The sequence below is a fragment of the Mariniflexile maritimum genome (assembly GCF_009746565.1).
Taxonomy (GTDB): Bacteria; Bacteroidota; Bacteroidia; order Flavobacteriales; family Flavobacteriaceae; genus Mariniflexile; species Mariniflexile maritimum.
The window spans coordinates 403,700-519,042 of the sequence record NZ_WRPN01000001.1 but is presented as its reverse complement, the minus strand read 5'-3'; the positions used below and the strand labels follow the sequence as shown (position 1 = coordinate 519,042).

110 protein-coding genes, 1 tRNA gene, 1 other RNA gene and 1 pseudogene (2 of these 113 running past the window's edge) are annotated in these 115,343 nt (G+C 37.3%); 75 read left to right on the top strand and 38 right to left on the bottom strand.

What is annotated here, in order from left to right:
- Nucleotides 1-2,595, bottom strand: the 5' portion of a protein-coding gene (locus tag GQO80_RS02255; protein ID WP_157206596.1) for a gliding motility-associated C-terminal domain-containing protein. Its footprint begins 7,098 nt before the window's first position; the window shows 2,595 of its 9,693 coding nt (coding positions 1-2,595); it begins with the start codon at nucleotides 2,593-2,595; its stop codon lies beyond the left edge, outside the window.
- Nucleotides 2,596-2,632: 37 nt separating this feature from the next.
- Complete coding sequence (locus tag GQO80_RS02250) at nucleotides 2,633-3,157, bottom strand: hypothetical protein (protein WP_157206594.1); 525 nt, start codon at nucleotides 3,155-3,157, stop codon at nucleotides 2,633-2,635.
- Between the two features lie 476 nt (nucleotides 3,158-3,633).
- Between GQO80_RS02250 and GQO80_RS02245 the strand changes: the two genes are divergently transcribed.
- The 4 genes from GQO80_RS02245 to GQO80_RS02230 all read left to right on the top strand — a co-directional run bounded on the left by GQO80_RS02245 (nucleotide 3,634) and on the right by GQO80_RS02230 (nucleotide 7,850).
- Nucleotides 3,634-4,134, top strand: coding sequence for a SixA phosphatase family protein (locus GQO80_RS02245; RefSeq protein ID WP_157206592.1), 501 nt, complete (start codon nucleotides 3,634-3,636; stop codon nucleotides 4,132-4,134).
- A 121-nt stretch (nucleotides 4,135-4,255) separates the two neighbouring features.
- A complete protein-coding gene (gene ppk1 / locus GQO80_RS02240; RefSeq protein WP_157206590.1) occupies nucleotides 4,256-6,319 on the top strand; it encodes a polyphosphate kinase 1 in 2,064 nt (687 codons plus the stop codon).
- A gap of 1 nt (nucleotide 6,320) precedes the next feature.
- Nucleotides 6,321-7,226 (top strand): Ppx/GppA phosphatase family protein, encoded by a 906-nt coding sequence (locus tag GQO80_RS02235; RefSeq protein ID WP_157206588.1) that lies wholly within the window; start codon nucleotides 6,321-6,323, stop codon nucleotides 7,224-7,226.
- A 99-nt stretch (nucleotides 7,227-7,325) separates the two neighbouring features.
- Nucleotides 7,326-7,850, top strand: coding sequence for a porin family protein (locus GQO80_RS02230; RefSeq protein ID WP_157206586.1), 525 nt, complete (start codon nucleotides 7,326-7,328; stop codon nucleotides 7,848-7,850).
- Between the two features lie 100 nt (nucleotides 7,851-7,950).
- Here the strand turns inward: GQO80_RS02230 and GQO80_RS02225 are convergent, their stop codons facing one another.
- The 4 genes from GQO80_RS02225 to dnaX are packed head-to-tail and all read right to left on the bottom strand — an operon-like array spanning nucleotide 7,951 to nucleotide 11,939.
- Nucleotides 7,951-9,021, bottom strand: coding sequence for an META domain-containing protein (locus GQO80_RS02225; protein WP_157206584.1), 1,071 nt, complete (start codon nucleotides 9,019-9,021; stop codon nucleotides 7,951-7,953).
- 38 nt (nucleotides 9,022-9,059) lie between these two features.
- The gene (gene miaE, locus GQO80_RS02220) at nucleotides 9,060-9,641 is read right to left on the bottom strand and encodes a tRNA-(ms[2]io[6]A)-hydroxylase (protein ID WP_157206582.1); all 582 of its coding nucleotides are present in this window, start codon (nucleotides 9,639-9,641) and stop codon (nucleotides 9,060-9,062) included.
- Nucleotides 9,642-9,643: 2 nt separating this feature from the next.
- Complete coding sequence (locus tag GQO80_RS02215) at nucleotides 9,644-10,165, bottom strand: hypothetical protein (RefSeq protein ID WP_157206580.1); 522 nt, start codon at nucleotides 10,163-10,165, stop codon at nucleotides 9,644-9,646.
- Between the two features lie 40 nt (nucleotides 10,166-10,205).
- The gene (dnaX, locus tag GQO80_RS02210) at nucleotides 10,206-11,939 is read right to left on the bottom strand and encodes a DNA polymerase III subunit gamma/tau (RefSeq protein ID WP_157206578.1); all 1,734 of its coding nucleotides are present in this window, start codon (nucleotides 11,937-11,939) and stop codon (nucleotides 10,206-10,208) included.
- A 220-nt stretch (nucleotides 11,940-12,159) separates the two neighbouring features.
- Between dnaX and GQO80_RS02205 the strand changes: the two genes are divergently transcribed.
- The 6 genes from GQO80_RS02205 to GQO80_RS02180 all read left to right on the top strand — a co-directional run bounded on the left by GQO80_RS02205 (nucleotide 12,160) and on the right by GQO80_RS02180 (nucleotide 20,398).
- On the top strand, nucleotides 12,160-12,762 hold the full coding sequence (locus GQO80_RS02205; RefSeq protein ID WP_157206576.1) for an alpha-ketoglutarate-dependent dioxygenase AlkB family protein: 603 nt from the start codon (nucleotides 12,160-12,162) through the stop codon (nucleotides 12,760-12,762).
- Nucleotides 12,763-13,037: 275 nt separating this feature from the next.
- Nucleotides 13,038-13,378, top strand: an RNA gene (gene rnpB, locus GQO80_RS02200) — RNase P RNA component class A.
- Between the two features lie 739 nt (nucleotides 13,379-14,117).
- A complete protein-coding gene (locus GQO80_RS02195) occupies nucleotides 14,118-15,209 on the top strand; it encodes an aminotransferase class I/II-fold pyridoxal phosphate-dependent enzyme (protein WP_317163204.1) in 1,092 nt (363 codons plus the stop codon).
- Entirely contained in the window at nucleotides 15,206-17,149 is a 1,944-nt protein-coding gene (locus GQO80_RS02190) for a polysaccharide biosynthesis protein (protein WP_157206572.1), read from the top strand. Before GQO80_RS02195 ends, GQO80_RS02190 begins: the two co-directional genes overlap by 4 nt.
- Before the next feature lie 81 nt (nucleotides 17,150-17,230).
- Complete coding sequence (locus tag GQO80_RS02185; RefSeq protein WP_157206570.1) at nucleotides 17,231-18,004, top strand: polysaccharide biosynthesis/export family protein; 774 nt, start codon at nucleotides 17,231-17,233, stop codon at nucleotides 18,002-18,004.
- A gap of 6 nt (nucleotides 18,005-18,010) precedes the next feature.
- Complete coding sequence (locus tag GQO80_RS02180; RefSeq protein WP_157206569.1) at nucleotides 18,011-20,398, top strand: GumC family protein; 2,388 nt, start codon at nucleotides 18,011-18,013, stop codon at nucleotides 20,396-20,398.
- Here the strand turns inward: GQO80_RS02180 and GQO80_RS02175 are convergent.
- Nucleotides 20,395-21,141 carry a tyrosine-protein phosphatase gene (locus GQO80_RS02175; RefSeq protein WP_157206567.1) on the bottom strand — a complete coding sequence of 249 codons (747 nt, stop codon included), beginning with the start codon at nucleotides 21,139-21,141 and terminating at the stop codon, nucleotides 20,395-20,397. The genes GQO80_RS02180 and GQO80_RS02175 overlap by 4 nt on opposite strands.
- Before the next feature lie 34 nt (nucleotides 21,142-21,175).
- Nucleotides 21,176-22,243 carry a 3-dehydroquinate synthase gene (aroB, locus tag GQO80_RS02170; protein ID WP_157206565.1) on the bottom strand — a complete coding sequence of 356 codons (1,068 nt, stop codon included), beginning with the start codon at nucleotides 22,241-22,243 and terminating at the stop codon, nucleotides 21,176-21,178.
- 94 nt (nucleotides 22,244-22,337) lie between these two features.
- Between aroB and GQO80_RS02165 the strand changes: the two genes are divergently transcribed.
- Nucleotides 22,338-23,513: a proline dehydrogenase family protein gene (locus tag GQO80_RS02165; RefSeq protein ID WP_157206563.1), complete on the top strand. Its 1,176-nt coding sequence runs from the start codon at nucleotides 22,338-22,340 to the stop codon at nucleotides 23,511-23,513.
- 55 nt (nucleotides 23,514-23,568) lie between these two features.
- Here the strand turns inward: GQO80_RS02165 and GQO80_RS02160 are convergent, their stop codons facing one another.
- The 4 genes from GQO80_RS02160 to GQO80_RS02145 form a co-directional block, all read right to left on the bottom strand.
- Nucleotides 23,569-24,648 (bottom strand): polysaccharide biosynthesis protein, encoded by a 1,080-nt coding sequence (locus tag GQO80_RS02160; protein WP_157206562.1) that lies wholly within the window; start codon nucleotides 24,646-24,648, stop codon nucleotides 23,569-23,571.
- A gap of 97 nt (nucleotides 24,649-24,745) precedes the next feature.
- The gene (locus GQO80_RS02155; RefSeq protein WP_157206560.1) at nucleotides 24,746-25,342 is read right to left on the bottom strand and encodes a sugar transferase; all 597 of its coding nucleotides are present in this window, start codon (nucleotides 25,340-25,342) and stop codon (nucleotides 24,746-24,748) included.
- Nucleotides 25,342-25,716 carry a hypothetical protein gene (locus GQO80_RS02150; RefSeq protein WP_157206558.1) on the bottom strand — a complete coding sequence of 125 codons (375 nt, stop codon included), beginning with the start codon at nucleotides 25,714-25,716 and terminating at the stop codon, nucleotides 25,342-25,344. The genes GQO80_RS02155 and GQO80_RS02150 overlap by 1 nt, the downstream gene beginning before the upstream one ends.
- A 33-nt stretch (nucleotides 25,717-25,749) precedes the next feature.
- The gene (locus GQO80_RS02145; RefSeq protein WP_157206555.1) at nucleotides 25,750-26,949 is read right to left on the bottom strand and encodes an alanine dehydrogenase; all 1,200 of its coding nucleotides are present in this window, start codon (nucleotides 26,947-26,949) and stop codon (nucleotides 25,750-25,752) included.
- 205 nt (nucleotides 26,950-27,154) lie between these two features.
- Between GQO80_RS02145 and GQO80_RS02140 the strand changes: the two genes are divergently transcribed.
- Nucleotides 27,155-29,584, top strand: coding sequence for an outer membrane beta-barrel family protein (locus GQO80_RS02140; RefSeq protein WP_157206554.1), 2,430 nt, complete (start codon nucleotides 27,155-27,157; stop codon nucleotides 29,582-29,584).
- Here GQO80_RS02140 and GQO80_RS02135 read toward each other — a convergent pair.
- The 4 genes from GQO80_RS02135 to porX all read right to left on the bottom strand — a co-directional run bounded on the left by GQO80_RS02135 (nucleotide 29,581) and on the right by porX (nucleotide 32,451).
- Nucleotides 29,581-30,057: a hypothetical protein gene (locus GQO80_RS02135; protein ID WP_157206552.1), complete on the bottom strand. Its 477-nt coding sequence runs from the start codon at nucleotides 30,055-30,057 to the stop codon at nucleotides 29,581-29,583. The two genes, GQO80_RS02140 and GQO80_RS02135, sit on opposite strands and share 4 nt — an antisense overlap.
- Nucleotides 30,058-30,064: 7 nt before the next feature.
- Nucleotides 30,065-30,205, bottom strand: a complete 141-nt coding sequence (locus GQO80_RS15745; protein ID WP_198037714.1) for a hypothetical protein — start codon at nucleotides 30,203-30,205, stop codon at nucleotides 30,065-30,067.
- A 195-nt stretch (nucleotides 30,206-30,400) separates the two neighbouring features.
- On the bottom strand, nucleotides 30,401-30,808 hold the full coding sequence (gene tsaE / locus GQO80_RS02130; protein WP_157206550.1) for a tRNA (adenosine(37)-N6)-threonylcarbamoyltransferase complex ATPase subunit type 1 TsaE: 408 nt from the start codon (nucleotides 30,806-30,808) through the stop codon (nucleotides 30,401-30,403).
- Between the two features lie 89 nt (nucleotides 30,809-30,897).
- Nucleotides 30,898-32,451, bottom strand: coding sequence for a T9SS response regulator signal transducer PorX (gene porX / locus GQO80_RS02125; protein WP_157206547.1), 1,554 nt, complete (start codon nucleotides 32,449-32,451; stop codon nucleotides 30,898-30,900).
- A gap of 102 nt (nucleotides 32,452-32,553) precedes the next feature.
- Between porX and GQO80_RS02120 the strand changes: the two genes are divergently transcribed.
- The 9 genes from GQO80_RS02120 to GQO80_RS02080 all read left to right on the top strand — a co-directional run bounded on the left by GQO80_RS02120 (nucleotide 32,554) and on the right by GQO80_RS02080 (nucleotide 42,846).
- Complete coding sequence (locus tag GQO80_RS02120; protein ID WP_157206546.1) at nucleotides 32,554-33,783, top strand: HD domain-containing protein; 1,230 nt, start codon at nucleotides 32,554-32,556, stop codon at nucleotides 33,781-33,783.
- Nucleotides 33,784-33,913: 130 nt separating this feature from the next.
- Nucleotides 33,914-34,936: a UDP-3-O-(3-hydroxymyristoyl)glucosamine N-acyltransferase gene (lpxD, locus tag GQO80_RS02115; RefSeq protein ID WP_157206545.1), complete on the top strand. Its 1,023-nt coding sequence runs from the start codon at nucleotides 33,914-33,916 to the stop codon at nucleotides 34,934-34,936.
- Entirely contained in the window at nucleotides 34,927-36,336 is a 1,410-nt protein-coding gene (locus GQO80_RS02110) for a bifunctional UDP-3-O-[3-hydroxymyristoyl] N-acetylglucosamine deacetylase/3-hydroxyacyl-ACP dehydratase (protein WP_157206544.1), read from the top strand. The genes lpxD and GQO80_RS02110 overlap by 10 nt, the downstream gene beginning before the upstream one ends.
- Before the next feature lie 9 nt (nucleotides 36,337-36,345).
- Entirely contained in the window at nucleotides 36,346-37,131 is a 786-nt protein-coding gene (gene lpxA / locus GQO80_RS02105; RefSeq protein ID WP_157206543.1) for an acyl-ACP--UDP-N-acetylglucosamine O-acyltransferase, read from the top strand.
- A 120-nt stretch (nucleotides 37,132-37,251) separates the two neighbouring features.
- The gene (efp, locus tag GQO80_RS02100; protein WP_157206542.1) at nucleotides 37,252-37,818 is read left to right on the top strand and encodes an elongation factor P; all 567 of its coding nucleotides are present in this window, start codon (nucleotides 37,252-37,254) and stop codon (nucleotides 37,816-37,818) included.
- A gap of 48 nt (nucleotides 37,819-37,866) precedes the next feature.
- Complete coding sequence (locus tag GQO80_RS02095) at nucleotides 37,867-38,805, top strand: UDP-3-O-(3-hydroxymyristoyl)glucosamine N-acyltransferase (RefSeq protein WP_157206541.1); 939 nt, start codon at nucleotides 37,867-37,869, stop codon at nucleotides 38,803-38,805.
- A gap of 72 nt (nucleotides 38,806-38,877) precedes the next feature.
- Nucleotides 38,878-39,756, top strand: a complete 879-nt coding sequence (gene sucD / locus GQO80_RS02090; RefSeq protein ID WP_157206540.1) for a succinate--CoA ligase subunit alpha — start codon at nucleotides 38,878-38,880, stop codon at nucleotides 39,754-39,756.
- A gap of 165 nt (nucleotides 39,757-39,921) precedes the next feature.
- Nucleotides 39,922-40,668 (top strand): 3-oxoacyl-[acyl-carrier-protein] reductase, encoded by a 747-nt coding sequence (fabG, locus tag GQO80_RS02085; protein ID WP_157206539.1) that lies wholly within the window; start codon nucleotides 39,922-39,924, stop codon nucleotides 40,666-40,668.
- Between the two features lie 144 nt (nucleotides 40,669-40,812).
- Nucleotides 40,813-42,846: a vWA domain-containing protein gene (locus tag GQO80_RS02080; protein ID WP_157206538.1), complete on the top strand. Its 2,034-nt coding sequence runs from the start codon at nucleotides 40,813-40,815 to the stop codon at nucleotides 42,844-42,846.
- Nucleotides 42,847-42,857: 11 nt separating this feature from the next.
- Here GQO80_RS02080 and GQO80_RS02075 read toward each other — a convergent pair whose 3' ends face one another.
- Nucleotides 42,858-43,658, bottom strand: a complete 801-nt coding sequence (locus tag GQO80_RS02075; protein WP_157206537.1) for a universal stress protein — start codon at nucleotides 43,656-43,658, stop codon at nucleotides 42,858-42,860.
- Nucleotides 43,659-43,888: 230 nt separating this feature from the next.
- Between GQO80_RS02075 and GQO80_RS02070 the strand changes: the two genes are divergently transcribed.
- From GQO80_RS02070 to hisIE, 10 genes are all read left to right on the top strand, one after another.
- Entirely contained in the window at nucleotides 43,889-44,704 is an 816-nt protein-coding gene (locus tag GQO80_RS02070) for a prohibitin family protein (RefSeq protein ID WP_157206536.1), read from the top strand.
- 343 nt (nucleotides 44,705-45,047) lie between these two features.
- Nucleotides 45,048-45,905, top strand: coding sequence for an ATP phosphoribosyltransferase (gene hisG / locus GQO80_RS02065; RefSeq protein WP_157206535.1), 858 nt, complete (start codon nucleotides 45,048-45,050; stop codon nucleotides 45,903-45,905).
- Nucleotides 45,906-45,960: 55 nt separating this feature from the next.
- Nucleotides 45,961-47,244, top strand: a complete 1,284-nt coding sequence (gene hisD / locus GQO80_RS02060) for a histidinol dehydrogenase (protein WP_157206534.1) — start codon at nucleotides 45,961-45,963, stop codon at nucleotides 47,242-47,244.
- Nucleotides 47,244-48,287 carry a histidinol-phosphate transaminase gene (gene hisC / locus GQO80_RS02055; protein ID WP_157206533.1) on the top strand — a complete coding sequence of 348 codons (1,044 nt, stop codon included), beginning with the start codon at nucleotides 47,244-47,246 and terminating at the stop codon, nucleotides 48,285-48,287. The genes hisD and hisC overlap by 1 nt, the downstream gene beginning before the upstream one ends.
- Before the next feature lie 16 nt (nucleotides 48,288-48,303).
- The gene (gene hisB, locus GQO80_RS02050) at nucleotides 48,304-49,422 is read left to right on the top strand and encodes a bifunctional histidinol-phosphatase/imidazoleglycerol-phosphate dehydratase HisB (RefSeq protein WP_157206532.1); all 1,119 of its coding nucleotides are present in this window, start codon (nucleotides 48,304-48,306) and stop codon (nucleotides 49,420-49,422) included.
- Nucleotides 49,423-49,509: 87 nt separating this feature from the next.
- Entirely contained in the window at nucleotides 49,510-50,103 is a 594-nt protein-coding gene (hisH, locus tag GQO80_RS02045; protein ID WP_157206531.1) for an imidazole glycerol phosphate synthase subunit HisH, read from the top strand.
- Between the two features lie 17 nt (nucleotides 50,104-50,120).
- A complete protein-coding gene (locus tag GQO80_RS02040) occupies nucleotides 50,121-50,477 on the top strand; it encodes a four helix bundle protein (protein WP_157206530.1) in 357 nt (118 codons plus the stop codon).
- 76 nt (nucleotides 50,478-50,553) lie between these two features.
- On the top strand, nucleotides 50,554-51,288 hold the full coding sequence (hisA, locus tag GQO80_RS02035) for a 1-(5-phosphoribosyl)-5-[(5-phosphoribosylamino)methylideneamino]imidazole-4-carboxamide isomerase (RefSeq protein ID WP_157206529.1): 735 nt from the start codon (nucleotides 50,554-50,556) through the stop codon (nucleotides 51,286-51,288).
- A gap of 71 nt (nucleotides 51,289-51,359) precedes the next feature.
- Entirely contained in the window at nucleotides 51,360-52,115 is a 756-nt protein-coding gene (gene hisF / locus GQO80_RS02030) for an imidazole glycerol phosphate synthase subunit HisF (RefSeq protein ID WP_157206528.1), read from the top strand.
- A 93-nt stretch (nucleotides 52,116-52,208) separates the two neighbouring features.
- Complete coding sequence (gene hisIE / locus GQO80_RS02025; RefSeq protein WP_157206527.1) at nucleotides 52,209-52,802, top strand: bifunctional phosphoribosyl-AMP cyclohydrolase/phosphoribosyl-ATP diphosphatase HisIE; 594 nt, start codon at nucleotides 52,209-52,211, stop codon at nucleotides 52,800-52,802.
- 89 nt (nucleotides 52,803-52,891) lie between these two features.
- Here hisIE and GQO80_RS02020 read toward each other — a convergent pair whose 3' ends face one another.
- On the bottom strand, nucleotides 52,892-53,308 hold the full coding sequence (locus GQO80_RS02020) for a hypothetical protein (protein WP_157206526.1): 417 nt from the start codon (nucleotides 53,306-53,308) through the stop codon (nucleotides 52,892-52,894).
- A gap of 94 nt (nucleotides 53,309-53,402) precedes the next feature.
- Between GQO80_RS02020 and GQO80_RS02015 the strand changes: the two genes are divergently transcribed.
- From GQO80_RS02015 to GQO80_RS02005, 3 genes are all read left to right on the top strand, one after another.
- Nucleotides 53,403-54,179, top strand: a complete 777-nt coding sequence (locus GQO80_RS02015; RefSeq protein WP_157206525.1) for a tRNA pseudouridine synthase A — start codon at nucleotides 53,403-53,405, stop codon at nucleotides 54,177-54,179.
- 123 nt (nucleotides 54,180-54,302) lie between these two features.
- Nucleotides 54,303-54,908 (top strand): hypothetical protein, encoded by a 606-nt coding sequence (locus tag GQO80_RS02010; protein ID WP_157206524.1) that lies wholly within the window; start codon nucleotides 54,303-54,305, stop codon nucleotides 54,906-54,908.
- Nucleotides 54,909-54,988: 80 nt separating this feature from the next.
- On the top strand, nucleotides 54,989-55,666 hold the full coding sequence (locus GQO80_RS02005; protein WP_157206523.1) for a DUF2461 domain-containing protein: 678 nt from the start codon (nucleotides 54,989-54,991) through the stop codon (nucleotides 55,664-55,666).
- Here the strand turns inward: GQO80_RS02005 and GQO80_RS02000 are convergent.
- Both GQO80_RS02000 and GQO80_RS01995 read right to left on the bottom strand, forming a co-directional pair.
- Entirely contained in the window at nucleotides 55,659-56,105 is a 447-nt protein-coding gene (locus GQO80_RS02000; RefSeq protein ID WP_157206522.1) for a hypothetical protein, read from the bottom strand. The genes GQO80_RS02005 and GQO80_RS02000 overlap by 8 nt on opposite strands.
- An 8-nt stretch (nucleotides 56,106-56,113) precedes the next feature.
- A complete protein-coding gene (locus GQO80_RS01995; protein ID WP_157206521.1) occupies nucleotides 56,114-56,530 on the bottom strand; it encodes a glyoxalase in 417 nt (138 codons plus the stop codon).
- A gap of 117 nt (nucleotides 56,531-56,647) precedes the next feature.
- On the opposite strand from GQO80_RS01995, the pseudogene GQO80_RS01990 reads away from it, so the two are divergent.
- From GQO80_RS01990 to leuB, 6 genes and pseudogenes are all read left to right on the top strand, one after another.
- Nucleotides 56,648-57,540 (top strand): annotated as a pseudogene (locus GQO80_RS01990) (DUF72 domain-containing protein).
- A gap of 15 nt (nucleotides 57,541-57,555) precedes the next feature.
- Nucleotides 57,556-57,942, top strand: a complete 387-nt coding sequence (locus tag GQO80_RS01985; protein WP_157206520.1) for an acyl-CoA thioesterase — start codon at nucleotides 57,556-57,558, stop codon at nucleotides 57,940-57,942.
- Between the two features lie 222 nt (nucleotides 57,943-58,164).
- On the top strand, nucleotides 58,165-59,559 hold the full coding sequence (gene leuC / locus GQO80_RS01980) for a 3-isopropylmalate dehydratase large subunit (RefSeq protein WP_157206519.1): 1,395 nt from the start codon (nucleotides 58,165-58,167) through the stop codon (nucleotides 59,557-59,559).
- An 86-nt stretch (nucleotides 59,560-59,645) separates the two neighbouring features.
- A complete protein-coding gene (gene leuD, locus GQO80_RS01975; protein ID WP_157206518.1) occupies nucleotides 59,646-60,242 on the top strand; it encodes a 3-isopropylmalate dehydratase small subunit in 597 nt (198 codons plus the stop codon).
- 156 nt (nucleotides 60,243-60,398) lie between these two features.
- Nucleotides 60,399-61,922 (top strand): alpha-isopropylmalate synthase regulatory domain-containing protein, encoded by a 1,524-nt coding sequence (locus tag GQO80_RS01970; RefSeq protein WP_157206517.1) that lies wholly within the window; start codon nucleotides 60,399-60,401, stop codon nucleotides 61,920-61,922.
- Between the two features lie 107 nt (nucleotides 61,923-62,029).
- Nucleotides 62,030-63,088, top strand: coding sequence for a 3-isopropylmalate dehydrogenase (leuB, locus tag GQO80_RS01965; RefSeq protein WP_157206516.1), 1,059 nt, complete (start codon nucleotides 62,030-62,032; stop codon nucleotides 63,086-63,088).
- Nucleotides 63,089-63,184: 96 nt separating this feature from the next.
- On the opposite strand, the gene GQO80_RS01960 is transcribed toward leuB, so the two are convergent.
- The 3 genes from GQO80_RS01960 to GQO80_RS01950 are packed head-to-tail and all read right to left on the bottom strand — an operon-like array spanning nucleotide 63,185 to nucleotide 65,381.
- Complete coding sequence (locus GQO80_RS01960; protein ID WP_157206515.1) at nucleotides 63,185-64,432, bottom strand: mechanosensitive ion channel family protein; 1,248 nt, start codon at nucleotides 64,430-64,432, stop codon at nucleotides 63,185-63,187.
- Nucleotides 64,419-64,724, bottom strand: a complete 306-nt coding sequence (locus GQO80_RS01955) for a DUF3817 domain-containing protein (protein ID WP_157206514.1) — start codon at nucleotides 64,722-64,724, stop codon at nucleotides 64,419-64,421. Before GQO80_RS01955 ends, GQO80_RS01960 begins: the two co-directional genes overlap by 14 nt.
- A gap of 39 nt (nucleotides 64,725-64,763) precedes the next feature.
- Complete coding sequence (locus GQO80_RS01950; protein WP_157206513.1) at nucleotides 64,764-65,381, bottom strand: YqaA family protein; 618 nt, start codon at nucleotides 65,379-65,381, stop codon at nucleotides 64,764-64,766.
- 193 nt (nucleotides 65,382-65,574) lie between these two features.
- On the opposite strand from GQO80_RS01950, the gene GQO80_RS01945 reads away from it, so the two are divergent.
- Both GQO80_RS01945 and GQO80_RS01940 read left to right on the top strand, forming a co-directional pair.
- The gene (locus GQO80_RS01945; RefSeq protein ID WP_157206512.1) at nucleotides 65,575-67,680 is read left to right on the top strand and encodes an elongation factor G; all 2,106 of its coding nucleotides are present in this window, start codon (nucleotides 65,575-65,577) and stop codon (nucleotides 67,678-67,680) included.
- A gap of 21 nt (nucleotides 67,681-67,701) precedes the next feature.
- Nucleotides 67,702-68,082, top strand: a complete 381-nt coding sequence (locus tag GQO80_RS01940) for a hypothetical protein (RefSeq protein WP_157206511.1) — start codon at nucleotides 67,702-67,704, stop codon at nucleotides 68,080-68,082.
- A 665-nt stretch (nucleotides 68,083-68,747) separates the two neighbouring features.
- On the opposite strand, the gene GQO80_RS01935 is transcribed toward GQO80_RS01940, so the two are convergent.
- Complete coding sequence (locus GQO80_RS01935; protein WP_157206510.1) at nucleotides 68,748-69,413, bottom strand: uracil-DNA glycosylase; 666 nt, start codon at nucleotides 69,411-69,413, stop codon at nucleotides 68,748-68,750.
- A gap of 63 nt (nucleotides 69,414-69,476) precedes the next feature.
- Here GQO80_RS01935 and GQO80_RS01930 point away from each other — a divergent pair, with 63 nt between their 5' ends.
- The gene (locus GQO80_RS01930) at nucleotides 69,477-70,970 is read left to right on the top strand and encodes a YfcC family protein (protein ID WP_157206509.1); all 1,494 of its coding nucleotides are present in this window, start codon (nucleotides 69,477-69,479) and stop codon (nucleotides 70,968-70,970) included.
- Here the strand turns inward: GQO80_RS01930 and GQO80_RS01925 are convergent.
- Both GQO80_RS01925 and holA read right to left on the bottom strand, forming a co-directional pair.
- Nucleotides 70,967-71,854, bottom strand: coding sequence for an SMP-30/gluconolactonase/LRE family protein (locus tag GQO80_RS01925; RefSeq protein WP_157206508.1), 888 nt, complete (start codon nucleotides 71,852-71,854; stop codon nucleotides 70,967-70,969). The genes GQO80_RS01930 and GQO80_RS01925 overlap by 4 nt on opposite strands.
- Nucleotides 71,855-71,878: 24 nt before the next feature.
- Nucleotides 71,879-72,883 (bottom strand): DNA polymerase III subunit delta, encoded by a 1,005-nt coding sequence (gene holA / locus GQO80_RS01920; RefSeq protein ID WP_157206809.1) that lies wholly within the window; start codon nucleotides 72,881-72,883, stop codon nucleotides 71,879-71,881.
- A 126-nt stretch (nucleotides 72,884-73,009) separates the two neighbouring features.
- On the opposite strand from holA, the gene GQO80_RS01915 reads away from it, so the two are divergent.
- The 3 genes from GQO80_RS01915 (at nucleotide 73,010) to GQO80_RS01905 (ending at nucleotide 75,424) form a co-directional block, all read left to right on the top strand.
- Nucleotides 73,010-73,459 (top strand): type I restriction enzyme HsdR N-terminal domain-containing protein, encoded by a 450-nt coding sequence (locus GQO80_RS01915; protein ID WP_157206507.1) that lies wholly within the window; start codon nucleotides 73,010-73,012, stop codon nucleotides 73,457-73,459.
- A gap of 45 nt (nucleotides 73,460-73,504) precedes the next feature.
- Nucleotides 73,505-74,494, top strand: a complete 990-nt coding sequence (locus GQO80_RS01910; RefSeq protein ID WP_157206506.1) for a glycosyltransferase family 2 protein — start codon at nucleotides 73,505-73,507, stop codon at nucleotides 74,492-74,494.
- 93 nt (nucleotides 74,495-74,587) lie between these two features.
- Entirely contained in the window at nucleotides 74,588-75,424 is an 837-nt protein-coding gene (locus GQO80_RS01905; RefSeq protein ID WP_157206505.1) for an OmpA family protein, read from the top strand.
- A gap of 119 nt (nucleotides 75,425-75,543) precedes the next feature.
- On the opposite strand, the gene GQO80_RS01900 is transcribed toward GQO80_RS01905, so the two are convergent.
- Nucleotides 75,544-76,164, bottom strand: a complete 621-nt coding sequence (locus GQO80_RS01900; RefSeq protein WP_157206504.1) for an L-threonylcarbamoyladenylate synthase — start codon at nucleotides 76,162-76,164, stop codon at nucleotides 75,544-75,546.
- A gap of 46 nt (nucleotides 76,165-76,210) precedes the next feature.
- Here GQO80_RS01900 and GQO80_RS01895 point away from each other — a divergent pair, with 46 nt between their 5' ends.
- The 3 genes from GQO80_RS01895 to GQO80_RS01885 all read left to right on the top strand — a co-directional run bounded on the left by GQO80_RS01895 (nucleotide 76,211) and on the right by GQO80_RS01885 (nucleotide 79,040).
- Nucleotides 76,211-77,074: an alpha/beta hydrolase gene (locus tag GQO80_RS01895; protein ID WP_157206503.1), complete on the top strand. Its 864-nt coding sequence runs from the start codon at nucleotides 76,211-76,213 to the stop codon at nucleotides 77,072-77,074.
- A 74-nt stretch (nucleotides 77,075-77,148) separates the two neighbouring features.
- On the top strand, nucleotides 77,149-78,078 hold the full coding sequence (locus GQO80_RS01890) for a pepsin/retropepsin-like aspartic protease family protein (RefSeq protein ID WP_198037713.1): 930 nt from the start codon (nucleotides 77,149-77,151) through the stop codon (nucleotides 78,076-78,078).
- A gap of 2 nt (nucleotides 78,079-78,080) precedes the next feature.
- Nucleotides 78,081-79,040, top strand: coding sequence for a glycogen-binding domain-containing protein (locus GQO80_RS01885; RefSeq protein WP_157206501.1), 960 nt, complete (start codon nucleotides 78,081-78,083; stop codon nucleotides 79,038-79,040).
- A gap of 5 nt (nucleotides 79,041-79,045) precedes the next feature.
- On the opposite strand, the gene GQO80_RS01880 is transcribed toward GQO80_RS01885, so the two are convergent.
- Together GQO80_RS01880 and GQO80_RS01875 are read right to left on the bottom strand one after the other, a co-directional pair.
- On the bottom strand, nucleotides 79,046-81,385 hold the full coding sequence (locus GQO80_RS01880) for an ATP-dependent helicase (RefSeq protein WP_157206500.1): 2,340 nt from the start codon (nucleotides 81,383-81,385) through the stop codon (nucleotides 79,046-79,048).
- Between the two features lie 96 nt (nucleotides 81,386-81,481).
- Nucleotides 81,482-83,038, bottom strand: coding sequence for an AsmA family protein (locus GQO80_RS01875; protein ID WP_157206499.1), 1,557 nt, complete (start codon nucleotides 83,036-83,038; stop codon nucleotides 81,482-81,484).
- 133 nt (nucleotides 83,039-83,171) lie between these two features.
- Here GQO80_RS01875 and GQO80_RS01870 point away from each other — a divergent pair, with 133 nt between their 5' ends.
- Nucleotides 83,172-83,693 (top strand): DUF7935 family protein, encoded by a 522-nt coding sequence (locus GQO80_RS01870; RefSeq protein ID WP_157206498.1) that lies wholly within the window; start codon nucleotides 83,172-83,174, stop codon nucleotides 83,691-83,693.
- Between the two features lies 1 nt (nucleotide 83,694).
- On the opposite strand, the gene GQO80_RS01865 is transcribed toward GQO80_RS01870, so the two are convergent.
- The 3 genes from GQO80_RS01865 to GQO80_RS01855 are packed head-to-tail and all read right to left on the bottom strand — an operon-like array spanning nucleotide 83,695 to nucleotide 87,474.
- Complete coding sequence (locus GQO80_RS01865; protein ID WP_157206497.1) at nucleotides 83,695-84,606, bottom strand: patatin-like phospholipase family protein; 912 nt, start codon at nucleotides 84,604-84,606, stop codon at nucleotides 83,695-83,697.
- The gene (locus GQO80_RS01860) at nucleotides 84,603-85,511 is read right to left on the bottom strand and encodes a patatin-like phospholipase family protein (RefSeq protein WP_157206496.1); all 909 of its coding nucleotides are present in this window, start codon (nucleotides 85,509-85,511) and stop codon (nucleotides 84,603-84,605) included. The genes GQO80_RS01865 and GQO80_RS01860 overlap by 4 nt, the downstream gene beginning before the upstream one ends.
- Nucleotide 85,512: 1 nt before the next feature.
- Nucleotides 85,513-87,474 (bottom strand): M1 family metallopeptidase, encoded by a 1,962-nt coding sequence (locus GQO80_RS01855; protein ID WP_157206495.1) that lies wholly within the window; start codon nucleotides 87,472-87,474, stop codon nucleotides 85,513-85,515.
- A gap of 83 nt (nucleotides 87,475-87,557) precedes the next feature.
- On the opposite strand from GQO80_RS01855, the gene recG reads away from it, so the two are divergent.
- Together recG and GQO80_RS01845 are read left to right on the top strand one after the other, a co-directional pair.
- On the top strand, nucleotides 87,558-89,660 hold the full coding sequence (gene recG / locus GQO80_RS01850; RefSeq protein WP_157206494.1) for an ATP-dependent DNA helicase RecG: 2,103 nt from the start codon (nucleotides 87,558-87,560) through the stop codon (nucleotides 89,658-89,660).
- A gap of 97 nt (nucleotides 89,661-89,757) precedes the next feature.
- A complete protein-coding gene (locus GQO80_RS01845) occupies nucleotides 89,758-91,926 on the top strand; it encodes an endonuclease MutS2 (RefSeq protein WP_157206493.1) in 2,169 nt (722 codons plus the stop codon).
- Between the two features lie 61 nt (nucleotides 91,927-91,987).
- On the opposite strand, the gene GQO80_RS01840 is transcribed toward GQO80_RS01845, so the two are convergent.
- The 4 genes from GQO80_RS01840 to GQO80_RS01825 form a co-directional block, all read right to left on the bottom strand.
- Nucleotides 91,988-92,572 carry a DUF4202 domain-containing protein gene (locus GQO80_RS01840; RefSeq protein ID WP_157206492.1) on the bottom strand — a complete coding sequence of 195 codons (585 nt, stop codon included), beginning with the start codon at nucleotides 92,570-92,572 and terminating at the stop codon, nucleotides 91,988-91,990.
- Between the two features lie 86 nt (nucleotides 92,573-92,658).
- On the bottom strand, nucleotides 92,659-93,150 hold the full coding sequence (locus GQO80_RS01835; RefSeq protein ID WP_157206491.1) for a hypothetical protein: 492 nt from the start codon (nucleotides 93,148-93,150) through the stop codon (nucleotides 92,659-92,661).
- 86 nt (nucleotides 93,151-93,236) lie between these two features.
- The gene (locus GQO80_RS01830; protein ID WP_157206490.1) at nucleotides 93,237-93,653 is read right to left on the bottom strand and encodes a hypothetical protein; all 417 of its coding nucleotides are present in this window, start codon (nucleotides 93,651-93,653) and stop codon (nucleotides 93,237-93,239) included.
- A 34-nt stretch (nucleotides 93,654-93,687) separates the two neighbouring features.
- On the bottom strand, nucleotides 93,688-94,320 hold the full coding sequence (locus tag GQO80_RS01825) for a Crp/Fnr family transcriptional regulator (RefSeq protein ID WP_157206489.1): 633 nt from the start codon (nucleotides 94,318-94,320) through the stop codon (nucleotides 93,688-93,690).
- A gap of 218 nt (nucleotides 94,321-94,538) precedes the next feature.
- On the opposite strand from GQO80_RS01825, the gene GQO80_RS01820 reads away from it, so the two are divergent.
- From GQO80_RS01820 to GQO80_RS15740, 10 genes are all read left to right on the top strand, one after another.
- Nucleotides 94,539-94,612 (top strand) — tRNA-Arg (locus GQO80_RS01820).
- A 59-nt stretch (nucleotides 94,613-94,671) separates the two neighbouring features.
- Nucleotides 94,672-94,926: a GIY-YIG nuclease family protein gene (locus GQO80_RS01815; protein WP_157206488.1), complete on the top strand. Its 255-nt coding sequence runs from the start codon at nucleotides 94,672-94,674 to the stop codon at nucleotides 94,924-94,926.
- A gap of 111 nt (nucleotides 94,927-95,037) precedes the next feature.
- Nucleotides 95,038-95,208 (top strand): GIY-YIG nuclease family protein, encoded by a 171-nt coding sequence (locus tag GQO80_RS01810; protein ID WP_157206487.1) that lies wholly within the window; start codon nucleotides 95,038-95,040, stop codon nucleotides 95,206-95,208.
- Between the two features lie 84 nt (nucleotides 95,209-95,292).
- Complete coding sequence (locus tag GQO80_RS01805) at nucleotides 95,293-95,592, top strand: type II toxin-antitoxin system RelE/ParE family toxin (RefSeq protein WP_157206486.1); 300 nt, start codon at nucleotides 95,293-95,295, stop codon at nucleotides 95,590-95,592.
- A 4-nt stretch (nucleotides 95,593-95,596) separates the two neighbouring features.
- Nucleotides 95,597-95,881: an addiction module antidote protein gene (locus tag GQO80_RS01800; protein ID WP_157206485.1), complete on the top strand. Its 285-nt coding sequence runs from the start codon at nucleotides 95,597-95,599 to the stop codon at nucleotides 95,879-95,881.
- 219 nt (nucleotides 95,882-96,100) lie between these two features.
- Entirely contained in the window at nucleotides 96,101-96,832 is a 732-nt protein-coding gene (locus tag GQO80_RS01795; RefSeq protein WP_157206484.1) for a hypothetical protein, read from the top strand.
- Between the two features lie 421 nt (nucleotides 96,833-97,253).
- The gene (locus tag GQO80_RS01790; protein ID WP_157206483.1) at nucleotides 97,254-98,048 is read left to right on the top strand and encodes a sulfite exporter TauE/SafE family protein; all 795 of its coding nucleotides are present in this window, start codon (nucleotides 97,254-97,256) and stop codon (nucleotides 98,046-98,048) included.
- Nucleotides 98,049-98,118: 70 nt separating this feature from the next.
- Complete coding sequence (locus GQO80_RS01785; RefSeq protein ID WP_157206482.1) at nucleotides 98,119-99,528, top strand: MBL fold metallo-hydrolase; 1,410 nt, start codon at nucleotides 98,119-98,121, stop codon at nucleotides 99,526-99,528.
- 25 nt (nucleotides 99,529-99,553) lie between these two features.
- Nucleotides 99,554-99,850, top strand: coding sequence for a thioredoxin (gene trxA / locus GQO80_RS01780; protein ID WP_157206481.1), 297 nt, complete (start codon nucleotides 99,554-99,556; stop codon nucleotides 99,848-99,850).
- 116 nt (nucleotides 99,851-99,966) lie between these two features.
- A complete protein-coding gene (locus GQO80_RS15740; protein ID WP_198037712.1) occupies nucleotides 99,967-100,113 on the top strand; it encodes a hypothetical protein in 147 nt (48 codons plus the stop codon).
- A gap of 257 nt (nucleotides 100,114-100,370) precedes the next feature.
- Here GQO80_RS15740 and GQO80_RS01775 read toward each other — a convergent pair whose 3' ends face one another.
- Nucleotides 100,371-102,473 carry a TonB-dependent receptor domain-containing protein gene (locus GQO80_RS01775; protein ID WP_232333095.1) on the bottom strand — a complete coding sequence of 701 codons (2,103 nt, stop codon included), beginning with the start codon at nucleotides 102,471-102,473 and terminating at the stop codon, nucleotides 100,371-100,373.
- A gap of 82 nt (nucleotides 102,474-102,555) precedes the next feature.
- Entirely contained in the window at nucleotides 102,556-102,885 is a 330-nt protein-coding gene (locus GQO80_RS01770) for a hypothetical protein (RefSeq protein WP_157206480.1), read from the bottom strand.
- 295 nt (nucleotides 102,886-103,180) lie between these two features.
- Between GQO80_RS01770 and GQO80_RS01765 the strand changes: the two genes are divergently transcribed.
- From GQO80_RS01765 to GQO80_RS01710, 13 genes are all read left to right on the top strand, one after another.
- Nucleotides 103,181-103,795: a TetR/AcrR family transcriptional regulator gene (locus GQO80_RS01765; protein WP_157206479.1), complete on the top strand. Its 615-nt coding sequence runs from the start codon at nucleotides 103,181-103,183 to the stop codon at nucleotides 103,793-103,795.
- A gap of 1 nt (nucleotide 103,796) precedes the next feature.
- Nucleotides 103,797-105,047, top strand: a complete 1,251-nt coding sequence (locus tag GQO80_RS01760; RefSeq protein WP_157206478.1) for a TolC family protein — start codon at nucleotides 103,797-103,799, stop codon at nucleotides 105,045-105,047.
- A 10-nt stretch (nucleotides 105,048-105,057) separates the two neighbouring features.
- Nucleotides 105,058-105,960 carry an HlyD family secretion protein gene (locus GQO80_RS01755; protein ID WP_157206477.1) on the top strand — a complete coding sequence of 301 codons (903 nt, stop codon included), beginning with the start codon at nucleotides 105,058-105,060 and terminating at the stop codon, nucleotides 105,958-105,960.
- Between the two features lie 25 nt (nucleotides 105,961-105,985).
- Nucleotides 105,986-106,468, top strand: a complete 483-nt coding sequence (locus tag GQO80_RS01750; protein WP_157206476.1) for a hypothetical protein — start codon at nucleotides 105,986-105,988, stop codon at nucleotides 106,466-106,468.
- Complete coding sequence (locus GQO80_RS01745) at nucleotides 106,469-107,371, top strand: ABC transporter ATP-binding protein (protein ID WP_157206475.1); 903 nt, start codon at nucleotides 106,469-106,471, stop codon at nucleotides 107,369-107,371.
- Between the two features lie 43 nt (nucleotides 107,372-107,414).
- A complete protein-coding gene (locus GQO80_RS01740; protein WP_157206474.1) occupies nucleotides 107,415-108,188 on the top strand; it encodes an ABC transporter ATP-binding protein in 774 nt (257 codons plus the stop codon).
- Between the two features lie 42 nt (nucleotides 108,189-108,230).
- Nucleotides 108,231-109,337, top strand: a complete 1,107-nt coding sequence (locus GQO80_RS01735; RefSeq protein WP_157206473.1) for an ABC transporter permease — start codon at nucleotides 108,231-108,233, stop codon at nucleotides 109,335-109,337.
- A gap of 74 nt (nucleotides 109,338-109,411) precedes the next feature.
- Complete coding sequence (locus GQO80_RS01730) at nucleotides 109,412-110,533, top strand: ABC transporter permease (protein WP_157206472.1); 1,122 nt, start codon at nucleotides 109,412-109,414, stop codon at nucleotides 110,531-110,533.
- Between the two features lie 69 nt (nucleotides 110,534-110,602).
- A complete protein-coding gene (locus GQO80_RS01725) occupies nucleotides 110,603-112,060 on the top strand; it encodes an NAD(P)/FAD-dependent oxidoreductase (protein WP_157206471.1) in 1,458 nt (485 codons plus the stop codon).
- 82 nt (nucleotides 112,061-112,142) lie between these two features.
- On the top strand, nucleotides 112,143-112,280 hold the full coding sequence (locus GQO80_RS15735; protein ID WP_198037710.1) for a hypothetical protein: 138 nt from the start codon (nucleotides 112,143-112,145) through the stop codon (nucleotides 112,278-112,280).
- Nucleotides 112,281-112,472: 192 nt separating this feature from the next.
- Complete coding sequence (locus GQO80_RS01720) at nucleotides 112,473-113,192, top strand: autotransporter outer membrane beta-barrel domain-containing protein (protein WP_157206470.1); 720 nt, start codon at nucleotides 112,473-112,475, stop codon at nucleotides 113,190-113,192.
- Between the two features lie 791 nt (nucleotides 113,193-113,983).
- A complete protein-coding gene (locus GQO80_RS01715) occupies nucleotides 113,984-114,520 on the top strand; it encodes an outer membrane beta-barrel protein (protein WP_157206469.1) in 537 nt (178 codons plus the stop codon).
- A gap of 155 nt (nucleotides 114,521-114,675) precedes the next feature.
- Nucleotides 114,676-115,343 carry the 5' portion of a hypothetical protein gene (locus GQO80_RS01710; protein ID WP_157206468.1) on the top strand. Its footprint extends 676 nt past the window's final position, so the window shows 668 of its 1,344 coding nt (coding positions 1-668); its start codon is at nucleotides 114,676-114,678; its stop codon lies off the right edge, out of view.

The window sequence follows — 115,343 nt, the reverse complement described above, 5'->3', positions numbered from 1 at the left end:
GTTTACATCACATCCTTCAATGGCAATGGTATTTGGTGCTGTTATTACTGGTACACCTCCATAAACGGTTACTTTTATAGGAACCCTAATTGGACTGATACAAGAATTTGAATAACCTTCTGCTACATAATAAGTGGTTTCTCCGGCAGTACTTGTAGATGGAACGATAGAAGTTTGCGCAGGTGTTGATGGGTTATTATCAGTATAATAGTATAGCGTAAATGCCGATGGCGATGTTGGTGCATCACTAGGAACGGCCGTTAATGGGCTCGCTGGAGCATTTAAACAGTAACTAACGTTCTGTACAGTTGGTACCGAGGATATGTTAGATACATTAATGGTAAATTGGTAATAACAAGTTGTGGATCCAGGAGGAATTGCATAGTACACCGATGACCCTAAAGTAGGAGGAAACGGGTTTGAAGCACTGAACTGGATTGAAGTATTCGTTAAAGGATATTCGTTATAGTATTTAGTACCTGGAGGAAATGCATCTTTTATTTGAGAAGTTTGGATAGGATTAGAGCCAATGTTACAAAAATAAAAATCCCTAACAGCCGTATAGCTTCCACAATTAGCATTAACATAAGCTTCAGAATCTATTGGAAGTATGTTTGGTGTTGGTATAGGCTCGCCCACACAGCTACCATTTGTTTCATAACCTTGGATTAATTGTTGGTTAAATGAAACGCCTGAGGTTGCGCCTGTGCCTGCAATAGAACCCCCTAAAGAAATATTAGAATCGCAATTGGCGTTTACTAAAAGCGAACAATCGGTTGTAGCTTTTAACGTAAAGCTTAAGTCGGCTAAAATTTCATTCGGGTTTCCAGTTGCTGGTAAGGTTCCAAGATTCCAAATAATAGAGCCCGTTGCCCCCGCATTTGGGTCGTAAATGGGCGCATTAGCAGGTGTGAAATTAGTTGAACCGTTATATAGGATACTTAAATTTTGATAAGAAGACGTGTATGGTACCGGTATGGTAATAATGGTATTGTTAGTAGCTTCAGTTCCTTTATTTCTAATTTCTATCTTATAAGTGGCACTTTCACCTGGCAAGAGCACATTGGGGTTTGAGCCGCTGGTATTAATTGCGCTGGTTGTTAACAATACCTCAGGTTCTGGGATATAGGCATCTACGGAAAATGTTAGATTAAATATCACATAGGTATCTTGTGTAGAGCCGTATTTAAAGGAGGTAGAAGTTTGGTTATTGGTAATGTACTGGTTGTCGTTGGAAGGGTTGGCATCGTTGTTTCCGTTATCTACTTCAAACATGGCAATATCCATACCGGTATTGTTTCCATAATTTGGATTTCTAGAATTTCCTCCTGTTACGATGGATGAGTTAAAGAAGTTATTGGTAGCATTGCTACTATGGCTTAAGGATTCATAAACGCCGGTATTTCGTTTTTCAATTTGAAAATAATCTCCAGATATAGCTATATCACCTTCTCCAGCCATAAGCCCTAACTTTAAGTTTACATCGCCATTTTGTACAGCGTTAAAGCCAGAAACATTAAACGTATAATTGGCAGTTATTTGGTTTGCTACATAGGCATGACCATCAAAAACGGTTACGTCGCGCCATTTCATTTTAGAGTTTTCATAAACCACTACCATTCCCCAGCCACCATAATAACCGGTAGCATCAGATTCACCTTCTCTTAAAGCAATGTCTGCAACAAAATAATCTCCAAGGCCATGAAGTTTCACGTAATCGGTAATTTCAGCATAGGCAGAGAACATATAACCATCGCCAGTAGTTGGGTAATAAATATTATTGTCTGCAGCCGTGATATTATCATAGGTTGTAGCGGAAGGGCCTTTTAATAGCACTTTATGTTTATCAAAACTTTTTTTAGTATTTACATAGGCACGATCGGTATTGTCTGTTCTTAAAGCCGAAACTTCTAAAACATAATTTGAGGTTGAAAAAACCTCATAATTAGTCGTAAAGTTAAATCGATTGTTGTTGTAAGTATTGGGTATGTTGGCACTCCAGCCACCGCCATTTCTTTGAACTTGAATGGCATTATTGGATGAGTTAATCCTGAACCGAACGGTGTCTCCAGTGCCCGCAGGGGTAAATAAAAAATAAGTATAGTTACTATCGGTTGAAATATTTAAGGTGTAATTTGTTTTATCAATAGTATTGTTGTGGTATATGGTGTTTGGGTTTACCACTTCAAACGTATTTTCAATGTTCGATCTACCTGTCCAATACAATCCTGCATACACAATATTGGAACAATCTGGATTGGCGCCATTTTCGGTTGAAAACGTTAAATTGGCTGAAGATGAGTTCCAAGTATTAATATCTCCATCAATATCAACGTATTTCATCTCGTTGTTGTTTGATGCATTGGTTGGATAGGTAAAACCGGCCAATTGTAGGTTGGTGTTTCCTATCATGGTAAAATCGCCCTTTAGGGTATAATTGGTTTTTGTAGGCGTAAAGTCCGATGCTCTTGGGGTAAAAGGCACCCTAACCTGACCATAACTTGTATAAATTGCACTTATAAGCAAAACGGCAAACAGCATCAATTTAATTGAAACGGTATTTGCAACTGTTTTTTTAGTGTAATGTTTTTTCATTTTTCAAACTTTTAAATGGATGGTATCTTTAGGACTTTTATGAAGGCGTTTCAGATTTGTAGAACACTCTTATGGCAGCATCAGAGGTTACAAAGCTTTTAAGTTGTTGTTCGCTGCATTTAAAATTGCATTTTATGTAAACGTATTTTAAACTATTAAAACCATTGGCTTGCGTAAGGTTTATTTTATTGTTCAAATCGCTTTCACTATTCAAAACAATGGTAATAAGCTCTACATCGCTAAAATCTTGGTTGTTTTGGTTTAATATGTTAAAAGACTTGGCATCATTAAAAGTTAGCTTTGATGCAGAAGTTATATTTTTGTTGCTTTTTCTTAAACTATTATTTTCAACATAAATGGTTGCATGAAGGTTAAGCGCCAATGCATAAAAATCTTCCCTGTCGTTTAGGTTTGCTTTTTTTGAACTGGTTTTTGCTAAACTGTTCGTTTCACTTAGTTCATAAATACCCTTTTCCTGTGCCGTTGTTTTGTTAAAAGAACATAAGGATACACATAGGGAAAACAAAAAAGTATAAAACGCAAAAGTCGATTTATTTCTCATGGCTAAAAAAAGATTATTTTAATTAAAATATATTATAATACAGACACTAACGCAACGCAATGGTCACTCTTAGTTTCTGAATGTTAAAATCAACGATAAAATAGTTTTTGAGGGAAAAAACTGCGAGGGAAAAACATTGTACAACAATGCTATGGCTTTTTGTGAAATTAGATTTGGGGTCATAAGTTTCAATTATATAGGTAGAACAAATTAACGTATAAGCTATGTGTTGGTCAAAATAAAATGTTAAATCACTTAAAAAATCGATTAAAAGCTCCAAGTTGCGCTTAATCGCAATAATGTGTTATTTGTCGGTTGTAAAATTTTAATATCCTAATGCTTTAATAATTAATGCGTTTGTTAGCGTTTTCCACCATAATAAAAACAAAATTTGTAACTTTATCGAGCAAATAAAATGAATTTAATCGAAAAAAACAACCTTTTATCGATTAAATTTACAGTTAATCGAAAATTTTATGAAAAAGCTACTCATCGTTAGGCATGCCAAATCATCGTGGGAGCATCACCTGAACGACCATGATCGCCCGTTGAATGAACGCGGTATTTCCGACGCACATTTAGTTTCAAACCATTTAAATGCAAACGATTTAGCCATCGATTTGGCGATTTCAAGTGATGCGGTTCGAGCCAAAACAACGGCAAACATTTTTGTTGAAAATCTGCATATCCAACCAAGTATATTTCATGTTGAACCAGATCTCTATGATTTTTCAGGAAACAATTTGATCCGGATTATTAAAAATTGCGATAACCGTGTGCATAATTTGATGGTTTTTGGCCACAACCACGCCATTACAGCGTTTGTAAATACTTTTGGTGATCGATATATAGAAAACGTACCAACCTGTGGTGTGGTAACAATAGTGTTTGATGTGGACAGATGGCAAGATTTAACCAAAGGAAAAACCATAAGTGCTTTATTTCCAAGAGATTTAAAAAACGACCCTTCTTTTTAGTGTCTTCAGCAGTAAATGGTTCATAGTAATCGTGAAGAATCGTAAAACATCTTCATTTTTTTAATGGGTTTATTTAACCTAAATAGGATATATTTGTGAAAAGTCCCAACATATTTTAAGCATGATCAAACCAGAAGTTCACACGAACATTTATATAAACCGAGAAATAAGCTGGTTGCAATTTAACGCGCGGGTTTTGCAAGAAGCATCCGACGAAACGGTTCCTTTAATAGAGCGTTTGCGTTTTTTAGGCATTTTTTCGAACAACCTCGACGAGTTTTTTAAAGTACGCTATGCAACAGTAAAGCGAATTGTTGATGCCGGAAAAGGCGGTAAAACCGAATTGGGCGGTATGAAGGCTACCGAATTGCTGGAAATTATTACCCAAATAGTTATAAAACAACAAAGTGAAAGTTTAGAGGTTTTGGACAGCATCCAAATGCGCCTGAAAGATGAAAACATTTACATCATCAATGAAACCCAAATTAACGATACGCAGCACGAGTTTTTAAGAAAATATTTTATTAGAAAAGTTAGTCCTGCCCTGGTAACCATTATTTTAAACGATGCAGTTTTATTGCCAAACCTAAAGGATAGCGCCGCTTATTTGGCCGTTAGGATGGAAATGAACAATGCTAAAAAACAGTTTGCATTAATTGAAATACCAAAATCCATAAACCGCTTTGTGGAACTTCCAAAGCAGGACGATAAAAACTTCATCATTTTAATAGACGATTTATTGCGCCATTGCTTGCGCGATATTTTTAACATTTTCGACTACAAAAGCATTTCAGCCCACATGATTAAGATAACCCGCGATGGGGAATTGGATTTTGAGAGCGATTTGAGCAAAAGTTTTATTGAAAAAATATCCGATAGTGTGAAGCACCGCCAATTGGGCAACCCCGTGCGCTTTGTTTATGATAAAACCATTGATGCTGAAACTTTGGAATTTTTAATGACTAAAATGGGCATTGAAGATACCGACAGCATCATACCCGGAGGTCGCTACCACAACCGTCGCGATTACATGAGCTTCCCTAGTTTAGGGCGTACCGATTTAATGTACAGTAAAATAGAGGCTTTGCCCATTAAGGGACTTAGCTTGGAATCCAGCATATTTGAAGCCATCAAACAAAAAGATTACCTGCTGCACGCGCCCTACCAAACGTTTTCGTACATCGTTAAATTTTTGCGCGAGGCCGCTTTGGACCCCAAGGTAAGAACCATAAAAATAACCATATATAGGTTGGCACAAATATCCGATATTGCCAGTTCGCTTATAAATGCCGCCATAAACGGCAAGCAAGTAACGGTTTCCATAGAACTTCAAGCTAGGTTCGACGAGCAGGCCAACATCAACTATGCCCAACAAATGGAAGATGAAGGCATCAATTTGGTTTTTGGCGTAAAAGGTTTAAAAGTGCACAGCAAAATGTGCATCATCGAGCGGGAAGAAGGGAAGAAGCTAAAACGGTATGGTTTTATAAGCACCGGAAATTTTAACGAATCGACCGCAAAAGTATATACCGATTATACCTTGTTCACCTCCGACCAGCGTATCCTGAAAGATGTAACTAAAATTTTCAGCTTTTTTGAATCGAACTATAAAATATTCCGTTACAAGCATTTAATAACATCGCCCCATCATACCAAAAAATCAATTTTCAAATTAATTGATGCCGAAATCCAAAACGTAAAAAACGGGAACGAAGGCTTAATACGTTTAAAAATGAACAGTATTTCAAGTTACAACATGGTCGATAAACTATATGAAGCCAGTAACGCAGGCGTTAAAATTGAAATGATCATAAGGGGGATTTGCTGTTTGGTTCCGGGCATTAAGGGCATGAGCGAAAATATTGAGGTTATTAGTGTGGTCGATAAATTTTTAGAACATTCCAGGGTATATATATTTGGCAATAACGGCAACCCCAAGGTGTATATTTCTTCTGCCGATTGGATGACAAGGAACATAGAAAATAGGGTAGAAGTGAGCTGCCCCATTTATGATGAAGCCATAAAACAAGAAATTATCGACACCTTCAATATTTGTTGGAGCGATAACGTGAAGGCACGGGTATTGAACGCTTCACAAGAAAATGAATATAAGATAAATGATAAAGAAAAAGTAAGGTCGCAGTTTGAAACCTACAATTATTACTTAAAAAAACTAGAAAATTAACATGCTTTCAATAAAAAAATATGCAGCGATCGATATTGGTTCCAATGCCGTTAGGCTGCTTATATCCAACATTATAGAACAAAAGGGCAAACCGGTACTGTTCAAAAAAAACTCCTTGGTGCGTGTGCCCATTCGCTTGGGTTCGGATGTGTTTTTAAACCATAAAATTTCCAAGGAAAACACGCAACGAATTTTAGATACCATGCACGCGTTTAAATTATTGATGAAATCGCATAAAGTGGTAAAATATAAAGCCTGTGCCACTTCGGCCATGCGCGAATCCTTGAACGGAAAACAAGTGGTGGATTTGGTTTTTAAACAATCGGGAATTAAAATTGATGTTATTGAGGGCGAAGAAGAAGCCGCAATAATAGCTGCCACCGATTTAAACTCATATATCGATAAAAGCAAAACGTACCTATATGTTGATGTGGGCGGAGGTAGCACCGAGTTTACCGTTATTCACGAAGGCAATCCCGTAACATCAAAATCGTTTAAAATAGGAACGGTTCGTTTATTGAACGATATGGTATCCAACGAGGCATGGCACGAACTGGAACAATGGATTAAAACGCATACCGTTGGTTATGAAAAAATTTCGGTGCTGGGTTCTGGTGGCAACATTAACAAAATTTTCAAGGTTTCGGGCAAAGCCTTGGGCAAACCTTTAACGTATTTCTATTTAACGTCGTATTACAATATGCTCCAGCGTTATTCTTACGAAGAGCGAATAACCGAATTGGACTTAAACCAGGATAGGGCCGACGTAATTATTCCTGCCACACGCATTTACCTGTCTGCCATGAAATGGAGTGGCGCCAAAAACCTCTATGTACCAAAAATAGGATTGGCCGACGGTATTATAAAAAGCATCTACTATGATACGGTTTCTAGCAATACACAGTAAAATTGTGCCATTCACCTTTTAAAATTGCACCATTTTAATTTTATAATATATATTCGTATAACATAAATTGTAAAAATTTATAACCCAAACCTATTAATTATGAAGAATATATTTTTAACACTGCTGCTTGTTATGTCCTTTTACGGATTTTCGCAAGATGTGAAGTATGGTGTACGAGGTGGTTACAACATTTCAAATTTAGATTTTGAAGGTAATACCCCAAAAACCAATGCCCACAGAAATAGTATCTACATTGGTTTTTTTGGTGATATCCGTTTATCGAAAACCGTATCATTGGTGCCCGAAATACAATTTTCTGCTGAAGGTGCCAAAGTAGAAGTTTGGCAATTGGATTACATTCAAGCGCCTATTTTTTTGAAGTTTAGATTGAGTGAGAAAATACACGTTGGTCTGGGGCCACAAGTAGGACTTAAAGTGAACAAGGTTGATGATGTTGCCAAAAACATGGCCTATTCTGGTGTGGCTGGGTTGGAGTATAAACTTTCGCATACGTTGTTTGCCGATGTTCGATACACCTACGGCTTTGCGAACGTTTTTGATGATTATGTGCCTTTTGAAGCAAAAAACAGGAACATTCAAATTGGGGTTGGCTATAAATTCTAACCGAGAACGATTTCCATTTCAGTAAAATACACAAAATTTTAGTCTCATATTCAAGAAGTTGCTGCCATTGTGTAGCAACTTTTTTTTTAGACCAATTGCATTATTTTTTTATGAATTTTAAGGTTTTAGCTTCTTGAAAATTAATTGGGGAAGTTAATCTTAAAAAATAAAGTCCTGAATGTAGATTTTCTATGTTTATCGAATCATTCTGAAGCATCCCTTGGTTAACTGTTTTACCATCCACAGAAACTATTTTATAATTTAACGAAACAGCATTAAGTTCTGGAAACACAAGCCTTAAATGGCTAGTTGCTGGGTTTTCAACCAAATAAATTTTTGAATTTTTAAATATGGTTTCTTCCAAAGACAATACTCTATCGGAATAAATTAATTGTTCACCACTAGTATTGGTTAACATCAATGTTTTACCTTCATTGGATAAAGTATAACTAAAGGTGCTGGTAGTATTGGATAGTATGGAAGTGTAAAGATCGGTGTATGAATTTGTACAGCTTCCGGAAACACCATTGTACTGAAACATTTTAAAGGCATTTTGGTTCGATTCGTACATATTATAAAATCCGTTAAAATCATGGCATCCATCAAACCCATTTAACAACGATTTCCCATAAATATCATTAAAATTTGTGGTTAAGTTTAATGTAGGTGTATTTGAAGTTGGAACTGTAACCACACCGGCACTGGTTTCAATGCTGTTTAAATACCATGTTTTAAATAGGGCCAAGGTTGAAGGTGTTTTTGAAAACACGGCATGATTTCCGTTTGCACTTGTTAAGGTTAGGGTTTCACCATTACCAGATATTAGGTAACTAAAGTTGTTAAGTACAATATTAAAATACTCAAGTTCATAAAAGTTTAAAATCCCTGCGCAACCCATTAAAGTAACCCCATCAATGCGAACGTTAACCTCATTGCCGTTTTCTATGGTGTAAGTGCCACTAAAATCATTGCAGGTAGCACGCCCGCTTATTTCGGTTTCCGTAAAATTTAACTTGATATTTAATGGTTCAATGCTGTAATTAAAATAATTGTCAAATTGAGTGCCATTCACATTTATATATTGCAAGTACCAAGAAACGTTGGTTATGCTATTTTGACCAACTGAAATGATACTGGCAAACAGTAAAAAAAGAAGGTATTTGTGTTTCATAAATGAAGATTTCGTAAGCAATATCAAAAAAATACAGATTATCCGTGAACGGTTTCCTTTTTACCTAAATTGGCCATAATTTTGGCCTCATATTCAAGCAGTTGCTGCCATTTCGCATCAACTTCCTTTTTTTCGCCGTATTGTCTGGCAAACCCTAAAAACATGGTGTAGTGGTTGGCTTCGCTTACCATTAAATTTCTGTAAAAGGTTGCCAATTCTTTGTCTTTTAGCTGTTCCGATAAGAGTCTGAAACGCTCGCAACTTCTGGCTTCAATTAAGGCAGCATATAATAAGCGATGTACCAATTGGTTGGTCCTGCTGCCGCCTTTCGGGAAAAATTTCAACAGTTCTAGCACATAATCATCGCGTCGGTCCCTGCCAAGGGTCCATCCGCGCTCAATAATTTTGTCGTGTACCATTTTAAAATGGCTGATTTCCTCTTTCACCAAGGCCACCATTTCCTGCACCAGTTCGGTATATTCAGGAAAACTAACAATAAGTGAAATGGCGGTGCTGGTTGCCTTTTGTTCGCAAAATGCATGGTCGGTTAATATTTCCTCTATGTTTTTTTCAACAATATTTACCCATCGTGGGTCGGTTGGAAGTTTAAGTCCTAACATAATTAATAGGTTTCTAATTTTTTTAAACTGTAGGTTCCTTGGTTTCCTATCTTAATTCTATACAATATAAAATTATCATCTTCAGGATTTAAAAAAACGGTCAATAAATTTATGGAATCTTTTTCAATAGGGGTGTCATCATCCAACCAAACCCTTGTATTTATGGCATTGGGTATGGAATCAAGAATGTTGATGTTGTTTTTGGCGAAGAATGCCATATCAATTTTTTCATTGAACAGCAGTTGGTTTTTTCTTTTTATTTTCACTTCCGAAATCCAATCGCGATGGTGTTGTATATGCAAAATACTGTCAATTGTATGTTTTGTTATGACCGATTTTTTCATGTTTGTATATGTTTTTATACTAATTGAAAAACCATTGCTTAAAATGGTATCGGTTTTCATTTCTGCATATTCCTTGGGAATGTATTCAATGAATTCTAGTGAATCCTTAAATTGTGAAACAGCATCTTTTAATGATTCAGCTTTCGATTTTCTGCCATCACAACCGCTAAAGCATAACATTGAAATTAATATTATAAATAACGCTCTCATATATAACTAATTAAATATCCAAGTCGAAGGTTTTTCTTAAAATTTCTATGTTTGGGTTTTTCTCTTTTAACTTTTCAAATTTTTCCTGTGTTGTGTAAGCGTATTGTTTTTCCATTTCTTCGTTCACCGTAATTGCCAAATGGATGTCGAAGTTATTCAACGCTTTTCGTATAAATGCCAGTAATTCATATTGTTGGCGTTCCAGCTCCACTTTATTGGTGGCATTTGGAAACTCTAAATGGATGGCAGTTCCACTTACTTTCGGGGTGTCAATGGATAAAATGGACGCTAAATTGTGCTTGCCCAGATCTTGCAGTTGGGCAATATATTCGTTCCAAACAGTTATGAGTGCCGTTTCGGTAAAGGCTTCTTTGGGCAGGTTTTCTTCATCAACAACAACATCCATTTGCTTGATGAGATGTTCTTTTTTTACTTTAAGGCTTTTTAACGATAGGCCCGAAGCCCGTTTGAGGTCGAGATTTAAAGCAATTTTTTCGGGCTCGATAACCTGAAATTTAGTGGAAGCATCAGCGGGAACCTCATTTTTTTTTACTTCAGAAGGGTTAGGTTTAACAGGTTCGTTTATGGTCGCAATGTTTTTGGGAATTGAAACGGTAACCGGTGCGATGCCTTTGTTTTTGAAGTAAGAAGCGGGAATTATGTAATGTCTGCTATTTTTTTTTTCTCCATCAAAAGTGATAGAGGCAAGTTGCATAAGGCATAACTCAATGAGCAGGCGTTGGTTTTTGCTGGTTTTATATTTTAAATCGCAGTCGTTGGCAAGGTTGATGCCTTGTAGCAAAAACTCTTGCGAAGCTTTTTGCGATTGCTCTAAATACTTCTTTTTGGTTTCTTCGCCCACTTCAAGCAACTCAATGGTTTGGGGCGTTTTGCTCACCAATAAATCTCTAAAATGAGATGCTAGACCAGCAATATAATGGTGCCCATCAAAACCTTTTGCAAGGGTTTCGTTAAACTGGATGAGCAACTCCGGTATTTTGTTTTCCAAAATTAAATCGGTGCTGGTAAAATAGGTTTCGTAATCCAGCACGTTTAAGTTTTCTGTAACGGCGTGTCGGGTCAATTCCTTTCCCGAAAAACTAACCACCCTATCAAAAATGGATAAGGCATCGCGCATGGCGCCATCGGCCTTTTGGGCTATAATGTGAAGTGCATCGTCATCGGCAGTAATACCTTGTTCTTCTGCAATGTACTTTAAATAATCTTTGGCATCGCGTACGGTAATGCGTTTAAAATCAAATATTTGGCACCTCGAAAGAATGGTTGGTATTATTTTGTGCTTTTCGGTAGTCGCCAAAATAAAAATACAGTGTTTTGGCGGTTCTTCCAAGGTTTTTAAAAACGCGTTAAAAGCGGCCTGCGATAGCATGTGCACCTCGTCTATAATATATACTTTGTATTTGCCAACCTGGGGCGGAATGCGCACTTGGTCGGTTAAACTCCTAATATCGTCAACCGAGTTGTTTGAAGCGGCATCGAGCTCGAAAATATTAAAGGCAAAATCTTCATCGCCGGTTTCGGTGCCATCGCTGTTGATCATTTTCGCCAAAATTCGGGCACAGGTTGTTTTACCAACACCACGCGGACCGGTAAATAAAAGGGCTTGGGCTAAATGGTTGTGTTCAATGGCATTAAGCAAAGTGTTTGTAATAGCCTGCTGCCCCACCACGTCTTTAAACGTTTGCGGACGGTATTTTCTAGCCGATACTACAAAGTGTTCCATGGAATTTCTTAAAGTAACAAAGTTAAAAAATGAATTCAGAAATATGAATTATGGATTGGGAATTTAGAATTAGTTATTAACAAAATTGAAGGTGCAAATTGGATAGAACTTTTTTGAATTTCACACAAATATTGGCGAACTTCGTTTGATATGAAAAATTGAAGGGTGTTAATTTAAAATTGCTTAGCATTTCAATTGTAAACTCTAAATTTAATTTAAAATGGATTTATTCAATCAAGCTTCCAGCATGAATCTCTTGCCTTTTGATGGCGAGGTGCATTATTATGGTTCCATAATGAATACGAAAATAGCACGCCGTTATTTTGAAACGCTACAAGAGAATATAGAATGGGAACATGACAAAGCCCTTATTTTTGGGAAATTGATTGTTACTAAACGTAAAGTGGCGTGGTATGGCGCTAAGCCTTTTCAATATACTTATTCAAAAATAACGAAATCTGCGCTACCATGGACCCAAGAGCTTTTGGAACTAAAGGAACTTATTGAGAACCGAACTGGCGAAACCTTTAATTCCTGTTTGCTAAACCTTTACCATAACGGTACAGAAGGTATGGCATGGCATAGCGATGGGGAAAAAGATCTAAAAAAGGAGGGTGCTATTGCGTCGTTGAGTTTGGGTGCTGAACGCCCTTTTTTGTTTAAGCATAAGGCAACAAAACAAACCGTTTCCGTTTTTTTGGAAAAAGGGAGTTTGTTGATTATGAAAGGTAAAACACAGCAACATTGGCTTCATAGGTTGCCTCCCACCAAGAAAGTAATGGTGCCACGGATAAATTTAACATTTAGGACCATTGTGACCTGATGAACCGCATACATAATAGAAGCGATTACTTTTTAATTTCCATTGTTGCGCATAGATTGGCCACTACAAAAGCTAAAACACCTTTCTTTTTTACTAAAACCTAGTAAACATGCGCGTTAGGGATAGTAGTGGAAATCCTTTTTGTGAGGCACGAGCAAAAAGATTGTAACGAATAGCCCGACCAGTTCCTGAACTTGTTTCAGGATAAAGGTAACGCCCAAACTTTATTTATTTGATTATAGGGATTTGGCATTTCTTTGTTGTAATTTTGCGCACAAGTAAATCGCCTTATCGCTCAAATTTTAATTTGGGAGGAAAGTCCGAACACCGTAGTGCAATATAGTGGTTAACGGCCACCAGTCGTGAGGCTAGGACAAGTGCAACAGAAAGTATGTACAGGTAATGCTGTAGTGAAACCAGGTAAACTCTATATGGTGCAATGCTATGTAAACCAGCGCCCATTTGGTAAAGGCTGCACGCTTGATGCTGGAGGGTAAGCAGCTAAAGTGTATTGGTAACAGTGCACTCAGATAAATGATAAGGGCTTTTTGTTTTTTATGGATTTTTTTATAAAAAATAAGACGTACAGAATTCGGCTTATAGATTTGCTTGACCAAACAGGCTCCTTGATTTTTTCGGGGAGCTTTGTTTTTTATGGGATTAACGAGTAACTGCTTTTGGCGTTTGAACTCTAAATCTTTTATGGTTAAATATAGAAGGGTTGGTAAATCTGGCTGTTTCCCACACCGTACCGTTTTTCTAAAGGGCATGCACTAAATTTACAGCTCTCAAAACCTGAGACAAGTAGCTTTTTGCCAATACTTTGTTCATTTGCTTTCCTGGTTTTTTCATGTTTTAGTGGTCAACCTATAGATGCATGAAATCGATAAATGGTGGTGTTTTATTGTTTATAAAATTATTACATGTCGTTAACCGATTTTAATTAGGTTTTTAGCGAATTAAGCACTTTACACCATCTTAAATTGAAAACTATTACTAAATTTACACCGTAATACAAAATTGAATTGATTAATAGCATCATTAATTTAATTGTATAAAATGTTTAATAACGGTATTTTTTTTAATCTCTCAAGGCTATCCATTTCAAATTAATAGATAGGATATTGTTAAAAACATTTCATCTCAATTACTATTAAGTTTTTAATTAATCATATTTTGTTTATGTACAAAAGAGGGAATTATCACGACAACATACTTGCCAATTACCGTAGCATCATGCTAGGGGTTGCTGGATTTTGCTCGTTTTTAACCTTTCTTTTTAAATTTAATAGCGAGCAATAAGCGCAGTTATATAGATGTTGACCAAAACTAAAATTTATTTATCATCCCCACACATGGGCGGTTCGGAGCAAAAATTTGTTAACGAAGCCTTTGATACCAATTGGATAGCGCCCTTGGGACCTCATGTTGATGGTTTTGAAGCTGATATTCAAACCTATTTAGGTAACGATTGTGAGGTTGCCGTACTAAGTTCGGGTACTGCGGCCATTCATTTAGCGCTTCAGCTTTTGGGTGTTTCCAAAGATGATGAAGTGTTATGCCAAAGTTTTACGTTTTCCGCATCGGCAAACCCCATTTTATACCAAGGAGCCATTCCTGTTTTTGTTGATAGTGAACCAGATACATGGAACATGTCCCCAGACTTATTGGAACGTGCCATAAAAGACCGTATCGCCAAACACAAAAAACCAAAGGCCATTGTCGCTGTGCATTTATATGGGATGCCCTATAATGCCCAAGCCATAAACACTATTGCAAACAAATATGAGATTCCGGTAGTAGAGGATAGTGCCGAAGCTTTGGGAAGCACGTATTTTGGTCAAGCATGCGGTACCTTGGCAGACCTTGGCATTTTATCCTTTAACGGCAATAAAATTATAACCACCTCGGGTGGCGGTGCGCTGATAACCCACGATAAGGCCCTAAAGAACAAGGCAGTATTTTTATCTACCCAAGCACGCGATAATGCCCCACATTATGAGCACTCATCGGTAGGTTTTAATTATAGGATGAGCAATGTGCTAGCGGGCATTGGACGCGGGCAAATGGAAGTGCTTGATGCACGAGTTGCGGCCAGAAGACGTCATTTTAATTTTTATAAAGACCAATTAGCGGTTTATCCTGAAATTTCCTTTTTGGAAGAACCCACAGGTAGCTTTTCCAATAGATGGCTTACCTGCATTACAACCGATTCGTACCGTAAACGTGAAGCCATACGATTGACTTTGCTTGAAGACGATATTGAATCCAGACCCTTATGGAAACCTATGCACATGCAGCCCCTTTTTAAGGATTGTTTGCATTTTACAGATGGTACCTCGGAAGCTCTTTTTGAAAAAGGGCTTTGCTTACCTAGCGGCTCCAATTTGAGTCAAGACGATTTGGACCGTATTATTTACCAACTCTCAAAAACCCCCAGCTTATGATACATCATTATTTTACCTATCTTTCTCAAAAATACGCTTCTAAATGGCTTGTTTTTGCTATCGATTTAATAACTGTATTGGTTACGTTTTGTGCCTCTTATCTAATTCGGTTCAATTTTAGCCTAAATTTTGATATCAAACAATTTTTGTTCCAATTGCCCTTTGTATTGGTTGTTGCCGCTGTAAGTTTTTTAATTGTGGGCTCTTTTAAAAGTGTGATACGCCATACAGGATTTACCGATGTGGTTAATTTGTTCAAATCGGTTGCCATCATGTCGTTATTTACCATTTTGTTTGTTTTGCTAAACCGCGAATTGAACTTTATAGCCGATTTTACCATACCACTTTCCATATTAGTGATGCATGCCTTAATGAGCTTTGTGTTTTTAAGTGCCAGCCGATTGCTTTTTAAAATGACCTATAACCACTTGAAATGCAAATATGTAACTTCAAAACGTGTGCTTATTTATGGTGCGGGCGATTCTGGCATTGTTACCTACAATGCTTTAATTAGCAATGTTAGGGAACGCTTTGATGTGGTTGGGTTTATTGATGATAACCATCGTAAAAACGGTAAAGCCATTAACGGTATTTCCATTTTCCATAAAAATAAGGTAACCCAAGCGTATGTTGATGCCCACCAAATAGATGAAATTATTGTAACTTCAGAAAACATCAATAAAGATAGCTTGTTAAGTTTGGTGAACCTTAATGTGAAGATTACCAAAGTGCCACCCATTGAAAACTGGATTAATGGGGAGTTGAACGTACGCCAAATAAAACAAGTACAAATTGAAGATTTGTTAGGACGTGCGCCCATACAAATTGACAACCCCAATCTTTTGAATGAATTTTATGGCGAAACGGTATTGGTTACCGGTGCCGCAGGGTCAATTGGTAGCGAATTGGTGAAACAACTTGCCCAGTTTCAAGTGAAGCACTTGGTGTTGGTAGATCAAGCAGAATCGCCTTTATACGATGTGCAGCAAGATTTGAAACAAAATGGCAAACATAACTATACGGCCATTGTTGCCGATATACGCGATGGTTTGCGCTTAGATGCTATTTTTCAGGAGTACAAGCCTACCATGGTCTTTCATGCCGCAGCTTATAAGCATGTGCCCCTTATGGAAGCATCGCCTTACGAGGCCATTAAAATTAATGTGTATGGCACAAAACTATTGGCCGATACCTCATCGCGCTACAACGTTAAGAAGTTTGTGTTTGTATCAACCGATAAGGCCGTAAACCCTACCAGTGTGATGGGTGCTACCAAGCGTATGGCCGAAATGTACATTAGCTGTTTGCAAAAGGAAAGTAAGACCAAATTCATAACCACCCGTTTTGGAAACGTATTGGGCTCAAACGGTTCGGTGATTCCGCTGTTTAAAAAACAAATTGAAAAAGGTGGCCCTTTAACGCTCACGCATCAAGACATTACACGGTATTTTATGACCATCCCAGAGGCGTCCCAATTGGTATTGGAAGCAGGTACCATGGGTAAAGGTGGTGAAATATTTATTTTTGATATGGGCGAATCGGTTAAGATTTATGACCTTGCCAAAAACATGATTAAATTATCCGGATTGCGTTTTCCTGAAGATATCGATATTAAAATTACCGGATTGCGCCCAGGTGAAAAACTGTATGAGGAATTATTGGCCAATGGCGAAAATACCCTGTCAACCTATCATAAAAAAATATTGATAAGCAAAACGAGGGCTTTAGATACCCAAACCGTTAAGGCCGAAATCGAGGAATTATGCATAACCAATCGTTTTCAAAATAACAATATCGTGATGAAAATGAAACGCCTAATACCTGAATACAAATCGAATAACTCTGATTATGAACGTTTTGATAAGCATGTTCAAATTTATAAAAAAGCCAAAGAGGTTGCAACAACCGAAGCAGTGGATATAAGCTCAAAAAGCATCTAGTTTAACCCCTTGAACAATAGCCAATAACTAATTATAAAAACCAAAAAAAATTAGTACTTTTCCCCAAATATTCTATTACTAATGATTCAATCTTATTTACCTAACAAGTTTATTGTTTTATGTTGTGCCTTAGGTGTATTGGTTACATCGTGTGCTACCAAACAAGATGTCGTTTATTTTCAAAATGCCAAAAGCTTTGAAACCGTTGTGGATACCGATACCTTTAAAGCCAAACTAAAAGTTGGCGATATAGTAAGCGTGTATGTTTCCACTTTGGATCCTTTGGTTACCGCGCCCTACAATATTATTATTGCCAGTGGCAGTGGGGGGCAATTAATAGACTATTTGATAGATGTTGATGGCAATATTGATTACCCCGTTTTGGGTAAACTTAAATTGGTAGGTTTAACGGTAGAAGAAGCCAAAGAACTTATAAAAAAGAAATTCTCGGAAGGCCAGTTGCTTAAAGACCCCGTAGTAATGATACGGGTTTTGAACTTTAGGGTTACCGTTGCCGGCGAAGTGCGCTCGCCCGGTGTGTACCCGGTTTCTGGAGAACGTGTATCCATATTGGAAGCCCTAGGGATGGCCGGTGATTTAACCATTAAGGGCCGTAGGGACAATGTGTTGGTAATCCGCGATTTTAACGGCACCAAAACCTATACCCGTATCGATTTAACCAATAAGGAAGTGTTCAACTCTCCTGTATATTATTTAACCCAGAACGATTATGTATATGTAGAGCCCAACAATTCTGCTATCAGTGGTGCTTCGGGTGATATAAGGATAGGCACCATCATTACCATTACTTCTTTTATATTAACAACAGCACTTATTTTTGTTACTAGAAATTAGTTGATTATGACAGACTTAAACACTTTTTCAAAGATAGATACCCAAAACGCCTTTAATTTAAAAAAAGCGGCCTCCATATATTTAAAGCGGTGGTTTTGGTTTGTTTTAAGCATTTTAATATGTTTAAGCATCGCTTATATTAATTTGCGTTATACCGCACCTTCCTACATGGCCACGGCAAAAATTATGCTATTAAGCGATAAGGATGCCTCCAGCCCCGGGGCCATTTTTAAGGATTTGCCGTTTTTTGCTGAAAAGGAAGATGCCAAAGTTGAGGATGAAATGGAGGTTATTATGTCGCGCGATTTTTTTCAACGTGTTGCCAAAGATTTACATTTAAACATTCAACATTTCGCTAAAGGACGCATTTATGATTCTGAAATCTATAACAATGCGCCCATAACCATTACTTTCATTGCTTCCGATTCCATTATCGATCGCGTAAGCTTTAGTTTTCATACGGAAATACTATCCAATAAAGACTTTAATTATTGGGTGAACGATGGTGATGACCCAAAGAAAATGTCGTTTGGGGAAAAAATCCCAACCGCCTTTGGTGGGATGATAATTACCCCAAGCTCTGCAAATATCGAGAATCATATAGGCTCCGATATCCGCACACAAATGTCATCCATTAACGCCATTGCCGAATCCTTAAAGCGTCGCATCAACATATTCCAAGAGGTTAAGGGGTCCAAAATAATCAATATTTCCATTCAAGACCCCATAGAACAAAAGGCCAAAGACATTGTTAACACCTTGATTGACCGATACAATGAGGCAACCATGGAACAAAAGAACATCAAATCGATCAACACGGCGAAATTCATAAACGACCGTGTAGAATTGATAGCCAAAGATTTAGTGGGTGTTGATGATAGTATTGTACGCTTTAAAACAGGCAATAAGGTTACGGATGTAGCCTCGGAAGCAGGCCAATTTTTAACGACCAGTATGCAAAACGAGCAGTTATTGGAACAGTCGAGAATGCAATTGCGCCAACTTAACTATATGGATTCCTCATTGGGCGAAACCAATTCCTTTACGCCCATTCCCTCAAACCTTGGTTTGGGCGATCCTACCATCGTTACGTTATCTTCAAAATACAATGAACTCATTACCGAACGGGAGCGTTTGTTAAAAAGTGCGGGTGAAAAAAACTCGGTGGTTATTCAGCTGGACCAAAACCTAAGGAGTTTAAAGGACAATCTTGCCCGTAGCATCCAAAACTCTAAAAAATCATTGGGCATACAAATCAATAGCTTTGAAAACCAATCGAATAGACTAAATTCCAAAATATACTCCGTTCCTGGACAAGAAAGTAAATTGCGTGGTATCGAGCGGAAACAAGGTATTAAAGAATCGCTTTACCTTTATTTATTGCAAAAACGTGAAGAAGCCGCTATTTCGTTAACGGCAACCACGCCCAGCTCCAAGGTTATCGATATGGCGTATAGCTCGGGAAGTCCTGTGGCGCCCAACAAAAAGATGTTTTATATAGCCGCTTTACTTTTAGGTTTTTTAATACCGTTTGGAATTATCTATATTGGCGATTTATTGGATACGAAAATACACAACAAAGAAGATTTAGAACGCGAGGTTAAAAATATTTCGGTTCTGGGTGAAATACCACGGGTTAAAACCGGATTAAAACAAACTGAAAGTTTATTGGTTGAGAAAAACGATCGTTCCATTTTATCTGAATCCTTTAGAATTATGCGCACCAATTTTGATTATGTACGACGTGGCCGAACCGTGGAACATTATGATAACGTTGTTTTTGTAACCTCGACCATTAACGGTGAAGGCAAATCGTTTTTTAGTTTGAATATGGCACTTACCATGGCCAACACCGATAAGCGTGTGCTATTGATAGGAGCCGATATTAGAAACCCCCAACTGCAAACAGCCATAAAGAAGCATCTTAAGCCCCATTCGAGTATGGTTGGTTTGACTGAATATTTAGTTGATAAAACTATTTTAGCCGGTGAAACCATCAATAGTTACGTGATTAACGACATCAAGATAGACATATTGCTTTCTGGAAAAGTACCGCCCAATCCAGCTGAACTATTAATGAGCAAGCGCGTTAAGGAACTGTTTGATTACGCATCCAACCAATACGACATCGTTATTGTAGATACCGCTCCTGCCATGCTTGTTACCGATACCTTATTGATTAGTGCCTATGCGGGACATACTATTTATTTAACAAGAGCAGGACATACCGAAAAGCGCGTTTTAAATTTTGCAAAAGAACTGCATAACGACAAAAAATTAAACGGTATGATGTTGGTAGTAAACGATGTGAGCCAATCAAATTTTGGTTATGGTGCCAAATATGGTTACTATGGCAAACCAGAAAAAAAAGGACTTTTTAAAAGAAAGGCTTAAATAACCGAAAATGTCGTATTTGTTTTATCAATTAAATACGGCATTTTTTTTATCAAGTTTTTATTCAACACAATGGCCGATAATTTTTCGATGTGTGTAAGGTTATGGGCATCGGTACCCGCAAAATCCATAAGGTTTTCTTCAATAAGGTAATGCGCTGTTTTTTCAACGCTCTTGCCATAATGGGTGCTTAACGACAACAGGTTGAGTTGAAAATGGCATCCTAGGTTTTTAAGTTTTTTATAATACGCTACATTGTTATGATAATAGGCATAACGTTCGGGGTGTGCCAAAACCGGTTCATAACCTTTGGTCTTGATTTTAAATATTAGCTCTTCCAATTGAATGGGCGGTTGGAAATACGACATCTCGATAAGCACGTACTTGCTTTTTAAGGTGAAAAGATTCCCCTCATCCAATAGTTTTTCAAAATGATTGTCCAGCATATATTCCGCAGCCGGATTTAAGGTAATGCCACTTAACATTTTTTTTGTCAAACTCCCTAAAAGCAACTGGTAGGCATCGCCAATGCTTTCATCGGTATTGGGATAAAAATCCTGCATGATGTGGGGCGTTGGTATAAACTGAGCGACCCCAAGTTCCTTCAAGCCTTTTATCAAACTTAAGGATTCCTTCACATTTTTTGCGCCATCATCAATGCCCGGTAGGATGTGATTGTGAATATCAACAAAACCTTCCAATAAATCTTTTAAGAAATGTTTTTTAGTGAATATTTGCAGCATCAGTAGGGTAGTTATGGGGCATTAAGCGGTTGGCCTATGAAGCGTAAAACTCAAAAGCATCAAGTATAATCTGGTCATCGACCAAACAATCTATTTTTGTTTTACCAATGGCTTCCAAGAGCACAAAATTTATATGGCCGTGGTTGTTTTTTTTATCGTACTTGAGCAATTCCATAATGGGGGCATATTCCGAGGGGTCGATGGTAACCTTGCCATAATAATCGGTAAACAACGCCTTAATTTCAATGGTCTCTTGTTTTGGGAACCCCGTTAATTCTGTTGAAATGTAACAGGCCATAATCATGCCCACAATAATGGCCTCTCCGTGCAACAGGGTTGTTTTGTTTGGATGGCTTAAAAAATACGATTCGATGGCATGCCCAAGCGTATGGCCAAAATTTAAGGTTTTGCGCAAATTGTTTTCTAAGGGATCCAATTCAACCACGTGTTTTTTAATCATTACCGATTCGTAAATCAACATGTCCAAATCATCCAATGAAAGTTTTGATAATGTTTTAAACTTGTTCCAGTAAGTACGGTCGCTTATAAGGCCATGTTTTAACATTTCGGCTAAGCCCGAGCGCATTTGGTTTTGTGGCAAAGTGTTTAAAAATTGTGTATCTATAAGTACTAAATCCGGATTGCTGATTACCCCAATCTGGTTTTTTAAGTTACCGAGATCTACACCTGTTTTTCCGCCTACCGAGGCATCGACCATGGACAAAAGGGTAGTGGGCACATTCACATAGGCAATACCGCGCTTAAAGGTGCAGGCTACAAAACCGCCCAAATCGGTAATAACGCCACCGCCAATATTGATGAGCACACTTTTTCTATCGGCATCCCCTTCCGAAAGGGTATTCCAAACCCCAACACAAGTATCGATGGTTTTATTAACTTCACCCGATTCAATTTCAATGATTTCAATGGCAATCGTTGTTTCCAGTTTTTCTAAAACAGTAGGCAAGCAATACTGATGCGTGTTTTCATCCACCAAAATAAAAATCTTAGAAAAATTACGCTTCCTAATATGTTCATTTAAAGCAGCATAGCACTGGTTGTTAAAATGTATCGTACATTGGGTTGTTGCAATAGAATCCATGAAATTAAACCTTTATTTTAAAGCCGTGAAATTAAGGAGATTTTACATAAAATGATAAGATACTCCTGATTATATTTGTATAAATTTTTAATTTATGAGTACTGAACGCATTTTTGATAATACCAAAATAGCCTTTGCATTAAAAAGCGATTCTGAGTTAGAGCGCGCTTATTTTTTGTTTAAAATGATTTCCATCGAACCGCTGGTACGTATAGGAACCGCGGCCACCAATTTTGCCATAAAGGCCCATTTGCCCATTGAAGGCTTGATACGCTCGACCGTTTTCGACCATTTTTGCGGCGGGGTTAATGAAGAAGATTGCTTGCCCGTAATTGACAAAATGTATGAAAAAGGCGTGAGCTCGGTATTGGATTATTCGGTTGAAGGTAAGGAAAATGATGCCGAATTTGATGCTGCCATGCACACAACACTAAATATTATCGATTTTGCAAGTGCCAAGGATGCGATGCCCATTGCGGTTTTTAAACCAACCGGTTTTGGCCGACTGAAACTTTTTGAGAAAGTAGGGAGTGGTGCTGCTTTAACTACCAGTGAAAAAGCCGAATGGGACAGGGTGGAGAACCGGTTTGATATGGTTTGCAAACGTGGGAAAGCCCACGATATTTCCGTACTTATTGATGCCGAGGAAAGCTGGATGCAAAATGCTTCGGATGCCTTGGTTACCAAAATGATGCAAAAATACAATACCGAAAAACCCATAGTATTTAATACGTTGCAAATGTACCGTTGGGACCGAATGGAATTCTTAAAAAAAGAACATGCACTTGCCATAAAAAACGGCTATTTTTTAGGGTTTAAACTTGTTAGGGGCGCATATTTGGAAAAAGAAAATGAACGTGCAAATGTATTGGGTTATCCATCGCCCATGTGCAAAAGCAAAGCCGAAACCGATGCCAATTACAATGCGGCCGTTGCCTATATGCTGGATCATTTAGACCGCATGTCGCTATTCTCGGGGTCGCACAACGAAGAAAGCTCGTATTTGATGATGCAAAAAATGGCTGAAAAAAACATTCCCAACCATGATGCCCGCGTTTGGTTCGGTCAACTTTACGGCATGAGCGACCACATCAGCTTTAACTTAGCCGCCCATGGTTATAATGTTGCCAAATACATTCCATTTGGCCCAGTACGCGATGTGATGCCTTATTTAATACGGCGCGCCGAAGAGAATACCTCGGTTGCCGGACAAACCGGTAGGGAGCTGGCACTTTTAACCAAAGAAAAAAACCGACGAAAATTGGTTTAATAAACCGCATTGAAAAATGGATTGGAGTAGAAAGATTAACGAATAACGAATAATTTTAGATCAGGGATTTTAAGATGGCCTTTATTTCTTGTGGTGTTTGGTAAGGGGTGATGTTTTTAAGTATTGTAAAATTTACTGGTTTTTTTTGTGTTTTGGGTTCCCTTGAAGAAACCAAAAAAATAGCGTTATGTTGGGTGGGTGTTAATATTTCATCTTTCGAAACGAGTTCTTCCTCAAATTTTTCGCCAGGGCGCAATCCTGTAATTTTCAGGTCTATGGTTTGATTTTTGTTTTTTTCAGCATACATACTTATTAAGGTTTGTACCACATCCATCAATTTAATGGGCGTTCCCATATCAAAAGTAAAGAGTGAGTTTTCGTTCATTTTAAACAAAGCTATTTGCACAATAAGGGCACAAGCTTTATGTTTGTCCATAAAGTAGCGGGTAATGCGCTCGTGTGTGATGCTTAAAGGGTGGCCGGACGCTATTTGATTTATAAAAAGTGGCAGTACCGAACCGTTGGAGCCCATGATATTGCCAAAGCGTGCAATGGAAAATTGGGTGCTTTCTTGAGGTTGCAACTGCATGATATACCTTTCGGCAAGGTGCTTTGTGATGCCCATTACGCTTTCAGGATTTACCGCTTTATCGGTTGAAATAAATACGAACTTTTTTACATCGTGTTTTATGGCCAAATCTGCCAAATGTTGGGTTGCCAAATAATTGGTTTTAACCGCCTCATAAGGATGCATTTCCATTAGCGGAACGTGTTTATAGGCCGCAGCATGAAATATAAGTGTGGGCTTGTAAACTTCAAAAAATCCTGTCATGACATCTGCATCATTGATGTTTGAAAGCACATATTCCAAAGAAGTTACTTCTTCTTTCTCAAATTCTTTTATAAGATTGTAAAGTGGCGATTCTGCACAATCGACCAATATTAGCTTGCGGTAGTTGCAAACAAGCAACTGTTTGGCAAGTTCACTACCAATGGTGCCCGCAGCCCCCGTAATTACAATGGTCTCGGTTTCAAAATTAAAGGCTTCGTAGTTTATTAAGGGCTGTTGGTAGTGGGGAATTAATCCAGAACTGACCATTAGTTGTTTGATGTGTTTGTAGGTTGCAGGCTCCATCAACGGTTATTGTTAGCTAGGTTATTAACGATGAAAAACTCATCCAAAGTAGGCATAATTAACCTATCAAACAAGTGGTAAAACGTGGTACTACCAATTATTTAGTAATAACCTTGATGATGGTGCTGCCAATAAGCTTTAAATCGAAGAAGAAATTGCGGCGTTTAATATACTCTTTATTATATTTTAACTTATCGGGAATGATGGTTTTTATGTAAAACGATTCCGGATCGGTGGCCGCTTTTAAAAGTTCTACCTCATTTCTGTATTTCAAGGAAGCGAGTCCGGTTATGCCCGGTCTTACTGAAAATATGGTCATATCGTCTTCCGTATAAAAATTTACATAATACCGAAGTTCAGGTCGGGGACCAACAAAGCTCATATCGCCCTTTAAAATATTGATAAGCTGCGGAAATTCATCAATTTTATAGCGTCGTAAAAAATAACCGATTTTTGTTATGCGCGCATCATGGTTCCCTAAAGTGAGCAAGCCCTTGCTTTCCGATTGTATGCGCATGGTACGAAATTTATAGATATTAAAATCGCTGTTGTTTTTACCCACGCGCCCTTGTATAAAAAATACAGGGCCCGGTGAATCAAGTTTAATTATGATGGCAATGATAACGAAGATGGGGGCGAGCAAAAGCAAACCAATGGCCGAAAATACAATGTCGAAAAGGCGTTTGGTATTCATTAGCGAACAATCCTAAAATGTGTTAAGGTGGCTATACTATCGCAATTTTCAATGGTTAATGTAATGTTGTTGTTTTTAAATTCACCTTCAATAGTGTAGATAGCACAAGGCTTTTGATGTGTTTTGCTTTCAGAAAAATTAACATCGCCTTGTTTTAAGATGTGGTTTATGGCCGTTTCGTCGAGCTTGTTTTTGGTCATTTCAAATGCAGCCGCATCGGAATATACCATTTTTTTTAACCGGATATTATTGAGCACCCGCGCATCCAGTCCGTAATTGAACGTCGTACCTTTTTTTTTCCATAAGAAAAAAACGAGTACCATGCCAATACATAAGCCTCCTAAATAATAGCCGAAGCGTTGTAGTAAATTCATTTGTTTGTTTAACAACCAGTAGGTTGGCTTCGGTTAAAAAATAATTAAATTGATATCGCTATAATTTAATCCAAACCATTCGCCCACCGATTTACTGGTTAAAATTCCGTGGTAAAAATACAACCCATTTTTTAAACCTCTATCAAAACGGAGTGAATTTTCTATACCCCCATCTTCAGCAATCTTTAACAGATAAGGCGTAAAAATATTGCTTATGGAAACCGATGCCGTACGTGAGTAGCGCGCAGGAATATTGGGCACACAATAATGAATAACACCGTGCTTTACAAAGGTAGGCTGTTTATGCGAGGTTACTTCGCTGGTCTCAAAACAACCACCGGTATCGATGCTCACATCAATAATGATGGCCCCTTTTTTCATGCATTGCACAATCGCATCGGTTACCACAATGGGTGAACGGTTGTTTCCTCGCACCGCGCCAATAACCACATCGCAACGTTTTAATGATTTGGTAAGGTTTTTAGGTTGCAGGGTAGAGGTAAATATGGGGCGCCCCAAATGGGTTTGTATGCGCCGGAGTTTGGTAATGGAATTATCGAAAACCTTAACGTTTGCCCCTAAGCCTATGGCACTTCTAGCGGCAAATTCGCCAACGGTGCCGGCACCTAGAATAACCACTTCAATAGGGGGCACCCCGCTTATATTGCCAAACATGAGTCCGTTACCGCCCTTGGTATCCGATAACAATTCGGCTGCTATTAGCACCGAGGCCGTACCTGCAATTTCACTCAATGATTTTACGGCAGGATAGGTGCCATCAGAATCCCTAATGAACTCGAACGCCAAAGCGGTAATGCGTTTGGCGGCCAAGGCTTCAAAATACTGTTTGGATTGTGTTTTTATTTGCAATGCCGATATTAACAAGGTTTGCGGGTTTAGCAGCTTGATTTGTTCCAAACTAGGGGGCTCTACCTTTAAAATGGTTGGACACGCAAACACTTTGGCGGTATCGTTTGTAATTTCGGCACCCGCCTCACTGTATTCCCTGTCGGTAAAATTGGCACCATCGCCCGCTCCAGCTTCCAGTAGTACGCGGTGGCCATTGCTAACCAAGGCAAACACCGCATCGGGGGTTAAGCAAACGCGTTTTTCTTGAAACGCGGTTTCTTTAGGGATACCAATATATAATTCGCCTTTGCGCCTAAAAATCTCAAGGGTTTCCTCTTGTGGTAAGAGTTGCTGTTTGGTAAAAGGAGATAGTTGTTTCGCCATGGTGTTGTTAATTACATAAACAAATTACAAATAAAATTTTTATTGCATAGAACATTTCAAAAATAATTACTTTAGTACTCAATTCCGCTAAATAATCAAATAAAATAATACGCATTACATTTGAACGAAAAAACCTCAAAATTATCTGGTTTGGCATCCTATGGTTGGAATAATTTTTTTATGTTTGTAACTATAAACAATATGTATGTGTAAAGCGTTAATTACTTGCTTTTTAAGCCTTTTTTCCTTAGCTCTATTTGCGCAAAATATCACTTTATCGGGTACCGTTTTGGATGAAAACAAGCAACCCATTGCTTATTCAAATGTGGTTGTTGCCACAGATGATTCGTCTGTAACGGAAGGTACAATCACCAATGAAGCGGGCGTTTTTTCGTTTGAAAACCTAAAAGCCAACAACTATACCCTTACAGTAAGCTTTTTGGGTTTTGAGGCACAAACCTTGGCCATTGACCTGAATAAAACCACCCAATTAGCTGCCATAATTTTAAAGGAAAAGTTAGAAACCTTAAATGATGTTACCCTTACTGTAAAACGGCCCACGGTAAAGCGTATGGTTGATAGGTTGGTTTTTAATGTTGAAAACTCCAGTTTATCGAATACCAACGTTTTGGATGTATTAAAACAAACACCCGGTGTTTTGGTGCATGATGGTACCATAACCGTTAAGCATAGCGTTCCTACCGTTTATATAAATGATAAAAAAGTGCAATTGTCCATGGATGAAGTGCAGCAACTACTGGAAGGTACATCGGCAACAACTATAAAATCCATTGAAGTTATTACCAACCCACCCGCAAAATACGAAGCTGAAGGCGGTTCGGTACTTAATATCATAACCAGCAAAACCATTGTTGCAGGCTATAATGGCAACATGTTCAGCAATTATAGCATGGGTAAAACCTATCCTAAATATACGTTTGGCACGAGTCATTTTTTTAAGACAAAAAAGCTAAACACCTATTTGAATTATAGTGTGAACCCAAAAAAAGAGTTTAGGCACAATAGCGAATCTATTTTTTTTACTGAAAACGGACAGAACACCACCAGTTGGGAAACCGATTATAAACGCACACGGAACACATCGAACCATAACATCAATACCAGCATTGATTATGAATTTAACGCCGCCAACAGTTTGGGTGTTTCGGCAAACATGCTTGTAGCTCCGCGCGATCATACCAAAACCTTTGTGAATTCGCTAACCGAGGTTTTTGATGCTGCCCATGTTTTAGATTCTACCTTCCATACCAAAAACCGTATGGCCGATGAGACCTTTAATTTTGCCCTTACGCTTGATTATGTGCACAAATTTAAAAAAGAAGGGGAGAAATTAATGCTGAGTGCCCACCATACCAATTATGATTTTTTAAGTTTTCAGGATGTTAAAACAGGCTATTTCTATCCTAATACTACTACCGCATTTCGGGATAACAACTTTCAAACGTTCTCTAAGCAAGTAATAAAACTATATACGGGTCAAATTGATTACGAACTGCCCCTAAGTGAAACCGCTCAATTTGAAGCAGGAGCCAAAGTTTCCAATATAAGTTCAAAAAGCATATTACGACAGTATCTTGTTGAAAATGGTGTAAAAATTGAGGATTTACAAAATACCGATACCTTTCTTTATGATGAAACCAATTCGGCACTCTACACCAGTTATGCCAAGGATTGGGAACGTTGGAGCCTAAAATTGGGCGTAAGGGTCGAACATACCGATATTGTTGGCACCTCTAAGGCTACCAACACCCAGAGCAACAAAAACTATGTGGAGCTTTTTCCCTCATTTTACCTTTTGCACAATGTAGATGACCACAACGCTGTTTATTTTAATTATAACAGGCGCATTTACCGCCCCAGATACAGCGAATTAAACCCTTTTAAATATTTTTTAAACGATAACGCCTATATTGCCGGCGACCCAAACCTGAAACCACAAATTGATGATGTTTTAACCTTAGGCTATACCATCAATAAAAACTACACTTTCGAGCTGTATTACCGTTTTGAAAACAATCCTACACTAGAAATGACCTTTCAAGATAATGAGGAAAACCTAATTAAATACATTAACACAAACATTGACAAAAGTATTTCGTATGGTTTGGATTTTACAACCTATACCCAGCTTGCCAACCGTTGGAATTTATATGTACTGGCCTCCCTTTTTTATTATGAAAATCATTTTGTTGCCTTGGAAAGCGCCAACACATTATATACCAATGATCGATGGTCGGTTTATAGCCAAATCATCAACTATTTTTCGTTGTTGAAGGATAAAAGTTTAACCGCCGATGTTGCTTATTTATACATTTCGAGTTTGGTGGATGGTGCTAAAAAAATCAGCAACCGACAAGGGCTGGATATAACCTTTAGAAAAACATTATGGAAAGGGAGGGCTTCCGTAAATATGGGGGTGAGGGATGTGTTTAACTCGCAAAATTTTAGTACCAAGACGCAGTACCTAAACCAAGACCTGTTTTTTAAATCGCGTATGGAGAATCGTTTGCTGGTTGCGGGGTTTACCTATAAATTTGGAAACTACCATTTAAAACCCAACCACAAAGAGCTGGAATTGGAAGAACGCGACCGATTGGAAAACAAACACCCTTAAAAATACTGTTTTATTTTATCCCAGAAATTTCTAGGCGATATTTTAAACTCTTCTTCAAGCTCCTCCAAGGATTTGTTGGCATCATTTATTTTATTGAAAATTTGAGCCCTCACTAAATATATGGAAGGGACAATAATGGCCATTATTGGAATTAAATACATTAATTGATTAGAGTCAATATTTATTAAATCATCATTAAGAGTAATAAATATCTGATAAACATACATCGCGATTGGTACTAAGAGTGCATGAAACCACCAATGCCTGCAAGTAAAAAACCAAATGATTAATAAAAGTAGCGGTATCAATTTTGATGTTAACACCCACATGGAAACTTGTGCACTTTGATAAAACTCACTTTGATAGGTAAATAAAAAAGTGTCCCAAATTGGAGAATTGGGGACACTTTCATACAGGTAAAACAAATAAGGGGTGGTTGCTATAATGGTAGCAATAACACTTCCTATAATCAAACTCTTTCTATCCTCCTGAAGGAATTTTAATTTGATCTTTTCTAACGGCCGTTTGTTGCTCATCTTGATTTGCTGTGTTGGCTGCATAAGCAGTAAACAACATACCACCAAAAATTGCAATCGCAATTAAATAGTTTTTAGTTTTCATTTTATAAGGGATTTAATTAATTAATTACCCAAATGTAACTAAAGACCTTATTGATGTAGGTGGCTAAATGTTAAAAAAACGTTAAAAACATTGTTTTTCAAAATTTTAGCTGTGGGTTTCCCGTACTACTACAATAATTGGAGGTTTTGTACTGTTTTTTCTGCTATATATGCTTTATTTTTTTTTTGTTATTATTTAATTTTTTAAAATTAGTTGCCTGGTTTCGTTTGCGGTTAATTTTAAAAAAATCTCATCAAAATTGTTTGTTAACATCGGTCGTATCAATTCGGGCCATTCAATCAAAATCCAATGTTCAGAATCTAAATAATCTTCAATACCGAAATTATAGGCTTCTTCCATATTTTTTATACGATACAGATCGAAATGAAAAATTTTGTCATTCTTCATCTCATACTCATTGATAATAGAGAAGGTGGGGCTACTCACTTCATCTGAACTGCCCAAGTGTTTAACCACTGCTTTAATAAGGGTTGTTTTGCCAACACCCATACCACCATGAAACAAAATGGTTTTCGATTTCAGGTTTTTTAGAAGCTCTTGCGCCAGATTTTCTATATCGTTTATACTGTAATTTATTTCCAAGGCAAAAAATTTTAAGGCAATATTACAAATTAATTATGATAAAAACTAATAAACTATGCATTTTGTCGGTGTTTTTTGTATTACATAGATTATTTTGGGTTAAACACGACCAACGGAATGATCATTTCTTCTAGTGAAACGCCCCCATGTTGGTAGGTGTTTTTAAAATAGCTCACATAATGATTGTAATTGTTTGGATAGGCAAAAAAGGAGTCGCCTTTGGCAAAAATATACGAGCTGCTCATGTTTATAGAAGGCAGGTGCACTTCCTTGGGGTCTTTAAAAACCAGCACTTCTTTACTTTCGTAGGTTAAACTGCGACCTGTTTTATAGCGTAAATTTAAACTGGTATCCCTATCGCCAATAACTTTTGAAGGTGTTTTTACGTTTATGGTGCCGTGATCGGTAGTTAAAATAAGCTTAAACCCTAATTGTTGGGCCAGTTGCACCATTTCCAGAAGTGGCGAATTTTTAAACCAGCTCAGGGTTAATGAACGATACGCCTTATCGTTTGATGCTAATTCCTTAACCACCTCCATTTCAGTTTTGGCATGCGAGAGCATATCTACAAAATTATACACAATAACGGTTAAGTCGTTGTTTTTTAAAGATTTGAAGTTTTCAACCAGCTTTTTTCCAGTTTTAAGGTTTGTTATTTTATGGAATTCGCAGGTTAAATGGGTTAGCCCCAAACGTTTTAATTGGGTTTGCAAAAAATCTTCTTCATGTAAATTTTTTCCACCGTCATCGGTATCGTTTTTCCAATATTGGGGAAATAGTTTTTCCATTTCGCTGGGCATCAGTCCGGAAAAAATAGCATTTCTCGCATATTGTGTTGCGGTGGGCAAAATACTGAAAAACGCTTCCTCTTTTTCCTTTTTATAATGGTTGTTGATGATGGGTTCAAACACTTTCCATTGGTCGTACCGCAAATTATCGACCACCACCAATAATGTGGGCTGTTCCTTGCTAAGTTCGGGAACAATTTTTTCCTTAAAAAGCGTGTGCGACATCACGGGGGCATCCTCGCGCGATTGAAACCATTTGGCGTAATTTTTTTCAATATACTTTCCAAATTGGATATTGGCTTCGGTTTTTTGGGATTCTAAGATTTCAAACATGCCCGCATCCTCTATGTTTTCAAGTTGAATTTCCCAGTAAATGAGTTTTTGGTATAAGGCTACCCAGGCTTCATACGAGTTTACCATGGCCAGATCCATTGAGATTTTACGGAACTCCTGTTGGTAATTTGAGGTTGTTTTTTCAGAAACCAATCTGGAATGGTCCAGGTTTTTCTTCAAGCTTAGCAGAATTTGGTTGGGGTTTACGGGCTTTATGAGATAATCGGCAATTTTATTGCCAATGGCTTCTTCCATAATGTATTCCTCCTCACTTTTGGTAATCATCACAACCGGCAGGTTATCTTGCTTTTCCTTTAGTTCGTTTAAGGTTTCAAGACCTGTAAGTCCCGGCATGTTTTCATCTAAAAAAACAATGTCGAAATTTTCATTATCAAGTGTTTCAATGGCTTCGGTGCCACTTTTACAGGTCGTTACCTTATAGTTGCGTTGTTCCAAAAACAAGATGTGGGGTTTAAGCAAATCAATTTCATCATCGACCCAAAGTATTTTTATTGTATTCATAGACGTATTTTTTGTAAGTGTTTCAATCAATTTGTTGTTGTATTTAATAAATTTAAGAAGGCAATAAGTATATTTGTGCCCAAAACATTAACTTTTTAAAGTTTGAACAAACTTAAAATATTAAACGACCCAATTTACGGATTTATTACCATTCCAAATTCGCTCATATTCGATTTAATACAGCACAAGTATTTTCAAAGGTTGCGGCGCATTACCCAAATGGGCCTGTCGTATATGGTATATCCGGGCGCGCACCACACGCGGTTTCATCATGCCATTGGCTGTGTGCATTTAATGCAAAAAGCGGTGAATGTGCTTCGTTTTAAGGACGTTAGCATATCAAAAGAAGAAGAAAACGGACTCTACGCTGCCATATTATTACATGATATTGGCCATGGCCCTTTTTCGCACGCCATGGAACATAGCATTGTAAATGGGGTTTCGCACGAGCATCTTTCCTTGCTTTTCATGCACCGCCTAAACAACGAATTTAACGGAAGTTTAACGCTTGCCATCCAAATATTTAAAGGGGAATATCCCCGAAAATTCATGTGTCAGCTCATTTCTGGGCAATTTGATATGGATAGGGCCGATTATTTAAAGCGCGACAGTTTTTATACGGGCGTAGCAGAAGGCAACATAAACAGCGAACGCTTGATTACCATGTTGAACGTGGTTAACGACCAATTGGTTGTTGAAGAAAAAGGCATTTACAGCGTAGAAAAATTTATAATTGCCCGTCGTTTTATGTACTGGCAAGTGTATTTGCACAAAACAGGGTTGGCTGCAGAACAGTTATTGATCCGGGTTTTGCAACGCGCCAAAGAGCTGCACCAAAAAGGCCATATACTGGAAGCCAGTAAGCCCTTATTGTATTTTTTGGAAAATAAGATAACGATGGCAAATTTTAATGAAGACGCTTTGGATGTTTTTGCTGAATTGGATGATTACGACATTATTTCGGCCATGAAACATTGGCAACATAGCACCGATTTTGTACTACGCCATTTAAGCAACATGATTATTAACCGGAATCTATTAACCATCAAGCTGAAAAACAAACCAGTAAAAAAACAGGACTTGGAACCCTATATTGAAAAACTGGTTAACACCTATGGCATCAGTAAAAAAGAAGCCCATTATTTTGTTTTTAAGGGCAGTATTTCCAATCAGGCGTACCAACATAACCACAAGGGCATCAATATATTGCACAAATCTGGAAACATAGAAGATATCGTTGAAGCCTCCGACCAATTAAACCTAAAGGCCCTTTCAAAACCTGTAACCAAATATTATATCTGTTATCCAAAGCAACCAGTTACAGCATTTTAATTAGTTCTAAAGTTGTTTTTCCTAACAATCCGCTATGGCCAACCAACAATAAAAAATGCAATTGAAAAACTTTAGGACATTTTTCCTATTTTTGCCAAACCTAACATTTAAAAACATCAAACTTTAACGTGTGAAATTTACAGCACAACAAATAGCAGGTATATTAGAAGGAGATGTGGTTGGAAATCCGAACGCTGAAGTATCAAAACTTTCCAAAATTGAGGAAGGCTTTAAAGGATCTCTAACGTTTTTGGCCAATCCTAAATACAAACACTATATATATAGTACAAAAGCTTCCGTTACCATTGTCAATAAATCATTCGTACCCGAAAGCGCTATTGAAACCACCCTTATAAAAGTAGATGATGCCTATTTGGCCTTTTCAAAAATACTCGAATATTACAACTCCATAAAGCTCAACAAAGTAGGTATCGAACAACCTGCATTTATTTCAGAATCATCGCAGTACGGAGAACAGGTTTATATTGGTGCCTTTTCGTATATAGCAGATAACGTAAAATTGGGCGATAACGTTAAAATTTTCCCCAATACCTATATAGGCGATAATGTTGTTATAGGAAACAATACCATAATATTTTCTGGAGTGCGCATTTATTCGGATACCGTTATAGGGAATAATTGCGTACTAAACTCGGGCGTTATTATTGGGGCCGATGGGTTTGGGTTTGCACCCAATGAAGCTGGGGGCTATAACAAAATTCCGCAAATAGGAAACGTTATCATTGAAGATTACGTTGATATAGGAGCCGCCACCACCATCGACAGGGCTACCTTAGGGTCAACCATCATCCATGAAGGTGTGAAATTGGACAACCACATTCAAATAGCCCATAACGTAGAAATTGGCAAAAACACCGTAATTGCCGCACAAACTGGCATTGCGGGATCCACCAAAATTGGCGAACATTGCCAAATTGGCGGCCAAGTGGGAATAGCGGGCCACATCATTATTGGTAATAACGTAAGGATACAAGCACAATCTGGTATTGCAAGAAACGTTAAGGATGATGAAACCCTTCAAGGCTCTCCCGCCATTGCCTTAACCGACTATAATAAAGCGTACGTTCACTTTAAGAACCTACCTAAAATTGTTAAGAATATAAATGATTTAGAAAAGAACAAATGGGAATAGTAACTACTGATATTAAACAAAAAACCATTGAGAAAGCAAGCTCATTAATGGGTGTTGGTTTACACACAGGAAAAAACGTAACATTAACCTTTAAGCCAGCGGCAGCCAACACCGGGTTGGTATTCAAGCGTGTGGATTTAGAAGGCATGCCCAACATTGAAGCCGATGCCAATTATGTAACCAATACGCAACGCGGTACCTGTTTGGAAAAAAACGGGGTGATCATCCAAACCTCCGAACATGTACTTGCAGCTTTAGTTGGTCTGGACATCGATAACGTTATTATTGAACTTAACGCTTCCGAACCACCCATTATGGACGGTTCTTCTAAGTTTTTTGTGGAAGCCCTAGAAAAAGCAAAAGTTATTGAACAAGAAGCCTTTAGGGAAGAATACGTGATTACCGATATTGTTTCCTATACCGATGAGGAAACGGGCAGCGAAATATTGGTTATGCCCGCAAAGGAATATCAAATTACTACCATGGTAGATTTTGGCACCAAAGTTTTAGGTACCCAAAACGCCACATTAAACCAGATTTCCGATTTTAAAACAGACATTTCAAACGCGCGAACCTTCAGCTTTTTGCACGAAATTGAAATGTTGCTTCAAAACGGACTTATAAAAGGGGGCGATTTAAACAATGCCATTGTGTATGTTGATAAACCCTTATCGGCAGAAACCATGGAAAAACTAAAGGTCGCTTTCAAAAAAGATAGCATTGCCGTAAAACCAAATGGCATTTTAGATAATTTAACCCTGCACCATCCCAACGAAGCGGCCAGACATAAATTACTTGACGTTCTGGGCGATTTGGCCTTGGTTGGCGTTCGTATTCGAGGAAAAGTAATCGCTAACAAACCGGGCCATTTTGTAAATACCCAATTTGCCAAAAAACTTTCAAAACTTATAAAAAACGACCGAAGAAATAACGTCCCTAATATCGATTTGAATGAACCACCTTTACTGGACGTTAATCAAATTATGGCCATGTTACCACATAGGCAACCGTTTTTAATGATTGATAAGGTTTACGAACTTACCGATAGTTATGTAACCGCCATGAAAAACGTGACCATGAACGAATCGTTTTTTGCAGGCCATTTTCCGGGTGCGCCCGTTATGCCCGGGGTTTTAATCGTGGAAGCCATGGCCCAAACAGGTGGTATTTTGGTATTGAACACCGTTCCAGACCCCGAAAACTACTTAACGTTTTTTATGAAGATGGATAACGTGAAATTCAAACAAAAAGTAGTGCCCGGCGATACCTTAATATTCAAGTGTTCGCTAATTACGCCCATTCGTCGTGGTATATGCCACATGCAAGGTTATGCCTATGCAAATGGCAAGCTATGCGCAGAGGCCGAACTAATGGCACAAATTTCAAAAGTAAAACAATAAAAATATCAAATGAACCAACCACTCGCTTATGTGCATCCTGGTGCAAAAATTGCAAAAAACGTTGTAATTGAGCCCTTTACAACCATTTATAACAATGTAACTATTGGCGAAGGCACATGGATAGGCAGCAACGTTACCATTATGGAAGGCGCTCGCATTGGAAAAAACTGCAATATTTTCCCGGGCTCGGTAATTTCTGCCGTACCACAGGATTTAAAATACAACGATGAAGAAACTACGGTAGAAATAGGCGATAACGTTACCATTAGGGAATGTGTTACCATTAACCGTGGTACCGCTGATAGAATGAAAACCGTTATTGGCAACAATTGCCTTATCATGGCCTATTGCCACATCGCCCACGATTGCGTGGTTGGAAACAACTGCATCTTTTCCAATAACAGCACCCTTGCAGGACACATTACCATTGGCGATTATGTGGTTTTGGCAGGTATGACCGCTGTACACCAATTTGTTTCCGTAGGAAACCATGCTTTTGTAACAGGAGGTTCGTTGGTTAGAAAAGATGTGCCGCCCTACGTGAAGGCCGCAAGAGAGCCTTTGTCGTATGTGGGCATCAATTCTGTTGGCCTAAGAAGACGCGGCTACACAACCGAAAAAATAAGGGAAATACAGAATGTTTTCCGAATCCTGTATCAAAAAAATTATAACAATACCCAAGCTACCGAAATTATTGAGGCTGAAATGGAAGCAACGCCCGAACGCGATGAAATCCTTCAGTTTATAAAAGATTCCCAACGAGGCATTATGAAGGGGTATTTCAAATCGAATTAATAGGTTTCGTTGTTTGTTGTGGAGTTGTTTAGTCGTTTTCAACTTAGCAATAAACAACTTCTAAAGATGCATGTAATCAACAAACGACATTAAAACATACAAATAAACAACAAACAATAAATGGCAACTACAAGCGATATTAGAAACGGCTTATGTATTAGGTACAACAATGATATTTATAAAATTATCGAGTTTTTACACGTAAAACCGGGCAAAGGGCCTGCGTTTGTAAGAACAAAAATGAAAAGCGTTACCAATGGAAAAGTATTGGACAATACCTTTTCTGCAGGACACAGGTTAGAAGATGTACGTGTCGAAACCCATAAATTTCAATTTTTATATAATGATGGCGAGTACTATCATTTTATGAACACTGAAGATTATACCCAAATCCAGTTACGGGAATCTGCTTTAGATAACCCGGGTTTAATGAAAGAAGGTGAAGTGGTTACAGTAATCATAAATGCTGAAGATAACATGCCGCTTTCTGTTGAAATGCCTGCAAGCGTCGTATTGTTGGTTACCGCTACCGAACCGGGCGTAAAAGGCAATACCGCAACAAACGCCACCAAGCCAGCAACCATGGAAACGGGTGCCATAGTAAATGTTCCTTTGTTTATTAATGAAGGCGATAAAATTAGGGTTGAGACCGAAAAAGGAACTTACAAAGAACGTGTAAAAGAATAACGTTTATTTGTTTAAACAGTTCAACAGCGCAACAATTAAACAATATAAATGAAATTCCCACAGCCATATACCCTAAAACAGATTGCCCAAATCATTGAATCCCATTTTGTGGGTGATGCCAATTTTCCGGTATTGGGCATGAACGAAATCCATGTTGTTGAGGCAGGCGATATTGTATTTGTCGATCATCCAAAATACTACGACAAGGCATTACATTCGGCAGCAACCATCATTTTAATCAATAAAGAAGTTGCATGCCCACAAGGCAAAGCCTTATTGATTAGTGACGATCCGTTTCGGGATTTCAACAAACTAACCGATTTTTTCAAACCTTTTAATGTTGCAACCAGCAACATCTCCGATTCGGCCATCATTGGTGCCAATTCAATCGTTCAACCCAATTGTTTTATAGGCCACAATGTTGTTATTGGCGAAAATTGTACCATACACAGCAATGTTAGTATTTACGATGATGTTGTAATTGGCAACAACGTAACCATACACGCAGGCACGGTGTTGGGGGCCAATGCTTTTTATTACAAAAAACGACCAGAAGGGTTTGACAGGTTAAAATCCTGCGGGCGCGTTGTTATTGAAGACCATGTGGATATTGGTGCCAATTGCACCATCGATAGGGGCGTTACGGGCGATACCAGGATAAAGGAAGGTTCAAAATTAGACAATCAAATACAAATTGGGCACGATACCGTTATTGGCAAAAAATGCCTCATAGCTTCACAAGTTGGCATTGCCGGGTGCGTGGTGGTTGAAGATGAAGTAACATTTTGGGGGCAAGTTGGCTGTACCAGCGGTGTTACTATTGGTACAAAAGCAGTGCTTTTGGCCAAATCGGGCATTAGCAAATCGCTTGAGGGTGGAAAAAGTTATTTTGGCGTTCCTGCGGAAGACATCCGTGTTAAATACAAAGAATTGGCCGCCATAAGACAAATTCCCGAAGTTTTAGAAGGTTTAAAATTGAAAAAATAAATATAATTATCCTATTGAAAATATTTTCAAAAAAGGTACTTTTGCATCACTTAGTTAAATAAAAAACAAACAATGAGTGTTTTAGTAAACAAAAATTCAAAAATAATCGTTCAAGGCTTCACAGGAAGCGAAGGCACGTTCCATGCTACCCAAATGATTGAATACGGTACCAATGTTGTTGGGGGCGTTACTCCCGGAAAAGGCGGTCAAACCCATTTGGATAAGCCCGTGTTCGATACCGTAAAAGACGCTGTTGAACAGGCAGGAGCCGATACAACCATTATTTTTGTGCCACCAGCTTTTGCTGCCGATGCCATTATGGAAGCTGCCGATGCGGGTATAAAAGTAATTATTACTATAACCGAAGGTATTCCTGTTGCCGATATGATTACGGCTTCAAACTACATAAAAAACAAAGACTGTCGTTTAATCGGCCCTAACTGTCCGGGTGTAATCACACCGGGTGAAGCAAAAGTAGGCATCATGCCCGGTTTTGTTTTCAAAAAAGGACATGTAGGCATTGTGTCAAAATCGGGAACCTTAACTTATGAAGCGGCCGACCAAGTTGTAAAACAAGGTTTAGGTATCACAACAGCAATTGGTATTGGAGGCGACCCCATAATTGGAACCACCACAAAAGAAGCCGTAGAATTATTGATTAACGACCCAGAAACCGAAGCGGTTGTTATGATTGGTGAAATTGGAGGGCAATTGGAAGCCGATGCGGCACATTGGTACAAGGCAAGTGGTAGTAAAAAACCAATTATTGGCTTTATTGCTGGTGAAACGGCACCCGCCGGTCGAACCATGGGGCATGCCGGTGCTATTGTTGGCGGAAGTGATGACACGGCACAAGCTAAAAAGAAAATTATGAGAGCCTGTGGCATTCACGTGGTGGATTCTCCTGCTGAAATCGGCAAAAAAGTTAAAGAAGTTTTAAGCGCATTATAGACAGAGCAAGTGCATAGACATTTAAAAACCTCGCCTAATTTTGTGAGGTTTTTTTATTTGAAACAACTTGTAATTACTATATTTGAATTCAAATCAGTTCAACAACAAAACAATCGAATTTGAATGAATCATTTTCGTGAATTCGTAGCCATTAAAACCTAACAAATGAAATTATTAGAAGGAAAAACAGCCATCATCACAGGCGCAAGCAGGGGCATAGGCCGTGGCATTGCGCAAGTTTTTGCAGCACAGGGAGCCAATATTGCCTTTACATACAGTAGCTCGGTAGAAGCAGCCAACGAGCTTGAAAAAGAATTAAATGCCCAAGGCATAAAAGCCAAAGGCTATAAAAGTAATGCGGCCAGTTTTGAGGAAGCCCAAAAATTGGCAGATGATGTGGTTGCGGAGTTTGGAAGCATCGATGTATTGGTAAACAATGCTGGTATTACCAAAGATAATTTGTTAATGCGCATTACAGAAGAAGATTTTGATACGGTTATAGAAGTAAACTTAAAATCGGTTTTCAATATGACCAAAGCAGTACAGAAAACCATGCTAAAACAACGCAAAGGCTCCATAATCAACATGAGCTCGGTAGTGGGCGTAAAAGGAAATGCAGGACAAACCAATTATGCTGCTTCTAAAGCTGGAATTATAGGTTTTTCAAAATCGGTAGCTTTAGAATTAGGTTCCAGAAACATTCGCAGCAACGTGGTGGCACCCGGTTTTATTGAAACCGAAATGACCGCTAAATTAGACGAAGAGGTTGTAAAAGGATGGCGTGCAGGCATTCCATTAAAACGTGGCGGCACCCCTGAAGATGTCGCGAATGTATGCGTGTTTTTGGCAAGTGACATGAGTGCTTATGTAACAGGACAAACCCTAAACGTTGATGGGGGCATGCTCACTTAGTATAGATTGACGATGGGTGATTTTGGAATTGTTGAAATCGTAAATCATATAATTGCCCATAATCAATGCCAAATAGGATTAGAAGGTTTACCAACAGCCATGATAAAGGTTGAAAATTCGTAAATCGCAAATCGTAAACCGTACATGCAAATAGAAACTATCATATACATTTTGCTTGCTGGAATTGTTGCTTTACTATTGGCAGGTTTTCAGTATTATACACCCAAAAAAAGCATGTCGAAGTGGAACATGCTTTTTTTGTTTTTGCGATTTCTTACCCTATTTGCCATTTTGTTAGTGCTCATCAATCCGAAATTTGAGCAAATTACCTTAACCACCGAAAAACCCAATTTAGTCCTCGCAGTTGATAATTCCAGTTCAATAACCCATTTAAAGCAAGACAAATCTACCACCGATTTCGTAAAAAAATTAACAACAAGTAAAAGTCTTAACGACAAGTTTAATGTAGAAGTTTACACCTTTGGCGAAACATTAAACCCTAGTAACACCATTACATTTACCGAAAAGCAAACCAATATTGATAAGGCCTTTACGCAATTATCGCAAGTTTATAACGAAACCATTTCACCCACCGTTTTAATTACCGATGGCAACCAAACCTACGGAAACGATTACGCTTTTGTGCCCAACACTTACAACCAACCCATTTATCCTGTTATCTTGGGCGATACCATTCAGTACACCGATTTAAAAATCCAGCAACTTAACGTTAACAAATATGCTTTTTTAAAAAACCAGTTTCCTATTGAAACCATTTTGGTTTACAATGGAGAAGCTGCAGTAAATACTAGGTTTGTGGTAACCAATGGCAAAACGGTTGTTTACTCTGAAAACCTATCGTTTACAAAAACCAATAACGCCAAAGTTGTTAATTTTACACTTCCAGCCAATACGGTGGGCGTACAGGTGTACCAAGCAAGGTTGGAACCCATACAAAACGAAAGGAACACCACCAATAACATTAAAAATTTTGCTGTTGAAGTTATTGACCAGAAAACAAAAATAGCCTTGGTTAGCGATGTTCTCCACCCCGATTTGGGTGCCTTTAAAAAAAGCATTGAAGCTAATGAACAACGTTCCGTAACGTTATTTAATTCAAAAGAAATTATAAATCAAATTAATGATTTTCAATTAGTTATTCTCTATCAGCCAAACTATCAGTTCAATAAGTTGTTTGATGCATTGGATGCCGAAAACAAAAACCGATTTGTAATTGTAGGGACAAAAACCGATTTGAATTTTTTAAACAAAATCAATAAAAATTATGTTTACGAAATAACCAATCAAACAGAAACGTATCAAGCCGTGTTCAATAAAAATTATGTCGCTTTTTTAATGGATGATATTAATTTTGAATCGTTTCCTCCGCTAAATACGCATTATGGTTCGGCCACATTTACAATGCCTTTTGAAGCCCTGTTGTATAAATCGATGAATGGCTTTTCAAAAAACGATCCGTTATTGGCCACTTTTGAGGCAGGCGGTAGGCGAGAGGCCGTTTTGTTTGGTGAAAATATTTGGCAATGGCGTGCCCAAAGTTTTTTAAATACCAAATCGTTTCAAACGTTTGATGATTTTATGGGGAAATTGGTGCAGTACCTAGCCTCAAACAAATTGAAAAGCCGATTGAACCTAGACTATGAATCGTTTTACAACGGCACTCATAATGTGCTTGTTAAGGCTGAATTTTTCGATAAAAATTACGTTTTCAACCCCAAGGCATCTTTAACTATTTCAGTAAAAAACAGTGTTACAAATGAAACAAAAACCTTTCCACTTATTCTAAACCATACCAATTACCAGGTAGATTTAAGTAGTTTAGTGCCATCCGAATATACCTTTACAGTTACCGCCACTAACGAAAATATATCAAAATCGGGAAGTTTCAAGATTTTGGAATATGATGTAGAGCAACAATTTTTAAATGCCGATGTTGCAAAACTTCAGCAATTGGCGGCCAACAGTGAGGGAAAAAGCTATTTTATAAATAACACAAGCCGTTTGGAAACCGATTTGTTAAACGACCCCCGATTTGTCAACATTCAAAAAAGCGCAACAAACAGTTTGCCGTTAATTGATTGGTACTACCTGCTTATAATCATTGCCATAAGTTTGGCATTGGAATGGTTTTTACGAAAATATAACGGACGCATCTAACAACGTACCTTTTACCCATGAATGGATAACAAAGGCATCTCTAAGCCCGAAGACATGACACGGGTTTTGCTTTTGTGAATTAACGACGACCAAAATCCATATTCATAAGGTACCATAATTAAAATATCGGGTTTAAAACTTATTAATTCCTTTTTAATTTCATCTATTACAGCATCCGATTGAACGCTTTTATAATAATACGAAACGCCTTCCAAGGGTTCAAGCATTTCGGTTGCAACGCTTGTTTCAGGCAAATGGTCGTTTACATGAAACACTTTTAAAACCGCATTAAATAGGTGTGTGGTGCGCTTTACCTTATCCAGTATTTCCGTTGAAATCCCTCTGTTGATGTCACATGCATACATAATCTTTTTAATGCCATTAAATTTGGCGCCAATTGGAATGGCAAGAATTGGGGTCTTTATTTTATGGATGGCTTCTGTGGTGGTACTGCCCAACAAATCGCCTTCCAAGGTTTTTTTGTGCATGCCCATAACAACCAATTCGGCCTGATATGCTTCAATGGCATATTGTAATTGTTCATTGAAATCTCCCATGGCAAAATATGGCGTAATCGATAGGTTGTGCTTTTTGGAAAGGTTTGCTACCTCAAGTTCCATTTTTTGTTTGGCTTTTTCAGCGGTGGTCAATATGGCATCGTATGGCAACCGCGAATTTATTACATGCACCGATAAAATGTGCAAATTGAAAAGCACTACTTGAGCCTGTGTTATTTTTGCCATATTGAGGGCATATTCGGTCGCATTTTTAGCTTCTTCCGAAAAATCCGTAGCTATGATAATGGTTTTCATATTGACTAAACTTTAATGGTTAAACAATCTAAACGGATACCTAAAAATACAACTTAAAAATCCCTAAAACTATTATTTTGTCAATAAAAAGCATCATTTTGTACTCATTCCAGATACTTAAAAGGTTTCGCCAATTTCCTAAAAAAATCATAATTCCTTATAAAAACAATTAGCAGGCATTAGCTGTAAAGTAAAAATTAGCCTATCTTTATTTTTTTAAAAAAAAATCTATGGAAAAATTACCTAAAATCGCAGTACCTACCATCATTATCGCTATTGTTTTAATTGTTTTGTTGGCTAAATCGGCTGTAACCATTGGCTCTGGTCAAGCAGGTGTGCTGTTTAAGACCTTTGGAGAAGGCGTTGTGGTTGATGAACCTGCCATGGGCGAAGGATTCCATATTGTAGCACCTTGGAATAAGGTGTTTATTTATGAAGTAAGACAGCAAGAAATATTGGAAAAAATGAATGTGCTATCTTCAAATGGACTGGATATAAAATTAGAAGCATCTGTTTGGTTTCAGCCCGATTTTCAAAACCTTGGCAAGTTGCACCAAGAAAAAAGTGAAATGTATAAAGAGCGGGTATTGCTTCCGGCCATTCGATCGGCTGCCAGAAGTGTAGTTGGGCGCTACACCCCAGAGCAATTGTATTCCAGTAAACGGGATGCCATTCAGCAAGAAATATTTGAAGAAACCAAAAAAATTGTAGAATCGCAGTATATTCAGTTAAATGAGGTTTTGGTGCGCGATGTTACGTTGCCATCAACCATTAAAGATGCCATTGAGCGCAAATTAAAGCAAGAACAAGAATCGTTGGAATATGAATTCAGATTGGTTACTGCACAAAAAGAAGCCGAAAAGGTTATTATTGAAGCACAAGGTAAAGCCGAATCAAACAGAATTTTGAGTGCCTCATTAACCGATAAAATTTTACAGGACAAAGGCATTGATGCGACCATGAAGTTGGCAGAATCGCCCAATAGTAAGGTTGTTGTAATAGGTTCGGGCGATAGCGGTTTACCTATAATTTTAGGAAACCAATAACAAAACGGACTAAATAATTCAGAAATTTTATAGATATTTTGAATTTTAGCCAATTATTTTTAATTAAAAATAGATAATATTCAATAGTTATAAGATTTGTTGTTTTTATTTGGAATAATCCACGATAATTTATGATATTTGCCAAAGTAAAAAACAAAAAAATGACCTTTATTCAATCGCATCACCATCATTTTCAAATTTGCTCTCAAGCGAAGTGAAGATGTATTGAATAAAATCAACATATTTTTATAAACCCGTTTGAGACACTCAAGCGGGTTTTATTTTTCCCGTGAAAACGGGAATCTTTTTATCCCGAAAACGGATAACTTTTAAACCATAAAAAATGAGCACATTAAGAATTGCAGTACAAAAATCGGGTCGTTTACACGACGAATCCATGGAATTACTAAAAGATATTGGCATTTCCATCGATAATGGCATCGATCAATTAAAAGCAGCCGCAAGAAATTTCCCTGTTGAAGTTTTCTATTTAAGAAACGGCGATATTCCCCAATATTTAAAAGACGGTGTTGTTGATGCTGCCATTATTGGCGAAAACGTATTGATTGAAAAAGGCAACGGAATAAATATAGCAGAAAAATTAGGTTTTTCTTCGTGCCGTGTGTGCGTTGCGGTACCCAAAACCATGGATTTTAAAAGTATCAAGGATTTAGATGGCAAACGCATCGCTACATCGTACCCAAACACCGTTCAAAATTATTTGAATGAAAAGGGCATCAAGGCAAACCTTCATATTATTAATGGTTCGGTTGAAATAGCGCCAAATATTGGGTTGGCAGATGCCATTGTTGATATTGTTTCCAGCGGTAGCACCTTGTTTAAAAACAATTTAAAAGAGGTTGAAATGATTTTAAAATCGGAAGCGGTTTTGGCGGTGTCGCCCATTTTAGATGCCGGAAAACAAGCCATTTTAGATAAAATACAGTTCCGAATCAAATCGGTTTTAAAAGGGCGGGAATCTAAATACGTGTTGCTTAATGCGCCAAACGATAAAGTAAAAGACATTATAAGTGTTTTACCGGGAATGAAGAGTCCAACCGTTTTACCACTAGCTGAAGAAGGTTGGAGTTCCATCCACTCGGTTATCAGTAAAAATCAGTTTTGGGATGTTATAGACGACTTAAAAGCGCGCGGTGCCCAAGGTATTTTGGTTTGCCCAATAGAAAAAATGGTGCTCTAAGCAATTAATAATGAAAAGTAAAAATTAATAATGATACTAGCCAACGGCTTAAAAAATGCAAATAATTAATAACCCAAATAAAAACGAATGGGCTGAGGTTTTAAAACGACCCACACAAACCGTTGGTGATATTGAAGCGACGGTTATGCACATTTTTGATGACATTCGTTTGAAAGGTGATGAAGCCATCAAAAAATATACCTTGCAGTTTGATGGAATCGATTTAGAATCGAACCTTGTTACTTCTGAAGACATTCAAAATGCTATTAAAAACGTACCTGAAAAACTTCAAAATGCCATAAAACAGGCCAAACAAAATATAGACGTATTTCACAAGGCACAAAAAACGAGTAGAATAGAAGTTGAAACCACAATAGGGGTACAATGTTGGCAAGAAAAACGCCCGATACAAAAAGTAGGCTTGTACATTCCGGGTGGCACCGCACCTTTATTTTCAACCGTTTTAATGTTGGCTGTTCCTGCACAAATAGCGGGTTGTAAGGAAATCGTATTGTGTTCGCCACCAAACAAACAGGGCGAATTAGCACCTGAAATTCTTTTTGCTGCGCAGTTATGTGGGGTTACAAAAATTATAAAAGTGGGTGGCATCCAAGCGATTGCCGCATTAACTTTTGGAACAGAAACCATTCCGCAAGTGTATAAAATTTTTGGCCCCGGAAACCAATATGTAACCGTTGCAAAACAATTAGCGACCAAATACGGCGTAGCTATCGATATGCCTGCGGGGCCTAGTGAGTTATTGGTAGTGGCCGATGAAACCGCGAATGCTTCATACATTGCATCCGATTTGTTAAGTCAAGCTGAACACGGTACCGATAGTCAGGTTATTTTGGTTTCAACATCACAAAATTTAATTAATAAAGTTTCAGAAGAAGTCGGAAAACAACTTGAAGTGCTTCCGCGTAAAGCGATTGCTGAAAAATCCATAGCCAATTCTAAACTCATTTACGTTGAAAATGATGCCATAGCTTTGGAATTGATAAATGAATATGGCCCAGAACATTTTATTATCTGTTCTAAAAACGACCATTTTTATATAGAAAATATAGCGAATGCCGGTTCCGTTTTTATTGGCGATTATACGCCTGAAAGTGCGGGCGATTATGCTTCTGGCACCAATCATACCTTGCCAACAAATGGGTTTAGTAAAGCCTATTCCGGTGTGAATTTAGATAGTTTTTCAAAAAGTATGACGTTTCAAAAAATATCAAAAGAAGGTATTCTGAATATTGGTGAAACCATTGAGCTGATGGCAGAAGCTGAAGGCTTACAGGCTCATAAAAACGCGGTTTCCATTCGATTAAAGGATTTAAAATAATGAACATACAAAATTTAATACGTCCAAGCATAAAGGCATTAAAACCGTATTCATCTGCTCGTGATGAATTTCAAGGGGTGACCGATAACATGGTGTTTTTAGATGCCAACGAAAATCCGTTTGAAAATGGCGTAAACCGGTATCCCGATCCACAACAAGGTAAATTGAAAGCCATCCTTTCGGAAATCAAAGGTGTTTCTGCAAAAAATATCCTTTTAGGAAATGGCAGCGATGAAGTGTTAGACCTTATTTTCAGGGCTTTTTGTGAACCAAACCACGATAACATTGTTATTTTACCGCCAACGTATGGAATGTATGAAGTGTTGGCAAATTTGAATGCTATCGGTATCAAAAAAGTAAATTTGGACGCCGATTTTCAACCAAAAGTTGAAGAAATTTTAAATACTGCAGATGCCAATAGTAAAGTGCTTTTTATTTGTTCGCCAAATAACCCATCAGGAAATAGTTTTACACCAGAAGCTATTGAAACCTTGGTGAGTAATTTTAAAGGCATCGTAGTTATTGATGAAGCATATATCGATTTTTCAAACGCGGAAAGTTGGGTTTCAAAATTAGACCAATATCCCAATTTAATTGTATCGCAAACCTTATCAAAAGCCTACGCCATGGCAGGTATTCGATTAGGAATTTGTTATGCTTCCACAGAGATTATTACGGTTTTAAATACCATCAAACCACCTTACAATATTAACGAACTGACACAAAAAAAAGCTATTGAATTGTTGAATTTCAAAGATTTGGCAACCAATCAAATAGCCGATATTTTAAAGGAACGCACTGCTTTAATTTCAGAATTAAAATCCATCCGTTATATTTCAAAAATATACCCTACCGATGCTAATTTTGTATTGGTAAAAGTGGATGATGCCAATAAACGCTATAATCAACTTATTGAAAAAGGTATTGTTATTCGTAATAGAACGACCCAAACAGGATGTGAAAACACCTTGCGTTTAACTGTTGGAACACCAAAGGAAAATAAAATTTTAATTAATATCCTGCAAGGTTTAGAAACCTTGTAGGTATTATTGTATTGTTATGAAAAAAGTATTATTTATAGACCGCGATGGCACCTTGGTTTTAGAACCACCTGTTGATTACCAATTGGATAGTTTGGAAAAACTGGAATTCTACCCCAAAGTGTTCCAATATATGGCTAAAATAGCTGCTGAATTAGATTACGAATTGGTTATGGTTACCAATCAAGATGGGTTGGGAACCGATTCATTTCCCGAAGAGACGTTTTGGCCAGCGCAGAATAAAATCATCAATGCTTTTGAAAAAGAAGGTGTCTTGTTTGCTGATATTCACATAGATAAAACATTTCCGCATGAAAATGCACCTACACGAAAACCACGCACAGGTTTGTTGACTAAATATTTTTCTGAAGCTTATGATTTAGCAAACTCCTTTGTGTTGGGTGATAGAATTACCGATATGGAGTTGGCAAAAAATTTAGGTGCGAAAGGTATTTACTTAGCCGAAAATACAGATTTAAACGAAAATGATGATATAATTAGTGAAATAGTATTAACAACGACCGATTGGAAAGAAATATATGAATTTTTGAAGTTGAAAGATCGTGTTGCGGAAATTACACGCAATACAAACGAAACAAAAATTTATATAAAGTTGAATCTGGATGGTTCTGGGAAGAATGACATTAGTACAGGTTTATCGTTTTTCGACCACATGTTAGATCAAATTGGGCGCCACGGTGCGATGGATTTAACCATAAAAGTGGATGGCGATTTAGAAGTTGATGAACACCACACCATAGAAGATACCATGATTGCTTTTGGCGAACTGTTCCATAAAGCATTAGGCAACAAATTGGGTATTGAACGCTATGGTTTCTGTTTGCCAATGGACGATTGTTTGGCACAAGTGGCTGTCGATTTTGGTGGAAGGAATTGGTTGGAATGGGATGCCGAATTCAAACGCGAAAAAATAGGGGATATGCCAACAGAAATGTTCTATCACCTGTTCAAATCGTTTACCGATGGTGCCAAATGTAATTTAAACATCAAAGCAGAAGGCACTAATGAGCATCACAAAATAGAAGGTATTTTTAAAGCCTTTGCAAAAGCTATGAAAATGGCGGTAAAACGTGATTCCAACAACATGTTTTTACCAAGTACTAAAGGAGTATTGTAAAGTACAATATTAAATATTAGAAGTTAAAGTTATAAAAAATGATAATCAACTTTCAACTTCCAATATCTAACTTTTAATATTAAAAAATTGAAACTAATAATAATTGATTACGGCGCAGGAAACATAAAAAGCATACAATTCGCCTTTAAACGCTTGGGAATTGATGCTGTTTTATCTGATAATCCAGATGAAATTTTAGCTGCCGATAAAATCATTTTTCCGGGTGTAGGTGAAGCAAGTTCTGCAATGAAAATGCTGAAGGAAACAGGGTTGGATGTGTTGATTCCTCAATTAAAACAACCCGTTTTAGGTATTTGTTTAGGGATGCAATTGCTTTGCGAACATACGGAAGAAGGCAATACAACCGGATTGGGCGTTTTTAAAACCAAAGTAAAACGTTTTGATAATCATGTAAAAGTGCCACAAATGGGTTGGAACGTTATCAAAGACCTGAAATCGGACTTATTTAAGGGCATCAAAGAAAACGAGTATATGTATTTGGTACACAGTTATTATGCCGAGCATTGCAATGAAACCATCGCTACTACCGATTATGGTATCAATTACGCTTCGGCATTGCAACATAATAACTTTTACGGTGTGCAATTTCATCCAGAAAAGAGTAGTTTAGCAGGAGAACAGATTTTGAAGAATTTTTTAAAGTTAGAAGTTAAAAGTTAGATATTAAAAGTTTTAGAATGAGAAATGAACTGATAGAAAGAACTAAACGATTTGGAATAGATTGTTGGAAGTTTTGTTTTAAGGTTCCTAAATCTCGTGAATATAATGCGTTTGTCAATCAATTAATTAGAAGTTCTAGTTCTGTTGGTGCCAATTATCGAGCTTCTCAAAGAGCAAAATCGACAAGCGATTTCATTAATAAACTAAAAATAGTTGAAGAAGAAGTGGATGAAAGTGTACATTGGTTAGAAGTTTTTGAAGAAATACTTTCTGAACATTCAGATGAAATTCTAAAACTTCAAAAAGAAGGAAAAGAACTATTGGCAATTACTGTTGCTTCAATTAATACAGCAAAAAGAAATAATTTAAAATAAGTTAGTGTTTGAAAAGTTCAAATCTTATTACAGATTGTAACTTCTAATATTTAACTTTTAATATTAAACATTAATAATGAGAATCATACCAGCCATAGATATTATAGAAGGGAAATGTGTTCGTTTAACCAAGGGCGATTACGGAACTAAAAAAATATACAGCGAGAGTCCGCTTGAAATAGCAAAAACTTTTGAAGGTTCTGGCATTGAGTATTTACATTTAGTAGATTTAGATGGCGCCAAAGCACAACATATTGTAAACTATAAGGTGTTGGAGCAAATTTCATCCAAAACCAATCTTAAAATTGATTTTGGTGGAGGCTTAAAAACCAATGAAGATTTGCATATCGCGTTCAATTCGGGCGCAAAACAAATTACTGGAGGCAGTATTGCGGTTAAAGATCCGCATACATTTGAAGGGTGGCTATCTAAATACGGAGCTGCTAAAATTATTTTGGGTGCCGATAGCGATGCCGGAAAAGTGTCTATTGGCGGTTGGATGGAACAAAGTAAAGAAGACGTGATTCCGTTCATAAAAGCTTATCAAAAGAAAAGTATCCAGTATGTTATTTGTACCGATATTTCTAAAGATGGTATGCTTGAAGGCCCATCGGTAGAATTATACAAACAAATCATTTCAGAATGTACCAATAGCAGCAACGGCCAATCCATAAAACTGATAGCTTCAGGAGGTATTTCAACCATTGAGGAATTGCCCATATTAAAAGAAATTGGCTGTGAAGGTGTTATTATAGGAAAGGCTATTTATGAAAATAGAATAACGCTAAAACAACTGGAAAAATTTGTATAACAACGTTGAAATTTGGGTTTGAAGGTTTGTTTAACTTCTAACTCTTAATATTTAACTTCTAACTTTAAAAAATGTTAACAAAACGAATCATACCTTGTTTGGATATTAAAGATGGTCGTACCGTAAAAGGTGTTAATTTCGTTGATTTGCGCGATGCTGGCGACCCCGTAGAGCTTGCTAAACAATACGCCGCTATGGGTGCTGATGAACTGGTGTTTTTAGATATTTCGGCTACTTTAGAAGCCCGAGCCACTACTTTGGATATGGTAATGCACGTAGCAGAACAAGTAAATATCCCGTTTACGGTTGGCGGTGGTATATCGTCTGTTGAACATGTAGATGCGCTTTTGAAATGTGGGGCCGATAAAGTATCCATCAATTCATCGGCTGTTAAACGACCCGATTTAGTGAACGAACTCGCCGATAAATTTGGTAGTCAATGTGTGGTGGTTGCTATTGATGCGAAACAAATTGATGGTAATTGGAAAGTGCATTTAGCTGGCGGAAGTATTCCAACGGACATCGATTTATTTCAATGGGCCAAAGAAGTTGAAGAACGTGGTGCAGGTGAAATTTTGTTTACATCCATGAACCACGATGGCACCAAAAACGGATTTGCCAATGAAGCATTAGCGAAGTTATCGGAATTGTTGAACATTCCCATAATAGCTTCGGGAGGCGCAGGAAATGTGCAGCATTTTGTAGATACGTTTAAAGACGGTAAAGCCGATGCAGCACTAGCTGCGAGTGTGTTTCATTACGGTGAAATTGCCATTAAGGAACTTAAAAAGGAATTAAAAAAACAGCATATAGAAGTACGATTGTAACGTCATTACAAGGAAGAATGACAAAGTAATCTCATTAAACAATAAGATTGCCACAGCAAATTATCATTTGCTTCGCAATGACACTAGATAATTATGGAAATTAAATACGACACTAACGGACTCATTCCTGCCATTATTCAAGATGCCACAACAAAAAACGTGTTGATGCTGGGGTATATGAATGAGGAAGCTTACCAAAAAACCTTAGAAACCAAACAGGTTACTTTTTTTAGCCGAAGCAAGCAACGTTTATGGACAAAAGGCGAGGAAAGTGGCAATTTTTTAAATCTGGTTGCTATTAAAAATGATTGCGATAACGATACGCTTTTAATACAGGTAAATCCCGTTGGGCCAACTTGCCATAACGGAACAGGTACTTGTTGGGGCGAAGAAAACACGCCGAATTATAGCTTTTTATCAACCTTAGAAACCGTTATTGCCGAACGTGTTGCCAATAAAGACACCAACAAATCGTATGTGGCAAGTTTGTTTTCAAAAGGCATCAATAAAATTGCCCAAAAAGTAGGCGAGGAGGCTGTTGAAACGGTTATTGAAGCTATGGACAGCAACGATGAGTTATTCCTTTACGAATCAGCAGATTTGTTGTTTCATTACCTCATGCTTTTACAAGCAAAAGGATTTACGTTAAAGGATATTGAGGCCGAATTAAAAAGTAGGCATAAATAGATTAAAAAAAGGCTGGCTGAAAAGTGATTAATTTTTGTCAAACTAAAAACTGACTTTTCAGACAGCCTTTTTAATTGTTATAATCCAATTCAGGAAATCCAACCTTTTGCAATCGATTTTTTGGAAAACCAAACTAAAAAGACAGAAAATAGAATAATGCTAATGGTCATCCCAATATTATCCGCTTGTCCTTGACTTAAAATATAGCCCATTTGTACAATTACCGCTATTAATGAAATAAGTAAAAGCGAATACGCCCATTTTTTTCTTAATAAAAGACCTAAGGAGCCTAAAGCTCCGGCAAAAACAGCTATCGCAAAAGCAGCAGTTATCCAAGCGGGAAAATTGGAAATAATCTCAAATTGTTCATCTGTTAAGGCAGCACGCCAACTTTCGGTTTGGTAGGCTTGACCTAAATAATGATTAACACCCATGGCGTTCCATAAAAGCGCAATGGCACTCACGATCCAAAACCAAACAGGAGGTTTTACTTTTAAATTTGTCATAATCAGTGGTTTTTAGTTAGTAAATAACAATACAAGTTATTAATTTTTTGCCATATTTAATAAAAAACCTAATTTCCCTTCGGAAAAATTTATAATGAACCACTATTTTTATTTAATAACCATTCAATATTTGGGCTATCGGTTTCACGGTTGGCAAAAGCAACCCGACGTGAAAACCTTGCACTTGATGGTGGATAAAACCTTGAAATTTATCTTAGAGGGCAAACCCTTTAAAACTTTAAGCTCCGGACGAACCGACGCGATGGTTTCGGCTGAATGTGCTGCCTTTGAATTGTTTTTGCCGGAGCCCATAAATGATACACTGGCTTTTATGAAACTGTTCAACCATAACTTGCCACAGGACATTCGTGCATTGGCCATCAAGGAAGTCGATGCCAAATTCAACATCATCAACCATTCAAAAATTAAGGAGTATTGGTATGTATTCACTTTTGGCGAAAAATGCCATCCATTTTGTGCCCCTATCATGACCACCTTTTTGGACGATTTGGATATTGAACTCATGAAACAGGGAGCCAAACTTTTTGAAGGAGCCCACTATTTTAAATCGTATTGCTTCAAACCTACTGAAAACGGATTGTATAACCGGGAAATCATTACTTGCGAGTTGGTTGAGAACACCCATTATACCGCTAATTATTTTCCTGAAAAATCATATATATTAAAAGTGAAAGGGAAAGGTTTTATGCGCAACCAAATTCGCCTGATGATGGGTACCTTGGTTGATTTGGGCAAAGGCAAACTAACCATGGCTACCATCAAACAAAGTTTAGAACAAGATTGTTTTATTAAACTCGAATATATTGCGCCTGCTTCGGGCCTCATTCTTCATAACATCGAGTTTTACTAACGTTTTCTTTACAATTCTATGTGAATTATGAAAAATAATGTAAAAAAAGTGTAACGCAAAACGTTCTTTTTACGGTCATCTTTGTAAATGTGAACATGTTGATACTTAACATGGTTACCAAGCATGCTTCGTTATACGGATTTCTTTTTTCAAAATAAGGATTTAAGTAAAAACAGCGGCATCACAAGCATTATGAATCTTAAAAAAAACAGCATTATGAAAAAAATCATGTACATGGTTGCGTTTTTAGCTTTTGGCTATGCCTTTGCACAAACGCAACCTAAAAATGTTTCGGAAGAAACTACGGTAAAAACAACAAAAATAAATAATGGCGATAAAATTCTGGAAAATAAGGTTAAGGTTACCACCAGGGAAGAACAAGCCATTGAATTTAACGAGAACGACAAGAACAAGCGGGACAAGGATATTGTGGAAACACCCGTGATGGTTACTAAAATTGTAGAGGTTAAAAATGATGATACCACTACAAAAACAGAAGTTGGCTATTTTGAATTTGATGGAAAACGGTATTATTCCAATAAGGCGAACAACGATTTTTTACAGCCCAGTGCCCAAATTACCAAGTTTAAAAAAGAAAACTATTATTTGTTTCAAAACAATAACTATACGGGAATTGGCTATTTTGATGAAGAAGGAAATTTTATAGTGGAATATAGCGATAAAACGGGTGGAAACGTTAAAATGCAGAAGTTTGAATTGGTTAAATAGACTGAATGAACGAAAATTAAAAAAGTCCTAATTAATTTAGGGCTTTTTTGTATTTTACAAGTCCAAATAACACCACCGATATGCATGTACAGGTACCAACAGACGTTTTCGATTTCTTTAAAAAATTAGAAAAGAACAATAACCGCGACTGGTTTAACGACCATAAAAATGAATTTAAAACCATTGAGACCAAAGTGAAAGCAGTTTATAACGCGGTTTTTGAGAACTTGAAAACACACGACGATGTTGATAAACTGAAACTTTTTCGTATTTATCGCGATGTTCGATTTTCCAAAAATAAGTTACCTTATAAAACCCATTTTGGGGGTTCATTCCACAGAACAAAACCAAAGTTAAGAGGTGGTTACTATTTACACATTCAGCCCCATAACGAAAGTTTTATCGCTACGGGTTTTTGGGAGCCTGCACCTGCTGATTTGTTGCGCATCCGCAAGGAATTTGAGATGGACGCAACTGAAATCCGTAGCATTTTAGCTGATAAAACCTTCCGGAATGTTTGGGGCAATTTTGTGGGCGACGAAGTAAAATCGGCCCCAAAAGGCTTTGATAAAAACCACAAAAACAGCGATTTAATAAAAAAGAAGCAATATATATTCATCAAAAAATTTAATGATGACGACGTTTTAGCCCCCAACTTCATTAACGAGGTAAACAGTGCGTTTAAAGCCATTCGCCCATATTTTAATTATATGAGCGAAGTACTTACCACCAATTTAAACGGTGAACCTGTTATATAATTTCAGAAATGATGTATTTGTTCTGGTTAAACTCAAATTGGGCGTTTACGGTTTTGTTAATCAATAACTGCCCAATGGGCGAGTTAACCGAAATGGCATAAAATACGGCATCGTCCAGTTCAATTTTACCAATACTGGTGGCTATGTAAAAATTCATGATGTTCGTTTTTACAATACTTCCCAGCATGGCATCTTTACTGTCTATATTTGTTTTTATGGTACTTAAATACTCTTTGGTTTTTTTGGCATCGTTTAGGTATGCCATGTTTTTTTCTAAATCATTCAATAATTTTCCATGGCCGGCATCATCGTCTTCCGAACTGCTTTTATCGCTACTGGCAATAGATTCCTTAATTAAATTTACTTCTTCTTTGTAGTCGTTAATACGTTTATCAACGCGCTCATTACAAATTTGCAATAGTTTTTGTTTTGTTGTCATTAAATCGTTTAAACTGCTTTTAGCACTTCTGGTTGTTCAAAAAGTTGCATGTTACTAATCAATCGTTCTTTTACAAGGTGCATCATACGCTTGTTTAAAGCTGAAGAATTTTGAATATACCGTTTATATTCTTCAATAGTGAACAAACCTATTACCATGCCTTTTAGTGCATTACGAAACTTAACATCTTTATTAACAGCATTTTCAATAAAAACCAAACGCTTTTCCAAAGGGTATCCGTAAAACACCATTTTATGTTTGGCAATATAGTTTTTAAAAACCTCAATAAACAAATCATTTTGCAATTTTATTATGGGGCGAAGCACCAAATTTTGAAACCGCTCGTCGTTACTCATGTTGTCGTTAATTGTTGTGCTTAAAATTTCGGGGCGAATGTTTTTTAAGTCTAGTGGTCGTGTGTTCATGGTCGAAGAGTTTTTATTAAAATTATTGAATATTAAAGTTTTAAAACCTTTGAAGCATTTATAGTTGTTAACGGGGTTATTAACATCACTTATTTTTTTATCTTTAAAAAAAAATTAATGAAGTTTGGAAGTGTAAAAAATCCTGAAAATATAGATTTCACCTTGCCGCCAGATCATCCAGAAACCAAGCGTGTTTTAAATAGATTTAAGGATGACAATATGCCCGAGGTTTTTGTAGGTTGCGCCAAATGGAACAAGTCCGATTTAAAAGGATTTTACCCAAAGGGCACCAAAGATGAATTGGTGTATTATGCCAGTCAGTTTAACGCCATAGAATTAAACGCGACGTTTTACCGTATTTTTCCTGCGGAACAATTTGCTTCATGGTACGATAAAACTCCTGAAAATTTCAAGTTTTTCCCGAAGCTGAACCAAGAAATAAGCCATTGGAAACGTTTACGGGAAACCAAGGAAGTCGTAGAACATTATTTATACAATGCCTCCAACTTAAACGAAAAATTAGGAACGGTTTTTTTACAAATGAATGATACCTTTGCGCCTAAAGATTTTGACAGGGTTATTAAATTTGTTGAAGAATGGCCAAAGGAAATACCACTGGCCATGGAATTTAGGCATACCAATTGGTACAACGATGCTTCCGTAGCAAACGAATTGTACCAACTATTAGAAACCAATAATATTTCAAACATTATAGTTGACTCTGCCGAAGACGCGATATTATGCACATGCGCTTAACCAATGCCACCGCTTTTGTGCGTTATGTGGGCGCCAACCACGTAAGCGATTACAACCGTTTGGATGATTGGATAGAGCGCTTAAAAGATTGGAAAGCACAAGGTGTTAAGGAAATAGATTTTTTCATTCATCAAAATATTGAAAAAGAATCACCATTGCTTTCAGCTTATTTTATTAGAAAACTGAATGAGGAATTGGGGTATAATTTGGTAATTCCTAATGACGATACACAAGGACAACAGAAATTATTGTAAAAAAAAGATTAATTTATGAGATTCCACACCAGAAAATGGGTAAAACCCGAAGATTTAAACGCCAACGGAACCTTGTTTGGGGGCAGATTGCTAGAATGGATTGATGAAGAAGCTGCTTTATACACCATTATACAGCTTGAAAACCAAAAAGTAGTTACCAAGTACATGAGCGAAATAGATTTTAAGGCATCGGCAAAACAAGGCGACATCATAGAAATTGGTATCGATGTTGTGAAATTCGGAAACGCGTCTTTAACTTTAAGTTGCGAGGTTAGAAATAAAATGACACGAGAAACCATTATAACCATTTCAAATATTGTAATGGTTAATGTAGGGCCAGATGGGAAAGCAAAGCCACACGGAAAAACCCAAATTGAATATGTTGTAGATAGACTGAAGTAATGACTGCTTTAAAAATTACAATCAATAATGCTTTTCCATTAAAAGATTGTCGGTTTTTTTGGTTTCCTTTAATAAAACAACAAAAATAATTACAATAGCATCTTAAATTTTGTTATATCTCTATTAAAAAGACTGGTTTTTCCTAACTTTGTCAGTCATTTATATACCGAAACTGGTATTAAAAAAAAGTCTTTGAAGATTTAAAACAAAAACACACTTAATATGAGCAAAACATTGTTTGACAAAGTATGGGATTCGCATGTTGTAAGGAAAATTGAAGGAGGCCCCGATGTATTCTTTATCGACCGCCATTTTATCCATGAAGTTACTAGCCCCGTAGCTTTTCTTGGTTTAAAAAGCCGCGGTTTAAAAGTTTTATATCCTGAGCGTACCTTTGCGACAGCCGACCATAACACACCAACAATCAACCAACATTTACCTGTTGAAGACCCCCTTTCAGCAAACCAATTAAAAGCCTTAGAGGATAACTCGGCAGAATACGGCATAAGCCACTGGGGGCTTGGACATAAAAAAAACGGTATCGTACACGTTGTAGGGCCAGAAAATGGCATAACCTTTCCGGGGGCTACCATCGTTTGTGGCGATTCGCACACATCAACACATGGTGCTTTTGGTGCTATTGCGTTTGGTATTGGCACTTCAGAAGTTGAAATGGTGCTATCAACACAATGCATCATGCAGCCAAAACCTAAAAAAATGCGCATTAACATCAATGGTGCGCTAGGAAAAGGGGTAACGCCAAAAGATGTGGCTTTATATATTATTTCGCAATTAACTACCTCTGGAGCAACCGGTTATTTTGTGGAATATGCTGGTGATGTATTTGAAAAGATGACCATGGAAGGCCGCATGACGGTTTGCAACCTATCAATCGAGATGGGCGCACGTGGGGGCATGATTGCACCCGATGAAACGACGTTTGCTTACTTAAAAGATAAACCATTATCACCCAAAGGCGCAGATTGGGATAAGGCTGTTGCACACTGGAAAACATTGAAAACCGATGCCGATGCAACATTCGACAAAGAATTAACTTTTTCTGCTAGTGATATTGAACCCATGATTACCTACGGAACCAATCCGGGTATGGGCATGGGTATTTCTAAAAACATTCCAAATGCCGAAGCGGTTGAAGGTGGCGTTGCTACCTACAAAAAGTCTTTAGAGTATATGGGCTACAACGAAAATGATGCGATGATTGGTAAAAAAATCGATTATGTATTTTTAGGAAGTTGTACCAATGGTAGGATTGAAGATTTTAGGGCCTTTGCCTCTATAGTTAAAGGAAAGAAAAAAGCAGACCATGTTACCGCCTGGTTAGTGCCTGGGTCGCACGAAGTGGAAGCATTAATTAAAGAAGAAGGCATTTTAGACATCCTTACAGAGGCAGGATTTGTTTTGAGACAACCGGGTTGTTCAGCCTGTTTAGCCATGAACGATGATAAAGTGCCTGCTGGAAAATATGCGGTAAGTACCTCAAACAGAAACTTTGAAGGGCGCCAAGGCCCCGGATCAAGAACCTTGTTGGCAAGCCCGTTGGTAGCAGCGGCAGCGGCTGTAACAGGTGTGGTTACAGACCCTAGAACTCTTTTGTAATTAACAATTAATAATGAATAGTTAAAAATTTAAAGTAAAGATTTCCAAACTTTCAACTTTCAACTTTTAACTTTTAACTTAAAACAATGGCATACGATAAATTTAACATACTAAAAAGCACCGCGGTTCCCTTACCATTAGAAAATGTGGATACCGATCAAATTATACCGGCACGTTTCCTAAAAGCAACCAAGCGTGAAGGTTTTGGCGATAACTTATTCCGCGATTGGCGGTATAATAATGATAACACACCAAAAGAAAGTTTTGTGTTGAACAACCCCATTTACTCTGGAAAAATATTGGTAGGAGGCAAAAACTTCGGTTCGGGTTCTTCAAGAGAGCACGCTGCTTGGGCCGTTTACGATTATGGTTTCCGATGTGTTGTATCTAGTTTTTTTGCTGATATTTTCAGAAATAACTGTTTGAACGTGGGTGTTTTACCTGTTCAGGTTTCAGCTGAATTTTCAGAAAAAATATTCAACGCTATTTACGACGATCCGAATACGGAAATTGAAGTCAATCTTCCAAATCAAACCATTACCATCCTTTCCACAGGGGCACAAGAATCTTTTGAAATCAATAGTTACAAAAAAGAAAACATGCTGAATGGTTTTGATGATATTGATTATTTGCAAAACATAAAAGGAGAGATAGAAACCTTTGCAGAAGGCTTGTTGTTATAAAAGTAAAGTTCATGTAGTTTTACTTGAATTAAAAACTTAAACCCTGCAAGGTCTTATTTTGACCTTGTAGGTTTATTAATAATTAAAAGCACCAACCTAAAAGGTTTTAAAAACCTGCAGGTTGCAAACAATTTATCAATCGAATTTAGATTATAAATGGCACCAAAAAAAATTGAAATAATGGATACCACATTGCGCGATGGTGAACAAACCTCGGGCGTGTCGTTTTCTGCCTCTGAAAAATTAACTATTGCCAAACTTTTACTGGAAGAACTAAAAGTGGACCGTATTGAAATTGCCTCGGCACGCGTGTCGGAAGGGGAGTTTCAAGCTGTAAAAAATGTTACAAACTGGGCCAAGGCAAGTGGTTATTTGCACAAAGTTGAAGTATTGACCTTTGTTGATGAAGGTGTTTCTATTGATTGGATGCTTGAAACCGGTGCCAAGGTGCAAAACCTGCTTACAAAAGGTTCATTAAACCATTTAACCTACCAGCTTAAAAAAACATCTAATCAGCACTTTAAGGAAGTAGCCAACACTATTGATTTGGCTAAAGAAAAAGGTATTGAAACCAACGTATATTTAGAGGATTGGAGCAATGGCATGCGAAATTCAAAAGACTATGTGTTCGCGTTTTTGGCGTTTTTGGCTACCCAACCTATTAAACGCATCATGCTGCCGGATACCTTGGGCATATTAACCCCCACAGAATCTTATGATTTTGTAAAGGAAATTAAGGACATGTACCCAAACATCCATTTCGATTTTCACGCACATAACGATTATGATTTGGGTGTGGCCAATGCCATTTCCGGATTGAAAGCAGGTGCCGATGGTTTGCATTTAACCGTCAATGGTATGGGCGAGCGTGCCGGAAACGCCCCTATGGCAAGCACCGTAGCCGTTATTAACGATTTTATGCCCAACTATAAAATAGGGGTTAATGAAAAGGTTTTATATACGGTAAGCAAACTGGTTGAAAACTTTTCTGGTATTATGATTCCCGCCAACAAACCTATTATTGGGGCCAATGTTTTTACGCAAACTGCTGGTATCCATGCTGATGGCGACAATAAGAAGAACCTGTATTTTAGCGATTTAATGCCCGAACGCTTTGGCAGGACCCGCGTGTATGCCTTGGGAAAAGCGTCTGGAAAAGCCAACATTCAAAAGAATTTACAGGAATTAGGACTTCAGCTTAACGATGAGGATTTAAAAAAAGTGACCCAACGCATCATAGAACTGGGCGATAAAAAAGAGGTGGTTACCAAAGAAGATTTACCATACATCATTTCCGATGTGCTGGACAGTTATTCGTATGAGGAAAAAGTAAAAGTGAATTCTTATGTGCTTACCCACGCAAAAGGTTTGAAGCCTTCTACCACCATTTCAATTACCATTAAGGGCGAAACTTATGAGGAAAATGCCCGAGGCGATGGCCAATTTGATGCCTTTATGAACGCACTTCGAAGCATTTACCGTAATAAAAAAATGATTTTGCCCGATTTAATTGATTATGCAGTGCGCATACCCCCGGGGAGCCATTCGGATGCTTTGTGTGAAACCATCATCACTTGGAAGAGTCCGGGAAAAGAGTTTAAAACACGCGGTTTAGATTCCGACCAAACAGTTTCGGCCATCAAAGCCACCGAAAAAATGTTGAATATAATTACCAATTGAAAGTATAAACAATGGCGATGTTTTCAGGATTTTAAGTTCAGAAATCAAAATTTGTACGCGTTAATAAAATGATATTTAAAACATAAAGACTAAATACTATATAATAAATGAAATTTAATATTGCACTTTTAGCCGGAGATGGCATAGGGCCTGAAGTAATTGATCAAGCAGTAAAAGTAAGTGATGCTGTTGCTAAAAAATTCGGACATGAAATAACCTGGAAACCGGCTTTAACCGGTGCCGCAGCCATTGATGCTGTGGGCGAGCCATATCCCGATTCGACCCACGAAGTTTGTTTGGCTTCGGATGCGGTTTTGTTTGGGGCCATTGGCCATCCAAAATACGACAATGATCCGTCGGCACCCGTACGTCCGGAACAAGGTTTGCTTAAAATGCGGAAAAAATTAGGTCTGTTTGCCAACGTGCGCCCAACCTTCACCTTTCCATCGTTATTAGATAAATCGCCTTTAAAAAAAGAGCGTATTGAAGGGACCGATCTGGTGTTTTTACGCGAATTAACTGGTGGTATCTACTTTGGTGAAAAAGGTAGAAGAGATGGTGGTGAAACCGCGTTTGATAATTGTGTTTACACGAGAGCAGAAGTGCAGCGTTTGGCTAAAAAAGGTTTTGAGTTGGCCATGGCACGTAGTAAAAAACTATGCTGTGTTGATAAGGCAAACGTATTAGAAACATCTCGTTTATGGAGGGAAACTGTGCAAGCCATGGAAAAGGATTATCCAGAAGTAACGGTTTCTTATGAATTTGTTGATGCCGTAGCAATGCGTTTGGTACAATGGCCAAATAGCTATGATGTGTTAATTACCGAAAACTTATTCGGTGATATTTTAACCGATGAAGCCTCGGTAATCTCAGGTTCTATGGGTTTAATGCCATCGGCTTCCGTAGGAACGGAGAATCAATTGTTCGAACCTATCCACGGGTCGTATCCGCAAGCAACTGGTTTAAACATTGCCAACCCCATGGCCACTGTATTATCTGCAGCCATGATGTTTGAAATGGCTTTTGGCCTGCACGAAGAAGGGAAAGCTATTAGAAATGCCGTAAACAAGGCATTGGCAGAAGGCATTGTAACCGAGGATTTGGCCGATGGCGGAAAAGCTTACGGTACCAAAGAAGTAGGGGATTGGTTGGCTGCCAATATTTAAGAGTTACTACGGAAAGATTAATTTTTTAGACACGGATTTCACGGATTGGCACAGAATTAATCCGTGAAATCCGTGTTTCTTTTTTTGTTAATTGGTTTATTCTTTAATGAAATTTGCGCCACTTGGCAACTCAAAAACCTCCAATCCAAAATAAGGAAGTGCCGCAATAAGATGATCGAAGATATCAGACATGATATACTCATAATTTTCCCAACGTTTATCACTACTAAACGCGTAAATTTCCATTGGGATGCCTTGTGTGGTGGGAGCCAATTGTCGCGCCATAATCATCATATCTTTATTAATGGCCGAATGTTTTTTTAGGTACACGTCAATATATTTTCTAAATACGCCCAAATTGGTTAGGTTTCTTCCGTTCAGCAATAATTCCTTGTTTATCTGGTGGGCTTCATTATACGACTTAATATCTTGTTGTCTTGTTTTTAAATAACTGTTTATAAGCTGAATACCCATAAGTTCTTCAACTTCTTGTTCAGACAAATATTTCACACCGCTTTGTTTAATAAATAACGCCCGTTTGATGCGTCTGCCTTCAGAATTTGTCATTCCGCGCCAATTTTTAAACGAATCGGAAATAAGCGCGTATGTTGGTATGGTAGTAATGGTTTTGTCGAAATTTTGAACTTTTACGGTGGCCAAATTTATTTCGATCACGTCGCCATCGGCACCATATTTTTCAAAGGTAATCCAATCGCCAATGCGTACCATATCGTTTATGGAAACTTGAATACTGGCTACAAAGCCTAAAATGGTATCCTTAAAAATTAAGATAATAATGGCCGATGCAGCACCCAATCCTGTAATAAAGTTAATAAAGGGGATGCGGGTTATAATGGCAATGGCAGAAAACACTCCAAATACCCATGCAAAAATCATGAATACCTGTATGTAACTATCTATGGGCTTATCCCTAAAATTGGCTAGTGTTTTAAAATAATCTTTTAGGGAGTGTAACACACTGCGCACTATCCATAAAGTTAAAACAATGGCAAAAACTTTTAAACCACGCTCAAAAAACACCGCAAGACTTTGAAAGTCATTAAAAATAAGGGCATTAAACTCTAAAGCAATCAATAAGGGAATGATGTGCGCAATATTTCTGGGCACTTTGTTTTTTACCAAAAAATCGTCAAAATTTGTTTTGGAACGCGATGCAAACTGCGAAAAAATACCAATCAATACTTTTCTAATAATAAAATCGATGCAAAATATAACGATCAGCAAAACAAGGGCCAACACCACCATATTGAGGTAGGTCGCCACATCATCTGATATGCCTAGACTAATAAAATAATCGTATATAACATGTTTAGCACGATTCATTAGCCAACGTTTTTTTCAAATACTTTCTGTCAACATAAAAAGTGCCGAACGGTATAATGGAAGCCAATAAAACAACTGAAAATTGTTTAGGATCCCAGCGTAATTCCTTTTTAATCATAAATGCCAAAACAATATACCCAATAAAAAGCAGGCCATGGGGCATACCCAATAATTTTACATACGAAGGGTCGTTCAACAAATATTTAATGGGAGTTGCAATAAACAACAGTAAAATATACGAAACCCCTTCCAAAAAGGCGGTGATGCGAAAGATGTTTAAAAATGAAACCATACGATATAGTACTAAAAAAATTAAAATGTTACAAGCGTATTAAAAAACATGGAAAATAACCAAACCATAAATCAAAAACCGAAGCAGCCGCAACGACCCATATAAAACCACATTTTTAAACGGAAACTGAATGATACCGGCAGCCAAACATGAAATTGAAAAGGGTAGTGGCAATAGTGCGCCCACAACAATTAAGAAACCGCCCCATTTTCGAGCGTTTTTTAGTTGCTTTGCCATTTTAACCTCCATATAACGATGTACAGAAGGTATTTTTGTAATAATGTGCCCAATATAATAAGTTAGCAAACCACCAAAATAGGACAAAAAGGCCAAAATAGTAAGGAACAACCATGGATGTTCCATATTTCCGGACCAAGCGATGAAAATCTCGGGAGGCACCAAACCTAATAAGGTCTCCGAAACAAAAAAGAACAGCAGCACGCCATATATAGGCAATGTTTGCGTAAAACGTACCAAGGCCGCATTGATATCAACAAAATGGTTTATCGTAAATATTGCAATAAGCACGATCACAACAAGCGGTATGGCTTTTTTCACGGCTTGCCAAACAAAACTATAAAACCCAGTATAACTATAATACTGATGATATAATTTCAAACGCGATTTCTCAGTTTTAGGTTTCGATTTAGGCTTCATTGAACATACATTGCAAAAAGACTGCAAATATAGGGCTTCCTTAAATAGAGAGCACATTTTAAAATACTATTTAAAAGAACTTTAACAGTTTAATATTTAAACAATTATTTTGGGTATTTAGATGATTTATATCATTTTTTTTATGGATAATAGGCACTAGCTTTAGTTTCTTGAACCACTAAACTATAACCAGATGAAAGTATTTGACGAAAAACACATCAAAAATATCGTGTTGGTAGGGGCACACCACAGCGGCAAAACAACCCTATCTGAAACCATGTTGTTTGAAGCCGGTTTAATAAACAGACGCGGCACGGTTGAAACCTACAACACCGTTTCAGATTACCAAGACATCGAACACGAAAGAAACACCTCCATATACGCCACTCCCTTACACACCGAGTGGCGTAATTATAAAATAAACATAATAGACACCCCAGGTTTCGACGATTTTATAGGTGAAATTATCTCGTCCATAAGCGTTGCAGATACCGTAGTAGCAGTGGTAAATGGAAGACATGGGGTAGAGGTAGGTACCGAAATTATATGGAGCTATATTGATAAATACCGAAAAGCGACCCTTTTTGTGATAAACCAAATAGACCACCCAAACTTAAAGTTTGATGAAAGCTATAAAGGCATCAATGCGTTGGTAAACAATCATGCCGTGAAAATCCAATATCCAGTAAAAATTGATGGTGAACAGGGTATCATAGATGTTTTAAAAATGAAGCTTTATAAGTTTAAACCCGAAGGCGGCAAGCCTGAAAAGTTAACCATACCCAAAGAGCATGCGGAACTTGCCAATAAACTTCATAATGAATTGATTGAAAAAGCTGCTGAAAATGACGATGAACTATTAGAACTGTTCTTTGAAAAAGGCACCCTCAACGAAGAAGAAATGCGCAAAGGCATCAAAGCAGGCATGCTCAACCACGAGTTGTTCCCCGTATTTTGTGTATCTGCCCTAAACGACATGGGTACCGGCAGACTGATGGGGTTTATTGATAATTTAGCACCCGCAGCGGCCGATTTAAAACCCGAACTTACCTTGGAAGGGCAGGAGCTTTACCCTAAAAAGGAAGAACCTACCAGCCTGTTTGTGTTTAAAACCCTCTATCAACCTAATTTAGGGCAAATAACCTTTTTTAAAGTGAAATCGGGCGAATTAAACATAAACGACAAGCTTACCAATTCCAGAACGGGCGAAGTGGAAACCATCAACCAATTATTCATTATGGATGGAAAAGACAGGAACCCTGTTACTACGTTGGCGGTTGGTGATATTGGCGCCACTTTAAAACTAAAATATACCGAAACCAACGATACGCTTTACAGCGGAAAAGAAGTTATTACCTTAAAAGGAATTAACTATCCAGAACCCAGAATTACCAAAACAGTAAGTACGGTTTCTGCCAAGGAAGATGAAAAATTAAGTGATGCCTTAAAGAAAATACGAAGTCAAGACCCTACCGTGGTGCTCTCGTTTTCAAAAGAAACCAAAGAACAATTATTAGGTTGCCAAGGCGAGCTGCACCTAGCAACCATTGATTGGACGCTAAAAAACACCTATGGTGTAGAAACAAAATTTGAAAAACCCAAAACGGCTTACCGCGAAACCATACAAAAAGCCGCCACGGCAAGTTATAGACATAAAAAACAATCGGGTGGTGCGGGTCAATTTGCCGAAGTGCACCTAAAAATAGAACCCTGGTTTGAGGGCATGCACGAGCCCGAAGGCTTTAACATACGCGGTAAAGACGTGATAAATTTAGAATGGGGCGGCACCTTGGTATTCTATAACTGTATTGTTGGCGGCGTTATTGATGCGCGGTATTTGCCAAGTGTTTTAAAAGGTGTTTTAGAAGTTATGGAATCGGGTCCCTTAACCAATTCCTATATGCGCGATGTGCGCGTTATGGTGTATGATGGCAAGATGCACCCCGTGGATTCCAACGATATTTCCTTTAAAATAGCGGCAGCCCACGCGTTTAAAGAAGCCTTTTTGAATGCCAACCCAAAACTTTTAGAGCCTGTAAATGAAGTGATTGTAAAAGTGCCCGAAGATATGGTGGGCAACGTTATGACCGATTTACAATCCAGACGTTCCGTAATTCAAGGGTTTGAAACAGGCGAAAATTGTCAGGTTTTAAAGTGCCAGATACCTGTGGCGGAATTGTTCGGGTACTCCAGCGATTTGCGCAGTTTAACCCAGGGAAAGGCCACGTTTCAGTCGAAATTCCTGTGCTACGAACCGGTGCCGGCAAACATTCAAAGCGTAATAGCAGACACAAATTAATCATCTTTAAATCATAATAGTATGCAGACTAAAGTATTGTATTTAACCGACCTAAAATTTAATTTAGAAACTTGGAAGCGTGAACTCCGATTCCATTTTAATGAAATGGACACCTTTCAGGAAAAACTAGAAGAAATTGCCGAACGAGAGCACGGGCCCGATGCCTTAGTGCCTTTAGAGGCTTTCCAAAATCGCATTATGCTTGAAAAAAGTGCCATTTCCAAACTGCTCCACCGTATAAGAAGTAAAATGAGCAACCTGCATAAAACCAATCTTAACGATACCCAAAATGGTAGGTTGCAAAATGAACATTATCCTTTAAAAGAAGATATGCGCACCTATATTAAGCTGCATTATGAATTTAAGGAAGAAATTATGGATTATTTTTCAAAATGGCTGTGATTTTTTATTTACGTCATGGCGAGAAATCAGGCTTCATTTGAATCGAATACTATTTAATAACATTATGCTGAAGCTTTTGGAAAACAAACTAAAGTAAGATGGTTTGTTGCCCGCTATGACGTAAATATTTTTGGTTTGTTGCGACCGAAAAGGGGATATAGATTCTATTGATAGCAATTATAGGAAATGAAATTTAAAACCTTTAAATATAATGGTTTACAAATATTCTATTTTACATAATATAAATTATAGTACATATTATGGCGTTTTAGTTTTCAATATTAAAAATCAAATTATAACTATAAATTACTTTCATAATCCAGACTACTATTATTTAGAATACGAACAATTAAAACCAAATAATCGACGAAATGCTTAAAAAAATATTTTTTTTTAAGAAATCTATATTAGTACAAAGATGTATTTGTATGTAGTATTTTATTTATTATATTTGCTCCATAATTTATTTTTACAGATTAAATGTGTATTTCAGCCTTTTAAAATGCATTTAAACGATAGATAGAATTTTAAGCCTATGCTTGTTAATATTACAATTTTAATAGTTTCATTAGTGGTTCTTAACTTGTTATTGCTAAAGTTTAGTTGTAACAAAACCGTAAAACAACAAAAACCATCAACAACGCCCGTGGTGCTTAAACCACAGCCTACCATTCAATTGGCGACTGAGCCACTTGCTCCAACAGGAAGTTAGCTTTGCTAAAGTGTTTATTGCCAAACCAATAACCCCTATTGGCGCTTAATGGCGATGGATGTCCTGAAGTTAAAATACGATGTTTAACAGAGTCTATCAATATGGCCTTTTGTTTTGCATAACCGCCCCAAAGTAAAAATACCACATGTTCTTTTTTATCGCTTATAAGTTTAATTACGGCATTGGTAAAAACCTCCCAGCCTTTGTTTTGATGGCTACCCGCTTGATGCGCCCTTACCGTTAAGGTAGCATTTAGCAAAAGCACGCCTTGATGCGCCCAACGTGTTAAATTACCGCTTTCTGGATAAGGAATGCCTAAATCGGTTTCAATCTCCTTAAAAATATTGATCAAGGAAGGTGGATGCTTTGTTCCATCGTTTACCGAAAAGCACAAACCATGTGCCTGTCCGTAATCATGATAGGGATCCTGGCCTATAATTACTACTTTCACCGCATCAAATGGGCAGGAATTAAATGCATTGAATATTTGATTCCCCTTAGGAAAACACGTGTGCACTGCATATTCTTTCTTAACAAATTCAATTAAATTTTTAAAATAGGTTTTTTCAAATTCTGGTTCCAACAAAGGTTTCCAACTTTCCTGTATAGCAACATTCATAAATATTATTCTTTAATCGAATAAAAATAATACTATCTTTAATCTTACTAAAATTTTTTACGATTGAAAAAAATAAAATTCCCAACCGCCCAAACCATATTGCTCATTATTGCTGGCTTAGTGGCCTTATTAACTTGGTTTGTTCCTTCTGGAAAGTTTGATTCCTTAACTTATAATAAAACAGAAAATAACTTTACCCGAACCGGTATAAACAAAACCGAAATCTTACCGGCAACCCAACAAACCTTAGATGCCCTTCATATTAAAATTCCGGTTGAAAAATTTACAAATGGCGATATTTGGAAGCCCATTAGCATTCCAAACACTTACCATAAGGTTACCGCAAAACCACAGGGGCTTGTGGCGTTTTTGCAAGCGCCCATTAAAGGGATTATTGAAGCTGCTGATATTATTTTTCTGGTACTTTTTATTGGTGGACTTATTGGTATTATGAACTACACAGGTGCTTTTGATGCTGGTATTTCGTGGTTGGCGCAAACGTTAAAAGGTAAGGAATTCCTTTTGATTATTCTGGTAACCCTGTTAATTGCCATTGGTGGTACTACCTTTGGTCTGGCCGAGGAAACCATTGCTTTTTATCCTATTTTAATCCCTATTTTTCTAGCGGCAAAATATGATGCCATGGTGGCCTTGGCCTGCATTTATATAGGTTCTTCCATAGGTTCAATGTGTTCTACTACCAATCCTTTTAGTGCCATTATAGCATCTGATGCAGCGGGAATAAATTGGACTACCGGGTTAACGGGCCGTTTCATCATGCTCATTTTGGGCACTTTAATATGTATAGCTTATATTCTTAGGTATGCCCAAAAAGTAAAAAGAGCACCTTCAAAATCTATTATTTTTAGTCAAAAGGAAAGCGTTGAAGCTTTATTTGGCACAACTACCAATGCTACCATCCATCTATCGACCCGTTTACGCCTGATCCTTTTTGTTTTTGCCATGTGCTTTGTTGTAATGATTTATGGCGTTTCGCAACTGGAATGGTGGTTTTTGGAAATGACCGTGGTGTTTTTTGTTGGTGCCATTATTATTGGAATACTTGGCAAAATAAACGAATACACATTTGTTGATGTTTTTGTGAAAGGGGCCAGCGAACTTCTTGGGGTGGCCATCATTATAGGCATTGCACGTGGTGTAACCGTTTTAATGAACGACGGACAAATAAGCGATACCATGCTGTATTACGCAAGTAACGCAACCAGCGGCATGAACAAGGGCATTTTTATTAACGCCATGCTTTATATATATGCGGGTCTGTCGTTTTTTATACCGTCATCATCTGGTATGGCGGTTTTAACCATGCCTATCATGTCACCTTTGGCCGATGGTGTGGGTGTTGGCAGGGAAGCAATTGTGAACGCTTACCAATATGGCATGGGCCTGTTTGCATTTATTAGTCCTACCGGATTGATTTTAGCATCGTTGGCAATTGTGAAGGTTGGCTATGATAAATGGTTGAAATTTGTAATGCCACTTGTTATCATTTTAACCATATTTACGATGCTGATGCTAACCCTTTCGGTTTATTTTTAATTTATTTTATAGGCAACCACTTTGTTGCCAAAAAACGTGGGCACCAAAAGGATGTTTTTTTCTTGAACGATGCCAATATCGGCCGTATTTAATTTTTCTTCCTTGGTATCCAAAATCAATTTTGCCGCCTCGCCTTTTGAATTTTTTTCCACAAAATATATTTCACCTTTCCATGCTGAGATAATATAGCCCTCATTTATAGCTACTATTCCATCGCCACTTAAAATTCCTGTTGCTAACATGGTCGTTTGTTTCGTATTTTTATCAATGGAAATAAAATCGCCTTTACTTGAAGAAACAACCAACACCCGGTTTTTTTCTATGAAAATACCATTGGGGTTGATGCCCTTTAGTTCCATCCATAAGGAAACCACTCCATCGTGTAGTTTATAAATTTTATCGTCCCTAGAATCGGTTACATATACATCGCCATTGGTATCAATAGCTACATCATTTAAAAAAACAGCATTAGGAACCTCGTATTTTTTTTCAACTTGGCCTGTTTTCCTGTTAATTTTAACAATCGCATCAATATCGGCAACATACAGGTTATCATTAAAAAAATCAACACCTTTGGGCGCATCGATGCCCGTTGTCCAATTTTGGTTTATAATGTTTCCATCTAAATTTAGAATGGACATCGTTCCGTCGCCATCCTTCGAGTTTGTTGGTACACCACCAATATTTGAAACATAGATAATTTTTTTGGCGGCATCATATCGAACGGCCTCACAGGTTTTAAGCAAGGTATCGGTTTCCCATAATTTGGTTAAGGTTACTGTGTTTTTTGTTTTTGTAACATCTTTATTTTCAACAAATTGAGTTTGCTTGCAAGCTATTTGTGCAAAAAGACTAACGATTAGAAAGAAACTAAATTTTTTCATGGAACCTATATATTAATAAACAGTTTAAGATACTATTTTTACCAACAACTCTTTCAATAAATCGCCCTGCGGCACTGCGTTCGAGCCAACGCCCTTGCTTTTAACATCAAATTCCCGGAGCACGGAAATGACCTCGCTTACTTTTTTCATGGGGTAATTTTTTGCAGCCAACACATATTCGTTTACAAAATACGGATTTACTTTTAATGCTGAAGCCACATTTCTTGGCGATTTATCGGTCAAACCATGAAACTGCAATAACTGTGAAAAAAAATTGAACAATAAGGTAACGGTTACCACCATGGGGTTGTCCTTGGGGTTTTCGGCAAAATAATTTACAATTCTAAATGCTTTAAAGGCGTTTTTTTCGCCAATGGCTTGCCGTAATTCAAAATTATTAAAGTCTTTGCTAATGCCTATGTTTTCTTCAATGTGCTCGGGCGAAATTTGTGTTCCCTTGGGCAAAATTATTTGCAGCTTATCCAATTCGTTGCTAATCTTGCTTAAATCGGTGCCTAAAAATTCCACGAGCATTTGGGCTGCTTTGGGTACAATGGTATAGTTTTTTGTTGATAATACGCGCCGAATCCAATCGGCAACCTGGTTTTCGTACAGTTTTTTGCTTTCATAAACCACCCCGTTTTTTTGAAGCGTTTTGTACAAAGCCTTGCGTTTATCGATGGTTTTATATTTGTAATTCATTACCAAGACCGTAGTTGGTTGGGGCTGTTTTGCGTAATCGGCCAGTTTTTCGATGCTGCGTGCCAAATCTTGGGCTTCCTTTACGATAATCACCTGGTGGTCGGCCATCATAGGGTAACGTTTGGCATTGCTTATTATGTCTTCAACCGTTACATCACGTCCGTAAAGCACCATTTGGTTAAAACCCCGCTCCTCTTCGGCCAGTACATGGTCTTCAATAAACTCCGAAATCCTATCTATATAATAGGGTTCTTCACCCATTAAAAAATAAATAGGCTTTAAATGGCCGTTTTTTATATCGGTAACTATCTGTTTTACTTCGTCCAAAATTGAAAAATTCAAATTATATATTTCAAATTCCCAAAAAACAAATTATAAATTATTGTATTTTGATGCTTGAATATTGTGGTTTCTGATTTTGAAACGTAACTTTGAAAAATATAATTCTGTCGTGTGCAACAACTCAATTTTCCTAGGTTTCCGTTTCGATTCAAAAATAGCGAAAATAAAATTTCTATTTTCGATTGCATACGCAAAAAATTTGTGATTTTGCAGCCCGAAGAATGGGTTAGGCAACATTGTGTATTATATTTGATAACAGTAAAAGGCTACCCAAAATCGTTAATAAATATTGAAAAGGAGCTGATTGTAAATGGTTTAAGGAAGCGTTACGATATTGTAATTTTTAATCCCAACGGAAACATTCACTTAATTGTAGAATGTAAATCGCCCACTGTAACCATCAATCAAGATACATTCGACCAAATTGCACAGTATAACCGTAGTTTAAATGCTAATTTTTTGATGGTAACCAACGGAATAAATCATTATTATTGCCAAATGGATTTTGAAAACGAACGCTATAATTTTTTACAGGACATTCCTTTTTATAGTGAACAGTAACCGTTTTTCAGATAAACCCATAAACCCATAACCTTAAACTAATTATTGAAACTAGCAATTGTAATACTAAACTGGAACGGTAAAGCACTCTTACAACAGTTTTTACCCTCGGTCATTGCACATTCAAAAGAAGCGACCATTTATGTTGCCGATAATGCCTCAACCGATGCATCTGTCCATTTTATAAAAAATACATTTCCTTCCGTTCAACTAATTGAAAACACCGAAAATGGCGGGTATGCCAAAGGCTATAATGATGCTTTAAAACATGTGGAAGCCGATATTTTTTGTTTGTTGAACAATGATGTGGAAGTAACAAAAAACTGGCTACAACCTGTTGTTAAAACATTTCAGGAAAACCCCAATATGGCCATTATTCAACCTAAGTTACTGGATTTTAATAATAAAGATGCCTTTGAATATGCCGGGGCCGCAGGTGGCTTTATTGATAAATACGGCTACCCCTATTGTAGAGGCAGGATTTTTAATACCATTGAAAACGATTTCGGGCAGTATAACGACACCGCCGATATTTTTTGGGCATCGGGTGCGTGCTTGTTTATTAGAAGCCACGTTTTTAACCAATTAAACGGACTCGACGAAGCCTTTTTTGCACACATGGAAGAAATTGATTTATGCTGGCGCGCCAAGAATTTGGGCTATTCCAATGGGTATGTGGGCGCATCAACCATTTATCACGTGGGTGGTGCCACACTAAGCAATGCAAACCCCAAAAAAACCTTCCTTAATTTCAGGAATAGTTTATTTGCATTAACAAAAAACGCTAATGGACACATTTTTATGCTCATATTTGTACGCATGCTTTTAGATGGTGTTGCAGGTATAAAATTTTTAGTAGAACTCAAGCCGCAGCATACCCTAGCCATTATAAAAGCCCATATAAGCTATTACCAACATTTAAAATTGCTTTTAAAGAATAGAAAAAACACCAAAAACAAGATACAGTATTATCAAATCCCATCCATTGTGATGGCTTATTTTGTAAATAAAAAAACAACTTATTCGAGTTTATAAATTGTTTGCAAAAGTTTTGTTAAAATAGCGCAAATCGTCTTTTTTTAGCTACTTTTGCACATTAAAGAAGTAAAAATTAATCCTTTTATAATTATGAGAAAAATCGTATTACTTAGCGTATCCGCAATGTTTTTATTAAGTGCGTGCGTTTCAAAAAAACAATTCACAGACCTTGAGGCAAAACAAAAAGAAACCCAAGATTTGCTAAATTCTGCAACCGTAAAATTAAATGCTTGTATTGAAGACAAAGCATCGGCATCGGCAAGGGCAACTGCTTTGGAAGAACAAATAGCCGATTTAAGAAAAAACAACGATAATTTACAAATTTTATCTGCAAAAGGCGCTAGCAACATCGAAAAAACCTTAGAGAGCATCAAGGAAAAAGATATGAAAATTTCTCGTTTGCAAGATGCCCTAACTAAAAAGGATAGCATTACTTTAGCTGTTGTTACCAGTTTAAAGCGTGAAGTTGGCATTAACGACCCAGACATTGAGATCAATGTTGAAAAAGGCGTGGTATTTATTTCAATTTCAGATAAATTATTGTTCCAAAGTGGTAGCTACAATGTAACCAGCAAAGCTAAGGAAGTGCTTGCAAAAGTTGCCAAAGTAGTAAACGGCAAACCCGATTTTGAATGTATGGTTGAAGGCCATACCGATAATGTTCCTTACGCAAGTGGCGTGCTGTTGGATAACTGGGATTTGAGCGTAAAACGTTCAACTTCAATTATCAGGGTGTTGCAAACACTGGGTGTTAAACCATCGCAGTTAATTGCTGCAGGACGTGCTGATTATGTGCCATTAGTAGAAAACAATTCTGCTGAGAACAGAGCTAAAAACAGACGTACAAGAATTGTAGTACTTCCTAAAATTGATCAATTCTATGATATGGTTGAAAAAGAAATGAAAAATCTTTCAGCTAAAAACTAATTGGTTCAAAACCTTATAAAAAAAGCCCTACTGCAAAGTTGGGCTTTTTTGTTGGCTTAATTTCTTCAGAAATAAAAAGCCGACTTGTTTATTTTACGGAATGTATGTTTCCTCAGGAATTAAAGAATATCCAAACTGCCTTTCCCTTGTCGTATTACCGTAGGTTCATCTTCTGAAAGATCGATAACGGTTGAAGCTTCATTGTCGCCATAACCACCATCAATAACCAAATCGACCAAATTATCCCATTTCTCTAGGATAAGTTCCGGATCGGTAGTGTATTCAATAACTTCATCTTCATCATGGATAGACGTTGATATGATGGGGTTGCCTAGTTTTTTTACAATTTCAAGCGCAATATTGTTTGCAGGTACCCGAATACCCACCGTTTTTTTCTTCTTAAAAGGATTTGGCAACGAATTGGAACCCGGAAGAATAAAGGTGTATGGCCCTGGAAGTGCGCGTTTTAATATTTTAAACGTGGTGGTATTGATTTGTTTTACATAATCGCTAAGGTTGCTTAAATCGTGGCAAACAAATGAGAAATTCGATTTTTCCAACTTAATCCCTTTTATCAGGGCTACCCGCTCAAGCGCTTTTAAGTTGGTAATATCGCAGCCTAACCCATAAACCGTATCGGTGGGATAAATAATAAGGCCGCCACGTTTTAACACGGCCACTACCCTATCAATTTCCTTTGGATTGGGGTTTTCTTCATAAATCCTAACAAACTCAGCCATAATAAACATGTTGCTTTTACGTTTTAAAAGTAAAAATTATTTTGTTATGAAGCATCCTAAAATCATTTTCTTAGCTATAATTATATTGATTTTTAGTTTTAGTTGTTCAAATGAAACTGCCGATGACGATACAAATAACATCCTAAACCCTTCGAAATATTACGAATCACTAAACATTTCTTATGGCAATGACAGTAACCAAACTTTTGACATGTACTTGCCCGCAAAGCGAACTTCAAAAACAAAAACCCTTATTCTCGTTCATGGTGGCGGTTGGTCTGGTGGCGATAAGGCCGATATGAACCCCATAAAGGATTTGGTGAGGCAAGATTTACCAAACGTAGCTGTTATTAACATCAATTACCGGTTGGCAACCGCTAACAACAAACCTTACCCAATGCAGGTTGACGATATAACGGCGGTGATTGAGTATTTAAAATCCAATAAAACAAAATACACCATCTCCGATAATTTTGGGTTTATAGGCACCAGTGCTGGTGGGCATTTAGCGCTGTTATGGAGTTACGCTTTCGATAGTGATAAAAATATTAATATGGTATGTAGCATTGTTGGCCCTACCAATTTAACCGACCCTGCTTATTTGAATAATACATCGCCCGAACTTCAATCGCTTTTAGATTTATTTGGAGTTGATGCTTCCATACCGTTTTTGGAAGAAGTAAGTCCGTTGCACCGCGCCACCGCAAGCGCACCACCTACAATTTTATTTTATGGCGGCCAAGACCCTTTAATTCCCACAACGCAAGGCACAGCTTTAAAAGACAAACTGCAAACCCTAAACGTAACGCATCAATTTACCTTGTACCCAAATGCCGGCCATGGCTGGGTTGGATTGGAATTATTGGATACCTGGATTAAAACCAAGGCATTCATACAAGCACATTTATAATTAAAACTGTAACAAATTGCAGGTATGTTAGTCTTAGTTATATGCTAAGGTTTTATTTCAGTATATGGTGTATTATGTTCGGTGTGCATTTTTTAAGTGCTACCAATGGCATGACGCAAACCATCGTGTTTCCAAAAGCTGAAGTTATAAACGAATACACTATCCGGATTCCGTTTAAATTAGTGGATCATTTAATTGTAATTGAAGCTGAAATTTCAAACAAAAAAGGCAATTTTATTATCGATACAGGTTCAGAAACCCTTATTTTGAACAAAGTCCATTTTCCAGAATTTTACGAGCATCAAAGAAAGCAGAGCAATGCATCAGGCGTTTTGCAATCTGTTGAGAGTTCTTATGAAAAATACATAAAGGAATTTGCTTTGGAACACTTCAAAATTTATAACAAAGTATCGGATGTTATCGACCTATCGCATATAGAACATGCCAAAAAAATACAATTATTAGGCGTTATTGGGTACAATATCTTAAAAGATTACGAAATTTTCATCGACCTATATCTCAACCAAATAACCTTGTCGAAAGTAGATGCTTTTGGTGAAAAATGGGATAAAAATGTGTATCTGGAAAAAATTATAGATAGCTTAGATTTTAAATTAAAAAACCATACTATTGTAATCAATGGTACGGTTAACGACCAAAATATAACGTTTGGTTTGGATACGGCAGCCGAATTTAACCAAATAAACAAAAGCATCAACAAAAAAGTGCTCCAACAATTTAAACCAATAAAACGGTTATTGCTGTCTGGAGCGGCAAGCGATAAGAAAATTGAAGTTTTGGCAGGAAAATTGTATCGTGTTAAATTAAGTGAAACGGTTTATTTTGGCCCTATGTACACCGTAATAACCAATTTGAATAAAATGAACGAGGCTTTTGGCACCGATTTGGACGGTATTTTAGGCTACGCATTTTTTGAACAAAAAAGAACCATCATCAATTATCAAAAAAAGAAATTATATTTTATAAATTACCCGTTTAATTAACCATGTCCTATTTAAAATTACATAGTTTCCTTTTTGTTATCATAAGTTTCTTTTCTTATGCACAAAACGAGCGCTTCAAGGGTTATAAAATTGAAGGCGATACGGTTGTATTTTCTTTTGATGTACGCGACTACACAAAATTTACAAAAGAACATACTGGGCAAGTGCTTGATTTTAATGATTTTAATATAAAAAACGTGGTTGTTTCGGGCGAATTTAACAATTGGTCCAGAGATAACTGGTACATGAAAAAAATAAATGAGTATAAATATGAATTAAGAAAAAGCATCACCGATTTTAATGATGAATTTTCCTGGGAATTTAAGTTCATCATCAACAACACCTATTGGGCCGAACCTTCACGCTATGATTCGAATATTGAAAAGGCCTCCAAAAATGGATACAGACTTGGTGTTTATAATTTAAAGATGTACACCGCATACCCCAACGAAAACGGCAATGCCAGTTTTAAACTTCGTGGTTTTACCAACGCAAAAAAAGTAATAGTAACGGGTTCTTTCAATAAATGGAACGAGAAGCTGTTTTCAATGAAAAAAAACAAGGATGGTTGGGAACTTACTTTACAGATAAAACCCGGAACCTATGAATACCGCTTTATTGTAGATGGCCGGTGGATGGAAGACCCCAACAACATTCATAAAAAAAGAAATGAGTATAACGAATTCAACTCGGTTTTAGACATCCAGGAATATACCGCTTTTAAGCTAAGAGGTTATACAAACGCTAAAAAAGTGATTTTAGCAGGCTCGTTTAACAATTGGAACGAAAGCGATTTTGTAATGCAAAAAACAGATTATGGCTGGAAATATGTAGTACCATTATCGGGCGGTAAGCACCATTATAAATTTATTGTGGATGGGGAATGGATTACCGACCCCAACAATAGTGTTAAAGAATATGATGGCAACGGACACATAAATTCGGTTCGTATGATCAAGTAATCTATTTACCCTATAACTTCCAGTTTTGCAAAACGCAACAATAGTTTTTTAACACCTCCATGCTGAAAGTTTATTTCCGCTTTCACATCGGCACCTGTACCTTCTATTTTAACCACTTCGCCGGTACCAAAACGCATGTGCTTCACCACGTTTCCAACGGCCAATTTGCTATCGAACAAATTCACGTTTTCGCTACCTGATGCTGTAACAGGCTTCAGGTTTTTGGGCGTTGTTATTTGATTTTTAATAGGTTCTTCTTTTGAAGCGGGCCCTTTCTTGAATACGGCTTGTTTGGCGGGTTTAAACCTCATTGTATTTTGAGGTTCAACATCACCAAAAATATCGACATCTAGCATGGGGTTGAAACGACGTTCTTCAATGGGCGTAACAACATCCAAGTATTGGGCATCAATTTCCTCAATAAAACGGCTAGGTTCAGAATCTACCAATTTTCCCCAACGGTAACGCGACAAGGCATAGGTTAAATACGCTTGTTTTTCGGCACGTGTTAACGCAACGTAAAAAAGGCGGCGTTCTTCTTCCAGTTCACTACGTGTGCCCATACTCATGGCACTCGGGAATAAATCTTCTTCCAAACCAACTATAAATACATACGGAAACTCTAAACCCTTGGCCAAATGTATAGTCATTAATGCCACATGGTTCGGGTCGCCTTTATCGGCATCGGCATCGGTGGACAAAGCCACATCTTCCAAAAATTCGGTTAAGGATCCTGTGGTATCGGCCACTTCTTTCTGCCCTTCCACGAAATCTTTCATACCGTTTAAAAGTTCTTCAATATTTTCCATTCTGGTAACACCTTCGGGCGTTCCATCTTTTTTAAATTCGCGAATTAAACCGCTTGTCCTGGTTACGTGTTCTGCAAGCTCAAAAACATCGGCCGTTTGATTTAAAACTTGATAGCTCTCAATCATTGTTACAAAATCCTGTAATTTTGCTTTGGTACCTGAGTTGATATTTACATTCGTTTTATCAATGTGCTTCATCACTTCAAAAATAGAACGCTTGTAACTGTTGGCTGCCACAACCAATTTATCGATGGTGGTATCGCCAATGCCCCTTCCGGGGAAATTTATAACCCGTTTCAACGCTTCCTCATCGGCAGGGTTTATAACCAAGCGCAAATATGCCAGCACATCTTTTATTTCCTTACGCTGATAGAAAGATAGGCCACCATAAATGCGATACGGAATATCCCGTTTTCGCAAAGCATCCTCGATGGCACGCGATTGGGCATTGGTTCGGTACAGCACTGCAAAATCGCTGTCTTTTAATTGGTGTTGCATTTTGTTTTCCCAAATGGTGCTTGCTACAAAACGCCCTTCATCGCCATCGGTAAGCGAGCGGTTTACAATTATTTTATTGCCTTCCTCATTGGCCGTCCAAACTACTTTGTCCAATTTTGTTTGGTTTTTATCAATGATGGAGTTGGCCGCATTTACGATGTTTTTGGTCGAGCGGTAATTTTGTTCCAACCTAAAAACTTTTACATCGTCATAATCTTTCTGAAAGTTTAAAATATTGTTGATGTTGGCACCACGAAAGGCATAAATACTTTGTGCATCGTCGCCCACCACACAGATATTTTGAAATTTATCGGACAGCGCCCTAACAATTAAGTATTGCGAGTGGTTGGTATCTTGGTACTCGTCCACCAAAATATACTTAAAGCGGTTTTGGTATTTCATTAACACTTCTGGAAAACGTGTGAGCAATTCGTTGGTTTTCAATAGCAAATCGTCAAAATCCATGGCACCTGCCTTAAAACAGCGTTCTACATATTCTTTGTAAATATCGCCCAAACGGGGTCGTCTTGCCATGGTATCGGCTTCTATGAGTTCGGGATTTTGAAAATACGCGCGTACCGTTATCAAGCTGTTTTTGTAGGAAGAAATGCGGGAACGCACCTGCTTGTGCTTATAAATATCCTTATCCAAATTCATTTCCTTGATGATGGAAGCTATCAACCTATCGGAATCTTGCGTATCATAAATGGTGAAGTTTGCGGGGTAGCCCAACTTATCGGCTTCAATGCGCAGAATTTTGGCGAACACCGAGTGAAAAGTGCCCATCCACAAGTTTTTGGCTTCGCTATTTCCCACAATTTTAGCGATACGATCCTTCATTTCACGGGCCGCTTTATTGGTGAAGGTAAGCGATAAAATATTAAAAGGGTCGATGCCCTCGCTCATTAAATAGGCAATACGATAGGTTAGCACACGGGTTTTGCCCGAGCCTGCACCGGCAATTATGATCATGGGGCCATCTTTTTGGATGGTGGGCTCTAATTGCGCCTCGTTTAACTGACTTAAATACGTTTCCAATTCATTTTCATTTTACGACGTGAAAATAACCAATGTTGGGCTTATATGTGGCGCGATTTATTAATAATTATAAACATATTTGGTTAATTGCTGTTTTCATTTTTTGCCATCGCCCGTCATCGCATTTAACAATCCTGCCTTGATATTGAGCCATTGGTAGTTAAAAACCGATTTTGTTTGATCTCTCTCAACATCTGTTTTTGAGCCATAGCGAAATGAACCGGAATCTTTTTTGCTATCCTTAGATACGAAAAGATTGACCAAGCCCGATAAAAATTTGTTTTCTTCCTTGCCATTTTGTTTTAGTACCACCACATCAAAATGGTCGTATTTCAACTTTAAATCAATTTGCGAGATACGGTCGTTGCCACTTATCGTGAAGTAGGTTTTATCGATAATTCCCTTTAAAGCCACATTTAGGTTGGGTTCCATAAATTGGTTCATGGCTTGGGCTGCCAATGTACCGAGTTCCGCTTTGTACAGAAATGCATCGGTTGTAGTATTCACATCAAAACTCCAAGTTACTTTTATGTGCGTTGTTTCCATAAAAATGGCACTAACGTTAATTACAGTTAGCGTGTCCTTGTATGTATTGCTTAAGTTTTTAATTTTTGCATGTAATTTTGAAAACTCCAATTTGCCACCTTGGGTACCTTCCTTCACTTTTTCGGTGTAACTTATTTTTCCATCATTTAAAATCACTTTGTTTAAAGTAAGACTAAACTTTATATCTCTTAACATTTTGCTGTATAAGGGTTTGTATGTTAGGTCGTCTGAAACTAATTTATCTCTATAAATATCAAAATCAGGAGCAAAAAAATCAACCCGTTCGCTTTTAAAATAAAAATTAGCATCGTGCTTAAAACCGAAATCTTGATTTTTTACAACCAACGAATCAACTGACAAATCGAAATGATCGCGTTCTGTTGATAGCAACTTTGACAATTGCTCCTTTTTGTATTTGGTTTTAATACGCAGCCCTTTTATTTTTGAGGTTTTTGGACTGATAGTAAGATGTTCCACAAGCAAATTATCAAACGTATTTAACCGATAAAATAGATTTGTGCTATAAAAACTGAAATTCTGATATGAAATCGATTTTTTATTGCTTTTCTTTTCTATTTGAACGCTGCTGAACTTAAAATCGATTTTTTCAGATTGAAGCATTAATGAATCGGTCGGCGCGTTAAAAACCTTGATGGTTCCATTGTTGATTTGAAGGTTTTCAATATGAATGAATTTATCGAATGGGTTTTTAAAAACGTTGCCATACGATTTTGATTTTACTTCTTCGTTATGGTAATACGTTACCTTAGGTTGGTTGAAAATGATGTTTTCAATGCTTATTTTGTTATTCAAAAGATAGTCCCAATAATTGACATCATCAATGGTAAAACTTTGTAATTCAGTCTTTAAATTAACGGTTCCGGTTGTTTTCCCATACACAGAAACCTGAGGGTTTACAAAGTGTAGTTTCCCTTTTAAGGAATTTACCTCAATGGCCTTGTACGCTATTTTTATGTTGTTGGGTAAGCCTGCAATCTCTTTTTTCAGCTTGCTCTCAATATAATAATTGAGCGCAAAAATACCTGTTGCAAGCACAAGTAGCGTTACTACAACTCCTATTGCTATTTTTTTTGGTTTTTCAGGCATATTTAAAAACACTTCTAAAAAATGTCTGTTATTAACAAAGACATATTTCATCAAGTATATGCAAAAATTAAAAGAATGTTTATATTTGGTTGGTAATAACAAACTAATTTTTAACCCAAATCGATAAAATTACATGGATACCGACCGAATTATAGACCTGCTTTTATATGCCATCCCTTCGGTGATTACCGGACTGATTGCCTATTATTTTTTCAAGGAACACACAAAAAATGAAGATGGCCGCCGCCGGTATCTGTTAAAAAAAGATTTGCAAGTTAATGCGCTGCCCACACGTTTGCAGGCCTATGAACGCATGGTATTGTTTTTAGAGCGTATTAAACCCTCAAAATTATTAATACGGGTAGCTCCAATAGATTCAAATAAAGATAATTACGAAGCTTTACTTATACAAAGCATTGAACAAGAATTTGAGCACAACCTATCGCAACAAATTTATATCTCAGAGAAGTGCTGGAACATTATAAACGCTGCCAAAAACGCAACCATCCAGTTGATTAGAAAAGCCAGTTTATTGGAAAAAACCGATACCGCAAACAAGCTTAGGGAAGTGGTTTTAACCGAAATGATGGAACGCCGCTCACCCAGCGACGCTGCCCTTTCGTTTATAAAAGATGAAGTAACCGATATTTGGTAGCCTAATCGATGCGCAATTCATTGGACATGGCTTCCTTGTCCTTGTTTTTTGCATATTCAAACCCTTGTTCCCACCACGATTGCATTAGTTTTTTGTTGAAAATCAATGAGTTTTCTGTAAGTTTTGAAGGTGTATAGTATAAATTAAGTTTTACCTGCCTATTTTTGGCCGCTAGTTTGCCAATTAAAATATCGCTTCGTTCCACTTGGTCCAAAAGATGGCCGAATAGATTTAGCATCAATGAAAACGGGTTTTTCCCCAGAACCTTCATATACTCTAGGTTTTCCGATTCTAAAACAACGGCGTCAATTTCAGTTGCGCCCCGTTGAATGGCTTCCCGAATGGGCACCACACAACCAAAAGCACCATCGGCATACTCAAAACCGTTTACTTTTGCCAACGACATGAATGGTATATAGTTGCAGGAAATCCAAATCCATTCGCAAAATTCATCATAAGTACATTCTTTAATGGACTTATACTCTACGATGTTTTTGGACAGGTTTGAAACCGTTACAATCACATCTTCCTTGGTGGTTCTAATAAAATTGAATTCTTCCTCGGTAAAATGCTTTTTCAAATAACGCTTCAAGGCTTTGCTTTCGCCAAAAGTGCGCTTCATTTTCATAAACTGCCAGATAGAGTTTAAAAAGTTGATGGAAACATATTCCCTATCGCCTTTTTTCCGCACCCTAAACGGATTAATGCTAAAAATGTTGCTTTGTTTCACATCGGTAAACACCTCATAAATCTTATCTATTTTATCGGCAGCAATGTGGGGCACCAACAAACTGCCTGTGGACGTTCCTAAGAACAAATTGTATTGATGCCCTTTTTCCTTTATCAAATATTGTGCAACACCGCCGGCATACGCGCCTTTACTGCCACCGCCCGAAATTACCAATGCCCTCATAATTTACTTTCTAGTTGACTCACTTCCTGATTTTTGAATTTTGCAAAATTATAGCCACTTTGCCACCATTGCGTCATTTTTTCCTTGTTGAAAATAAGCGAATTGGTGGTTAAAACCGTGGGCGCATAATAAAAATTAATGATGGCTTCATTGTGGCTTGCCGTAAATTTTCCGATGCGGATGTTTTGCGATTCGATACGATCCAACATAAAACTAAACATGTTTGTTAACAACGCAAACGGATTTCGGGAGGGCAACCTGTTGAATTGGTTGGTCTCTGTTTGCAATATAATGGCATCAACCTCGGTGGCGCCTCTATTGATGGCTTCTTCAATGGGCACCATATTGCCCAAACCGCCGTCGGCATATTCGCAGCCATCTTTTTTCACCAATGTCATAAAGGGCGTGTAGTTGCACGAAATCCAGATCCATTCGCAAAAGGCCTCATAATCAAAATCCTTGAGGCTTTTGTATTCCACTTGGTTGAGCGAGAGGTTGGAAACCGTTACCACCACGTCTTTGGTTGCATGTTTTAATATAAGAAATTCTTCCTTGGTTAAGGTGTTTTTAATAAGATTTTTCAAATTATGGCTCTCGCCAAATGTTTTGCTTCCGCGCAAAAGGTTAAAAAGTACGGTTAGGTGGTTAATGGCAATGTTTTGGCTGCCATGTTTTTGTTTTACCACAAATGGGCACACGTTAAAAATGCTATCGGTAGTTACGTTGGTGTAAACACCCTTTATTTTTTCAATTTTTTGCAATGCCAAATGCGAAGCCAACAAACTTCCGGTCGATGTGCCAATATACAATTGGTAGTCGCGCTTCAATTCTTCAATAAGGTATTGCGCCACTCCACCTGCAAATGCGCCCTTACTACCACCACCGGAAATGACTAATGCTTTCATTTTAATTGGAATTGAGTTGCTCTAGCATTGTTTTTGCGAATTTTGAAAATTGCCAACTATGGTGCGTTGTTGCTTGGTTTAAATTTTCTTTACAAGCATCGTTGCACGCCTTTATTTCCTGTAAATATAAAAAAGCATTTTGACGAATCTCAAAACCATACACAGGATTTGTGTAATTTGTTAGTTCCTGAAAATACATTTGTTTGTTTTCGGGCTCGAAATCGGCGGTCAATAAGGTCAAAGCCAACCAAAGTGTTCGGATGTTTTTATCGTTAAACCCTTGTATTCCTTTGGTTTGCGATAAATATTTTTTTCGCTCATGCGGAAAATTCAGCCATAAATGGAACAAGGCTTTCTCAATGGTAACATAGGATTCGTCGTTTAAAAGCGATTCGTAGGCGGTTTTTAATTCTGAAGGTATTTGTGCAAGATGCATGGTGATGGCTTGACGAACCTTTATTCCATTTTGGAAATCTTTCACTTTGATGAGATTTGGTTGTTGCAAGATTACTTTAATTTTAGCTTCATCTGAAATATTTGAAGACAAATAATGGGCACATTTTTCAGCATTGGTTTCACAATCAACCTTTAAATAGTCCTGAATAAAGGGCGATTTTTCCAAACTCCCCAAAACCGCTTCATAATGAAACTGTTTATCAACGAGCCAAAAATCAACAAACGGTTTTAAATTTTGGCCACTCGTTTTTTCAACTTCACTTATAAAATCATTCGTCCCAACATTTTTAAATGGATGTTTCAAAAGATAATTTTTAATGCCTTTTTTAAAAGCCTCATCTCCTACTTTTTCCCGAAGCAGGTGCAACACCAACGCCCCTTTTTTATAAAATGTGGTACTGCTTGATTTAGGGTCCAATAACGAGGTGCTTTCACCTGCCTTGTCCTGTTCCAGCAATTCCTGGGCATATTGATACAATTGCCAGTAGTAATAATCATCTCCAAAAACTGCCTTTTCTGCTAACAAAGCGTAATAGGTAGCAAACCCTTCCTGTAACCAATGGTGGATGCCCGAGGTTTCGGTAACCAAATTACCAAACCATTGGTGCGCCAGTTCGTGGGCATTGACATTTACATAGTTTTTATCGATAAAAGCAATGGAATCTATCACAAAACTATCGGCAAAAATAGTGGTGCCGGTGTTTTCCATACCGGCGTACAAAAAGTCTTTTACAGGCACTTGTTTGTAATTTTGCCACGGATAGGGCACGCCTATTTCTGTTTCCAAAAAATCGAAAATTTGTTTGGTATAGCGGTAGGTTGGCTCAAATTTCAATGAATCTTCGGGATAATAATACAGTTCTAAAGGAATACCGCTTTTTGATGTTTCAGCCCTTTTGTGGTATTTGCCAATGGCTAGCGCAACCAAATAGCTCGACATGGGTTGTTGCATATCGTAATGCCAGGTTATTGTAGAATCGTTGATTTGTTTGTTTGTTAGTTTTCCGTTGGAAATCACTTCATAATCTTTATTGAACGTAATTGTTAAATCAAACTCCATTTTATCGTTCATATCATCAATACTCGGCAACCAATTACTGGTGTATTTCCCCTGCCCTTGCGTCCATATTTGCTTGTTTCCGCCATCAGCATCCCAATCAATAAAATACATTGCTTTTTTTGGAAAAGCATCGTAATTAAATGACAATTTATAAATAGAATCGGGCTTAAAATCATGTTTAACCCATAGTTTTTTGCCATCATTTGAATAAGAAATCTTCTTGTTTTCTAAATAAACCGTTTGAAACTTCATATTAACAGCATCAATAAAAACAGAATCGACCGGTTTCAGTATTTTAAATTCATATTCGATAAAGCCACTAACCGCTTGCTTTTCAGGAACAATTGAAAGCTGCGCTTTAGCGGTTTTAAAATCGACATAATCCGTTTGTTGCGCTTGTAAATGGGAAGCTACAAAAAATGAGAGTATAACAAAAAATCGATTCATGCAGTAAACGTATCAACGATGAAGCCAAAATACGCAAATTTTCTGTTTTTTGAATTGCTTAAAATGCCTTAAATTCGTGTTCTATGATCACTAATCTACAAACTCCCATCGATTACCTAAAAGGTGTTGGCACCAACAGAGCCGATTTGCTGCGCAGGGAGTTGAATATTTACACCTATCAAGATTTAATCAACTTATTTCCAAATAGATACATTGACCGCACACAGTATTATAAAATTAGCCAACTGCAACAAAGCAATGCCGATGTGCAGGTAATTGGAAAAATAGTAGCCTTTGCTGAAGTGGCACAAAAACAAGGGAAACGCTTGGTGGCAACCTTTCAAGACGAAACGGGCGTGATGGAATTGGTATGGTTTAGGGGGCAAAAATGGATTCGAGAACACTTTAAATTAAACACAACTTATGTGGTTTTTGGAAAGACCAATTGGTTTAATGGAAAGTTTAGCATGCCACATCCCGAAATGGAACTGCTAGAAGAACACGAAAAGAACCTGCGTTCGGCGATGCAGCCTATTTATCCTTCCACCGAAAAGTTAGCGAACAAAGGGATTACCAACCGTGTTATTGCTAAAATAATGCAGCAACTGTTTATGGAAACCAATGGGCGTTTTGCGGAATCGCTTTCTGAAAATATTTGTTCAGAATTGAAACTCCTCACCAAAAGTGAAGCCTTATTTAACGTCCATTTTCCGAAGAGCCAAGAGTTGTTGGCACGTTCGCAATTCCGGTTAAAGTTTGAGGAGTTTTTCTATATTCAGCTACAATTGATCATTAAGAATTTAATCCATAAATCGAAAATTAAAGGGTTGCTTTTTGAAAAAGTCGGGTCTTATTTCAACACATTTTTTAACGACCATTTGCCCTTTGAATTAACCAACGCGCAGAAGCGTGTTTTAAAAGAAATTCGAGCCGATTTGGGCAGTAACGCGCAAATGAATCGCTTATTGCAGGGCGATGTGGGTTCGGGCAAGACCATAGTGGCCTTCATGTCAATGTTAATGGCGCTTGACAACGGTTTTCAAGCCTGTTTAATGGCGCCAACTGAAATTTTGTCAGTTCAACACTATAACGGTTTAGTTGATTTGTGTAATAAATTGAATATCAACATAAAAATATTAACAGGTTCAAGTAAAACTTCAGAAAGAACGACCATTCATAAAGCATTAGAAAATGGCGACTTACAGATACTGGTTGGCACCCATGCCCTTCTTGAGGACAAGGTGAAATTCAAAAATTTAGGGCTCGCCATTATCGACGAACAACATCGCTTTGGGGTTGCCCAACGGAGCAAATTATGGCAAAAAAACGCAACGCCTCCCCATGTTTTGGTCATGACCGCAACGCCCATTCCACGTACCCTGGCGATGTCGGTTTATGGCGATTTGGATATTTCGGTTATCGATGAGTTACCTGCCGGAAGAAAGCCCATAAAAACCGTTCACCGATACGATAAAAACAGGCTGCAAGTTTTTAAATTTATTAAGGATGAAATTGCCAAAGGGCGACAAATTTACATTGTCTATCCACTCATTCAAGAAAGTGAAGCCTTGGATTATAAAGATTTAATGGATGGTTACGAAAGTATTTCTAGGGATTTCCCAATGCCCCATTATCAAATTTCCATCGTTCATGGTAAAATGAAAGCTGCCGACAAGGATTTTGAAATGCAACGGTTCATAAAGGGAGAAACACAAATTATGGTGGCCACTACGGTTATTGAAGTGGGCGTTAACGTACCCAATGCCTCGGTGATGATTATTGAGAGTGCCGAACGTTTCGGGCTATCGCAATTGCACCAATTACGCGGTCGTGTGGGTCGTGGTGCCGAACAAAGTTATTGTATTTTAATGACAGGGCACAAACTAAGCAACGATAGCAGAACACGCTTGGAAACAATGGTTAGAACCAGCGATGGCTTTGAAATTGCCGAAGTCGATTTAAAACTTCGCGGTCCCGGGGATATTATGGGCACCCAGCAAAGTGGGGTTTTAAACCTTAAAATAGCCGACATCGTTAAGGATAAGGACATTTTGCAAAGTGCCCGTTTTTATGCCAAAAAACTGCTAAAGGACGACCCAACCCTTTCAAATGCTGAAAACAAAGTTATCTTAAACACGTATATAGAAATGGGCAAGTACAAAAATATTTGGAATTACATAAGTTGAAGAATCCAAAAAACGAACACATTAAAACTAACCTTCATTCAATAATACAGAATGTTTAACTTTGCTTTTTTCATTTAAAGCCCTTCAAAAAATAAGAATGATCCACATTCACGAAAAAACATTACAGGATTTAGAGTTTTCAACCGTATTACAACAGGTAAGCGACCTTTGCATTACCGTTTTGGGGCATGAAAATGCCTTAAAAATCGAGCCTTATAAAACCAAGGAAACCTTGCTTGTAAGTTTACAATTAACCAACGAATACCTATCGTCCTTACACAATGAAAACCGCATCCCTAACCACGGATTTGATGCCATTACCAAAGAACTGCAGTTGTTGCGCATTGAAAACACCTATTTAGAAGTTAGTAGTTTAAAAAAAATTGTTTCAATATCAGTAACAACAAACGACATTGTAACGTTTTTAAAGAAGTTTGAAGTGTATTACCCAAACCTTCATGAATTTGCCTCCAAAATTGAAGTAACCAAAGCCATCATTGAAAAAGTAGATGCCATTGTGGATCGTTTTGGTGATATTAAAGACAATGCTTCGCCCTTACTTTTCGATTTACGACAATCTTTAAACAGGGTAAAAGGAAAAATAAACCAAAGTTTTGCCTCTGCGCTCACCACCTACCATGCCCTTGATTATTTAGACGACATTCGGGAATCGGTGGTAGATAACCGTCGGGTTTTAGCGGTAAAAGCCATGTACCGGCGCAAAGTGAAGGGATCTATTATGGGCAGCAGCAAAACAGGCAGCATTGTGTATATGGAGCCCGAAACTACCCAACAGTATTCTAGGGAACTTAATAATTTAACGTTTGAAGAAAACGAAGAGGTGGTGCGCATCTTGAAAGAGCTCACCAACTTTATACGTCCGTTTTTACCGCTTTTAGAAACCTACCAAACTTTTTTAATTGCGATAGACGTGATTTCCGCGAAAGCGAAATACGCCAACTCCATGAATGCGGTTTTACCTGAAATTTCAGAGGACAAAACCCTATTTTTACGCGATGCCTTCCACCCGCTTCTTTACTTAAATAATTTAAAAAAGAAAACAAAAACCTTTCCACAAACCATTGAATTAAAACCAGATAGCCGTATTATTGTTATTTCGGGCCCTAATGCCGGCGGAAAAAGCATTACCTTAAAAACCGTTGGTCTATTGCAGGTAATGCTGCAAAGCGGCCTGTTGATTCCCGTGCACGAACGCAGTAGTGTGTGTTTGTTCGATAGGATTTTAAGTGATATAGGCGATAACCAATCCATTGAAAACCATTTAAGTACCTATAGTTACCGCTTAAAACAAATGAATTATTTCTTAAAGAAGTGCAACAAAAACACACTTTTTTTAATTGATGAATTTGGTACCGGTAGCGACCCTGAACTTGGTGGTGCTTTGGCCGAAACATTTTTAGAGGAATTTTACCATCGGGAAGCTTTTGGCATCATCACCACGCACTACTCCAACTTAAAAATATTGGCAAACGAGCTGCCTTTTATGCTAAACGCCAATATGTTGTTTGATGAAAAAACGCTCGAACCCATGTACAAACTCGTTATCGGTCAAGCCGGAAGTAGTTTTACGTTTGAAGTTGCCCAAAAAAACGGCATTCCGTTTGGGTTGATAAACCGTGCCAAAAAGAAAATTGAACGCAGCAAGGTACGTTTTGATGAAACCATTGCAAAGCTTCAGAAGGAACGCTCTAAACTTGAAAAAACGGGCGAATCGCTAAAACTGAACGAGAAGAAAAAAAGTCAGGAAGCCCATAAATTGGAAGAAATAAACACAAAAATCCAAAAGAAATTAGAAAGCTACCAAGAATTGTACGATAGCAACCAACGCCTTATCTACTTAGGACAAAAGGTGAACGACATGGCCGATAAATATTTCGACAACAAGCAAAAGAAAGCCTTAATAGATGAACTTTTCAAATTGGTCCAGATAGAAAATTCAAAGCGAAAAAAAATTACGCCCAAGGAGAAAAAGATTTTAAAAGCCAAAGAGGAACATGTAAAGCAAGAAGCCGAAAAAGTGGTTACCGTAATAAGAGAACAGAAAAAAGAGGCCAAAAAAAAAGCCATTCAAGCACCCAAGCCCAAAGCCATTTTAAAGGTGGGCGACCGTGTACGCATGAACGACGGGCGCGCCATTGGCAGTATTGATAAAATTGAAAAGAACAAAGTGGTTGTTAACTACGGCATATTTACAACCAATGTGGATATGGATTTACTGGAACTTGTAGAGGCCCATAAAAAATAAAAGGTTAAAAGAGCCATAAAAAAGAAACGGCCAAAGGCCACCAAATCGATACCTTTTACAATCAAGAAATGGCCTGTTTTATCAAGTTTAAACTTTTATCTGAATAATGAAGTTTCAAGGCTTCGGCATGTGCTTCACCCGACATTTTAACCCATGTTTTTTTTAAGATGTCTATCACTTTTTCGTCATGTTGCTTTTCTGCAAATTCCTCAAAGTAATAATCTAAAAACACCAAGCATACCACATCTTCAAGGGTTTGGCTCTCTTCATTTTTTTTAATGAGTTTTTTACCGATCAATAACGACACGTTCTCAATAAATTCGGCATCAAAACCAACGTCCTTTAAAATTCCCGCCGTTATATCGGCATGCATCTTTTTTAGGGTTTCGCGCCATTTTAAATAACCAACACGATCCATGGGGTATGCATCCCTGGCAATTTTCCAACGGCAAATATGTTGAGCCCTTGCCGCAATTTGAAGCGCCATGGACGCCTGTGGCCTAAACTGTAACAATTTTTGCGACATGCGTTGTGAATACAGTAATTCCTTAGGAAAATCCAAGCCATGGGCGTGGTAACTATGGATGTCTTCGGCATTTTTTTTGTCAATTAATGCCAAGGCAATTTCAAATGGGGTTGGTTTCAATGTTCAAACTTTTTTTTGGTTCTTATCAAAGTAAATATACACAATCAAAATTATACGTTCTACAATGCTTTGTTTTTTGTTTTGATTTACTCAATACAAGCTATTTTATCGATGAAAAAAGTTTTGTATGTAATAGTTGTTATTTCCTTAGAACTTTTAGTGCCATGAAATACGAGCGATTTAATAGGGGCTTTTTTTAACAGGTTCATTTGTAAGGAAGACAGGGTTGCCTTGAAGATGAATTCGCCACAATACATATCCCAAGTATGGTAGAAGGTTATTGTTTTGTTGTTTTCAAGTACAACCTTAACGAATGATCGATTATTAGGCAGGTAACTGGCACAGCCTAAATCTTCAAATAAATTAAAAAAAATGGAACGGTTTTTTCCGCTTTTAAAAAACTCTACGGTCACGTTTTCAGCAATCGTAAATGGTTCTGTTCGAATGAGCTTAACTTTATCGATGGGGTCAAATTCATTTATCGCATAATTGCAGGTCGTGGAGGTTTTTAACGGACTTGACGGAAAGGTTTCCTTGTTTGCAATTTCATTTTTTACCTCATGTTCAGTAGGGATCATCTTTGTAGGGTTTTCAACCAAAAGAGCGGTGGAATGGGTTTGTGTTTTGGTAGCAGAACTGCTTATATTTTTGGCTTCAAGCTCTTTTAGTGATAACTGCTGCTTTTTTTCGTTTTTTTTTCAATACTTTGTACCTTTTCCTTCCTTTTATTTTCAGCTTCCATTGTTTTGTTGCTTTCACTGTTTTGGTAAGCATAAAACAAATCGGTCATTTCTTCATTTACAATCAAAAATTGAGAATCGACAAAACCTACACGATCGTTGTACTTAATTTTATAAATATCCCTGCCCTGAAAGGCCAATACGGTACATGTTTCATCGGTTTTGAAATTGGTCAACACCGTTTTGAAATCATTGAAATCTGTATATAGGTTTCCGTCCTGCGAGAATTGGGTTGTAATCTCTTTTTTTTGCGCAAACAGATGGCCAACCAACAACATAACCATGATGAGAAACGCCTCTTTCCCCATTTTTTTACTTGTAAAACTTGTTGAAATGACCATGGTTTAAATTCGACGTAAAATGAATGAAACCGAATTAAAGATCTAAAATCTTGATGCTGTTTCTATAAAGCTTTATTTTACCTTCGTTCTCCAATGTTTTTAACAATCTGGAAATCACTACTCTGGAAGTATGCAGGTCGAATGCAATATTTTGATGGGTTACGTTTAATAAATCGTCGTGGTTTACCATGGCTTTATCTCGTAAATATTTAAAAAGCCGTTCATCCATTTTTAAAAAGGCAATGGTATCAATAGCTTCCAGAAGCTCAGTCATCCTATCATGGTAGCTTTGCAAAATAAAGTTTTGCCAACTTTTATATTTTCCCATCCACTCGCTCATTTTTTCAATAGGAATCATAATAAGCTTGGTGGGTGTTTCTGCTACTGCCCTAATTTCACTTTTTTTCTGCCCCATGCAGCACGATAAGGTCATGGCGCAGGTATCACCGCGTTCAATAAAATAGAGCAAAAGTTCATCGCCCTTATCATCTTCCCGCATTATTTTTATGGCGCCACTTACCAATAGGGGCATCGATTTTATGTAATCGCCAATATCTATAAGTTGGAAACCTTCAGGAATTTCTTTAAAAGTGCCATAATTATTAATTTCCAGCAACAAATTTTCTTCAAACAGGTAGCCGTAATTTTCCTTTAACTCTAAAATCATTTTACAAACGTTTATTAATCTATAAAGATATTGACTAAAAATTAAAAACAAGAAGAAAGCGCTGTTTTAATTAAGTGCGACAAAAAAGTTATTTACTGTTTATTTTATTAAAATGAATTGGTATTTAAAAATATCAATAATTATCTTTGCCAGATATAGAGTTAATTTTATATTTGCACTCCGGAAAACAAAAATGCATTTTTGATTTTTTGTGACGAGGGCTCTTAGCTCAGCTGGATAGAGCACCTCCCTTCTAAGGAGGCGGTCAAAGGTTCGAATCCTTTAGGGCTCACAGAAAGCTTCACTAGAAATGGTGGGGCTTTTTTGTTTTTGGATCAATTCGCCCTTAGTATGGAACACCGCACTTATATTCTATTTTCAAAAACACAGAACCGCTATTATGTGGGTTTTACTAGCGACGCACTGTCAGAGCGATTAAGAAAGCACAATACCAACCACAAAGGTTATACGGGAAGGGTTAATGATTGGGAAGTGGTTTATTTTGAAGTTTATGCCAGTAAACAAGAGGCCTATGCAAGAGAACGGGAAATAAAAAGCAAAAAATCGAGGAGTTACATTGAAAGACTGGTCGCATCGGCTGGATAGCGCATCCCGATTCTCATCGGGACGGTCAAAGGTCCGAATCCTTTAGGGCTCACAGAAAGCTTCACTAGAAATGGTGGGGCTTTTTTGTTTTTGGATCAATTCGCCTTTAGTATGGAACACCGCACTTATATTCTATTTTCAAAAACATTGAACCGCTATTATGTGGGTTTTACTAGCGACCCACTGTCAGAGCGATTAAGAAAGCACAATACCAACCATAAAGGCTTTACGGGAAGGGTTAATGATTGGGAAGTGGTTTGTTTTGAAGTTGTGATGCATTAAAACCCACTTTTACCAAAAATCATATCCAAATTGAATTTATTCCGAAATTTTGTTTAAATTTGTATCCAAGTAGATACAATTTTTATGTTTTTTATCGAGAAATCACCTGAATTTGACAAATGGCTGAAAAAGTTGAAGGACTTTAAAGCAAAGGCGAAAATTTTGTTCCGAATTCAAAAACTAGAAATTGATGAACATTTTGGCGACTGTAAACCAGTTGGCGATGGAATTAGTGAACTGATAATAAATTTTGCGAAAGGTTATCGTGTTTATTTTAAAGAAAAAGACGGAAAAATAATTTTGCTGCTAATTGGTGGCGACAAATCGACACAACAGAAGGACATCAAGAAAGCGAAAGAAATCTGGAATAAATTAAATAAATAGAAAAATGGGAACTTCAAAATTTGACATAGCTGATTATTTGGACAGCAAAGAAATGATTGCCGAATATCTAAATACTGTTTTGGAAGAAGGAAATAATGCCGATATAATAAATGCAATCGGACATATTGCTAAAGCTATCGGAATGACCAAAATAGCGGAGGAAACAGGATTAAGCAGACCGAGTTTGTACAAAGCATTATCGGACGGAGCGAAACCTCAATTTGGAACAATTATGAAAGTTTTAAAAGCGATTGGAGGACAAATACAAGTGAATCCATTGTCCGCCTGAAAAAATAACGCACTACACAATGGCTATGGCAAATAGGGCAATAAGTGCTTAATCCGAAGGTCTGTGTATATTTGTGAGGTCGCCAAATCTTTTGATTTGGCTTTTAGAAGAATAAGATAAAACAAAATGCAAAAGATTTGGCTTAGTGCAAGACCTAAAAGTAAGTGCCTGTCACCTGCCCTACTTGACATAGCCCAAACTTTGTGCGTAATTTGAAAAATGATTCTACCATTAAAATCACATATTAGAAATCCACCTAAAATTTTGTTACCACAACAAGTTGTCTCTTTTAATGCAATTAGATATAGTTTAGACATTTGTCAGTTATCACACGAAAGACTGATTAAAAAACTCTCTGAACAAACCGAAAAGAGAGACATTGAGCCAATTGATTTCCCAGAAATATTTTCAGATGTGTGGTCAATAATTAATAATGCTCAAATGTTCGGAAAAATTATTTGTCGTGAATTTGGAATAAGCAAAACTGAACCTAAACTTTCTGAAATTGTTAAAGCATTTGATTTTAGAAACTCAAATCAACATCTTGAAGAACGAATTTCTCAAGTTTTATCGGTTGACGACTTACCTGTTTACGGATTTTTGAGCTGGAGAAAAAATTATCTTGAAACGGACGAAATAATATTGTCAACGATTTATTCTGGAACCTTCACAAATAAATCAACCGTTTCAATGCCAATCTCGAACGAAACACAAATCGAACCTGATGAAATTATACAGAAAATAGAGCTTTCCAATGTCATCAGAGAAAAAAACAAATCGGGAAAGTGGGAATTTAATGAACGTAAAATATCAATTAGTAAGCTGATTTCTGATTTAAAAAGTTGGATTGACCATTTCGACGGACAAATAAATGAGCAACTCAATAAAATAAATAATTTAGGGAAGCATACGTCGGATTTAATAATCCAAATGAACGTAAAATTAATATAAAAACTATGCTCAACAATGGCTAAAAACAATTGCTTTTACTGGCTTATCCTGAAAGTTCCTGAGGAATTTTCAGCTTGTCGCATACCTGCAAAAAATTTGGCTTAGTGCAAGACCGAAAAGTAAGTGCCTGTCACCTGCCCTACTTGCCATAGCCTAAATGGTTTATGCTACTAAACAAGAGGCCTATGCAAGAGAACGGGAAATAAAAAGCAAAAAATCGAGGAGTTACATTGAAAGACTGGTCGCATCGGCTGGATAGCGTATCCCGATTTTCATCGGGACGGTCAAAGGTTCGAATCCTTTAGGGCTCACAGAAAGCTTCACTAGAAATGGTGGGGCTTTTTTGTTTTCATGCCTTTTGTAACAAGTGTTACATATCAAAACCATCAACCACCCTAGCTTTGTAATACAAAATTAAATTATGACCGCTATTGATGTTCTAGGCTTTATAGGTGCATTGGTAATAGGCCTGGTGTTAGGGCTTATTGGTGGTGGAGGCTCTATTTTAACAGTACCTTTATTGGTGTATCTTTTAGGATACAACCCGGTTGTGGCTACCGCTTATTCGCTATTTGTGGTTGGGGCTTCATCGGTGATTGGTGTTATTGAAAAACATCAAAAAAAGAAAGTGGACTTTAAAACAGGTTTGGCTTTTTCATTTCCCTCCTTTCTAGCAGTCTATATTTCAAGACGGTTTTTAGTACCCAATATCCCCGATGAAATTTTTACCATAAACCAGTATGTGGTAACCAAAGAAATGGTAATCATGCTGTTTTTTGCAATGGTAATGCTTATTGCTGCCGCTTCCATGATAAAAAACAAGGCAACCATCGCGCAACCATTTGTAAAACAATCGTATTTAAAAACCTTTGTTCAAGGGTTAATAATTGGAACCATAACCGGAATAATAGGTGCCGGAGGTGGATTTTTATATGTACCTGCCTTGGTACTTTGGGCGGGCCTATCCATGAAAAATGCCGTTGGTACCTCGTTGGTTATCATCTCAATTAACTCAATTATTGGTTTTTTGGGAGACTTGCATGTGCTAACCATCGATTGGGCCTTTCTAATTGCTTTTACCGCTTTAACCATGACTGGGGTATTGTTGGGGGGTTATTTGTCCAAATATGTTTCAAATAAAAAACTTAAAAAAAGCTTTGGATGGTTCGTTTTGATCATGGCCATTTTTATCATGGTTGAAGAGTTTTCAAAATAGCAAAATGTAACCTATGTTACCTAATTTCTTCTGAAAAACCCGTATTTTTACAATAAACAATATTTTGATTATGAAGATTGAACAAATTTATACAGGATGCTTAGCACAAGGTGCTTATTACATAGAAAGTAATGGCGAAGTTGCCATTATTGACCCATTGCGCGAAGTAACGCCTTATATTAAACGTGCCGAACGCGATGGTGCTACCATTAAATATATTTTTGAAACCCATTTCCATGCCGATTTTGTGAGTGGCCATATCACACTTTCAAAACGCACCAAGGCACCCATTGTTTATGGGCCAACGGCAAAACCAGCATTTGATGCTATTGTTGCCGAAGATGGTCAGGTGTTTCCATTGGGCAACATCAGCATTACCGCTTTGCACACACCAGGGCACACCCTAGAAAGCACTACTTTTTTACTAAAGGACGAAAACGGAAAAGACCACGCTATATTTACTGGCGACACCTTGTTTTTAGGCGATGTTGGCAGACCCGATCTAGCGCAAAAAGCCGCAAAAATGACCCAAGAGGAATTGGCCGGTTTATTATACAACAGCCTACGCACTAAAATCATGCCATTGGCAGACGATGTGATTGTGTACCCTGCCCACGGCGCTGGTTCTGCCTGTGGGAAAAATTTAAGCAAAAATACCGTTGGAACCCTGGGCGAACAAAAGAAAACCAATTACGCCCTGCGTGCCAACATGACAAAAAACGAGTTTATAAAAGAGGTTACCGATGGATTATTGCCGCCCCCTCAATATTTTCCGTTGAACGTGAAAATGAACAAAGAAGGTTACGACGACATTAACGATGTTATTGAACGTGGCACAAAACCGTTGGCACCCAAAGCATTTGAAGCTGCTGCCAATACAACGGGCGCGGTAATATTGGACGTTCGCAGTGAGAAGGATTTTATTAAGGGGCATATACCACGATCTATTTTTATTGGCATCGACGGTGGTTTTGCGCCATGGGTTGGAGCCTTAATTGCCGATGTGAAACAACCCATTTTACTGGTAACTCCAGATGGCAGGGAAGAAGAGACCATCATCCGGCTATCTCGGGTTGGATTTGATAACACCATTGGGTATTTGAATGGTGGTTTTGAAGCATGGAAAAAATCTGGTTTAGAATACGACACCATTTCATCCATAACTGCCGATGGTTTAAAAACTAAAATTGAGCATGAAAATGTGCCCGTTTTCGACGTTAGAAAAGAAGGTGAATACCAATCGGAACATGTTAAAGGCTCTATTCATACACCCCTAGATTATTTGAACGACCATCTGGACGCATTTCCCGAAAATGAAACTTTCTATATCCATTGTGCCGGAGGTTACCGGTCGGCTATTGCTGCATCTATTTTAAAAAGTAGGGGCATTCATAATTTGGTTGATGTTACCGATGGGTTTGCTGCCATAAAAGAAGCCGGCATTCCTGTAACCGATTATGTTTGTCCAACAAGCTTATAGATTTCAATAAAAATTTTAGTTCGCTATGAGTAAGTTTTCAGAATTAATTAATCAGGATAAACCTGTTTTGGTCGATTTTTTTGCTGAATGGTGTGGCCCTTGTAAAATGATGGCACCCATACTCAAAGAAGTTAAGGACAGCGTGGGCGATGCCGTTTCAATATTAAAAATTGATGTGGATAAAAACCAAACCTTGGCCGCAACCTACCAAGTTCGTGGGGTGCCTACCCTACTCCTTTTTAAAAATGGCAAACAGTTGTGGCGGCAATCGGGCGTGGTTCAAAAAAACGACCTGATTTCGCTTATAAAATCGCATCAATAATCAATTTTATCGCTTCATTCGTTCAGATATTTTTTTCAATTCATAAAAAACTGACAAATATCATACTCCTAACAAATTGATTTTTTTAGATTTACCACACTTAAAACACTAGCATTATGACAAATTTAGCGATAGCACTTTACAGTTGGACCAATGGTGCCATTATGATTGCCATTTTTGGCATTGTATGCCTTACTTTAGTTGGTTTTTTGATAAAATTTATGATGAGTGGCAACAAGAAAGATGATATGAACGAAAACTAGCTGGAGGGTTTCCAGATAAACGTTACATAACAAGCGGAAGCTACCTTCATAAACCAAGAACCCATTTAAAAATCTTTTTTTTACTCTTAACGGCTCTATGCAGCCCCTAAGTAGCTGTCTGCTTTTGCTATTTACATTTCCCCAACAATAAAATGCCTAAAAAGCACGAAACAATCTGTTTTTTAATAACTTACAGATTGTTTCGCACCTCGCAATTGTAAAGAAAAACACCCGTTTTAGGGCATTTTTTCTTCTAACTAAAATTTCTTCAGAAGGAAAAAAGTTATGTTTCTACCGGCTTCGTTAACTGGAACCGTACCAAAATCTGCTTGGTTATTAAAAGAAAAGTTTAAATGATCGTGATAGGTTTGATCGAATACATTTAAAACCGCGATACCTATTGAGACCTCTTTAAACGGTTTTACCCCAAAACGAACATCAAAAGTTTCATAACCTGCCGTTTCAATTTCCCCAAAACTTTTAGCGATATTTTCCTGTTTGCTATTTATTTTATAGTGCACATTCGCCCATAGCTTTTCCTTTTCAAATCCTGCTGTAAATGCTAGGTTAAATGGCGGTATTAGTGGCAAAGATTCATTTAGGTCCTTATTTTTCGCATAAACATAAGCCGCTTGGGCTTTAAAATAATAATCGTTTAAAAAGTCCAATTGCCCCATCAACTCAAATCCTGTTTTGTAGGCTTTATCCAAATTTCTAAATACTTTAGGATGCACCGGTTGCATCGTAGGCATGAATTTTCGGTTTAAACGGGCATCTTCAATAGCCACAATATAGTTTTCAAAATACGAATAATAAAAGGAGGCTTCATACCTCAATTTATTGAAATTGGCAGGTAAGTTTTCATAACCCTTAAAGCCAATTTCAAATTGATTGTTGACTTCGGCCTTTAAATTGGGGTTTCCAATATATTCATAAGCATCTTGACCAACCGAAAAATGATTGATAAAACGCTCAATCATATTGGCAGAGCGCGTACCCTTTCCGTAAGCAACTTCCATGGTTAACTTATCGGATACTAATTTTTTTATAGAAATGGTGCCACTAACATTTTGTTCATGGCGTTTTTTTAAATTATAGAGGGCTTCGAAATCGGCTTCTGGGTCTTTGATGTTAGAAACCACAAAATCTCCACGCACCCCAGCCGTTAATATAGTTGTATTATTTATGGGCCATTTAGCTTCCGTGAATACCCCAAAATCGTTTATATACGAATCTTGCCATACCTTGTCAACAAATAATTTTGGTGTGGGCAAAGGCATGCCGTTCATTATTTTAACCGTTCGGTTTCTGTCACCATCCCTAGCAATATGCAATAGGTCGAACCCACTAAAAACGGTTAGTTTATTAAGTGGTTTCCAATTTAATTCTACCTTACCCCCTATTGTTGTGGCCTCAACTGCCGATAAAGCCCCGGATGCTTTAAAGGACGGTCTGTGGGTATTCGACATTAAATGATCCACAAAACTGTAATATGATTTTGCGGTAATTGATTTTAAGACCTCGCCCATATTGGCCCATTTATAATCGAGCGATAAAATACTGCTGTTATCATAATCGGTGTCCATGGGCAACCCCGCGTGCAGCACGTCCCTTCCAAATGATTGTCTCCAATGCCCTTGCAACCGTTGGTTTTCGGTAAAATTATAGCCTAATTTAACCCCGTAATCTGTACTTCTGAAAGATGAAGGTATTTCAGTTTGACTGCCATCTTCATAATTTCCAAAATCCCTGTAACCAACGTTTCCAACTAAATCGTACTTGTTTGTTACCTGCTGTAATTGCAACATGGTTACAAAAGAATTTCCGTTTGATTCGTAACCGCCTGATACTTTACCGTGAAACCCTGGCTCCTCTAAACTGGGGTTGCCCGTAACCATATTAATAACGCCGCCAAAAGTGGCTCCATAACGCACCGTATAAGGCCCTTTTATGATTTCAATTTTTGAGACCTCTTCAGGAATGACGTGGGTTGTTATGGGATCCATTCGGTTTGGGCACGCGTGCATTGCCTTGGTACCTCCATCATATTGCACGTTTAATTGCTCGTATTGCGATGCCCTAAATGTTGGTTCGGTAGCATAATTTCCGCGTTTTATAACCGAAAAACCATTTATATTGTTGAATAAATCGGCTACATTTTTGGGCTGGACAATATTTTTTTGATAATCGTTGGATGCTTGGGTAAGCACAGGATCGGTAAGGGCGTTTCCGGTTATCAAAATTTCGTCAAGTTTCACTACTTTTTGTGGAATAGTGTCGTGGCTCGTCTCTTTTTTTTCTTGTGAAAAAGACATGGTATAAATAAGCATGCAAACTAGCACACTATAAAATGTTCTCATTTTTTAATGTATAAATTTTTAAATAAAGTGATTTTCAGAAGCTTGATTAAACCTCTGAACTATAATTGATATGAAATGAGAATTATAGTTGTGGAGGATGATCGAACCGATAAATACTTGAATACGAATACAAGTTTAAACCATCGATTATTTTAGGTTTTTCAGATAAAAAACTAATAAAGTTATAGGTTGTTTGTGCAACAACAAATAAATTAATTTCCTTAAAATCTATTATTTTTATGGGATTTTCATCGCTTTCGGTATTATCATTAACCACTTTATTTAAATGGCATTTACCATTGCATTGCAGTTCTGGCTTGGTTATGTTTATACAATATTTCTCAATAAAACCCTCATAATCAACATAGTAATAAGCGTAAGTAATTGGCACACGCAAACTGTTAAGCAACATGGTTGTTGCCAGTGTTAGTGATAATATTAAGGTGCCCGTTTTCAATATTACAAAAATAACACTTTAGCGGTAAGTTATGTGCTACTAATGTCACATTTACCATCAAATAAACATCCGGTTGCCTATGTTGCTTTGATGCTTGTTCTGAAGGTTATTTAGTTTATGCTCTAACTGCCTACAATTCAAGCTATTTATATGGTTCAATAAAATATTATTTAAAAATAAACCAAACGATTAGCAGGTTTGAATATTTTTTGTAAATTTGTCAACCAAACGGTTAAACCATAAAGTTAAAATGCAAAAAGAAAAAGACACCTCCACAGAGCGCAGCATCTTAGAAGCTGCAAAGCGCGTATTCCAAAATAAAGGAATGGATGGCGCACGTATGCAAGAGATAGCCGATGAAGCCCGCATCAACAAGGCCATGCTCCATTATTATTTTAGGAGCAAGGAACTCCTTTTTGAAGCCGTTTTCAAAAAGGCATTTGCTTTACTGGCACCGCAGCTCAATGCCATTTTAAACGATGATTCTTCCATCGAGGAAAAAATAAAAAATTTCACGACCAACTATATTTCATTCATCATTAAGCACCCCTACCTGCCAAATTTCATTATCCAGGAATTAAATAGAAACCCCAATTTTATCGAAAAGTTAGCCACTAATAACGGTTTTCCAAATATTCAAAAATTTAAGGGACAGGTTCGGGATGAGATAGAAAAGGGCATCATCATACCCATTGGAGCGGAACAATTGTTCATAAACATTATGGCGCTGAACATATTCCCGTTTGTAGCAAAACCGCTTATAAAAGCATTTGCCAATTTAGATGAAGGCGCCATGGATGCGTTAATTGAAGCACGAAAAAATGAAGTGTCGAACTTTATAATAAATGCCATTAAAATTAAATAACATGAACAGATTATTATATCTTTTAACCCTACTTATGGCATTGCCACTGGGTGCGCAACAAGCCATAACCTTGCAGGATTGTTATAAATTGGCAAGCACAAATTACCCATTGGCAAAACAATCGGCTTTATTAAAACACCAAAACGATCTGGATTTGGAGGTTATTTCCAACGGAAAATTGCCGCAATTTGAACTATCGGCGCAAGCAACATATCAATCGGACGTTACCAGTGTGCCACTTCCAAATACCAACATAGAACCTTTAAACAAAGACCAATACCGGGCCACATTTTCGGTAAATCAACTCATTTACAATGGCGGTTTAATAAACGCTTCAACTAAATCCAAATCGGCGCAATTAAAAACCCAGCAAAAGCAGGTAGAGGTTAGTTTGTACCAAATAAAAAAGCAAATTAACCAGTTGTATTTTTCCATTTTATTGATTCAGGAAAAAAAACAGCTTTTAACCAATAAACAAACCCAAATAAAAACACAGCTTCTTGAGGTCAAATCGGGTATTAAAAACGGTGTAATCTTACCTAGTTCGGATCATGTATTGGAAGCCGAACTATTAAAAATAGCACAACAGTTTCAAGAAATTGAGAACAACAAAATAGTTCTTATCGAAAATTTATCGACTTTAATAGCCACACCCCTATCGCTTGAAACCACTTTTGAAACCCCAATAACAAACGCTGTTTTGGGCAAAGCGATAAACCGACCCGAACTGGAACTTTTTCAGCTTAGAAAAGAAGAAATAACCCTAAACGAAACCTTAATTGGCAAACAAAATGCCCCTAAATTTTTGGGCTTTGCCACTGGTGGTTATGGCAACCCTGGGCTGAACATGCTCGACAATTCGTTTCAAACATTTTATACCGTGGGCTTAAAATTGAATTGGCAGGTTTTTGATTGGAACAGCAATAAAAAACAACGTGAATCTCTTGCCATTGCTAAAGATTTGGTTGAAACCGAAGCGGAAACCTTCAAATTAAATACAACCATGGAACGTACCGCCCAAGAAAAAGAAATCGCAACCATTTCAGAATTAATACAACTAGATAACGACATTATAGCTCTGCGAAAAAAAGTATTGGAAGCAACGCAATCGCAACTTCGCAATGGCGTAATTACCACATCGGCTTATGTAACCGAATTGACCCATTTAAACGATGCCGAAAACGGTTTGGCAACGCACCTCATTCAACTTGAATTAACAAAAGCAAATTATAACATTACAACAGGACACTAAAAATACATTTATGAAATTAATCAGATATAGTTTAGCAATTGGGAGCGTTGCATTAGTAATGAGCGCTTGTAGCAACGCAAACGGAAAGGCCGATGGCTACGGAAATTTTGAAGCTACCGAAATAACCGTTTCAGCAGAAAATAACGGAAAATTGATGCAATTCAATGTAAATGAAGGCGATTTGCTTAAAAAAGACGCTTTTTTGGGCTATATTGATACCATTCCGTTAGCGTTGAAACGAGACCAATTGTTGGTTTCAAAAGCGGTTGTCATTTCAAAATCGAAAGGTGTTTTATCGCAAATCGATGTGCTAAATGCCAAATTAAAAACGGCGAACATTAATAAAAACCGCACCCAAAATTTAATAAAGGATAGCGCAGGAACACAAAAACAACTGGATGAGGTTTTGGGTGAAATTGACGTTATCAAGCAGCAAATAAAGAGCATTGAAATTCAAAACGCCCCGGTGGTTAACGAATTGAGGAGCATCGATGTGCAGTTGCAACAACTGGACGATCAAATCCAGAAAAGCCAAATCGTAAATCCGGTAAACGGCACTGTTTTGGCCAAATATGCCGAAGCAAACGAAATTACATCCTTTGGGAAGGCACTTTACAAGATTGCCGATTTAAGTAGCATGGAGCTGCGGGTGTATGTAAGCGAAACCCAACTGCCAAACCTTAAAATTGGTCAGGAAGTTACAGTGAAAATTGACGATTCAGACGGGATGAAATCGTATAAAGGAACGATTTATTGGATAGCGTCGGAAGCTGAATTTACGCCTAAAATCATTCAAACCAAAGAAGAACGCGTCGCCTTGGTTTACGCCGTTAAAATAAAAGTCGCCAACGATGGTAGCCTGAAAATAGGCATGCCCGCCGAAATGTGGCTTAACAATTCCGAAGCAAACTAACAGTCTAAAAAAACACATATAAAACATGAAACATGCCATTTTTATCATCGGTCTGCTCGCTTTCATAAGTTGTAAAGACAAGAATCAGCAGGAAACTTCCACACAGAATACCAATAGTGAGGCAACGCACCAACACCATCAAAACGAAACTTCAACCGTTTACCAAAATTCATGGACTGCGGATATGCAATTAAATAATGGCGGAAAATGGCCGGCCAACATAGAAACCAATGAAGGCGTTGAAAACATGAAAAACATTTTGAAAACACAGCCCACTATTACTATTGAAGACTACCATCAATTAGCAGCACAACTTAACGATGCTAAAAATGACGTAGTTAAAAAATGTACGATGGAAGGGCCTTCGCATGATTATTTACATGTTTGGCTCGTGCCACTTATTGAAAAAATTGAAGTGCTTTCTGAAACAAAAAACAGTGAAGACGCAGCCAAAATTAAAAGCAGCATTGTTGAAAATATTAATATGTATTCAAATTACTTTCAATAGATGAGTATTTCCGTTTCTAACATATCAAAATCTTACAAAAACGTTAACGCGTTACAAAACATTTCTTTTGATGTGAAACCGGGCGAACTTTTCGGACTTATAGGTCCCGATGGTGCCGGTAAAACAACGCTATTCAGGATTTTAACCACCTTGTTAGTTCCCGACGCTGGACATGCCACCGTAACCGATTTGGATGTGGTAACCCATTATAAAGCCATACGAAACAGTGTGGGCTATATGCCGGGGAAGTTTTCGCTCTACCAAGATTTAACAGTTGAAGAAAACCTGCACTTTTTTGCAACTATTTTTGGAACCACCATTGAAGAAAACTACGATTTGATAAAAGATATTTACGTTCAAATAGAACCCTTTAAAAAGAGGCGCGCCGGCAAACTTTCTGGTGGGATGAAGCAAAAACTTGCGCTAAGTTGCGCTTTAATCCACAAACCAAACGTGCTTTTTTTAGACGAGCCAACTACGGGCGTTGATCCCGTTTCGAGAAAAGAATTTTGGGACATGCTAAAACGTTTGCAACAAAAGGACATTACCATTTTGGTATCTACACCGTATATGGACGAAGCTGCACTGTGCGATCGAATCGCCCTCATGCAAAACGGTAAAATTTTAGAAATAGACACACCAGCGGCCATTGTAAAGCATTATCCAAAAACCATTTACAATGTAAGCAGCAACAATATGTACCAATTGCTTGAAAGTTTAAAGGCATATAAGCATCATTACAGCATCTACCCTTTTGGGGAATTTGTGCATTATTCTGATAAGAGAACAGATTTTAATACGGAAGATTTAAAAGCGTATTTAGAATCACGTAATCTTTCAAACATTAACATAGAAAAAACCGCGGCTACCATTGAGGACACTTTTATGGAATTAGCAAAATAGCTTGCAAGGTTTCCAAGACCTTGTAGGTATAAAATAAAAAAAAATGAACAACAACGTTATAGAAGTCAAAAACCTAACCAAGACCTTTGGAGATTTCACTGCGGTAAACGCCATAACCTTTGAAGTTAAAAAAGGCGAAATTTTCGGGTTTTTAGGTGCTAACGGTGCAGGAAAAACAACGGCCATGAAAATGCTTATTGGTATTTCCAAACCCACGTCGGGGAAAGCCCAAGTGGCAGGTTTTGATGTTTTTACACACGCCGAAGATGTTAAACAAAGCATAGGTTATATGAGTCAGAAATTTGCGCTTTACGACGATTTAACGGTGAAAGAAAACATTACTTTTTTTGGTGGCATCTATGGGCTATCTCGAAAAAGAATTGAAGAAAAAAGATGTGAGCTTGTAGAAGATTTAGGCTTAAAAGATATTGTAAACCAGCTTGTTGGCGCATTGCCTTTGGGCTGGAAACAAAAAATAGCATTCTCGGTTTCGTTGTTACACGACCCGAAAATTGTTTTTTTAGATGAACCAACCGGTGGTGTGGACCCCATAACTAGACGGCAGTTTTGGGAAATGATCTATAAAGCGGCACACCAAGGCACCACCGTTTTTGTAACCACGCATTACATGGATGAAGCCGAATATTGCGACCGTGTTTCCATCATGGTCAACGGAAAAATTGAAGCTTTGGATACGCCCAAAAAGCTAAAAGAACAATTTAGGGCAGAAAACATGAACGATGTATTTTTAAAATTGGCTAGGAGCCCATCACCCACCCTTACCAATGGGAACGAAGTAAATACTGACAAAAACTAATATTACAAAAATGCTTCCCTTTGGGAAGTTAAAGGGGCTTATATGAAACGATTTACAGGCTTTATTAAAAAGGAATTTTACCATATTTTTAGGGATAGGCGGTCGCTGTTCATCCTTTTTGGAATGCCAATTGCCCAAATATTATTGTTTGGTTTTGCCATTACCAACGAGATTAATAATGTGGACATTGCTATTTTAGACCGTTCAAACGACGTTAATACGCAAGAAATAATCCATAAAATTTCAGCATCAAAATATTTCAGCATCAAACAAATTATTACCCGTGAAGCTGATATCGCTTCCGTTTTTGAAAAAGGGCAGGTAAAAGCAGTTTTAAACTTTGAAAAAGATTTCAGCCAAAACTTAATCAAACAACATCAAGCAACCGTTCAGATTATTACCGATGCAACCGACCCCAATACGGCCAATACCATAAGCAATTATGTAAACGCCATGCTTCAACAGTATCAAAAAGAGTTGAATAAAAACATCAAGATCGCTTATCAAATCGTACCACAAACACGCATGGTCTATAATCCGGAATTGAAAAGCGTTTACATGTTTGTTCCGGGGGTTATGACCATTATTTTAATGCTCGTTTCCGCTATGATGACCTCCATTTCCATTACCCGCGAGAAAGAATTGGGCACCATGGAAATCTTGTTGGTATCTCCATTAAAGCCCTTTCAAGTAATTATTGGTAAAGTGTTCCCGTATATTTTCCTTTCTATAATCAATGCCGTAGTTATTGTTATGCTAAGTGTTTTTATTTTTAAAATGCCGGTTCAAGGTAGCTTGCTTCTGTTGGCTCTGGAAAGTGTTCTTTTTATCATTACCGCACTCGCTTTAGGCATTTTAATTTCAACCATTTCAGCAACGCAACAAACCGCCATGATGATTTCGCTCATGGGCTTGATGCTTCCCGTAATTTTATTGTCTGGTTTTATTTTCCCTATTTCAAGCATGCCATTACCGCTTCAAATTATCAGTAATATCATACCAGCAAAATGGTTCATCATCATCATAAAAGGCATTATGTTAAAAGGTGTTGGAATAGGATTTATTTGGAAAGAAACCTTGATTTTATTGGGAATGACGGTATTTTTCATTGGCTTGAGCGTGAAAAAATATAAAATTAGACTGGAATAAATGATTGAGTTGGGTTTTTAAAACCTTGTAGTAGTGAACATTAAAAAAGGAGCTCCACTTTCGTTGGAAAAATTATGAAAACAATTTTCTACATCATACAAAAAGAGTTTAGGCAAATCTTTAGGAATAAAGGCATGTTGCCCATTATTTTTGTACTTCCGTTAATACAACTGGTCATATTATCGAATGCTGCGACCTTTGAAATTAAAAACATCGCTTTTGCTTATATCGATAACGACCATTCATCTGCATCCCGGGCTTTAATTGAAAAATTCAACGCTTCAACCTATTTTAACGTATTGACCCATTTTCCTTCGGAAGCAAAAGCAAGTGCCGCCATGCTTAAAGGCGAGGTTGATGTGGTTTTGGAAATTCCAAGACATTTTGAACGCCAACTTCAAAAATCTAAACAAGCCCATTTAGGCGTTACCATAAATGCCATTGATGGTGCCGCTGCCGGTGTTAAAAATGTGTATGTTACACAGATTATACAAACATTTAATCAGCATATTAAGGTGAATTTATTACAACCTTCGGATATGTTGTCACAACCTTCAACCATTAACACCATCCCACTCTTTTGGTATAACGAAACCTTAAACTACAAAACCTTTATGGTGCCCGGTATTTTGGTGTTGTTGGTTACCATGATTACGCTTTTCCTTTCTGGAATGAACATTGTGCGCGAAAAAGAAATAGGCACGTTGGAGCAAATAAACGTTACGCCCATCAAAAAACGTCAGTTTATAATTGGTAAGCTCTTTCCGTTTTGGGTTTTGGGCCTCGGGCTTTTAACCATTGGGCTAACCATAGCGAAACTAATTTTCAATATCCCCATGATTGGTAGTCTAGCACTTATGTACTTCTATACTTCCATTTATATTTTGGTGGTTTTGGGCATTGGTTTGTTTATTTCAAATTTTACCGACACACAACAACAGGCCATGTTTATTTCGTGGTTTTTTATGGTGATTTTTATTTTGATGAGCGGTTTGTTTACGCCCATTGAAAGTATGCCGAAATGGGCACAAATCATAACCGAGTTCAACCCAATCAAGTATTTTGTGGAAGTGATGCGTATGGTGATGCTAAAAGGTTCGGGGTTTATGGATATTCTTCCGCAGGTAACAAAAACGTTGCTTTATGCCTTAATTATGAACGGATTGGCCGTTTGGAGTTATAAAAAAACGAGTTGAGCGCTTATGCAACTTATGTTACAATGAAACCTGTTTTAATCAATTATCTTTGGTTAAAATCATTCAAACATGTCAAAAATTGTTGTCTTAGGAGCTGGTATTTCGGGTCATGTAGCGGCTTCGCATTTGCGCAGAAAACTGTCGAAAGCACACGAAGTGGTCGTGGTCTCGCCCAACAGTAATTACCAATGGATTCCCTCCAATATTTGGGTGGGAATTGGACGGATTAAATCGGAAAAGATACTATTTCCGTTAGCGTCTTTGTATAAAAAAAAGCATATCGATTTTAAACAAGCCAAAGCGGTTTCTTTCCATCCTGAAGGTGATGCTCAAGAACAGAAACCCTATGTTTTGGCCGAATATGTTGCAGGCGAAACCAAAGGCCAACAAGAAAAAGTAACCTACGATTATTTAATTAACGCCACAGGCCCTAAACTAAATTTTGAAGCCACTGAAGGCCTAAATCCTGGAACCAACAAAGCCTATTCTGTGTGTACTTACACCCATGCCGACCATGCCTGGGAAGGTTTGAACGCTTTGATTCAAGAAATGAAAAAAGGCAAAAAAGCCAAAATTTTAATTGGAACAGGACATGCAAAAGCAACCTGCCAAGGTGCTGCTTTTGAGTATATTTTAAATGTTGAACAAGAATTACGCCGACACAATGTGCGCGATTTGGCTGAAATTACGTGGATTTCAAATGAATACCAATTAGGCGATTTTGGTATGGATGGTATGTTGTTAAGTTATGGCAGTATGACCATGAAATCGAGCGAAATGGTTGAAATGGTTTTTGAAGATCGGGATATAAAATGGATACTTGGGGCCGGTGTTAATAAAATTGAGGATGGCATTGCCCATTATGAAAATTTAGAAGGCGAAACCAAAACCGAAACCTTTGATTTTGCTATGTTAATCCCTTCGTTTTCGGGCCATGGATTTAAAGCCTTCGATAAAAACAACCAAGATATTACCGATAAACTCTTCAAAGGATTTATGATTGTAGATGCCGATTACACACCAAAACCGTATGAAGAATGGACGGTTCAGGACTGGCCAGAAACCTATCAAAACCCGACATATAAAAATATTTTTGCGCCGGGTATCGCCTTTGCACCACCACATACCATTTCAAAACCACGAAAAAGTAAAAACGGCACTGAAATTTTTCCATCACCGCCACGAACCGGCATGCCTTCTGGCATTACCGCTAAATTAGTGGCCGACAACATCATCGATTCCATAAAAAACAACAAAGAATCATTAAAACATAAAGGTTCCATGGGCAATATGGGAGCCGCTTGTATTGCTTCGGCAGGTTTTGGTTTAACCCAAGGAAGCGGAATTAGCATTACTACATTCCCCATTATTCCAGATTATGTAAAATATCCAAAAACACACGGCAGAAAACTTGGTAAAACCTTTGGCGAAATTGGTTTAGCGGGTCATTGGTTAAAACTCGCATTGCATTACGCTTTTATTTACAAAGCTAAAATGAAGCCTTTTTGGTGGTTAATTCCGGAGTAAAAATTTGTAAAATAAACTCTTACAGAGTTTTAAACTCTGAAAGAGTTAAATAAAAAAGTTTAATCACATTAAAACTTGAAAAATGACACAACGTATCTCAAAATACCAACGCTTTAAAATGATGAACCCTATTTTACAGTTTTTCAAATTCATCTATTTAAGTCTTAAAGTATTAATAATTGTAGCCGGCGGACATGGCGGCACTAGAAAAGCACACTGACGATTTTATTGGTTGTCAGGGTTTTGGTTGATTGGTAGTAAAAGCACTCGTATTGGGTGCTTTTATTTTTTTAGTTGTAAGCAACCCTCAAAAACGACTCAGAAAAATTTAACATTTTACAATAAAGATTACGGAAAAACCGTAAATAAAAGTCAGAATAATAGAATAACTTTATCTGAATTTAAAAGATCTATGAAAACTATAGATTTCTTTCTTTGTTGGAAACAACTTTTACCAACATTACGGTCGAATATGGAAAACATTTGGCATCCAATGTTCAAAAACCATAGCCCTCCTAATTTTATGTTTGGAAAATATTCTACAATTTTTTTATTAAATAATAAAATACTCATGAAAACAACAAAACTATTTTTTATTCTAACACTTTTTTCTTTATTAACATCTAACGCACAAATTACTAAATGTAACTGGATGGTTGGGGGTACAGGTAATTTTTCTTCTTATGAAAGTATCTACAAAAGTAATGGCAATGAAATTACAAATAAGGGAATAGGGATTAATATATCACCTAACATTGGTTATTTTTTGGCCGATAAATTTGTTATAGGCACAAGCTTAAGTATTGGATATACCAAACCAAAAGAATCGGACAATAGTTTTGGCTATGGAATTGGTCCTTACGCTAGATATTATTTTTTAAATGTCGATAGGCAGGTTAATTTTTTTACAGAAGTAAATTACATCTTTGGAGAAACTAAATCTGGTGATAACAAATCAAAATCTAATGGTTATGGTTTAAAAGCTGGCTCTGTATTTTTTTTTAATAGTAGCGTTGGTCTAGAAGTATCGCTTGATTATAATTCTTCAAAATTAATACCCAATAATTCAGATAACTCAACATATAATAACCTACAAATAGGTTTAGGGTTTCAAATACATTTAGAAAAATAACAAAAATCATAAATCATGAAAAAATCAATACTCTTTATCCTACTATATTTAACTTTTATAAATATACAGGCGCAGATTACTACTTCAATTAATAATATTTATTTGAATAGTCAGACAACAGTATCAAATTGTAACACGCTAGATTTTGGTACTGTTCAAAATAACAATTTAGTTTTTTATTACAAACTTTCTCGACCTTCAAGTTAACCAAAGTTATTATGCCAAACCGAACGACACCAGTGTTATTTTTTTGCCATCAACAAGCAGTAATGTAACTGTGAATGTGCGTGCTTGTAACAATAATGGTTGTGGTTCTTATGTTTCCACAGTCATTAATTGAATATAACATTGAGCCGATAGGAACAAAGGGTAGCTTACAACAAAGAACTGAGCTAAAAAACAAACCTTTTTAGGCCATTTTTGAAACAAAGTTTGTCTTGTGTTTGCTGCGTCTGATTTTCCTGCGGAAAATCCTCGCAGGCAAGCACGCAACTTTTCATATACCGAGACGTTGTAAGCAACCCCAAAAACAACCCAACAAAAATTTAACACTTTATGATAAAGATTACTGAAAAACCGTAAATAAAAGTCAGAATTATAGAGTAGCTTTATCTAAATTTAAAAGAGTTATGAAAACGGTAGCCTTCTTTCTTTGTTATGAACAACATTGACAACGTTACCTTTGAAAATGAAAAACATTCAACAAAGAAAGTATGTTACAAAATCATAGCCCAACAAAATTTAAATTTGGAATATATTCATCAAATCTTTATCAAAACAAATAAAAAATTATGAAAACATTATTTTTCTTTTTTGTATTTACATTAACACTGTCTATAAATGCACAGATTACCAAAGGTAATTGGTTAGTTGGAGGGGATATTGCTTTTTCCTATTCTAAAAGCAAACCAGAATCCACTGTTGATTCCAAAGGCTTTGATATCAATTTATCCCCAAATATAGGATATTTTTTTTGGGATAAATTAGCGCTTGGAACACGATTAAGTTATTTCAGTTCTCGATATAAATCAGATATGGGTAATTCAACATATGAAAGTTTTTTAGTTTCGCCTTTTGTAAAATATTATTTTATGGATACCAATAAAATGGTAAATCCTTTTATTGAAAGTTCTTATCGATTTAGTTTAGTAAACGAAAACAACTCTAAAGAATTTTCCGCAAAGGGTGGTGCGGCCATATTTTTAAATAGTAGCGTAGCTTTAGAGATTTCGCTTAATTATTTGAACTCAATCACAAATAATTCGTTTGTAGGCAATCATACCTTTCTTTTAGGGTTTGGAATCCAAGTACATTTAGAAAAACAATAAAACTCAATAAAAATGAAAAAATTATTATATTTAATTTTCGTATCGTTAGCAATGGTTTCGTTCTCTCAAAATGTGACCGTGAACATAGCAAACTTAAAAGTAAACAATGTCACCGTATCAAATGGTTCCCCCATAATTTGGGAACCAATTCCTCTGTGAATGTAACCTTTAGGGTAGATTTAAACAAAAATGCAAATTATTCAATAGGACCTGCAACCGTTTTTATTGATGTATACAATAGTTCGGGGAATCGAACTGAAAAAGATATTGCTTATGTGCCTGTTAGTGCATTTTCTACAAGTGCTTCTAAAAATTTCAGTATCAATATTCTTGCATCGGATATTAATTTTGGGAATGGAAACTATCTTAAGGCAACATTAAAACAAGACAATCAACCTGGAGCTGAATGGTATTCACAACAAATTCCTATAGTAAAAACACCCTCTTTTCAGCTTACACCAAATCCTTTGGATTTAGTTTGTGGAGATATATCCCCAAAAACATTCACGGTAACAAATAGCTCTAATTTGAGTGGCGTAACCTATCAATGGAGCATCGGAAATGGTTGGTCTGGGAATGTTGGCAATGGTAATTCTATTACCCTCACACCTAATTCTGGAAACATATTACCTTCTAATGTTTCGGTTACACCGATTTATAATGGACAGAATTTATCAACATTATCTTCTATTGTTCGCCGTGCTTCATTTTCTACAACGGCAACAATAAACGGTAGTAGCACTTTGTGTTCTATTGGTACATATACTATGAACAACCTTCCCAATGGCGTTACAATTCAATCCGTAAGTTCTTCAAACACCAA

Excerpts from the sequence above, each read along its gene's own strand:
- GQO80_RS02250 (WP_157206594.1), bottom strand. The coding sequence starts at position 3,157 with ATGAGAAATAAATCGACTTTTGCGTTTTATACTTTTTTGTTTTCCCTA.
- GQO80_RS02245 (WP_157206592.1), top strand. The coding sequence starts at position 3,634 with ATGAAAAAGCTACTCATCGTTAGGCATGCCAAATCATCGTGGGAGCAT.
- ppk1 (WP_157206590.1), top strand. The coding sequence starts at position 4,256 with ATGATCAAACCAGAAGTTCACACGAACATTTATATAAACCGAGAAATA.
- GQO80_RS02235 (WP_157206588.1), top strand. The coding sequence starts at position 6,321 with ATGCTTTCAATAAAAAAATATGCAGCGATCGATATTGGTTCCAATGCC.
- GQO80_RS02230 (WP_157206586.1), top strand. The coding sequence starts at position 7,326 with ATGAAGAATATATTTTTAACACTGCTGCTTGTTATGTCCTTTTACGGA.
- GQO80_RS02225 (WP_157206584.1), bottom strand. The coding sequence starts at position 9,021 with ATGAAACACAAATACCTTCTTTTTTTACTGTTTGCCAGTATCATTTCA.
- miaE (WP_157206582.1), bottom strand. The coding sequence starts at position 9,641 with ATGTTAGGACTTAAACTTCCAACCGACCCACGATGGGTAAATATTGTT.
- GQO80_RS02215 (WP_157206580.1), bottom strand. The coding sequence starts at position 10,165 with ATGTTATGCTTTAGCGGTTGTGATGGCAGAAAATCGAAAGCTGAATCA.
- dnaX (WP_157206578.1), bottom strand. The coding sequence starts at position 11,939 with ATGGAACACTTTGTAGTATCGGCTAGAAAATACCGTCCGCAAACGTTT.
- GQO80_RS02205 (WP_157206576.1), top strand. The coding sequence starts at position 12,160 with ATGGATTTATTCAATCAAGCTTCCAGCATGAATCTCTTGCCTTTTGAT.
- GQO80_RS02195 (WP_317163204.1), top strand. The coding sequence starts at position 14,118 with ATGGGCGGTTCGGAGCAAAAATTTGTTAACGAAGCCTTTGATACCAAT.
- GQO80_RS02190 (WP_157206572.1), top strand. The coding sequence starts at position 15,206 with ATGATACATCATTATTTTACCTATCTTTCTCAAAAATACGCTTCTAAA.
- GQO80_RS02185 (WP_157206570.1), top strand. The coding sequence starts at position 17,231 with ATGATTCAATCTTATTTACCTAACAAGTTTATTGTTTTATGTTGTGCC.
- GQO80_RS02180 (WP_157206569.1), top strand. The coding sequence starts at position 18,011 with ATGACAGACTTAAACACTTTTTCAAAGATAGATACCCAAAACGCCTTT.
- GQO80_RS02175 (WP_157206567.1), bottom strand. The coding sequence starts at position 21,141 with ATGCTGCAAATATTCACTAAAAAACATTTCTTAAAAGATTTATTGGAA.
- aroB (WP_157206565.1), bottom strand. The coding sequence starts at position 22,243 with ATGGATTCTATTGCAACAACCCAATGTACGATACATTTTAACAACCAG.
- GQO80_RS02165 (WP_157206563.1), top strand. The coding sequence starts at position 22,338 with ATGAGTACTGAACGCATTTTTGATAATACCAAAATAGCCTTTGCATTA.
- GQO80_RS02160 (WP_157206562.1), bottom strand. The coding sequence starts at position 24,648 with ATGGAGCCTGCAACCTACAAACACATCAAACAACTAATGGTCAGTTCT.
- GQO80_RS02155 (WP_157206560.1), bottom strand. The coding sequence starts at position 25,342 with ATGAATACCAAACGCCTTTTCGACATTGTATTTTCGGCCATTGGTTTG.
- GQO80_RS02150 (WP_157206558.1), bottom strand. The coding sequence starts at position 25,716 with ATGAATTTACTACAACGCTTCGGCTATTATTTAGGAGGCTTATGTATT.
- GQO80_RS02145 (WP_157206555.1), bottom strand. The coding sequence starts at position 26,949 with ATGGCGAAACAACTATCTCCTTTTACCAAACAGCAACTCTTACCACAA.
- GQO80_RS02140 (WP_157206554.1), top strand. The coding sequence starts at position 27,155 with ATGTGTAAAGCGTTAATTACTTGCTTTTTAAGCCTTTTTTCCTTAGCT.
- GQO80_RS15745 (WP_198037714.1), bottom strand. The coding sequence starts at position 30,205 with ATGAAAACTAAAAACTATTTAATTGCGATTGCAATTTTTGGTGGTATG.
- porX (WP_157206547.1), bottom strand. The coding sequence starts at position 32,451 with ATGAATACAATAAAAATACTTTGGGTCGATGATGAAATTGATTTGCTT.
- GQO80_RS02110 (WP_157206544.1), top strand. The coding sequence starts at position 34,927 with ATGGGAATAGTAACTACTGATATTAAACAAAAAACCATTGAGAAAGCA.
- lpxA (WP_157206543.1), top strand. The coding sequence starts at position 36,346 with ATGAACCAACCACTCGCTTATGTGCATCCTGGTGCAAAAATTGCAAAA.
- efp (WP_157206542.1), top strand. The coding sequence starts at position 37,252 with ATGGCAACTACAAGCGATATTAGAAACGGCTTATGTATTAGGTACAAC.
- GQO80_RS02095 (WP_157206541.1), top strand. The coding sequence starts at position 37,867 with ATGAAATTCCCACAGCCATATACCCTAAAACAGATTGCCCAAATCATT.
- sucD (WP_157206540.1), top strand. The coding sequence starts at position 38,878 with ATGAGTGTTTTAGTAAACAAAAATTCAAAAATAATCGTTCAAGGCTTC.
- fabG (WP_157206539.1), top strand. The coding sequence starts at position 39,922 with ATGAAATTATTAGAAGGAAAAACAGCCATCATCACAGGCGCAAGCAGG.
- GQO80_RS02080 (WP_157206538.1), top strand. The coding sequence starts at position 40,813 with ATGCAAATAGAAACTATCATATACATTTTGCTTGCTGGAATTGTTGCT.
- GQO80_RS02075 (WP_157206537.1), bottom strand. The coding sequence starts at position 43,658 with ATGAAAACCATTATCATAGCTACGGATTTTTCGGAAGAAGCTAAAAAT.
- GQO80_RS02070 (WP_157206536.1), top strand. The coding sequence starts at position 43,889 with ATGGAAAAATTACCTAAAATCGCAGTACCTACCATCATTATCGCTATT.
- hisG (WP_157206535.1), top strand. The coding sequence starts at position 45,048 with ATGAGCACATTAAGAATTGCAGTACAAAAATCGGGTCGTTTACACGAC.
- hisD (WP_157206534.1), top strand. The coding sequence starts at position 45,961 with ATGCAAATAATTAATAACCCAAATAAAAACGAATGGGCTGAGGTTTTA.
- hisC (WP_157206533.1), top strand. The coding sequence starts at position 47,244 with ATGAACATACAAAATTTAATACGTCCAAGCATAAAGGCATTAAAACCG.
- hisB (WP_157206532.1), top strand. The coding sequence starts at position 48,304 with ATGAAAAAAGTATTATTTATAGACCGCGATGGCACCTTGGTTTTAGAA.
- GQO80_RS02040 (WP_157206530.1), top strand. The coding sequence starts at position 50,121 with ATGAGAAATGAACTGATAGAAAGAACTAAACGATTTGGAATAGATTGT.
- hisA (WP_157206529.1), top strand. The coding sequence starts at position 50,554 with ATGAGAATCATACCAGCCATAGATATTATAGAAGGGAAATGTGTTCGT.
- hisF (WP_157206528.1), top strand. The coding sequence starts at position 51,360 with ATGTTAACAAAACGAATCATACCTTGTTTGGATATTAAAGATGGTCGT.
- hisIE (WP_157206527.1), top strand. The coding sequence starts at position 52,209 with ATGGAAATTAAATACGACACTAACGGACTCATTCCTGCCATTATTCAA.
- GQO80_RS02020 (WP_157206526.1), bottom strand. The coding sequence starts at position 53,308 with ATGACAAATTTAAAAGTAAAACCTCCTGTTTGGTTTTGGATCGTGAGT.
- GQO80_RS02015 (WP_157206525.1), top strand. The coding sequence starts at position 53,403 with ATGAACCACTATTTTTATTTAATAACCATTCAATATTTGGGCTATCGG.
- GQO80_RS02010 (WP_157206524.1), top strand. The coding sequence starts at position 54,303 with ATGCTTCGTTATACGGATTTCTTTTTTCAAAATAAGGATTTAAGTAAA.
- GQO80_RS02005 (WP_157206523.1), top strand. The coding sequence starts at position 54,989 with ATGCATGTACAGGTACCAACAGACGTTTTCGATTTCTTTAAAAAATTA.
- GQO80_RS02000 (WP_157206522.1), bottom strand. The coding sequence starts at position 56,105 with ATGACAACAAAACAAAAACTATTGCAAATTTGTAATGAGCGCGTTGAT.
- GQO80_RS01995 (WP_157206521.1), bottom strand. The coding sequence starts at position 56,530 with ATGAACACACGACCACTAGACTTAAAAAACATTCGCCCCGAAATTTTA.
- GQO80_RS01985 (WP_157206520.1), top strand. The coding sequence starts at position 57,556 with ATGAGATTCCACACCAGAAAATGGGTAAAACCCGAAGATTTAAACGCC.
- leuC (WP_157206519.1), top strand. The coding sequence starts at position 58,165 with ATGAGCAAAACATTGTTTGACAAAGTATGGGATTCGCATGTTGTAAGG.
- leuD (WP_157206518.1), top strand. The coding sequence starts at position 59,646 with ATGGCATACGATAAATTTAACATACTAAAAAGCACCGCGGTTCCCTTA.
- GQO80_RS01970 (WP_157206517.1), top strand. The coding sequence starts at position 60,399 with ATGGCACCAAAAAAAATTGAAATAATGGATACCACATTGCGCGATGGT.
- leuB (WP_157206516.1), top strand. The coding sequence starts at position 62,030 with ATGAAATTTAATATTGCACTTTTAGCCGGAGATGGCATAGGGCCTGAA.
- GQO80_RS01960 (WP_157206515.1), bottom strand. The coding sequence starts at position 64,432 with ATGAATCGTGCTAAACATGTTATATACGATTATTTTATTAGTCTAGGC.
- GQO80_RS01955 (WP_157206514.1), bottom strand. The coding sequence starts at position 64,724 with ATGGTTTCATTTTTAAACATCTTTCGCATCACCGCCTTTTTGGAAGGG.
- GQO80_RS01950 (WP_157206513.1), bottom strand. The coding sequence starts at position 65,381 with ATGAAGCCTAAATCGAAACCTAAAACTGAGAAATCGCGTTTGAAATTA.
- GQO80_RS01945 (WP_157206512.1), top strand. The coding sequence starts at position 65,575 with ATGAAAGTATTTGACGAAAAACACATCAAAAATATCGTGTTGGTAGGG.
- GQO80_RS01940 (WP_157206511.1), top strand. The coding sequence starts at position 67,702 with ATGCAGACTAAAGTATTGTATTTAACCGACCTAAAATTTAATTTAGAA.
- GQO80_RS01935 (WP_157206510.1), bottom strand. The coding sequence starts at position 69,413 with ATGAATGTTGCTATACAGGAAAGTTGGAAACCTTTGTTGGAACCAGAA.
- GQO80_RS01925 (WP_157206508.1), bottom strand. The coding sequence starts at position 71,854 with ATGAAAAAATTTAGTTTCTTTCTAATCGTTAGTCTTTTTGCACAAATA.
- GQO80_RS01905 (WP_157206505.1), top strand. The coding sequence starts at position 74,588 with ATGAGAAAAATCGTATTACTTAGCGTATCCGCAATGTTTTTATTAAGT.
- GQO80_RS01900 (WP_157206504.1), bottom strand. The coding sequence starts at position 76,164 with ATGGCTGAGTTTGTTAGGATTTATGAAGAAAACCCCAATCCAAAGGAA.
- GQO80_RS01895 (WP_157206503.1), top strand. The coding sequence starts at position 76,211 with ATGAAGCATCCTAAAATCATTTTCTTAGCTATAATTATATTGATTTTT.
- GQO80_RS01890 (WP_198037713.1), top strand. The coding sequence starts at position 77,149 with ATGTTCGGTGTGCATTTTTTAAGTGCTACCAATGGCATGACGCAAACC.
- GQO80_RS01885 (WP_157206501.1), top strand. The coding sequence starts at position 78,081 with ATGTCCTATTTAAAATTACATAGTTTCCTTTTTGTTATCATAAGTTTC.
- GQO80_RS01875 (WP_157206499.1), bottom strand. The coding sequence starts at position 83,038 with ATGCCTGAAAAACCAAAAAAAATAGCAATAGGAGTTGTAGTAACGCTA.
- GQO80_RS01870 (WP_157206498.1), top strand. The coding sequence starts at position 83,172 with ATGGATACCGACCGAATTATAGACCTGCTTTTATATGCCATCCCTTCG.
- GQO80_RS01865 (WP_157206497.1), bottom strand. The coding sequence starts at position 84,606 with ATGAGGGCATTGGTAATTTCGGGCGGTGGCAGTAAAGGCGCGTATGCC.
- GQO80_RS01860 (WP_157206496.1), bottom strand. The coding sequence starts at position 85,511 with ATGAAAGCATTAGTCATTTCCGGTGGTGGTAGTAAGGGCGCATTTGCA.
- GQO80_RS01855 (WP_157206495.1), bottom strand. The coding sequence starts at position 87,474 with ATGAATCGATTTTTTGTTATACTCTCATTTTTTGTAGCTTCCCATTTA.
- recG (WP_157206494.1), top strand. The coding sequence starts at position 87,558 with ATGATCACTAATCTACAAACTCCCATCGATTACCTAAAAGGTGTTGGC.
- GQO80_RS01845 (WP_157206493.1), top strand. The coding sequence starts at position 89,758 with ATGATCCACATTCACGAAAAAACATTACAGGATTTAGAGTTTTCAACC.
- GQO80_RS01835 (WP_157206491.1), bottom strand. The coding sequence starts at position 93,150 with ATGATCCCTACTGAACATGAGGTAAAAAATGAAATTGCAAACAAGGAA.
- GQO80_RS01830 (WP_157206490.1), bottom strand. The coding sequence starts at position 93,653 with ATGGTCATTTCAACAAGTTTTACAAGTAAAAAAATGGGGAAAGAGGCG.
- GQO80_RS01825 (WP_157206489.1), bottom strand. The coding sequence starts at position 94,320 with ATGATTTTAGAGTTAAAGGAAAATTACGGCTACCTGTTTGAAGAAAAT.
- GQO80_RS01815 (WP_157206488.1), top strand. The coding sequence starts at position 94,672 with ATGGAACACCGCACTTATATTCTATTTTCAAAAACACAGAACCGCTAT.
- GQO80_RS01810 (WP_157206487.1), top strand. The coding sequence starts at position 95,038 with ATGGAACACCGCACTTATATTCTATTTTCAAAAACATTGAACCGCTAT.
- GQO80_RS01805 (WP_157206486.1), top strand. The coding sequence starts at position 95,293 with ATGTTTTTTATCGAGAAATCACCTGAATTTGACAAATGGCTGAAAAAG.
- GQO80_RS01800 (WP_157206485.1), top strand. The coding sequence starts at position 95,597 with ATGGGAACTTCAAAATTTGACATAGCTGATTATTTGGACAGCAAAGAA.
- GQO80_RS01795 (WP_157206484.1), top strand. The coding sequence starts at position 96,101 with ATGATTCTACCATTAAAATCACATATTAGAAATCCACCTAAAATTTTG.
- GQO80_RS01790 (WP_157206483.1), top strand. The coding sequence starts at position 97,254 with ATGACCGCTATTGATGTTCTAGGCTTTATAGGTGCATTGGTAATAGGC.
- GQO80_RS01785 (WP_157206482.1), top strand. The coding sequence starts at position 98,119 with ATGAAGATTGAACAAATTTATACAGGATGCTTAGCACAAGGTGCTTAT.
- trxA (WP_157206481.1), top strand. The coding sequence starts at position 99,554 with ATGAGTAAGTTTTCAGAATTAATTAATCAGGATAAACCTGTTTTGGTC.
- GQO80_RS15740 (WP_198037712.1), top strand. The coding sequence starts at position 99,967 with ATGACAAATTTAGCGATAGCACTTTACAGTTGGACCAATGGTGCCATT.
- GQO80_RS01775 (WP_232333095.1), bottom strand. The coding sequence starts at position 102,473 with ATGAGAACATTTTATAGTGTGCTAGTTTGCATGCTTATTTATACCATG.
- GQO80_RS01770 (WP_157206480.1), bottom strand. The coding sequence starts at position 102,885 with ATGTTGCTTAACAGTTTGCGTGTGCCAATTACTTACGCTTATTACTAT.
- GQO80_RS01765 (WP_157206479.1), top strand. The coding sequence starts at position 103,181 with ATGCAAAAAGAAAAAGACACCTCCACAGAGCGCAGCATCTTAGAAGCT.
- GQO80_RS01760 (WP_157206478.1), top strand. The coding sequence starts at position 103,797 with ATGAACAGATTATTATATCTTTTAACCCTACTTATGGCATTGCCACTG.
- GQO80_RS01755 (WP_157206477.1), top strand. The coding sequence starts at position 105,058 with ATGAAATTAATCAGATATAGTTTAGCAATTGGGAGCGTTGCATTAGTA.
- GQO80_RS01750 (WP_157206476.1), top strand. The coding sequence starts at position 105,986 with ATGAAACATGCCATTTTTATCATCGGTCTGCTCGCTTTCATAAGTTGT.
- GQO80_RS01745 (WP_157206475.1), top strand. The coding sequence starts at position 106,469 with ATGAGTATTTCCGTTTCTAACATATCAAAATCTTACAAAAACGTTAAC.
- GQO80_RS01740 (WP_157206474.1), top strand. The coding sequence starts at position 107,415 with ATGAACAACAACGTTATAGAAGTCAAAAACCTAACCAAGACCTTTGGA.
- GQO80_RS01735 (WP_157206473.1), top strand. The coding sequence starts at position 108,231 with ATGAAACGATTTACAGGCTTTATTAAAAAGGAATTTTACCATATTTTT.
- GQO80_RS01730 (WP_157206472.1), top strand. The coding sequence starts at position 109,412 with ATGAAAACAATTTTCTACATCATACAAAAAGAGTTTAGGCAAATCTTT.
- GQO80_RS01725 (WP_157206471.1), top strand. The coding sequence starts at position 110,603 with ATGTCAAAAATTGTTGTCTTAGGAGCTGGTATTTCGGGTCATGTAGCG.
- GQO80_RS15735 (WP_198037710.1), top strand. The coding sequence starts at position 112,143 with ATGACACAACGTATCTCAAAATACCAACGCTTTAAAATGATGAACCCT.
- GQO80_RS01720 (WP_157206470.1), top strand. The coding sequence starts at position 112,473 with ATGAAAACTATAGATTTCTTTCTTTGTTGGAAACAACTTTTACCAACA.
- GQO80_RS01715 (WP_157206469.1), top strand. The coding sequence starts at position 113,984 with ATGAAAACATTATTTTTCTTTTTTGTATTTACATTAACACTGTCTATA.